Origin of the sequence: Colwellia marinimaniae (assembly GCF_002207865.1) — a bacterium.
GTDB lineage: Bacteria > Pseudomonadota > Gammaproteobacteria > Enterobacterales > Alteromonadaceae > Colwellia > Colwellia marinimaniae.
Map to the genome: position 1 here is coordinate 57,672 of NZ_BDQM01000008.1, position 86,573 is coordinate 144,244.

Genomic DNA, 86,573 nt, shown 5'->3' on the forward strand with positions numbered 1-86,573 from the left:
CGTACGATTCATAAGTTTGTTGCGGTTTCTCAAGAAGACAACCAAATCAAAGTTACTATCGCATGTGAACATAAACAAGCTTGGGCTCAAGCCGGTACTACCCGTGCTTTAATCAATAATATGGTTGAAGGTGTTAGTAAAGGTTATGAAAAGAAATTAGTTTTACAAGGTGTTGGTTACCGTGCCAAAGCTGCTGGTAAGTCTTTAGACTTATCTTTAGGTTTTTCACACCCAATCAAACATACTATTCCTGAAGGAATAACTTGTGAAACTCCTAGCCAAACTGAAATCACACTGAAAGGTTGTGATAAGCATTTAGTTGGCCAAACCGCTGCGAACATTCGTGCATACCGTAAACCTGAGCCTTATAAAGGTAAAGGTATTCGTTATCTTAACGAAAATGTTCGTCGTAAAGAAGCTAAGAAGAAGTAGGGTAACACTATGGATAAGAAAACATCTCGTTTGCGCCGCGCTAGACGCGCTCGTGCAAAAATTAGCGAGTTGGGTGCGAATCGTTTAGTTATATTCCGTACTCCTCGTCACATTTACGCTCAATTGATCGCACCAACTGGTTCTGAAGTAATCGCATCTGCGTCTACTTTAGACAAAGAAGTTGCTGCTCAAATTGAAAAAACTGGTAATGTTGCCGCAGCAACTGCAGTAGGTAAAGCTCTCGCTGAACGTGCTGTAGCAAAAGGTATCTCTAAGATAGCTTTTGATCGCTCTGGTTTCCTTTATCATGGTCGCGTGAAAGCGTTAGCAGAAGCAGCTCGTGAAGCTGGTCTTCAGTTCTAGGGGGTTATAATGGCTAATCATAAGCAAGAAAACTCACAACAAAGTGATATGGCTGAAAAGCTAATCGCAGTTAACCGCGTTTCAAAAGTGGTTAAAGGTGGTCGTATTTTCAGTTTCACCGCACTAACAGTAGTTGGTGATGGCAATGGGCGTGTTGGTTTTGGTTACGGTAAAGCACGTGAAGTGCCTGCTGCAATCCAAAAAGCAATGGAAAAAGCGCACCGTAATATAGTAACGATTGACTTGAAGGGTACTACTCTTCAGCATGTTATTACTGGCAAGCATTCTGGTTCTAAAGTTTTCATGAAACCAGCCTCTGACGGTACAGGTATCATCGCCGGTGGCGCGATGCGTGCAGTACTTGAAGTTGCAGGCGTTCAGAACGTATTGTCAAAAGCATACGGTTCTACTAACCCAATCAACGTAGTTCGCGCTACTGTTTCAGCTTTAGTGAATATGCATTCACCAAAAGATATGGCAGCTAAACGTGGCAAAAGCGTTAAAGAAATTTTGGGGTAATTGAGCATGTCTAAAACAGTTAAAGTAACTCAAATAAAAAGTTCTATCGGTCGTTTACCGAAACATAGAGCTACATTAAAAGGCCTAGGTCTACGTCGCATCAACCATACAGTTGAATTAGAAGATACACCTTCTATCCGTGGCATGATCAACAAGGTTTACTACATGGTTAAGGTGGAGGATTAATTATGCATTTAAATACTTTATCCCCTGCACCGGGATCTCACAAAGCTAAAAAGCGCTGTGGTCGTGGTATTGGTTCAGGCATCGGTAAAACTGGTGGTCGTGGTCATAAAGGTCAGAAGTCTCGTTCTGGCGGTAGTGTCCGTCCAGGTTTTGAAGGTGGTCAAATGCCATTGAAACAACGTTTACCTAAATTTGGTTTTACTTCACGTAAATCTTTAGTTCGCGCTGAAATACGTTTACATGAATTAAACCTAGTTAAAGGTGATGTTGTTGACATTCACGCACTTAAAGACGCTGGTCTAATTACACGTAATATCATAGCTGTAAAAGTTATGTTATCTGGCGAGCTTACTCGTCCAATTACATTACGTGGCATTGCAGTAACTAAAGGCGCACAAGCAGCTATTGAAGCTGCTGGTGGCAAAGTAGAGGAATAGTACATTATGGCTACACCAGGAATGGCTTCTCAAAAAGGAAGTAAAGGCGCAGGCGGTTTGTCTGAGCTAAAACAAAGATTATGGTTCGTATTCGTTGCATTAGTAGTGCTTCGTTTAGGGTCTTTTGTGCCAATCCCTGGTATTGACGCCGCTGTATTAGCTCAGTTATTTGATCAACAAAAGGGCACTATCGTAGAAATGTTTAACATGTTCTCCGGTGGTGCACTTGAGCGAGCCTCAGTATTGGCACTTGGAATTATGCCGTACATTTCAGCTTCTATTATTATGCAATTGCTTACGGTTATGCACCCGGCAATGGCAGAATTGAAAAAAGAAGGTGAAGCTGGACGACGTAAAATTAGTCAATACACACGCTACGGCACTTTAGTGCTAGCAACAGTTCAAGCGATAGCGATTTCCAGAAGTTTACCGGATATGATGCAAGGCCTAGTAATTAATGCTGGTTTTAGTTTCTATTTCACCGCAGTGGTTAGTTTGGTTACTGGTACCATGTTTTTAATGTGGTTAGGTGAGCAAATTACTGAACGTGGTATCGGTAATGGTATTTCGATTATTATTTTCGCGGGTATTGTTGCTGGTATGCCTTCAGCTCTAGGTCAATTAGCTGAATCGGCGCGTCAAGGTGAATTGCACTTATTAGTATTATTGCTAATTGGCGTTGTGGTATTTGCAGTAACTTTCTTAGTAGTATTTGTGGAACGTGGTCAACGACGTATTGTTGTTAACTACGCTAAGCGCCAACAAGGCCGTAAGGTTTTTGCCGCGCAAAGCACGCATTTACCCTTGAAAGTGAATATGGCGGGTGTAATCCCACCAATCTTTGCCTCAAGCATTATCTTGTTCCCTGGCACGCTTGCGAGCTGGTTTGGACAAGGAGATGGCCCGGTAGCTGATTTCTTACAAGGTGTTTCTCAGGCGATGTCGCCAGGGCAACCTTTATATGTTTTCATGTTAGCAGCAGCAATAATATTCTTCTGTTTCTTTTACACGGCATTGGTTTTCAATCCGCGTGAAACAGCAGATAACTTGAAAAAGTCAGGTGCGTTCATTCCAGGGATTCGTCCAGGTGAACAAACATCCAAATATATTGATAAAGTGATGACTCGTTTAACCCTATGTGGTGCGGCGTATATTACCTTTGTCTGTTTGGTTCCACAGTTTATGATCATGGCGTGGGACGTACAGTTCTACTTCGGCGGTACATCGTTATTGATTATCGTGGTTGTGATTATGGATTTTATGGCACAAGTACAAACGCATTTGATGTCTCATCAATATGACAATGTACTTAAAAAAGCAAACTTGAAAGGCTATAGTCGTTAGACTGAGCTTGATAAGTTAACGGAGTATAAAATGAAAGTACGTGCATCCGTAAAAAAGATTTGTCGTAATTGTAAAGTGGTAAAACGTAAAGGCGTGATTCGCGTTCTTTGTATTGAACCAAAGCACAAACAAAGACAAGGTTAATATCGTCTGATATTAACTCAAATCTTTTAGAACTGGCATTATGCGGAGGATTCTGTATAATGCCGTTTCGATTTACAGTAAAAAGAGAATGGTTGGGTATCCTAACGGGCTTTCCAACCAAGTAATTTTAATTATTAATAGGAGATGTGTTAGTGGCCCGTATCGCTGGCATTAACATCCCTGATCGTAAGCATGCAGTAATCGCCATTACTGCGATTTACGGTATCGGAGCTACACGTGCGAAAGCAATCTGTGCAGCAACTGGTATCGCTGAATCAACGAAGATCAGTGAATTAGACGAAGCAAAAATTGATTTGCTTCGCGCTGAAGTGGACAAATTTACCGTAGAAGGTGATTTGCGCCGTGAAGTTTCAATGAACATTAAACGTCTTATGGATTTAGGTTGTTACCGTGGCATCCGTCACCGTCGTAGTCTTCCTCTACGTGGTCAACGCACTAAAACAAATGCGCGCACCCGTAAAGGTCCTCGTAAGCCAATTAGGAAGTAAGAGGAACTAGACAATGGCAAAAACACCAGTTCGTTCGCGTAAACGCGTAAAAAAACAAGTTGTCGATGGCATGGCTCATATCCACGCCTCTTTTAACAACACAATCGTGACTCTTACAGACCGCCAAGGTAATGCTTTATCTTGGGCGACTGCAGGTGGTTCAGGTTTCCGTGGTTCACGTAAATCTACTCCGTTTGCTGCACAAGTTGCTGCAGACCGCGCAGGCGCTGCTGCAAAAGAGTTTGGCTTGAAGAATATTGAAGTTTTCGTTAAAGGTCCAGGTCCAGGTCGTGAATCTGCTATCCGTGCCCTAAATGCTGCTGGTTTTAAAATCACCAACATTACTGACGTTACACCAATTCCTCATAATGGTTGTCGTCCTCCTAAGAAACGTCGCGTTTAATCGCATTTTTTAGGATAGTTGGAGAAAGAAAATGGCTAGATATTTAGGTCCTAAGTTAAAACTTTGTCGCCGCGAAGGAACAGATTTGTTCCTTAAAAGTGGTGTTAGAGCAATTGACACTAAATGTAAAATCGAAACAATACCAGGTCAACATGGCGCCCGTCGCGGTCGTTTGTCTGACTACGGTGTTCAACTTCGTGAAAAACAAAAAGTTCGTCGTATTTATGGCGTACTAGAAAAACAATTCAGTAATTACTACAAAGAAGCAGCACGTCAAAAAGGTAACACAGGTGAAAACTTGTTACAGCTTTTAGAAACGCGTTTAGATAACGTAGTTTACCGTATGGGTTATGCCAGCACTCGTGCTGAAGCTCGTCAATTAGTTAGCCATAAGGCTATCGTGGTAAACGGCGGAGTAGTTAATATTCCATCTTTCACTGTTAAAGCTGAAGATACTGTTTCTGTTCGTGAGAAGTCTAAAACTCAAGCGCGTATTATCGCTGCTTTAGAATTAGCTGATCAACGTGAGAAGCCACTTTGGGTTGAAGTAGATACTAAGAAGCTTGAAGGCATTTTTAAACGTCTTCCAGATCGTTCTGATTTGTCTGCCGAAATTAATGAACAGTTGATTGTTGAACTTTACTCTAAATAGTAAAGTTGCACTTTAAGAGAGGACATATATGCAGGGTTCTGTAACCGAATTCCTTAGACCACGTATGGTTGGTATCGAACATATCAACCCTCGTCGCGCTAAAGTAACTTTAGAGCCACTAGAACGTGGTTTTGGTCACACTTTAGGTAATGCGTTACGCCGCATTCTTTTATCTTCAATGCCGGGTTGTGCCGTAACTGAAGTTGAGATTGATGGTGTATTACATGAGTACAGTAGTAAAGAAGGTGTTCAAGAGGACATCATCGAAATATTGTTAAATCTTAAAGGGCTAGCAATAATATTAGAAGGCAAAAATGAAGCCGTTCTAACGTTAACTAAGTCTGGTGAAGGCCCTGTAACGGCAGCTGATATTCAACATGATGGTGACGTAACTATTACTAACCCAGAACATGTTATCTGCACCTTAACAAGTGAAGGTTCTATCAGCATGCGCATTAAAATTGAAATGGGTCGTGGTTACGTACCTGCTTCAGTTCGTCGTGATGCCGAGGAAGAAGATCGTGCTATTGGTCGTTTGTTGGTAGATGCCTCATTCAGCCCAGTAGTAAGAATTGCTTATGATGTTGAGTCTGCACGTGTTGAACAACGTACAGATTTAGACAAATTAATTATAGACATGGAAACCAATGGTACATTGGATCCGGAAGAAGCTATCCGTCGTGCTTCAACAATTCTTGCTGAACAGCTTGATGCGTTTGTAGAACTTCGTGATATTAAAGAAGTAGAACAAGTGGAAGAAAAACCATTGTTCGACCCAATTTTGCTTCGTCCTGTTGATGATCTAGAATTAACTGTTCGTTCAGCTAACTGTTTAAAAGCAGAAGCAATTCAATACATTGGTGATTTAGTACAACGTGCTGAAGTTGAGCTTCTTAAAACGCCTAATTTAGGTAAGAAGTCTCTAACTGAAATCAAAGACGTGTTAGCGTCTCGTGGTTTGTCTCTAGGCATGCGCCTAGAAAACTGGCCGCCAGAAAGCATTGTTGACAACGACTAGTTCGATCATCGTTTTTTTATTAATAGTTTGAGAGAAGGATTAACTTATGCGTCATCGTCAAAGCGGTCGCCAGTTAAACCGTAATAGCAGTCATCGTAAAGCGATGTTCCGCAATATGGCAAGCTCTTTAGTTAAGCACGGTATTATTAAAACCACCGTTGCTAAAGCTAAAGAACTACGTATGGTTGTAGAGCCACTGATTACATTGGCTAAAACCGACAGTGTTGCAAATCGCCGTTTAGCGTTTGCTCGTACACAAGATAAAGAAGTAGTAGGTATTTTATTCAACGAACTTGGTGCTCGTTACCAAGATCGTCCAGGTGGTTACACTCGCATTTTAAAATGTGGTTTCCGTACTGGTGATAAAGCGCCTATGGCTTATATTGAATTAGTAGACCGCCCAGTAGTAGAAGATGCTCCTGAAGTAGTTGAAGAATCAGCAGAAGCATAATTTAGTTTACTAAATTATACTTATAAAAACGGAGCTTAGGCTCCGTTTTTTATTGCCTAAAAATGACTTGTAGTGATATAACTACAGCTCTGTTAGTGAAGCTTGTTACTTTGCTACTTGACCTAAACGTCATTTCACCGTATAAAATATCTATAGTACATTAGTTTATTTTTGAGCCCTTATGTCGTCACGAAACCCAATAATTGCCGTTACTGGCTCATCAGGAGCAGGCACTTCAACTAGTACCGCTTCTTTTGAACATATTTTTAGAACACTTGGCATTACCTCGGTAAATGTTGAGGGTGATAGCTTTCATCGTTTCTCCCGTCAAGAAATGGATCTGGAAAAGAGAAAAGCTAAAGAATCAGGCACTAATATTAGTTATTTTGGTGATTTGGCTAATGATTTTAGTGCGTTGCAAAAGTTATTTCGTGACTATGGTGAAACCGGTAAGGGTCAAATTAGACGTTACCTGCATAGTTTCGATGAGGCGGTACCCTTTAACCAAATGCCAGGCACTTTTACCCCATGGCAAGAGCTTGGAGACGGTACGGATTTATTATACTACGAGGGTCTTCATGGCGGTGTGGTCACTAAAGATAATGACGTAGCCAAACATGTCGATTTACTCATTGGTATGGTACCTATTGTTAATTTAGAGTGGATTCAAAAGATCATTCGCGATACCAATCAACGTGGTCACAGTAGAGAAGCGGTCACTGCTAGCATAGTGCGCAGTATGGATGATTATATCTCCTTTATCACGCCACAGTTTTCCCGTACACATATTAACTTTCAGCGCGTGCCTACGGTTGATACCTCCAATCCATTTAGTGCCAAGGCAATCCCAAGTTTGGATGAAAGTTTTGTTGTTATCCGCTTTCGAGAAGTAAAGAATGTTGATTTTCAGTATTATCTTCGTATGATTGATGGCTCATTTATGTCGCGTATTAACACTCTGGTCGTTCCTGGGGGAAAAATGGGTCTGGCCATGGAGTTGATTTTAACGCCGCTAATAGAAGGTTTGATAGAAAGAAAAACTCAAGCGAATAAACAACTTGATTGGATGAGCGACTTATAAAGCTCTTTTGGCCAATCCTCTCCTTTATATGGTTATAACCTTGAAAAAAATAGTTTTAGCTTTGTCCTTAATACTTTTATTTAGCCCTTTTCAACTCAATGCTAAATGGTATCAGCATTCGTTTAATACCATGGGCACACGCGCCCATGTTGAATTTTGGCTAGATGAAAACAGTACTAATGCTAGTCAGTCGCAAGAATTGATTGCACAAATCATTGCTGAAATGACCCGCTTAGATCTCGCTATGAGTCCTTACAAAGAAAGTAGTGAGTTAAGTCTGCTCAACCGTGAGGCGGCTAAGAAAAAGGTGACTATATCAAGGGAGCTTTTTACCTTAATAGCGACAGCTCATGATATTTCAGTGCTAAGCGACGGCGCTTTCGATATAACTTATGCTTCTATTGGTTATCAATATGATTACCGTAATAAAATTCGTCCTCAGCAAATAGCCATTGATAAGGCTTTACCTTCGATCAATTATCTAGGCATCGTCTTAGATGAAAAAAATAGTACCGTCAGCTTTGATAATAGCGCCATTAAAATCGACCTAGGAGGCATAGCTAAAGGTTATGCCGTTAAAAGGTGTCTGAACTTGCTAAGTTCGGCTGGAGTTCACCATGCGTTAATGAGTGCCGGTGGTGATACCGCTTTGTTAGGTGACCGACATGGTAGGCCTTGGTTAGTGGCAATAAAACACCCAAGAGCCGAACAAAAGCATGTTGTACATATTCCATTAACGAATGAAGCTATCTCGACCTCTGGGGATTATGAACGATATTTTATCGAAGATGGCAAACGTTACCACCATATTATCAATCCAAAAACGGGCGACTCAGCTCGAAAAGTAGTTAGTGTCTCGGTTATTGGCAAAGATGCTACTTATGTCGATGCCTTATCAACGACACTATTTGTTAAAGGGCTTGCCGACGGTATGCAATTAATTAACAGCATGGCGGGATATGAAGCCATTATTATCGATAATGAGCAGAGATTACACTTCTCCAAGGGTCTACAACAATAAGAATATATGACTTCATTACTTAACCTGAACTCTGGATAATGAGGTTACTTAGCGCGAATAAATTCCCGCCTACAGACGAGAGGGTTATTGCGTGGTATTAATACAATCAAACTGTAATGATTGGTTGGAATGCGGTTAACGAGTCTAACATGGTACTGTTGCCCAACCCTTGACTAGGTACTAAAGTAGAAAATTGATTTTGTTGTCCATGCAGTGCCATATAATTTAATAATACGGTTTGCACCAGTAGATTGACATTATTTGCCGACGGCGCAGACGTAGTTTCCACCGAAGCATCAGGCCTCATAAAACCAATTTGTTGATGCATGGCACTTTGCTCCGCGGTGCCGCCCATTAATTGTGGTTTGCCAGTGGGGCTATACACTAAGAAAAATGATGCACCGGTTGACGAATTATCACCGGTCCATTCGCCTTTACCACGACCGTCGACAGATTCATCTATGCGGCCGTTACTGGCGACAGAGCCGTCACTAAATACATACATCATCAGCGGTTGATTACGTCTTGCTGCATATTCAAGGCACGCGCCCATACAACGGCCAGCACGAAGATCTCTTAACTCACCAGTGCTGCGGTCACCGGTATGATAATCAAAGCCACCCATGGTTACCGTGCCAGCACCAGCAAAGCCATTAACTACCAATTTCATGATAGAGGCAGTTTTTTGGAACTCCTGCTCGCTATCAAATTCAGCCAGACTAAAAATGCCACCCGGGCCGACAATATCAACATCAAGTAAAGGGTTGAGTGTCGATGGATCGCCAAATCGATCGGCGAGATCGGCACTTTTGACATAGCCACAATTAACCAGGTCTTTAATGATATCGTCACGGGTAACCTTACTATTGATCTGTGCCATTTTTTGCGCACTGACTCGTTGAATACTTTCCATAACAGCAACGGCGTCACTTTGAGACAACAAGTTAAATAAATCACCGACATCAACTAAGCCAGTAACATCACTGGGGCGATCAATCTTTGTTGGCCGTAAACTTAAATCAATAAAGCTTGCTGGTGCCATAGAGTTACCACCAGAGTCGCTATTCCTAGAGCCAATAAGTGGCATTAATGAGCCATTAGCACCGGCAGTCGCGATGGCATACATAGGGTTATGCGGATTGTTGGCGGTATCATTGTCAGATCGGCTAGGTATTACTGCACCATTAATATTGGCGGCTGTTTCAGGAGATACTTTTTCTAATATTCCACGTAAAAATGCTGAGTCGGCATGAAACGCTAAACCTAAGTCAGTATTGATAAAGTCAGACTGCATGGCATCTGGGTTAGCAATATTAGGCGCCATATCGCCAGGTATACCAAGCTTGCTATAACCAGCAGTCGAGAGAAAGTCTTGCTGACCACCCAAGCCACCAACTAAGACATTCGAGCCAGAAATATTAGCGCCGCCAGCAAGATCGAAACTAATAAAAGGAATTTTTCCAGCTCCTTGTGTACTGATGCCACAGCTATCCCTTAACGCTTCTATATCACTTGATAAGGCTGCTTGTGCATGATTAGCGGTAAATAGGCTAAACATCGATAATCCAGCAATGGTATAACCACCGGTTCTAAGACCAGCTGAGATAAAATCTCGACGGCTCATCGGTTTTTTATGATCACTAAATAATAAAGGACTATCTGGCTGTAAATGTTTAGTTTTTCTCATGTAACTTTCCTATTTTCCATAACTTGTTTTGTTTAGCTATATCGATACTTGTGTGGTATTACCGCATCATTAAATCCGTACTAGTAAAGAAGTCTTACTGAACCAGCATTACTGCACTAGCAAGCACAGCCGCACAAGTTGCTTTGGCAATGGTTTTACTTCGCTCGGCACTGCAACTGCTAGCGCAAATCCCGAGGCGAGATATCAAATTATCAAGCTCTGTATACACTAAAGCTTTATCAGGCTGAGTAGTCAGTGTTGAAGGCATTAACTGGTCTAACAATGGGTTTAGTAAATTGCCTCGTCCGACTGTGTCGAAGGCAATATCCGGAGTTTTACTGAAATCTACCTCGGTAAACCAGTTATTGCGGATGTTATCGTCTTCAATTGCCGTATCGCAGTAAGCAATGGCTAATTGCGTAATCGCCATTTGCTGAGCTGAAATAAAGGTTTCAATATTGGTTAATGTCGGTAACTGTTGCTTGACTAGCTGATAGGTAGTGGCTACTTTTAGCGCATTTTTATTAACACCAGTTAAGACACTCATGCTGGCATTAATTTGGGCAAAATTTCGCAGACCTATTTTAGCGCTGTTAGTATCACTAAAGCTTGCTTCAGGGGTGATAAATAGCGCAGGTAAAACCACATTGCTATGCTCCCCGAGTTGCTCAAAAGTTAAGAAAAACTCGTCATTATTGGCACCTTTTTCCAGTGCTATAATGGTGCCTAAGGGAGATAATGGCACCGGCTCGGCCAGAGAATCGTCACTGGTGAACGTAAGGCTGATATTAGCGTAAGCTTGCCCTTGGGCACTTTCTTTGCCATTAATACCAATGCGCATTTTAGCCAGTAGGGTGTTTTTGGCTAGGGCCTTACCATCTAGATTGACTAAACTTGGCTGAGTAAATAAATAGCTGTAATTATCATACTGGCTGACTGCAAATAAAACATAGGTATTAGCGAGCTCTACCAGTTCACTTATTGAAAATAATAACAAGAACTTTTCACCGACACCAACATTATAATTTTGTGTTATTTGTTCTTGCGATAACGTACGGTTATATATGGCTAATAAACGAATATTGCCTTGCCATACGTGATTATTTGAAGCTTCTTTACCTAAGATTAAGGCAAAGCTGTCATCCCATGAAGCCAAAGGTGATATGCCTTCATCAATAATAGCCATGAGTTTGCCGTTTACATAAATACGGCGACCCTCTGTCGCTGAGTATGTTAGTACGATATGTTGTAAGGTCGCTTGCAATACTTCATCAGCATCAGGCGTGCTTAATGACGGCTCACCATTGCTGTTACTGTTCGCTGTTTGCAGCATAAAGTCATAGTTATACTGGCTTTGTCCTAGGGTAAAGTTCCTATCATTATCCCCGGCTGAATAGCTGATTATTCTAGCGGGACCTTCTTGGACAACATTATGTGGGGTGAGCCAGGCTTCGATAGCAAACTCATTAGTAGCGGTAATCAAGTCATGAATCTTTTTGCTAGTGGCGGTACTTGCTTGTGCTTTACCGTTAGTAAAAGACAAGCCCCAACTGCCGAGCCACTCAACGTCTCCTGTAAGGGTCAAGTTAGCAGCAGGGGAAATACCTGAAGTATCATAGGCGGTATTACCCTTACCGGTTTTAAATTGATATAAAGCAATAATGTCAGACTCAAATCGGCCGCCGCTAGAAGCGACCAAGCCATCAGTTAATAATAGTGATTTTGATACCAGCATATCAGCTGATATAACATCAACGGTTATCTCATCACTCATCGCTTGAATACCTGCTTGCATTTCATCACTATTGGCTTGGCAGTCACTCCAACAATTATGAAATTCACTGCTTAAACGAATCACTAAGCGAGACTTATTTGGCTCTGCTAAATTGATTACCCGCTTGGCGGCTTCATAGGCTTTATCAATATGTTCACTAGCAAAAAAGGGCGACTGTGCTGTGCTCGACGATTCGTTATGACAACCGGCACAGTATTGGCTGACAATCGGATAGACATGAGTACTAAATAAGGTATTTTCAGCAGGGAAATTTTTACTGCTGCCTGGCTCTCTAATAACCGGTGCTTTCAATTCAATGGCATTGGCAGTGCTTACTCTGTCGTCTGCCCAAAGTTTTATCCACTGTTGCATGGTTTCGCCACAAGCTTGCTTGCTAGCTAGCCAACAGTTATGTCCACCGGCAACTTTTTGTACCAGGCGAGACTCAGCTGGTTTGCTTAAGCTGACTAATGGGTTTGTTGCTGCATAGGCATCATTGACGTTTACTCTACTGGCAAAGTAGGGCGCTTGATTGCCCTCAGTATGGCAAGAGCCACAACGGTCCGTTGCTGAAAGGTTATCCCAAAGGGCGGTTTTATATTTTTGAATATCTTCGGTCGCCGGCGCGGGTCCTGTGTACTCAGCGTTGCTGTTATCTTGCACTAAAGGCGGCAGTTCTTCTACGCTAGTTTCACCACAAGCGTTTACCAGCAAAAGTATGCACAGTACTAGCACTGTTTTAAAGCAGGTAAATCTAAGAGGGAAATACATCATTATTCTCCCATGCAATAGGCAGCAACTTCAGCAAATACCTGCTTAAGTTGATATGAATGTTGTTTAAAGGAAGTCGTTGTTGTTTTAATTTGTGTTAAATCAGCAGTACTTTCTGCATCGCGTAAACAGACGGCTTTAAAAACTTTTTTTACTTGGCACTGAGCAAAGGCTTCACTGTTTGCTAGCTCTTGTCCTAATGACTTCATACCACTGCCTTGCCCCGTAAGATTGCTATCCCAACCCAGTTTTTGATTTATCCCTTCACGCCAGTAATTTTGCCAGTCGTCATTTTTGGTGACAAAACCAAAGGGAAAACTGCTGGCATTATTATGGTATTTTGCTTTGACTCTAGTACCAGTGGCAGCATCAATATCTGCTGATTGGTTATAAGTTATCTCGCCATTTTCCCCTTGAGGATCATTTTCAGTATCAAATTGGTAATCATAATAAGCAAATGCTTGTGCTAAAGGGTCCATGCCGGTGTGACAACCTGAACAGTTATTGATAAATAAGCGACTATCGCCGCCAGGACTGCGGCTGACATCTTGACGAATTCTATCTGTTGGTAAGGTATTGTCTTTTAGTGGCTCCAAATCGGTACATAGGTGATTAATCAAGGTAAAACGTAACATTGCTCTATTAGTACCTAAATAAAAAAAAGCTTTAGCGGCAGCTCTTGAGGTTAATATCCCCGCCGTTGCTTCAGCTGGTAAGCCATTCAAACTTGATTGACTCACTTGCACTAACCCATCGGCCAAGTTAATAAAGTTACTCTCTAATGCCTGATAATGATCGTTATTGTTTTTGCTATAAGCAGGTAAGTTAAGCTCGTTTTTGCCAACATAGGTGATATCGGCTTGTAATATTTGCCTAAAATCTAGGTCATCACGAACTGCCCCTATGATGGTGGCACTGTAATCATTTAGCGGAAAAAATATGTCTTGGTCTTTATTGGTCCAAGGGCTAGCAAATACCTTTAAGGTGGTTGAATAAAATTCAGGAGATTGCATGGCTAGATAAGCAGCTTCGGTAACTTTACCTTGTGCAATTAAATCACTCATATCAATAAGGGTGGTCACTGATGGCGGTACGCCGGTGATACGGTCATGCAGTCGTTTAGCCTGCTCTAAACTCGAGGCGCTGACATTAAAGGAGATGATTAAACACAAAAATAAAAATAATAGGTAAGGGGAAATATTGCGGGTATTTACTTTAATAAAATGTATATTAAAGCCGTTCTTGCTCGTCGTATTGCTCGTCTTATTGCTTGGGAGTGACATCTCCATACAGCCTCCTTGAAGATGCGGTGTTTGCAACTTTTTTGCTTTGATATATAGTAACCATGTTGTAACAGTGTATATAATGATGTTTAAACGAGCAAATAAATTTATTGCTAGTGATATCAAAACACCTAGATTAATTTAATCTTGTTATTTTTTAAAAGTATAGGGATATTGCATGAAACCGAAGCTATGGTGTAGCGGACTTGCACTTGTAGCTGTGTTGTTTACCGGCTGCAATGAGCAGACAGTCAAAACAGCTGCACAAGTTGATGCTGTTTTAGTTGAATACCCAGTTGTCTATATTGAGCGTAGTATCAATAGCATGGCTGACGACGCTTTAACTCCCGTTGCTTTTTCAGCGCGAAATCCTGCCAAATTTAATCCTGGTGCTCGACTTATTGTCAAAAATAATGCCTTTGCTGACTCACCTAGTACCATACTGACGGCCGATCTATTTACCGATGCACAAGGTACAGTTCAAGCAATAGATATTCGAGACTTAAGTGTATCGCCTGATGGCCAATCATTTTTAGTGTCGCTTAGGGCGCCAGCAATCCCCGATGTCGATGACAATGAGCAACCAAAATGGAATATTTGGCGTTATCAATTGGCTGATAAAAGCTTTCAGCCGATAATTAAGAGTGCTGTTATTGCCCAACAAGGTGATGATCTAATGGCATCATTTTTACCCGATGGTCGCATCATTTTTGCCTCAACACGGCAGCGTTTAGCTCGAGCTATATTATTAGACGAAGGTAAGCCGCAATACACGGCTTTGAATGAATCAGGACAAGAATCAGCCTTTAATATTCATGTAATGCAAGCTGACGGCAGTGATATTAGCCAAATCAGTTTTAATATGAGCCATGATTTTTACCCATTAGTTTTACAAGATGGCCGCATCTTATACAGTCGCTGGGATACTATGGGCGGCAATAATAAAATCAACTTATACCGTATGAATCCAGACGGTACTGAAAATCAACTGGTCTATGGCTGGCATTCTCATCAAATAGTTTTAGATGGGGAAAACCAAAAGATAGAATTTGTTAAGCCGCAACAAATGCCCAATGGTGATATCTTGCTGTTATTCACATCAACGGATGATGAGCTTTATCAAAAAAGGCCTATGTTGATAAATATCGAGCAATTTATTGATAACCAACAAGCTTTGGCCAGTGAATCCGTTCCCGGTAGCGCACAGCAAGAGCTATTTACCGATAGTGTATATCGCTTTAGCTTCTCTGAGAAAATTAATACTGCTGGCCGGTTAAGCCACATATTTCCTTTGCCTGATGATAGTGAACGTTATTTACTGAGTTGGGATTTATGCCGGATAATTATTGCCGACCTAATAAAAGCCTGCGGACAATTATCCGCAGAAGAATTAGCACAAGCCGGGCTTGAGTTAGCATCGCCTTGGTATGAGTTGTGGCTTTATAACGGGAAAAGCAATACTCAACAAGTTGTTGCTAAAACGACGGAAGGTAACATGCTTAGTGAAGCTATTGTGATGCAAGCAACTGATTACCCTGCGGCCTTTATTGCTGATAAAACGTTTGGCTCTGGGCTCATAGCAGAACTCGTCAATGAACAAGCTGCAGTAATTCATATTCGCAGTGTCTATGATATGGATGGCGTAGATTCATCAATAAAAGAGACTAAGCCGTTAGGCATTCTTTCCTTGAGGGACCCAACATTAACTACCGCAGCAGAGCTGCCGGCTCGATTTCTCCGAATCGTTCGTGGCGTACCGCTACCACCCCGTGAGGTTAAACAACTTAGTAATACTGATTTTGGTCGCAGCCGAAATCAATTAATGCGAGAAATCATCGGCTATACACCCATTCAACCCGACGGCTCAGTTAAGGTGAAAATACCTGCCAATGTGCCGTTTGCCATTAGTGTGCTTGATGTCAATGGTCAGCGCATCGGTGGCAGACATAGACAATGGCTAAGTGTTAAGGCGGGAGAAACCTTAGAGTGCCATGGTTGCCATAGCCAACAAAGTGAATTACCCCATGGTCGGCCTGAGGCACAAGCTGCAAGTATTAACGCTGGCGCTAATCCAGGTGGGGTTGCTTTTAGCAATACCAACCCGACAATTATCCCCTTGCAAGGACAAACTATGGCCGAAGCTGATGAAATGGTTAATGGTTTAGCTCAGCTTTCGGCTGATATTCATTACTTGGATATGTGGAGCGACGCTGAAATTTCAGCTCCAAATCCTGAGATAGATTATAGCTATCAGCAGTTAGCAACACCGGCGCCAACAGGTAATCTATGTTTTACTCATTGGAACGCTTATTGTCGACTACAAATAAATTATGTCGAGCATATTCAGCCATTATGGCAGTTATCTCGCCAGGTATTTGATGAACAAACGGCAGAATTAATAAGCGATAGCACTTGCTCAAGTTGTCATGGTCCCCTTGATAGTGATAATTTAGCGCAAGTGCCGGCAGGGCAGCTAGATTTGAGTGACAGTGTTTCCATTGATGAGGTTGCTCATTTAACGGCTTATCGCGAATTACTCTTTAATGATGTCGAGCAAGAAATCATTGACGGCATAGTGGTTGATAGGCTAATTGTAGTCCTAGATGATAATGGCAATATTGTATTTGAACTTGATGGCCAAGGAGAGTTAATTCTTGATGCTCAGGGCAGCCCTATTCCGGTACTAACCAAGATTACCGTACCGGCAATTTTATCGACTAATGGTGCTTTGCAAAGTAGGCGCTTTTTTCACTTATTTAAGGAAGAAAGGCATAAAGATATGTTGTCTGTCCATGAGTTACGACTGCTCAGTGAGTGGCTCGATATTGGCGCTCAGTACTACAACACACCCTTTTATAGCCAAAATTAAGCCAATAAATGCAATTATTACCTTTAAATCAGCAGCTAAGTCGCGCTTACACAAAAATGGCGCAAACACTATTGTGCCTACTCGCCTGTTTTTTAAGCGCTACATTATTGGCTGATGAGGTAAAGGTGAACTCCTTGTTAATCGAGGTGGCTTTTGTCGAGTTACATTCAGGTCCTGGTGTTGGTTATCCGGTTTTATATGTGGTTGAAAAAGGTGAATACCTCAGTGTACAAGTGCAGCGAACCAGCTGGCTTAAAGTTACCGATAAACGTGGCAATACTGGCTGGCTTCATCAAGATGAATTGTTAGCTTTAACGACAGCACAAGGTCAAAAGCTTAGCCGTGCTGAAATATCTTCGGGGGATTTTCAAGGCAGAGATTATGAAGTGGGTGTTATGTATGGTGACTTTGCTGGGGCGCACTTTTACAACGCGCAATTTGCCTATCTTTTTACCTCAGTATTTAGTGGTGAAGTTTCGGTAGGCAAAGCCTTAGGGACTATTTCAAACAGTGACTTATATGAAGTTATGTTGATTAGTCAGCCGATGCCAGAGTTATTTATTTCCCCCTATATTGCTATTGGTGGCGGGATTATTAAAACTAAGCCCCACAGTGTCTTGGTTGATAGTGAACAGCGCCAAGATACTTTAATGAGTGCCGCCTTTGGTTTGAAATATCATTTAGCACGCAACTTTTTATTACGAGCGGAATATAAATATTCGTTAGTACTAACGGATAGAGATGACAATGAAGAGATTCAAGTATGGAAATTAGGTTTCAGCGTATTCTTTTAGCAACGTCTTTAAGTTTACTCATAAGTATCGGCATCATAACACCAGCAAAGGCTGATCAGTCAGTAGACTTTGTGCTGTTCAATGAAGATGCAACCAATGATGCTTCAGGCAATAATACTTCTCTAAATGAAAGTAATGCTGATGTCGATGTCGATGTAGACAGACGAACGGTACTGGAAGATATCCTAGATAATGAGAATTTTGAACTAGGTATTCAGTTCGGGCTTATGTCTATTGAGGATTTTGAAACTAATGGCTGGGTAAGTGCTCACTTCGCTTATCATATTACCGAATTCTTTTATGCCAAAGCGCGTTACGGACAATCTGACGCGGGACAAACGAGTTTTGAAAAACTTGTTAACGTACCGCCATTGCTTACTGATGAACAAAGAAAGCTGCGTTATTATGGTTTAAATATAGGTTACAACCTAATGCCAGGTGAAGTGTTCCTTGGGCGAGATTTTGCCCTTAATAGTGTTTTTTCTATTGAGTTGGGCGGTGGTACCACGGAGTTTGCTGGCGATGAAAAGTTCACCGTTAACTTGACTGCTAATTATCGAATCTTTTTAACGGATTGGCTCACTTGGGATATTGCTATGAGTGATTATATTTTTGATACTAGTATTACCGGTGAACATAAAACCAGCCATAATTTAAATTTCACTACCGGCTTTGCTTTTTACTTTTAAGGATGAATTGAATGACATTATTATCTGCAGCTAAAACAGGTCAAAGCAGACCACGGCGTGCCTTTTCATATAGCGCCACTTTATTTAACAGCTTGTTAGTGGGGTTCTTGTTAATTACTACGAATGTCAATGCCTTAGAACTAGGTAAGCTTGCACCAGACTTTACCTTAAAAAGTATGGCAGGCATTAACCTTAATTTAACTGAGCAGCGCGGTAAAATAATAGTCATTAATTTTTGGGCTTCTTGGTGTGGTCCATGCCGCAAAGAAATGCCAGTGTTACAAAAGTTTTACGAAAAATATCAAGATTTAGGTGTTTCTGTTTGGGGAATCAATGTTGAACAAGAAAACCAAGCTGGACGCGATTTCTTAGCCGATTTGAACCTAACTTTCCCGATATTATTTGATGACACTAATACCATTTCGGCGAGCTATCAAGTTGAAGCCATGCCGACTACCATCATTATCGATAGGGATGGCGTAGTTAGGTATGCCTTTAAAGGTTATAAACCTGGTTATGAAAAAAAATATGCCAAGGCCATTAAAAAGCTGATCAGAGAATAAATAGTGAATAAAATGATAAAGCCAATATTGCTACGGACTTTGTTTTGCTGTTGTCTGTTAAGTGTCACTGCTTGCTCAAGTCTCGCTATTGAACCTTGGGTTAAACCGTATGAACGACAAAACTTAGCCGATGCCATTATGAACAATAATCGCCATCCTATTGCCAATATGCATATTGCTCATGTTTATGAGGCAAGGGAGTCTTCAAGGGGCGCCGATGGCACAGGCGGGGGCGGCTGTGGTTGTAACTAATATGCGTTGGCTGATACTGTTTTCTCTGCTGTTATCTTACCTGCCTTATGGCAAAATCACTGCCGCGGTATTATCGCCGGATCGCGTCGATGTGCTTTATCATAGCTATGATGGTGGTGGTATGAGAATTGATGGACCAGCGATATTATTACGCAAAAAAACCAGTGAAACCCTGGCAGTATCGGCTTATTACTATGTAGATAGTATATCGTCAGCCTCTGTCGATGTGATGAGTACCGCCAGTCCTTACCTTGAAAAACGTAAAGAAGTACAGCTCAGCCTCGAGTATTTACACGACAAAACCTTAATGGACATTAGCGTTAGGCAAAGTGATGAAAGTGACTATTTAGCCAAATCGATCAACCTTAATATATCTCAAGATACCTTTGGTGATTTAACCAATTTAAGTGTCGGGCTAGCGTACAGTGATAATGAAATAAAGCGTAATGGTGATGAGTTTTTCGCTGAGCAAAGTCAGCAATATCGTGTCAGAGCTGGCATCAGTCAAATATTAACGCGCAACCTATCAATGAGTTTAAACTTTGAGGCGGTCGCCGATGAAGGTTATTTAAATAACCCTTATCGCAGTGTCCGTTATATCGATAATAGCCAGCCTGCCGGTGTTGGCTATCAAAGCGAAGTTTATCCTAATACACGTAACTCTTTTGCCAGTAAAATTTCAGCCAGTTACTACCTGCCTTATAGAGCGGCTCTTTTTGTTCATTACCGCTACTTTAGTGATAGTTGGCAAATTGATGCCAGCGATATTGAAGTCTCTTATCGGCATCCCATAGCGGATGTTTTTGAAATTGAGCTGAAAATTAGGCACTACCAACAAACACAAGCAAGTTTTTATAGCGACTTATTCTCCTATCGTGATGCACAGAATTACTTAGCAAGAGATAAAGAACTGAGCGAGTTTGAAGATCTTACCTTAGGTTTAGCTTTGACCTATCTAGTGCCGAAAAAGTATTCTTTTGGTGACCTACGCTCTGAGGCTTCATTACAATGGGATTATATTAAATTTGATTATAAAAACTTTAGAGATCCTACTGCTGGCGAAGGTATAGGGACAGAGCCTCTTTATGGTTTTTCAGCGAATGTTATTAGGATTTTTTATAGCCTTTACTTTTAAACGTATTTTAAAACAGTTTTAATTTAGTTTTAAATAAGTTTTTACACAAGGTTTAAAGGCCATTTTAAAAGTGGCCCTTTAGGTAGTTAATAAATATGAAATTATGTAATTTGTTCAAAACACTCACTGTCTTGGTCTTGGCACTTAGCTTTAATAGCGTTAGTTATGCTGAAAGTACTGCCAACGCTAAGAAAGCAACAGAGTCGAGTAGTGAGCTGGCGCAACAACTAGAGCAGTTGAAGTCACAAGTAATACAACTCAATAGGGAGCTATTTATTCTTGAAGAGGATTTATTGTTTCCAGCCAGTACTCAAATCGCTATTTTTGTTTCTGTGGACACAGGCCGATTTTTTGCCCTTGATAGTGTCGAAGTTAAAATTAACGATAAAGATGTTGCCGGCTTTTTATATACCAAACGGCAACGCCAAGCATTGGAGCAGGGCGGTATTCAAAAGCTATATTTAGGCAATTTGAAAATAGGGCAATACCAATTAACCGCAATTTTTACCGGTGTGGACTCGGACGGGCGAATGGTAAAACGAGCCGCAGAGTATCAATTTGACAAAGATGATGAAAGCTTGATGATTGAGCTTAAGCTTGTTGATAATACTAAAAATTATCGCAGCCAAGTTGTTATTGAAGAATGGGTTTTATAATTTACTATGGGCATTAAAGTAAGCTTTACTCTTTTTGCAAAAATGTTGCTGCTGATATTATTCAGTCAAGCAACGGTTAGCTATGGCCAAAGTAATCAGTACGGCGAAAGTGCTCAAAGTGATGACAGTAAACTAGTTCTGCAAACAGATCTGCAAGATAAGTATTACCGCCAAGCACTTTATTTTTACTTTCAAGGTGATCATCAGCAAGCTTTAGTGCAAATAGAGCAGAGTAAGGCGAAATTAAAGCGCTTAGATAGTCGTGCCACTTTATTTGCTGCGGGTTTGCAACTTTCCGCAGGCTTATTACAGCAAGCGAAAGCTACCTTAGTCAATTTTGATGCTTTGCTTAACGTTGAAAAACAGCGAGAAAATAGTAGTAATAAATCAGCTAAGGCGAGTGAATTACGCTTGATTGCTTTACTTTCATTAAGCAATGAATATCTTTCCCAAGGGGAGATAACACAGGCAAAAGATAGCTTAGCTAGCATTGAGTCAGTTTCCTCTACCTATTACCAAGAATATCATGTCCTGACTCAACTGGCTTATTGGCCAGATGATAGTCGTTTATTGTTAGTTAAACCGATCTCAGAGCTTGATGATACATCTGCTTATATTCTGCTCAATGAGGCATTACGTCTTATTGAAACGTCACAATATGATTTAGCCATTAACGCATTAAAGACCATTAAAAATAACCAATGGCACCAAGAAGAACATGGCTTTTGGCAGACATTATTTTTAAATGAGGCAAGTTTTTCTTCTCAACGTGATGAACAGCAAATGGCCATTTTACAAGGTCAAGCAATTCAGGATTATGCGCAACTACTGCTTGCACAAATATATATCAGTCAACAACGCTATGACTTGGGCTTCAGTGAATTAAAAACCTTCCCAGAGCAAAGTCCCTATGCAGAGTCAGCATTATTTTTATTCGCTTTTGCTAGCCAGCAAGTGCAGCAATATGATATCGCTTTTAATTTATTAAATTTGCATTATAAAAATTATCCGTACTCCCAACTGGGTTGGCAGTCGGCTGAGTTAATGGCGCAGCAAGTCAGTGACCAGCAATCACTTGCTCAAGGTGTCAGTGCTTATCAAACCGTGGAAAGCTTCTTTCTATTACGCCAGCAAGACTTAGACACGTTTTCCATGGCTTTTAATCAAAGTATTAATTTACTCGATTTCTCACCATCGAGCCAAGTAAGTCAACATAAGCCTGAAGGCAATGACCACTACTTGCCCGAGTCGGTTTGGCTACAGCAAGCGCTTTATGATGCCCAACTTGCTAACTTATACCAAGGAGTGATCGCCATTGATGAACAAGCGCAGCAAGTACAATCATTACTCGATAAAACAACCTGGCTAGCTGAGATTATTACTCTTAATCAAGCACGTAAGAAAAATATTATTGCCGCTAAAGAAACGCGTGATACTCAAAACGTTTTCAAGCAGTTAAAAACTGAGCGAGACCGTTTAGCTAAATTACTTAACCAACAATTAGCTAACAAGCAAGCTTCAGCGTTTGCCAATGCAGAAGAGCGACAATGGTTAACACGGATAGCGAGGAGCCATAGCGCTTTGACCCAGATTGCTGATAAGAAAAACACAGCAGACTATAAACAGCGTTTAGCGCGAGTAGAGGGCGTATTGTCATGGCAACTAGCACAACAATATCCTCAGCGTGCTTGGCAGCACCGCAAACAATTGTCGCAAGTAGATAATGCCATTGCTGGCGTTACTGCTCAGCAGCAACAATTAGATAAAATAGCCAATTCTCAGCTCTCCCTCGAACTTAGCATCAAAAAGCAACAACAAAGTGTTAAGCAGCTTAACTTGTTATTAACGCAACTGGCTCAGTTACGAGAAAAAATCAGCGTGAAAATAAGGCAGAAAGTTAAACTTTATATCGATGAACAAGGTGTTGTTTTAGCGGAACACCTGCTAAGTACTCGCCAAGGTATGGCGAAAGTTTTAGAGCGTATGGCAAAAGCAGATAAAAGCTTAGCTATTAAGTTAGCGCCGTCTGCTAAGTTAGCTGCTGCTGAAAAAGTATCGACTATAGCGGGTACTTATTAATGTTGTTTTTTTGTCACTTATTCCGCCAGCTTATATCGGTATACTCTTGGTGGCTAAAACTAATCTGTATTGTTGGTTTTTCTGTCGCCCTAGTCGGTTGCCAAAGCACCGAGCAAAATGGCAGTTCGACGCGAAAGACTCTAGCCGACTTGGCTAATGAGCAAGGGCATAGTGACATTGAGAGTATTACTTTAAGTCGCTCACAAAGAGCCAGCAAGCTCGCTGAATTATACCAAAACATACTTACCTTAGAGCCTGATGTGGAAGTGAGGGCACAAATAGAATACCGCTTAGTACAAATGAGCAGCCAAGCTTATGAAAGCATTGATGAGCAAGATTTGACTGATGAGCAAGCCTGGCAAAAATCTGATGATGCACTTAATGCCTTGATATTATCCTATCAAGACTTAATCAGCCGTTTTCCTGAGCGTAGCGATAATGAATGGCTGCAATACCAATTGGCTAAAGCACTTGATTTACAAGGAAAGTCTACAGCAAGCTTGCAGCAAATGGAGATCTTGCTGGCTAAATACCCAAACAGTCAATACAGCGCCGAGTTGCACTTTAGACGTGGTGATATTTATTATACTTTTCAAGAGTATCCCGCAGCCCTGCAAGCCTATTCCTCGGTAAGTAAGGCTGTTAGTACGGCGAATAATCATGACGCCTATTATATCAATAGTCGCTATATGTCAGCTTGGGTACTGTTTAAGCTCAATCGTTTAGCCCAAGCTGATATTGAGTTTATCTCCTTACTTGATTATTTAGTCGCTCAGCAAAACCGGCCAGATTATCAGCATGATTTCAGTTTCGATACGCTTGACTCGCGCTACGCTAGCTTAGTGGTAGATGTACAACGGGTATTAAGTATCTCTTTAAGTCAGCAGCAGCAAGCTAAATCCTTAGTTTCCTTGGTAAAACAGCAACAAGGGCTCACTAACTTAAAGCTATATCAGCATATTCTTTTCAAGAATTTAGCTGAATTTTTAATGAGTAACGAGCTTAAATATGATGCCGAATTAGCCTATCAAGCCTATATCGATATAGCGCCGAATACCATTTGGGCCGCGCGCTATTCGCTGGCATTGATGGCGCTACTTGAACAACAAGGCAAATACCGGGCCAGTAGAGTGTTAAGGCAAAACTACGGCAAACAATTTGGCCTTAATAGCCGGTTCTGGCAGCAGGCATACGCAGCTAAAGGCCATGGGAATTTAACTCAGCGTGAGATAGAGCATGAAATTTTACCTAACTTATTGCGCTTTAGTTACCAGCATAGCCGCCGACTTTATGCGCATGCTCAAGGCTTAACTGCTAAAAGTAAACGCCGTAAAGCTTTTGTAAAGACCAGTCTAGCCTTGGCCACTTATTTAGAGCTGGCGCAGCTGCCACAAGCCAATTACCTGCAGAATAAACCTAAATTAAGTAAAAGTTTATTAGCGGATGAGTTGTTATTTGCCGATGCCAATTTTGAGGCGCAACAGTATCAACAAGCCTTAACCGCGTACCAAGTTATTGCTTATAAAAAAGAACTAAAGGTTAACTTACAAAGTAGTGATGCTAATAGTAGCCTGCTGCTCAATAATGAACTTACCACAAAAACATTTAAGACAACGGATAACGCTGGAGCTAGATTACGTCTTGAGGCTGCTTATGCAACGACCTTAACTATCCGGGCAATGCTGCAAGTTGCCAAAGTAAAAGCAACGGATACTTTGCAAACCTTAGGCTTGCATGATGAACAAAAAGTGCTGATCTTGACACGTAATCAGTTAGACCAACTTTTTGTCGCCAGTTATCCAAAAGATAGCCGTGTAGTCACCTTAGCAATACAAGCCGCTCAAAACGCTTATAGTGCTAAAGATCATCTAGCGGTCAAATATTACAGCGACTTTATTTTGCAAAGTCATTCAGTAACCTCTAGGGAAAATCCTGCTTCAGTAAAACAAAGTTTTGTGGCAATTAAGTTAGCTAAAACAGCCTTGAAACAAGTACAAATTGCCAGTCAATTACAGGCGAATAGTCTTTATCGAAGAAAATATTATGTCAAAGCTGAAACGGCTTACCAATTAGCCCTAGCTTATGTAGACAAGACTAATAACGCCCAAGTAAATAAGCGTAAAGAAATGCGTGAGTTATTAGCTTCATGCATTTATTTTCAGGCACAAGGCTTAGCAAAAGAGCAACCACTTTTAGCGGTGGCCGATTATTTGCGCGTGGCTAAAACTGTGCCTGAATCTTCATATGCTCTAACTGCTGACTTTGATGCCGGTAATATATTATTGGCGCAGAAAAAATGGCGACAGGGCATTGAGGTATTATCCCGCTTTAAAAAACGCTATCCAAAGCATGAATATAGTCGCTCCATTTCAGCAAAATTAGCCAAAGCGTATGAAAGTACCGGCCAGTGGCAGTTAGCCGCGGCGCAATTGTTAGCCATGATTAATGGGCCAGCCGCTACTGGCTTTTCAGACCAGTTAAAAAGAGAGGCACAATATACCGCGGCAGAGTATTATCAAAAAGCGGGCAATACCGATAAAGCGTTAAGCACTTATCGAACTTATGCCCATAAATACCCTGAGCCTTTTGTACTTGCCCAAGAAGTACGTTTAAAACTCAGTGAGTTTTATCAACAAAAAAAGGATACCAACAAACAGTACTTTTGGTATCGAAAAATTGTTAAATACCATGATCGAAAAGTCAGGAATTCGCTAAGTAGTATTACCACAAGAACAGCATACTTGGCTTCCTTTGCCGCCTTAGGATTAGGTAAGGCTCATCAGCAAACTTTTACTTGGGCAAAACTTAAATTGCCACTGAATAAAAGTTTACAGCGCAAGCAATCGGCAATGAAGTCGGCGATTGGCTACTATCAAAAAGTATTGTCGTATCAAATGGCCGAGTTTGTCCCGCAAGCCTCGTTCAATTTAGCCATTATGTATAGCCTTTTGGCGAGTGACATTATGTCTTCAGAGCGGCCAAGGGATCTTGATGAGCTAGCGCTAGAAGAGTATGAATTTTTGCTTGAAGATATTGCCATGCCCTTTGAAGACAAGGCCATTGAAATACATGCCAATAATGCTCAGCGAGCTTGGCAAAATGTCTTTGATGTTTGGGTAGAACAAAGCTTTAGCGCCTTGGCTGAACTAGACCCTGCGCAATATAATAAACAGGAGCGCGCCAGTGCAGCTATTGAAACTATTTATTAGCTCGATTGGCGGTAAGCCAGTTTTTCCTTCGGCTAAAATTGTTGTTACGGCTATAACATTATCATTATGCTTAGGTGCTTGTGCCTCAAAGCCAGTAGTGGATAACAGTCAACAAGAAAGTGTCGCAACTGCGGTTGTTACCGATAAAAACCAAAGTATTACCGAGAGCAAGGCTAAAGAAAAGCATGTTAATAGTAACCATGTTAAAAGCGGTAAGGCGTACAGCAAGTCAGTGCCAGCGATAAACCGTTACTTGCTGCAGCAACAAGCGAAGCAAGCAACAGCTGTGCCTGCCAAGGTACTTAAAGATTACCAACAAGCCCTTAGCTTGATGAAAGCAAAAAAATGGCGGCAAGCACAAGCCTTATTTGACCAAGTAATACTTAAACAGCCACAATTATCAGGCAGCTATGTCAATAAAGCCATCATGGCCAAGCAGCAAGGTCAGCTAGTGCCAGCGCAATTGTTACTGGATAAGGCTCTAGCAGTTAACGACCTTAATCTGTATGCCCACCATTTACAGGGACAAGTTTACCGTTTACAGGGACAGTTTGATAAAGCTGAGCAAAGTTACTTAGCGGCTTTAGCCATTTGGCCGGACTTTGCTGAAGCTCATGCCAGTATGGCTATTTTATTAGAGCTTTATCGTGGTCGTTTACTTGCTGCCCATGGTTATTATCGCTCTTATCTTTTGCTAAAGAGTGATGACGATGAAGTGAAACGTTGGCTGGCCGGATTAGAGATAAAATTAACACGAGCAGGACTAGACGTTCCTAGCGCTGAACAATCTACACTACAGATAGTAAAACCGCAGTCCACTGAGCTGCAATCAGTGGCTGAACAAACGGTTGATAATCAAACTGCATCGCCAAGCAAGGAGCTGAATCATGGCTAAGTTTTTACCACCTACAGTGTTAGTTTTGACTGCTGTTATCTTGCTGACTCAAACGGTAAAGGCTGTTGAAGCCAGTAACGTAACCAGCAGCAAGGTTGAACCACTGATCATTCACAGTCAGGTAAAAGGCTCGCAAGAGCAACCCAATGTTATTTACATTATGCCTTGGCAGGGTGTTGATCAGGTTATTGAAGTAAAAGGCAAAGCGCGAACGATAAGTTTACCTCACTTCAAACCGATAAACCCTAGGGTGTTTAAAGAGCAAGTACGTTTTTTTGCTAGCAAGCAATTAGCAGTAAAAGTTGCAGCAACTAAATAGCACTAGCATCAGCACAATAACAATGCTGACTTAAGAATTAAGAATAAAAAACATTAGAAAAATCAGGTAAAACTACAGCAGTAACTGCATAAAAAAATATAAAAGGAAGCACCATGGGTATTATCGACAGCATAATCAATTTTTTACAAACCGGCGGAGCATTTATTTATCCAATCGCCTTAGTGTTAGTCATAGGTTTAGCCATTACTATAGAGCGTTGGCTTTATTTAAGTTCGGCATTAAGACGTAACCGTAAAGCGTTTTCGCTGTTGCAAGACTCATTAAAAAAAGGTGATCTCGCGGCAATTAGTCAATATGCCAAAGAACATTCGGCGCCAGTACTGGATGTGCTGCAATCTGGTATCGCTCGTTTATCGTCAGTAAAGCGAAGAGAAGATGTCGAATATGCCATGGAAGAAACCATGATGGAATATATGTTACGTCTGGAAAAGCGTACGCCATTTTTGGCGATATTAGCGAATGTCGCCACATTACTGGGCTTACTTGGCACCATTATGGGCTTGATTGCGGCTTTCTCTGCGGTTGCCAATGCCGATCCAGCTGAAAAAGCGAACTTGTTATCTGCTAGTATTTCAGTGGCAATGAATACCACGGCTTTTGGTTTAATTACTGCCATTCCGCTTATCTTATTTCATAGTGTCTTAATGGGAAAAACGGCGGCAATTGCTGACTCACTAGAAATGGCAGGGATCAAATTATTAAACTCGCTTTCTTTTGGTCAGTCGTCTGACGAAAAAAGAAGCTAAGAGCATGAGACGTCGTCGCATTAATCCGCCAGAGGCAGAGCTCGACATCACCTCATTTATGAACTTGATGATAGTGCTAGTACCGGTATTACTGTTAAGTTTGGTGTTTTCTCAGGTGCGTATTTTAAACTTACAGCTACCTGTTGCCGGGCAAACCACAGATAACCCCAATGATGAGCGGCAAGTACTGGAATTAGTGATAACTCAAACAGGCTTTGAGTTGAATTATCCCGCGGGCATTTTATTGAAGAAATTTGCTAAAACCGATAGCGGCTATCAGTTTGCTAAGCTATCGCTTTATTTACAAGATTTGAAATTAACTTTTCAGCAAAATAAGCACCAAAAAAGTGACATTGTGTTGTTACTTGCCCCGGAAATTGATTATCAAACCATAGTTTCTACCATGGATACGGTACGCTCTTTTAAAGCCGTAGTTGCGGCCAACTTAGTTGATGCAGAGCTTTTTCCACAGATATCTTTAGGTGATGCACCCGCAAGCATAGCGAACTCTCAAGTAGGCACTAATGCAGGGCTTCAAGCAGGGACCAACGCAAGGACTCAATCAGGAGGAAAGCCATGAAACAGTCTTTTAAAGCGAAACGTTTAGCTAAGCATCATAAGCGTTTTAGTGCTGGCGCTAAATTGAACCTAGTTTCGTTAATGGATATTTTTACTATTTTGGTGTTCTTTCTTATTGTTAATCAATCAGAAGTTCGTGTACTGCAAAATATCAAGGAGATAAACCTTCCTGTTTCTATTGCCAAAGAATTACCCGCTGAAAATGTATTAATTACTGTATTACCCCAGCGCATAATGATACAAGAACGAGTCGTTTGGCAGCAAAATAGTGCCTTAACTGAGGTTGGCGTAGATATTAATAGTGACCTTATCGATGCGGTGAAAACCGAGTTGAGTTACCTCGCGACTAAGCGGCCGGTGTTAACTGAAACGGAAAAAGAAAATGGCAGAGCGGTAACTATCATAGGTGATGCCAGTGTGCCTTATCAAGTGTTAAAGCAGATCATGTCAGCTTGCGCGGACAGTAATTACCGTAATATATCGTTAGCGGTTAAGCAAATCGCTAAAAGTAAGTTAAGAGAGGGCTAAATATGACGTCAGCCACTTTCGCAACTAATAGCAATGATGATGTTACTAACGTATTTCAAAATACCGCTCAAGATAAAATTTTCACTCGGATTCTGCAGATACTGATAGGGATTTTTTTATTATTTTCCGTGGTGATACCTTTTATTGAACAAGTTGAAATATCACGCGAGGTGAAAGAGAGGGTTCCGCTGCAACTGGCAAAAATTATGCTTAAGGAAAAGCAATTGCCTAAGAAAGTAGAAGAAAAGCCAAAAGAAAAGCCGCTAGAGAGAAAAAATACTGAGCAAATAAAAGATAAAGCCGAGCCGCCTAGGACCAAGCGACAAGCAGCGAAAAAAAAAGCACAAACGTCAGGCTTAGCAGCAATGAAAGATGAACTTTTTGCTATGCGTGATGCCTTTGAAATTAAACCGGCTAGCACAACTCAGTTAAATAAAAGCAGTGCTGCTGAGGTTAAAGTTCAGCGTAAGTTACTGGCCAGTACGGCGAGTATACAAAGCAGCAACTTATCTGTGGCTAAAACAACGCAAACAGTGGCAAGTGCTGAGCTGACTAGTCGTAATACTCAACAAATACGTTTATCTGCAGAAGAAGTGTTAGCCAGCACTGATACCGCTGCTGCCGAATCATTGGCGGCGCAAAAGTCAGGGCATCGCTCTGAAGTAGCATTAAGGCGAACACTAGAAGCGAATAAATCTCGGCTCTATGCACGCTATAATCGTGCCTTGCGTAAAGACCCATTTTTAAAGGGCAAGGTCTTGTTTGAGCTGGTAATTCTACCTTCTGGCAAGGTCAGTAAAGTAACCATTAAATCAAGTGAATTAAATAATGCCAAATTAGAGCGTCAACTTAGTGCTATTTTACGTGCTATTAAGTTTAGCGCAGAAAATGTAGGCACTGTCGTGACTATCTGGGTAATTGACTTTTTACCGAGTTAGTATCGCTCAGCCGAATTTGGCATAAGTTGTTAACGAGTAATGTCTAAAAGCAGCTAGCAGCTAAGTTAGTTATTTCTTATTAAGCTAACTTAGCTGCTTTTCAAGAAAAGAAAAGTTAAATAGCCAGTGTTGCCTTAGTTGCTTTTAAGCTCGCTATTTCCCGACAAATAGTTCATCTAACTCTCTGCTTAGTTGTGCGGTTACTTGCCTTGCATCGATAGCGGTGATTTTATTCATCTTGAAGCCTAGCGCTAAGTGTGCACCTGAGTTGAAAATATGGTGTTTTAAGTCAATAGTCCGCCTGGCTAACTTACAATGAAACAAGTTATTCGTTGCCATAGCGCTGTCCTTAATTCTATATCTGTCAATAGTCGCGGCAGTTAAATGCTCACTGATTTTGACAATGTCATGATCACTGAAGCACTTATCGCCACGCTGATCACGTGTCATGCCTCGGACCCGATAATCTATATCGATAACATCAGCTGAGAAAGCCTCAATGACATAATCTAAGACCTTTAACGGTGAAATGATGCCACAAGTTGATAGCTCAATATCGGCTCTAAAAATGGCAATGCCTTGCTGTGGAGTTTCTTCTGGGTAGGTGTGTATACACAAGTGGCTTTTATCTAAGTGAGCGACTAAAGATTCAGGTTTTGCTTCTTCTGAAATCATTAAGGTGACACTTGCGCCTTGTGGCGTGTAATCTTGGCTCGCTATATTTAAGACATTACCGCCAATGGCATGACAAATCTTAGTAAGTAACACGCCAAGGTGCTCACTATTATAGCTTTGATTGATGTAAGTATTATAGTGAGTAACGGACTGAGCTGACGGTAAATAATGTACTCGGTATAATGAAAAGCTTAAACTTTTGGTTAAATTATTGAAGCCATACAGGGGGATTTTATTGGCGCTATGCATACCGTGATAATTACTTACTGAGTTATAATTTCAAAATCATGAGTAATGTCAACTTTGGCATTAAGCATTAAAGCGACTGAGCAATATTTATCAGCAGATAAACTCACCGCCCGCTCGACATGTTTCGCCGCTATATCACTGCCGGTAATAATAAAGTGTAGATGTATTTTTTCGAACAGCGCCGGTACGCCATCAACCCGTGTGCCATTTATTTCGACTTGACAGCCAGTAATGTTTTGTCGAGATTTTTGTAAAATACTGACAACATCCACTGAAGAGCATCCGCCTAAAGAAATTAACACCGCCTCCAAAGGGCTAGGGGCTAGGTTACCAGCATTAGCGTCTAAAATCATAGTATGACCACTTGCTGAGGTGCCCATGAATAATTCTTCACCTAACCATTTTACTTGTGCTTTCATTGTTGACTCTATTTTGAATGAATATAGGGGATTCTATCTAAGTTACCGCAGCACCACCAGTTGTAATATGTAATACCAAGTCCATTAAGTTAGTTTCCACTCAGAACTTGCCAGCGGTTTGAGAACAAATAGATTTTTTTGCATATAGTCACTCTATATGGAAGAAATTCTGTGCGGTAACCGAATCGCGGGAAAGCTCCCGAAGGGCGAGTTTTAATGGCTTACATGCTGCGTTATTGATTTTGATAAGGGAGTAACCATTATCTACAATCAATGCCTTGCCTCTAAGACTTTTAATTCTCGCTGAGTGGGAAGAAACTTATTGGAATTGGTATATTAGAGGCTTTAGCAGACAATAACGCCGAACTGCCAGGTTAAATAGGGGGGAGAACTTATGCTATTTAGGATTTATCGTTATGAATGACGCTATCAAAGAGGTTTTTGATTAAACCAGCAAACTCACGAATGAAGGCCAATTGCTCATCATTAACCGGATTGTTGATAACACCAGAGAGGATCTCTTCTAGATCATAGACAATGGCATCAACTTCACGAATTATGGCATTACGTTGATTAAAGGTTAAATCCTTATTTTGGCTACAAACGTTAATGATTTGTCCACACAACTCAACTTCAATGGCGGACATTACGGTTTCACTCGCGTGTTCTGGCGCGATTGCATTTTCAAATAAACTGAGATGTTCGGTAAGGTACTCAATGATTTGAATATAACCGTCAGTGTCTGTAACCATAATTGTCTTATTTACCTTTGCCGATGAATTGTACTTTTGTTTGAGTATAGCAGCTAGTGTAGCGTTTTTAGATAAGGCTAAGCAAGCGCCCCCTTTACCTTTATACAAAAAGGGCTCTTAGTATAAAACACTTATAATAGTGTTGTTGGTACCACCATTAACACGGCTCGCTGACCATTACCGACCTTGGCATTAGGGAAGACAATGCTCTCACCTGGTTGCGTAGTACGGTATTCTGCGCCAGTATCGGTTGATAACAAGGTATCAACGGGGTAATCGGTAAAGTTACTGATTTCATCACCGATAAATAGTTTGAAATCATCACTAACTTTAGTGATGTCACCTAGGACTTTAAATAAGTTAAAGTCTTTATTGTTAAAGCTTTTTAAAGTGATTTCATTACCGCAGATGAGTGCGCTTAAGTTGTCAGTCATGGCTTGGAAATTAGCCATATTGTTTTCACCAAAGGGTCTGACTTTGCCCAGCTCGACGGTAAAAGCATGTGCGGAAAACTTTGCACTACTAAAATATGAAAAAGTACCTGAAGGACCATGACCAAATAAAATAGTATTAACACCACAAGCAGCCATAAAGGTTAACTGCTCTTTATCCCAGGGTTTATCACCTTGGTAAGGATAAATGGCAAACTTTTCATATTTAGAGTCACGAATAGCGGTATGTAAATCGTAGTGATAGTTAGTTACTTCGTTATTACTATTATTACTACGATTAGTCGTCGCACTTGTGCCTTTATCAGCGCCAGCATTAAAAAAGTCACTAACATAAGTTTCTAACTTTTCAGCGCGATATTTTTCAAAACAAGGGGCTATCTCTTGGTGTTTACCACAAAATAAGCGGTTTAAATTTTCTGTTTGAAAGCGCTTGGAAATATTCATGGCCACGGGGTTACCCATAATGAAAAGGGTAGCATGTTTGACCGGTATTTTTTTCGCAATAATATCACTGATAAGTTGCTGAACAATTTCAATCGGGGCAGTTTCATTACCATGAATGCCCGATGAAATTACAATACTCTTACTTGGCTTCTCTGACGTTGCTGAGCTTTGTGGCTCAATCAACAAAACACCGCTATCAAGTAGACTAACTTTGGCACCATTAACACTAAAGTTAAGGGTATTATCCTTGCCAGTTTGTTTAAAACCTTGCTCAAACTGACGGGTTAACGAGATAAAGTCGCCTTGTTTGATAAACTGCTGATAGGCTTGCACAAAGTTATCATCAGTAATATCAGTTAATACTGGTGCGGTAAGAGTATTGTTATTTGGCATTTAGAATTTCAAACCTGGTGATAATGTTTCAGGTAAGCTTACTTTTGTCGCTTCAACTGAAGCGATAGGGTAAGCACAATAATCAGCGGCATAAAATGCACTGGCTCTGTGGTTGCCACTTGCGCCAATACCACCAAAAGGTGCTGCGCTGCTTGCGCCGGTAATAGGCTTGTTCCAGTTAACGATACCAGCACGAATGCGAGTAAAGAAATGCTTGTATGAATCTTCACTGTCAGACAATAAACCTGCAGATAAACCAAAGCCGGTGTTATTGGCTTCATCAATGGCTTTATCAAAGTCACTGTAACGGTAAACCTTCACTAATGGGCCAAAGTATTCTTCATCAGGGATATCAGCAATAATATCACTCACATCGATAATACCGGGTGAAACAAAACCTGTACCTGCTTCTAAGTGCTTAAGTTCTACTAGTGATGTGGCACCAAGGGCTAGTAATTTAGCTTGGGCAGCGACTAAGCTTAAAGCGGCTTTTTCTGAGATCATTGAGCCCATAAATGGTTGCTCTTCATCGTCATAATAACCAATGGTTAAGTTTTTAGTTACTTCAATAAGACGGGCTAAAATGGCATCGCCTTGTTCATTAGCTTCAATGAATAAACGACGTGCACAAGTACAGCGTTGACCCGTGGTAACAAAAGCTGATTGCACTATGTCATGCACTGCTGCATCAATATCGCTGACACCTTTAACAATCAGTGGATTATTACCACCCATTTCCAGTGCTAGAATTTTACCGGGTTGACCGGCGAATTGTTCGTGCAATAAATGGCCGGTAGTTGAGCTACCGGTGAAAAACAAACCGTCAATAAGTTTATGACTAGCTAACGCTTTACCTGTTTCAACTTCGCCTTGCACTAAGTTGATAACACCGTTAGGTAAACCGGCTTTTTCCCATAACTTCAGCATTTCTTCTGCTACACGCGGCGTTAATTCACTCGGCTTAAAGACAATAGTATTACCGGCAATTAGTGCCGGTACTATGTGACCATTAGGTAGGTGACCTGGGAAGTTATAAGGACCAAAAATAGCAACCACACCATGAGGCTTATGACGGATAAAGGCTTTAGCACCCGGCATAGGGTTTTCAACGGTACCAGTACGTTCTTCATAGGCCTTAAGAGAAATAGTTACTTTGGCTATCATGGCGCCAACTTCACCTGTGGTTTCCCATTTTGGCTTACCGGTTTCTAGGGCAATCGTTGTTGCTAAAGCGTCTTTGTTGTCATCTAATAGCGCAGCAAATTTTTTGATCACAGCAACACGCTCTTCTAGGCCAATGTTTGCCCAGCTTTCAAATGCTTGACGAGCGCTTAATACCGCAGCGTTTACTTGCTCGGCACTGGCTGTTTTACCTTGCCAAATGACTTCATTACGAGCTGGGTTTAATGAACTAACATCATTGCCTAAGCCTGCTAGCCATTGACCATTAATATATTGAACTGGATTTGTGTGAGACATGGTATTTCCTTCTCATTGGTAGTGGTGACAGAGAGTGTCGCTGTCACCCTTAGTAACTAGATGAATGGCTGGTGTTAGCCACAATATGTCAGTATGTTATTTGCTCAGGTAATTGCATGAGCTAATTTACCGCGCTTAATTTGCGGTAATTAATTAGCGACTAAACGAACCCAATCGCCTTCACTTACCATTAATGCATCGGCGACAGCTTGGCTAATGACCACTTGTTTAGCGGTTTCCCGTAGTGACAATCGCGTTTGCAGGGCTCTAAAATCAGCAACTTTGCTATTACAGATAATATAATTATCCGTAGATTGCACTTCGTCTATGATTACTTGGCAACGCTTACTATGGTTTACGGTTCTGATATTGTTGACATGTGACTCAACCGTTGGACCACCATCAAAAATATCAACATAGCCACGTCGGGCAAAACCTTCCGCTTCTAATAAGCGCAGTGCTGGCACCGTTTGTGGGTGCACTTTGTCGATGACTGCTTGGGCTTCTTTACTGAGCAAACTAACGTAAATTGGGTATTTAGGCATTAATTCAGCAATAAATACTTTTTTACCTATGCCGGTTAAATAATCGGCGGTCGGAAAGTCCATGGAGAAAAAGTGCTCTTCAAGCCACTGCCAAAATGGCGAATTGCCGTTTTCATCTGAAATACCACGCATTTCTGCAATAATGGTGTCAGAAAAACGCTCTTTGTGTTCGGCGATAAAAAGAAAACGGAAACGCGATAAAAAGCGGCCATTATTATTTTTGCGGTGGCTGTCACTTAAAAATAGTGTACAAATTTCGCTGGCGCCAGTGTAGTCATTACACAAAGACAAGATTTCTACGGTATTGTATATATTTAGCTCGCGTGAGCTATGGACTACTTTACCCAGGTGATAATGATAAAAAGCATCATCTAAACCTACCGCGGCTTCAATGCCACTGGTACCAACTACTTCACCAGTTTCGGTATCTTCCATGACAAAAAGATAGCCTTCGTTGCCAGCTTCTTTCACGTCTTTGGCAAACGATTCCTCTGCGTGCTTGATACGCTGTTGCAGTAATTTTTCATTCACCGGCAGTGAAGTAAAACCGTGGCCAGAGTCTTCCGCAATGCGGTACAAGGCTTTCAGGTCACTTTTTTTAATAGGGCGTACAATGATCATAATTGCTCTCGATGAAAGGGGATGGCTATCTGTTTAAAATAAGGTGACTTAAACAGATAGCTATTAGCATTGACTAGGCTAGGCCAGTCTAGGTTAAGTTAGACTAAGCTGGCGACAGCTTTTTCAAAGCGTGCTAAACCAAGGGTAATATCTTCATCAGGAATAACAAGTGAAGGTGCAAAGCGGACAATGTTTGCGCCAGCAATTAATACCATAAGACCTTCATCCATAGCCGCATTTAAAAAATCTTTTGCTTTACCTTGGTGTTTTTCATTTAAAACGGCACCAATTAATAAGCCTTTGCCACGAATTTCAGAGAAAACATCATATTTAGCATTAATGGCATTTAAGCCATCAGCATAAAGTTTAGCTTTAGCTTTGATGCCGGCATAAACTTCAGGGGTATTTACTGTATCTAGCACTGCTTCAGCAACCGCACAAGCTAATGGATTACCGCCGTAGGTACTGCCATGAGAGCCTAATTTAAGGTGCTTAGCAATAGCTGTGGTGGTAAGCATAGCGCCGATAGGGAAGCCGCCACCTAAACCTTTAGCAGTGGTTAAAATATCAGGCGTCACCCCTAAATCCATGTAGGCGTATAACTGACCTAAACGGCCAACACCTGTTTGTACTTCATCAAAAATTAATAGCGCATTGTGTTGATCACATAAGGCACGTACACCTTTGATAAATTCATCTGTTGGTGCAATAATTCCGCCTTCACCTTGTAATGGTTCAATCATTACCGCACACGTTTTATCAGAAATTAATGCTTTTAAACTAGCTAAGTCATTGTACACCGCATGATCTATATTGCCTGGTTTTGGACCAAAGCCATCGGAGTAGACCGATTGACCACCAACAGTAACCGTAAAGAAAGTACGACCATGGAAACCTTGTTCAAAAGCAATGATTTGTGATTTTTCTTCACTGTGTACTTCTAAGGCCCAACGACGCGCTAACTTAAGTGCCGCTTCATTAGCTTCGGCACCAGAGTTACAAAAGTACACTTTTTCAGCAAAGGTACTATCGACTAATTTTTTCGCTAAACGTAATGCGGGTTCATTGGTTTGTACATTGGACAAATGCCAAAGTTTCTCGCCTTGCTCTTTTAAGGCAGCCACTAAGGCTGGATGACAATGACCTAAAGAACTAACGGCAATACCACCGGCAAAATCAATATATTCCTTGTCTTGTTGATCCCACACTCGAGAGCCTTGACCACGTACAGGAATAATCGCTGAAGGTGCATAGTTTGGTACCATTACCTCATCAAATAAGCCGCGTTCAACCGAAAAATGTTCTGACATTTCAAAAATCCTCATTTATAAGTGGGTTATATTTTTAACAGCTTACTGCATTACTTAGATAAAGCTTAACGAATATCTAAATATAGAGAAAAATAGTAACAGCGAGTTAAAAAATAGAGAGATAGTATGACAGAAATTAGTCGGCTTGTCTTGCTGAGCTTGGCTGCAGCCCAGCCAAAACAAAGGCTTAACTACCTTTATTCATAAAATATGAATATTTATAGAGTAGGATTTATTTGTAGAAATAAGGGGGTAAGTGAGGGCTAAGCGCTGGCACGTTGAAAGCCCTTAAGGTGATTTTTTAATAATTAATCAGAAAAAAACATGGAAAAAGCTAAAATATGTGGCAAATAAGCAGTAAATTAACTGAAATTGAGCTTAATATGATCAATATCGCTCTTTTGTAATAGGGTTATTTCAGCCGGTGTTAAATTTGCCGCGTTAAGCAATGCTTGACTCTCGTCACTACTTATTAACGCTTCTTTTGCTAGGGCGCGAAAGGCGACATGGGCTTTGGCTTTGGCGACAATTTGAGCGATAGGGTGCATTTTTTCGATGTTATCGGCGTAGGCTAGATCAAATATTGGTTCGGTTATATCAAGGCGTCTAAAGCTCATTTTTTCAATTAAGTCAGCAGACAATTGTGAACTGCGCATGGTAAGTTGCTCAAGGAGTAGCTCTTCACTGGCTTTAATTTGTGATAAGACATTATGCAAACGTTTGTCTTTACGCTCAAATGCTTGACGTACTTCTTTTTTATACATCTCACTAAACGTGGTTAAATAACTACGGGTAACGGCAAATCTACCTATATTTGACAACATCCCCGTAGTAAACGCGGTAAATTCATCGAGGCCTTGTTCTTTGGCTAACGCACGTGCGGCTAATGCTATAGATAAACTATCATTCCATAGCTTTCGTTTCATCAAGCCGTAAGGTGCGGTACTTGTAGGTAACCAATGTTTCAGGGTAAAGGTGGGCATGAGCAACTTTAAATTGTCTAAACCAATATAACTTAACGCCAGCTTAGCATCGGTAACTTGTACATCAGCACGTTTTCGGTATTGTGGTTTGTTCACTAAGCGTATTAAATCATTGCTTAACCAAGATAAAGAAGCAGCAAGACTTTTGATTTGATTAACTGAAGCGGCACGAGCAGATAAAATATCGAGAATAGCAGGGCAGGCATCTTCAATACCTAGTACGTGATGATAAAGGTGCTCTTTGTTGTCAAAGTCACTATTAATTTTTGTGCGAACCCGGCTAAAGAAGGCCTGTTGGGTTTGTTTTTGAAAATGCTCTTCACCGTGCTTGGCAATAATTTTTTCTTGTTGCGCTTGCACCTCTACAGATAACAGTTCTCGGCGGCGGTTTTCTTGCTCGCTACCTTGTTGGTCAGCTATGGATATTTTTCCACTTTGCTTTTCCGCAAATTTCTTACAGATAGTGAGGCTAGTGGCTCGCTGGTATATAGTGGCGACAGCTTGATTGTTTTCAAAAATTTGCATGGAGGTGTTATTGCTTACCTTTTTATTGCTACTCAGGGATAAAATTGAGCATTGAACGCATTAAGTCTAGTGCTTTAATAGAGTAACGTACTACTCTATCTGGCTTTAATCTAAAAAGCTCTTGTTATTAGCTTATCGGGTGATTTTTAAATTGCTTGATAAAATTTGCTAATAAATTTTGTCCTTGTTCTGTCAGTATGGATTCTGGATGAAACTGTACGCTGCTAATAGCTAGGCTTTTATGTTCTAGCGCCATAATTTCATCAAGCTCACCTTGCTCATTTTGGCTCCACGCCGTTACCGTGAGTTCGTTGGGTAATGATTGCTTGTTAACAATTAAGGAATGATAACGAGTGACTTGTAATGGCTGATTCAAGTCGCGGAATAAACCTTGTTGATTATGAGTAATCTTCGAGGTTTTACCGTGCATCACTTTTTTTGCTTTTTCAACTTTAGCGCCAAAGTGTTGCGCAATACATTGATGCCCTAAGCAGACACCTAATAAGGGTATTTTACCGGCAAACTGTGCAATGACAGCCAGAGAAATACCGGCAGAGTCAGGATCGCAAGGACCCGGAGATATAACAATATATTGCGGCTTTAATTGCTCAATTTCTGTTAGGCTAATTTCATTATTTCTATAAACCACCACCTCTTGACCTAGCGCTTGAAAGTAATGCACTAAATTAAAAGTAAAAGAGTCGTAGTTGTCGATCATTAATAACAAAAAGTTTCGCCTAAGTGCGGGTAAATTTCGCGGCTATTCTAATGCTTTTATCGTTACGGGGCAATAAGGGCTAATGCAGTGGTGGCATAATAAAGTAATAAGCTGGCCTATCGGCTTGCTTATTACTTTATTGAGATAGGTTTTATGCTTTTTAGATTACGTCTTTAAGTGACTATGGTGGTCGTTAGTGCTTAGAACTTAGCCGTCACTTGCAGCCATAATTTATTAGTATCCGTTGGTTTTTGCTCTGCATCGCCTTCAGCATAATTAGCAGCTTTAACTAAAACAGCATAGTTTTTATTGAATTGATAACTGGCTATCAAGTTAAGCTCACTACCAAAATCAATACTACCGACATCAGAGGTAAAATCATGGTAAGTTGCCGCCCATTTAACCCCAGAAATTTCACCCTTAGCAGTTATATAAACATCTTGGAGACCTTGACTCGGAGTACCTAAAAATTTATCCGCCCAACCGTTAAACTTATGTTTGGTGGCTAGTGGTGTGTTAAAACCAACACCATTATCGCTACCTAATAATTCATAACCAGCTAATAGAGTTAGTGGGCCAAAGTTATAACCTGCTTCGGCATTAATATACCTAGCTGAGTAACTCGTTGGGTTATCGGCACTATCGCTTTGGCTGGCTAAACTAGCATTCACTAAAACCTTACCAAATTTACCGTTATATAGTGCCCCTAAGGTAGTGCTAGCCTTGTTATAGTTAGCCATATCGTCATAGTCTAACAGATAGGCAAAAGCGGAGATTTTATGAGTTTTATTGAGGTGGTAATGGACATTTACTAGATGGAAGTCACCTTTAATATTGTTAGCGGTAATGTCATTAATGTTTTGGATATAGCTATAATCTACCGAAAAATTATCGGCTGTATATTGCGCGCGTACACCATCATAGGTTTGCTCATTTTGACGCCAACCAACACCACCAACAAAGCGTTGATTGTTGTGTAAAATACGTTGGCGACCAACAACGGCGCTAAAACCATCATTTTTATATTGAATATAAGCTTGATTGACATCTGTGCCTTGAGGATCGGCAACCACAGGGTAGTCAGTGTTACCGTTAGTTTTACTATGGTAATCATCTACTAGAGCATCAACTTTATCCACTTCTATGGCCATGGAGAAATTACTGTAACTGCCCGTATTAACCGTGATCCGACTTTTTAATGTTAACGCGGAAGCATTTTTGTCTATGCCATCTTGCTCGACGTTTTCATAGCGGGCCCGTAATTCAATTTTAACCCTGCTATCACTCAGTGCTGCAGTAATGCTGCTGCCATGTTCAGTGTTACCGGCAAAGGCAGCAGGAGCCGCGAAAATAGCGGCGCTGATTAGCGATAAGGTAAACGTGTTTACGGTTGTTTTCATAATAATGTCCTAAGGTCATGTTTTTTAAGTGGGTTAGTTAGCTTTGCTATTATTATTATTATTATGGGTATTAGTAACTGATGGCATGATTGTTACACCGCATTGCGCTAGCTAGTTTGATTTGAATCAAAGTTTGTTACAACTCTGCTCTAGCTTGGCCTTGTTGGTATTTTATTGGCGTTATTATTAGATAATGGCAGTAAGGGCACCGATAAAGAGTTACAGATTAAGCGAGCAACTAGGGTAAAATAGTGGCTAGCATTTTATGGTATGCCACTCTGAATAGGGCAAAGAAATGAAACGTATTGTCTTGTATACCACAGATAAGTGTCCGCATTGCCAAACGGCAAGACGTTACCTTGCACAGCAAGGTATTGCTTTTAGGTTATTAAAACGGCCAAGGGGCAAAAAGAGTTTGCCGCTATTGGCCTACGTGGTGTACCGGTATTGAAGGTGGGTGAGCAGCTACTCAATGGTTTGTCAGTGAAAGATTTTACCGCACTTTATAATAGTTAAAGCTTTATAATAGTAAAAAAATCATCATAGTTTAAGGCTTTACCTCGTTACCCCTAGGTAAAGCTCTCCGCAAGTATAGTCATTTTTCCTCAGCTTATTATTTAGCCTAGCCTATTGCACCAGATGAACCCAGCGGCTTATCTTTATGCACACTCGTGGTGCATTTTGCTAGCTAAAAAAAACACCATTATATCTAAGTGATTAATTAATAGTGTTATTTTATGTTGGCATGTGAATTGTATTATCAAGTTGTTAGTCATTAAAAAGAACAATAACTAGGGGTAAACATGAAACTAATTAGCGCAATCATTAAACCATTCAAATTAGACGATGTCAGAGAGGCCATTTCTGAAATCGGCGTTGAGGGGATCACAGTTAGTGAGGTCAAAGGCTTTGGCCGTCAAAAGGGTCATACCGAATTATATCGCGGCGCAGAATACCAGGTGGATTTCTTACCCAAGGTGAAGCTGGAGATTGCTGTTAATGATGATATGGTTGAGCGTTTAGTCGAAACTATTACTAAAGCAGCTTACACCGGTAAAATTGGTGACGGTAAGATTTTTGTTTTCAACCTAGAGCAAGTCATTCGTATTCGTACGGGTGAACAAGACTCTGAAGCACTTTAAGGGATAGTAATTATGGAACAAAATATTTTTCAATTACAATATGCATTAGATACCTTTTACTTTCTTATGTGTGGTGCCTTAGTTATGTGGATGGCTGCGGGCTTCTCTATGTTAGAGGCTGGCTTAGTACGTGCTAAAAACACCACTGAAATTCTAACCAAAAATGTCGCGCTGTATGCCATTGCTTGCATTATGTATCTTATTGTTGGCTACGATATCATGTATGGCGGCGGCGTTTTCTTAAATGGCATTGCCCTTGATGGCGCTAGTGATGCTGATGCACTTGTTGCTGCAGTATTAGCCGAGTCTGCTGAAGCCGGTTTTGAGGGTGGCGCTGTTTATTCCAATGCGGCTGATTTCTTCTTCCAAGTAGTGTTTGTTGCCACTGCTATGTCGATAGTGTCAGGTGCTGTTGCTGAGCGCATGAAACTGTGGGCATTTCTTGCTTTTACTGTGGTATTAACGGGCTTTATTTATCCTATGCAAGGTAGCTGGACTTGGAACGGTGAAGCCGTCTTTGGTTTATATACCTTAGCTGACTTAGGCTTTTCAGACTTTGCCGGCTCAGGCATTGTCCATATGGCGGGTGCTTCTGCCGCCTTAGCCGGTGTTATATTATTAGGTGCTCGTAAGGGAAAATACGGTAAAGACGGTAAAGTGAATGCCATTCCTGGAGCTAACTTGCCGATGGCAACATTAGGTACCTTTATTTTATGGATGGGTTGGTTTGGTTTTAATGGTGGTTCAGTATTAAAACTAGCCGATATTAATAGTGCTAACTCTGTGGCTATGGTGTTTTTAAATACCAATGCTGCCGCGGCCGCTGGCGCAATTTCAGCCTTGGTTTTTGCTAAAATCTTATTCAAAAAAGCCGATTTAACCATGACCTTAAACGGCGCTTTAGCAGGACTTGTGGCCATTACGGCAGAACCCTCTACACCGTCACCATTACAAGCAACTCTATTTGGCGCTATTGCTGGCGTGATTGTGGTGTTATCAATTCTAGCTCTGGATAAAATTAAGATTGATGATCCCGTCGGTGCTATTTCAGTACACGGCGTGGTTGGTTTCTTTGGTTTGTTAATTGTACCTATTACCAACTCATCAGCTAGCTTTAGTGGGCAATTGATTGGTGCTGCTACTATCTTTGTCTGGGTATTTGGCACTAGTTTTGTTGTTTGGTTTGCTCTGAAGAAAATCATGGGTATTCGTGTCAGCGCTGAAGAAGAGTATGAAGGTGTTGATATCTCTGACTGTGGTATGGAAGCTTATCCAGAGTTTACTAGGGGTTAAGCGCACCAGAGGTTAATAGTCTCGTGCTTAAAAAGTCAGAGACTAATAACGCTCTACACTAAACAAAAAAGCAGCGATATCGAGCACGATACGCTGCTTTTTTATTGGGTTTTTTACTAGCTGCTAGGCATTAGGCTCAAGGCGGCGAACTTGATGGTCATCAGAAACTAAACGTGAGAGTGTCATTCGCTGAACAAAAATGGACAATACATGTTTTACTGCTGTAGGCGCGACTTCAGTCGCGCTTAATGCCTTAATCGATTGCGCGAATAAATTCACGCCTACAAAAAAATGACCACTCAAGCGTAATACAGTTCACTTTCTTAACTGACTGACTGACTGACATTAGCCGTTAAGTCTTTTATTAACGAATAAAACGTTTTTTTGTTGAAACAAGGGCTAACATAACCAGCGAAAGCCAGGTTATAGAACCACCACTGTCTGCATTAATAAGGGTATTTTTAACAGGAATTAAATCGCTGTCAGTTACTTCAGAATTATCAATAATAGTTACATGTTCAATAACAACAAAATTTTCCATGCCGGGTGCTACCATGTCAGTACATTTCTGCTCATCAGCCATTACCATAGGGATACCTTCTAAATCGCCATAAGTGCATAGCTTTAGTTGCGCTATTTTTGCCACTACTAACATGCCATCGCCAATAACCTGGCCAAAAACGGTAAAACCACCGTTTTGTCGATCTAAATTATCGCTGTTATCGGCTAAGTTAAAAAACCATTGGTTAGTTGCACTATGAATATTGCCACCTTTTTTCGCCATGGCAATGGTGCCTTTAACATTAGAATAAACAGGCTCGTTTATCACAGCAACATTCGATGAAAGCGGTGTTAATGGCCAGGTACCGGTAAATTGATAACCGCCGCCTTGGACAATAAAGTCGGTAACGACTCGATGAACAACTGAATTGTTGTAATGGCCATCATTTAAATAAGTAAGGAAATTTTTCACCGTTGCTGGGGTAGTGGTATCAAACAAGTTAACTTGGAAAGTACCTTGTGATGTTTGAAATTCAACAATGGTAGCATTAGCCGTATTGGCAAAACCTAAACTTGCCGTGGCTATGCTGAGAAGGGCGAGTACTTTACGGGTGTTTGTTGTTATTGTTTTTTTAGTTATTGGTGTAAACATGGACAGCCTAATAGTGCGGTAAGTGGTTATAAATCGTATCTCATAGTAAAGGCTGTGTTCGATGTTAACAAGTAGCTGTAGCACTTTAGTAACAATAGCAAGATATCACTAATACCATTTTCATTAAGTTTGTGATCTTGTTGTGCTCAGGACAAATATTTCAGCACAAGGCGCTCGATTGACCAATAGCGGGCTATTTTACCCCCACACGTGGGCAAGAACTTAGTGATATTGCTATAATCCAAGGCATAGCTGAAAAGTACTGAGCTTTTTCTTGTTATACACTAAAGGAGGATTACACTAGCAGCTACTTTACTAACAACTTCTTCTAGAATTACGGAGTCCATATGAAAAAAATATTTTTAGTCAGTATTATTCTGCTTTCATTATCACTATCTAGCCTTGCTCAGGCCAATGTTAAGCTGGGTGTGGCGGTAGACATGGACTTAAGTATTGTTGCACAAATTGATCGCTATAATATCATCTTAGGTGATAGTGGCTTTGCCGTTGATTATTTAGTGAAAACCGGTAACTTTGATAATAAAACACCATTATCTTGGTATTTTGCGGGCGGTGGTTGGGCTGGTTGGAATCATGGTTATGGTGTACGTGCTCCGATAGGCGTTGCTTGGTACTTTGCTAAAGGTTGGGATGTATATGGGCAAGTACAACCGGTAGCAAACTTTGATAGTGATTTTAAATTCAGTGTTGATGGCGCCGTAGGTGTGCGCTTTTCCTTTTAAGGAACTAAAAAATTAGTTTGATAAATATAGAGAAAGGGCCTTTAAGGCTCTTTTTTTTATGCCAAATCAATAATTATAAATGCCAAATAAAATACACTCAAGGCATCAAATCAAAGAGAGCAACTCGTTATGCGCTGGCGTTATTTTACTGATTATTATATTACTAGTCGCTTCAGGGCTTGTTTACTTACATAAATATAAAGCTACCTTAGTTAATACTCAGCCAATAGAGCTGGCACTATGGTATAAACCTGAATATAAGCGCAAGTGTGATTGCATAATATGTTTAAACTGCGCAGTGAGATGCAGGCAGTTGAGTTTTATGCGGAAAATGAAGATGCTGAACATTTACATAAATGGACTGGGCAACTTAATGAACATTACCTTAAAATTGGGGATATGCTACACACTTGGCAAAAAAATGGTCGTTGAAAGCCATGTCTGAGATGATCAAAGCGAACGAGCAAGGAGACTTCAACACGGTATTGGCTAAAAATAGCTGTGTTGTAGTTAGGTGTTGGTAATATAGTAAGCTATTGATTTTACAGTGAGTGTTGGTGGTGTGATAAAAGCGAGCGTCACAAGCATGGATGCTTGTGCAGAGCCCCATGGATGGGTTTATGCGTCTCGCTTGTTTACTCGCCCATACTAAACAACAACAGAGCCCTAAAAATACAGCCTTGCAGCAAAGTTGTAATGCCTGTCATGATGACTATCAAGCAATTACCGCTTTGACTTACCGAACTCTAGACTTTAGCGGCATTCAAATATTCAACATAACTAAGCCTGGCTGATTTAGTTAAACATTAATTGTTGTCAATACATGTCGCTATAGTACTATCAAGGTGCAAATTAATGGTCAAACACTTTCTTTGGTGAGTGGGCTTTAGCTAGGAATATTGCAGAACTAAGTTTCGTTGGCAATAACAGTTTGGTTTCTGCCTTGATCTTTAGCTTGAAATAAAGCCATATCGGCATTATTAAATAGTTGCTTAAAGCTATCTTGTTTGTCAGTTAACTGTGCAATGCCAAAGCTTGCGGTAATTTGTAGAGGCTTACTGTTGACCATTATTACTTTATGCTCGATAGCATGCCTTATACGTTCAGCTATTTCATATGCTTGAGCAGAAGAAGCTTCGGGTAAAATAAGTAAAAACTCCTCTCCACCTATACGACCTAAAATATCATGTGCTCTGACATATTTATTGGCTGTTGATGAAATTTCCTTTAAAGCGATATCACCACCGGCATGACCAAAACTTTCATTGACCTGTTTGAAATGATCCACGTCGAATATGATCATAGCAAAGTTCTGCTTGGCCTTTATCGCTTGTAGTAACATTTTCTGAGCATAAATAAAGGTATATCGACGGTTTGCTAGTTCAGTTAAGGTGTCAGTGTTAGCTATTTTCTGAAGAGCTTTACTATTAAGTATTTGTCGATAAATAAAATAAAACAGTACCAGCACAAATAATAAAATAATTATGATGATCATATTTTGTAATTTCTGTTGTTGTACCGCATTCTCTAGAGCCGCTTTATTTAATGCCTTATCTTGCTCTAATAATTTGTTGGTCAAAATTGCTTGGTCGGTATCGAACATGACTTTATATTTTGAACGTACAGTTTCGCGCTCAGTGTTATAATAAATTTTTAAAAGTTCTCTTGCTTGTTCTTGTTTGAAGTATGCTGTTTTATAGTCTTCTTTAATAATTGCAACCTTGCCTTGTAAATCATAAAGCTGAATATACCAACTAAGTGCATTATGCTTACCTAAAGGTGCAAGTATCGCTTCAACTCTAGTTAATGCCTCTATTGCTGCATTTATGTTGTCATCAGCAATTTCAAGTTTAGCTGCTAAGACAATTGCGCCAATTTCTGCTGCAGGGTTTTCATAGTCAGGATTTACTTCTTTGTATTTATGCCAAAAGATACGGGCTTTGTCGTGTTGTTGAGAGCGATGATAAGTATCAGCTAACCCTAGATATGCTAAGTAAACGTACTCTGTTTTATTGTTTTCTTTTGTTAATTCGATAACTCTTAGATAAGTCGCCTCAGCTTTTGAGTAATCCTTTTTACGCAGGTGAATTTTGGCTAAAACATTTTGTACAAACAACTCATCAAAATAATATTGATGTTTTTTAAAATAATCACTGGCTTCTGTTGCTAACTTTATTGCATTAATATCGTCAAATAAAAGAGAGTAGGAGTTAGCCATTTCAGCTTTTAAATAAGCTAAGCCTAACTCATCACCTATCTTTTCAAGTTGTAAGTAAGCTTGATGATAATGCTTCAGGGCTAGAGTATCTTTATGATTCATTGAATATGAGTAAGCCATGTAAGCATAGCTTTCAGCAAGGAGTTTTGAGTTTTCATTTGCTTTAGCATACTTCTCCGCGAGCAAGTATTTCTCCATTGCCTGCTCGGAATTACCCAATTCATCCATGATGCTACCTTGAGTCAGTAACATTGAAATACCGGTATCAGTCTTTAAATCTACTTTTAGAGCATATGCTTGGTCTAGTAATCCTTGACTTACTTTGTAGTGCCCTAATATGAGGTTATGTAGTGCCATCTTGCTAAATATGGTGGCTTTATCAAAATCTGTCATTTGTTGATGATGTTCAGCTAAAAGTTTTTTAGAGAAGGCAAGAGCCAATGCCGGATCTTTCTTATTCAACTCATCAATTTGACTAAAAGGCTTTTGCATTCCCGCAGAGGGCTCCTCAAAAGTATAGCTATTACCGTTTAAACTAAAACACATACAAATAATAGCTGCAAAAATGTTAAAGAACTTTGCTCTTATGCTAGCTACTTTGCTTATTTTAATTCTGTTTATCATAGAGCTAGCTCTCGGGCAGTTTTATTTGTTAGTTATTACTTTACTGGAAATGAGCAGATAAAAATAGCGCATTTGTTCTAATTATAGCTGTTTGCCAAATAATAATTTTTAGTCATTATAAAGTCCAAGGATATCGCTTTGTAAACCTTGAAACCTTACTCGGTATAAGTGATAAACATTAATTTAAGCCTGTTGATTTACAAGTCAGTAAAGGCTATATAAGGGTTAAAATGGCAATTCAAGTTAGATGAATCATACTTATTGAGCTAATAGATATACTTTATTAAGTGTGATTTTTTCTCAATTGGAGACATTGTTATGATGATTGCAAGATGGTGTATTGATGCAAAATTTGGCCACAAGCCAGAAGTAGTTGAAGCTCTTAGCCGATGGTTTGATGAAATAGGCTCTCAAATAGGCTGGACTAAAGAGAACTCTCGAATTTTAGTGGGTTCAGTTGGGGCATTAGAGTCGAGTATTATTTCAGAAGTGACCATTGAAAACTTAACTCAGCTCAATGATGCTTGGCAAAAGTTGGCTGAGATTGATGCTCATAAAGAGTGGAGTAAAACCCTAGAACCCCATGTGGTTTCAGGCACAGCAAAATGGGAGATTTATCGCATTATTGAGTGAATTATTGAATGAGTTATTGAATAAATTTCGAGTGAAAGTAAGCTGCTATTGATAAACCTATCGTTATTAATAGCAGCTTAACAGCAGATTAAGAATGATGGGGCATATTCACCAGAAAATCTATTCTCTCCATCAATGTCCTTGCCGACAAAGCGACTCTATTTTAGCTCGATTCTGCCTGTTGAGCTAATACGGGTATCAATAATGAAAAGCTACTGCCATTACCAAGCTCACTTTTAACTATTAATTCCGAATTAAGTACTTGCGATAGCTTTTGGCAAATAGCTAGCCCCAAGCCAGTATGTTGGATATTATCTTCAATGGCATTACTGGCCCTATATCTAGCATCAAATATGTAGGCGATATCCTCTTTACTTATACCGCTGCCATTATCGGTAATACTTACTTTAACTTGTGTGCTGAGCTGCGTAACTGTCATCACTATTTCACCGCCAAGGCCAGTATGTCTGATGGCGTTTTCTAATAAATTGCTCATGATTCGCTCTAATTTAGCTATGTCAGAGTAAACAATATATTGGCAAGGCTGAGGTGTTAACGTTAACGAAATCTGCTTATCGGCAGCTTTTAAGGTGAATTTAGCCAGTATGTCATGTAAAAGTTCGCCAATGACAAAGGTTTCTAAATTAACGGTTACTTGACCATTTTCTAAATGAGCCAATTCAAAAATTTGATCGATAAGGCGCTTTAACTGCTCGACGTTACGCTGCACTGTCGCTAAATAATCTTGTTGCTCGGCGCTGGATAAGTCATCGCCCTTAAGCGCTAAAGTCTCAATATAGCCTTGTATAGTCGCTAACGGTGTCCGTAGATCATGAGACAAGTGTGCTAATAATTCTCGGCGTATTCTGTCATTTTCAGTCAATAATGCAAATTGCTGGTTAATTTGTCTAACCATATCGTTAAAAGTAGCGCCGAGAAAATGCACTTCATTATGGTTAATACCATGGCTGGCCGCTGAACCCCATTGCTTGAGCTGAACTTTAGTTTGATCAAACTGCACCGCTTTAAGCGCTTGCATTTGTTGTGCTAGCTCTTTTACCGGTTGAGTAAAATAGTGAAATACCGCTAGTAAAACCAGCAGCAGTAATAATAAGCTGGCGAGTACAAATGCGCCGTATTTTTGTAAGTCTTTATCGGCTTGTACTTGGCTAAAAATTGAATCATAAATTTCGCTACCAATAATAATATATAAATAACCCTGTAGTAGTTCACCTTGATAAACAGGGGCGATAGAAAATATTTTTTTATGGTTTATATCTCTAGGGTCATCACCAAAAACCGGGGTTTTTTTCGGGTTAGCAATAAGTTGTTTTAACGGTATTAGCGATACCGACTGGCGTTTTATTTTAGTGGCCTCGGCGGAATAAGTTAAAATCTTACCTTGGGCATCGAGAAAGTAAAATTCAAAGGCTGGACCTAACAGCATTAAGGTATGAAAAAGGTTTGCTAATGCCGCTTTATCATAAACGCCGTCTTGCAATAGTGGATTATCATGGGCTAAATGTTCGGCTAAGTGTAAGTGCAACTTTTGCTCAGCTTGGTACTTAGACTGCTGTACTAGGGAATTACTCCAATAAACCAGTAGTGATGCCATCATCATGAAAGCAGCACAGAGTATTAATGCTAAGCGTTGATAAAGCGATATTTTCATCTAAAGTAAGTCCTTATTATCCTACTAGCTAAGAAGCTGCCGGTGGCATTACCCCGGCTGAATTAAGTTTATAACCAACGCCCCAGACGGTTTGGATTATTTTTGGCTCAGTACTGTTTTCCTCAAGCTTGCTTCTGAGACGATTAATATGAGAATTCACTGTGTGTTCATAGCCATTGTGGTGGTAACCCCAAACACCATCAAGTAATTGCGCGCGCGAAAACACCTGATCAGGGTGTTGGCAGAAAAAATCTATTAACTCAAACTCTGTCGCGGTTAAGTGGATGGTTTTATTTTTATAGGTTACCTGGTGATACCTATGGTCAATATGAAGTTGCCCGATACTTACTCCATTTTTCTCTAGTTCAGTGGAGCCTAGTGGTGTTGCTGTTACTTGCTCTGGCTGATTATGTTTGTCAGCATTTTTGGCCTTAATGGCATGCACTCGGCGTAATTGACTCCTAACTCGGGCCTGTAATTCTCGAATGCTAAACGGTTTAGTCATGTAATCATCAGCCCCTAGCTCAAGCCCCAACACACGGTCTATTTCCGAGGTTTTAGCGGTCAGCATAATAATGGATTGTAACGGTTTAGCTTGTCTAACTTGCCGACAAATATCTAGCCCGCTAATGCCTGGTAACATCACATCAAGTAAAATAAGTTGATAGTCTTGTGTTAAGGCTTGTTGTAGTGCTTGCTCACCTTGGGTACAAATATCACAGTGCAGGTCTAACTCAGACAAGTGCACTTTAATGAGCTTAGCAATATCAATTTCGTCTTCAATGATTAAAATTTTATCTTTCATATGGTGGCCAATAAGTGGCCAAAGCCACCTATAGCAAGCAAACTAATTAACTGTTCAATTAATTAATCCGCTTGCTATCTTGACCTAGCGCACTACTTAGTTCGAGTAATGGTTAATTTAACGGCAGGGTTATCAAAACGATGCGCCTGCGTTAATACTGAGCTAGATAAACCATCATCTTTACTCACCACGCCAGAATGATAGCCGACTAAGTCGATATCGTTGCGAGCTGCATCAAAACCCACGCCGCCGTCTGCAGGTCCTGGAATGGTACCTACGGCTTCGTTATTGAGCTCTGTGCCAGCATCATAAACATTTAACTGCCATGATTTTTCTTGGTTAAGCACTAATGTTGATATATCTACTCCAGTAAGACCCGAGAAAGCATCATTTGTATTCACCAACATAGTGACAACGGTTAAATAATTTGCCATAGGCTCAGTGGTGCTAATATGTAAAGTGACGCTAGCCCCCGGTGGTAAAGGGCCATCACTCATTGTGCTGGCTAGATTACTCTCTAGGGCTAGGAAGTCACTATTATCACCACCTTCGGCTAATTTTTCTAAGGCGACAGAGGCACTTTGGCCCACTTGCCACATTTTACTATCACCGTGCAGTGCCACTGCTATAGGTGATAAAGGTTGGCCATAGGTTAAATTAGTGAGGGTTATTGAATAACTATATTCCATCGGCGGTTGCACCAGCGGAGTATAATTATCATCACCGTTATTGTAGCTATCACCACAAGCGGCTAAGCCTAGCGTCAGTAAACTAGTAATAACAATTTGATAAATAGAGTTTTTAGCTGTATTTTTGTGAATGTTCTTATGAGCGTTAAAGGTTAACATGATGCACCCCTATAGCACGGTAATGGTGAGTTTAGCGACAGGATTTAACCAACGTTGTACGCTATTGTTAATATCGCTTTTGCCAGCTGACATATCATCATCCCCTAGGCTGCCACGGTGAATATGCACTTTGTTATTCGCTTCCATGTCGGTAACGCCAGTGCCATTCATGCCTATGCTGGCATCAAGGGGCGGTGGCACTGGCATGCCTACTTCTCCTGGAACGCCACTGCCACGGATTTCATCGTTCGCTTCTGTGCCGGCATCATAGGCATTTAAAAATACCGTATAAGTGCCAGCTTCGTCAGGTATTTCCCAGCTATCTAAGCCAACAAAACCGTCGTTAGAAGGCAATATCATCGCGGCAAGTGACAGATGGGTATTGCCGCTATCGTTGGTTAAGGTAAAGCTTGCTGACATCGCTGGAGCTAATAAACCACCCGCTGGGTTTTCATTTATATTGGCGTCAGCATTACTTAATAGGCTGACTAAGCCAGATATATCACCGCCTTCGGCCATTGCTTGTAGCTCAGTACTGGCCATATCGCTCAGCATAAAGAGTCGACTTTCATTACTGTGGGCGGCGGTAACCACTGGGGTGAAATGCAATCCCTGGGTTAAATTAGTGACAGTAATGGCTAATTCTTGTGCCATCGTTGTGGTACTGGCTAGCGCGAGTGCTAGCAGAGTTAAGGTGGCTTTTATTGGCGATTGCTTGATTACTTTCATGAGACTTTCCTTGGTAGTTAGACTTATGCGGTTAGCATTTTTATTGTCAGAGTAAGAGCAAGTATGTCGGTGAATTATCGCTAGCAGATCACGATTTTATCACTTATTAATGAAGAATTAATCACAGAAGTATCACAGCCGTGCATGCGGGCAGGGCTGCTAATATAAAATAATAAGAAATAGAGCTGAGAGGTGGATCATAGTAAGTAATTTAGCAGCCACTATTTTTAACGCCAGTAATTTGTAGCCAAGGTTAGACCAGCGAACAAGTGGCAAATCAACGCAATGCGGTCAATTATTGCTGGTCCTTGTTGTGGTGAATAGGAAATTCTATAATAAATTGTGTACCTTGCCCTAGCTTGCTTAGACAGGTGATTTTCCCACCTAAGCCTTGGTTAACAAGGTTATAGACAATGTACATGCCTAAACCACTACCGCCAGAGCCTCGCGTGGTGGTAAAAAAAGGTTCAAAGACCATCTGACTGACGGATTTTTCCATACCCTGACCATAATCCGTATAGGTGAGTAATACCTTGCTGTGCTTTTGTTTTACCGTGATCAGCATTTTTCCTTGCTCATCATCTTGATAGGCGTGCACAATTGAATTCATGATCAGGTTAGTAATAATTTGTGAAATACCCCCAGGAATGGTATTAAGCTTTATGGTTTGATCACCAGTTACTTCTACCGTGTGCTGAGCTTTATTGATGGCGGGTGATAAGCTGTTGACTACTTTTTGAATATAACTGAGCAAATTGATGTTACGTTTTCTTTCACTGGTTTGATCAACAGCTACCAGCTTGAAGTTGGAAATTTGTTCAGCGGCTCTATCTAAATTGGTTAAAATAATATCAACAGATTTTGGTGCACTGTCAACAAAGTCCGCTAGATCTTTGCGGCTAATTTTACCTTGCTTAAAATTATGTTTTAGCTGTTGCAATTTTTCTTGTAAAAAAGAGGCACCGGTAATGCTAATCCCAATAGGTGTATTTAGCTCGTGGGCGACACCAGCTACTAAACGGCCTAAGGAGGCCATTTTTTCTGATTCGAGCAACTTGTTTTGTGTCGCCATTAAATTTTCAATCGAATTTTGTAATTCCTGCGTGCGTTCTTTCACCAGTTCTTCTAAGTGCTCTTTGTGCACTCTTAGTTCGGCTTCGGCTTTTTCGCGTACTTTACAGGCAATATTTAATAGCTGTTTTTCTTTATGTAACTCCAAAAAAACCGCCACCTTACTGCGGACGACATCTTCATTAATTGGTTTTACTAGGTAATCTACCGCGCCGCTGGCATAGCCTTTAAATTCAAAAGTCTCATCCCGGGCAAAAGCGGTGATAAATATAACCGGAATGTGGCTAGTTTTAGGATGATCAAGAATTAAGGCCGCGGTTTCGAAGCCATCCATACAAGGCATTTGTACATCCATTAAGATCAGGGCAAAATCATGTTTGTGGGCCACGGCAAGTGCCTGTTGTCCAGAGAGTGCTTTGATAATTTCAACATTGAGTGAAGCCAAGGTGCGCTCATAAACGCGCAAATTATTAGGCTCATCATCAACAATCAGAATTTTTGGCAGCGTCTCTAAGTCCATGTTATCCCTTGTCTCCTTGCATGAGGTGGCACAAAAATGGCGCAATATCATTCAAGGGTAATATATGATCTACTGTATGTAAGTAAATGGCTGCTTTTGGCATAAAATCAACTTCAGCAGTTCTTGGCGCTTGTACCAGTGTTAAGCCAGCACGGTCACTAATATTCTTTAGCCCTATACTGCCATCACTACTTGCTCCTGTAAGTATAAGACCAATTAATTGATTTTTGTAGCAAGCACTGGCGCTGTCAAAGAGCACGTCAATTGAAGGTAGCGCAAAATTAACTGGCGGCTCAAGACTCAACGCAAAAATCTTACTTTTTTCAATAAGTAGGTGGTACTTTGCCGGGGCAATGTAAATATTTCCCGGTTTTATTTTTGCGCCTAACATAGCTTCCTTAACCGGCATAGCGCAATCATTGTTAAAATAACTGATAAGAAAGTCATTGTGGCTGGCCCCCTCAAAGACGATTTCGCCTCTATGTTGCAGCACTATGATGGCAAGAGGAAAGTTTATGGGTAGTTTAGGTAATATTTTATGCAGCGCATTAAGACCGCCGGCAGAGACACCGATAACTAAAGCTTGATAAAGGGCGTTATTATTGGCCGCCATTATAAGTGAGTTGCTTGGCGACGATTATTCATAGTTGATTTTTTGATAAATACGCTGGTCTTTAGCAATAGTCTCAAAGTTGTTTATTTGATTGCTAAATTCCAGTGATTCTTTATCACCTAATAACAGATAACCACGATGTATTAGGCTTTTATTAAAGAGTGACAAGACCTTGTTCTGTAAATTTTTATCAAAATAGATAAGTACGTTACGGCAAAGGATTAAATGCATTTGAGCAAAACATTGGTCTTTTATCAAGTTATGGTGGGCAAAGGTAATATGCTCTTTAAGATCATTATGCATCTTGGCATAACCATGCTTGGCTTGATAATAATCTGCAAAAGATGCTTTGCCACCTGCCTGTTGGTAATTATGGGTATACTCGGTGATTTTTTCTGCTTTATAAATGCCTTGCTCTGCTATTTTTAACGAGTGATTGTTAAAGTCTGTCGCATATATCTGGCTGCGATTGAGTAAACCTTCTTCTTTTAACATGATGGCTAATGAATAGACTTCTTCACCTGTGGCGCAACCAGCATGCCAAATATTGATCCGGGAGTAGGTTTTTAGTTGGGTAAAAACCTTGTCTCTGAGTGCTTTAAATACCAGAGGGTCACGAAACATTTCTGTGACGGTTACGGACATTTCTTTGAGGAATAGTTCAAAAAATTCAGGCTGGTACAAAATTTTAGGGATCATTTCGGCAACATTGTTTAGTTGCGCCTTTTTTAGGCAGTTGTTTATGCGCCGGGTGAGCGATGCTTGGGCATAATGGCTAAAATCATAGTCATAGCGAAACTCTATGGCTTGTAGTAATAGCTTAATCTCTAGTGCCATTATCTCGTCTTCGTCAGGGCGAGGACTATAAGCTTTAGTCTTTGTTTTAGTGGTAGGTATCAAAAGCTGTTCCTTGTTATCGAATCAAGGTCGCAAAATGAACATTTGCTATGCGTCTTTTTTAAATAACCAAATACGCAAAATGGAAACCAGTTTGTCAAAATCTATAGGTTTAGTTAAATATTCTGATGCGCCAGATTTTAAGGCTAACTCTCTATCTTCTGGCATCGTTTTCGCGGTTAGGGCAATAATAGGAATTTTTTTATAGTGCTTCATATTACGGATAATTTGGGTGGCTTCATTGCCATCCATTACTGGCATCATGGTGTCCATTAAAATAAGTTCAAAATCGTTATGCTCTCTGAGCAGTTCAATCGCCTCTTTACCGTTATTGGCCATTTCTACATCACACCCTATATCAATTAACTTTTTAGATAAGGCATAGCTATTACGCATATCATCATCAGTTAATAATATTTTACGTCCTTGTAAAATGGCATCTTCGTCATGTAAAAGCCGCATAGACTTTTTATCTTTAAGCTTAGTTAACTTACTGGATTTTTCTTCAATGTCGTATAAGAATAACGATATATCATCAAGTAAACGCTCAGGAGAGCCGGTGCCTTTTATGACTACCGTAGAAGAGTATTTGTCGAGCTCTGCTTGCTCTTGGTCGGTAATCTCTTTACCGGTATAGACAATTACCGGTGGTAATACTTCTAGGGTGCCAGCATTAACTTGTTTTAATAGCTCAATACCACTCATATCGGGTAAACCTAAGTCTAAAATAACGCAGTCATATTTTCCGGTTAAAATGGCGACACAGCCTTCTTCGCCAGTAGAGACACACGTGGCTTTTAGGCCGATATTTTCCAGTAATCGTCGGGTGGCTTTACTATGGTGCTTATTATCTTCAATAATCAATACTTGGCGAATCTTTGCTGTTGATAAGTTTTCAATTTCAACTAATACTTGGTGCAGCTGCTCACTACTAACGGGTTTTGTTTGTAAGCCAATCGCTCCTTCTGCTAAGGCCTCACTGCGACTTTCACTGTGGGCTGAAATGATTTCTACTGGAATATGCTGAGTTTTTAAGCTGGACTTTAATTGCTCTAATACTTGGTGGCCATCAATATCGGGTAGCATAAGGTCAAGAATAATACCATTGGGCTGATGATGTTGTGCTAAATATATTCCCGAGCGGCCATCACCGGCCACCAAGCATTTATAGCCACTTTTTCGGGCGTAATCACGTAATATTTTCGCAAATATTTTATCATCATCTATGACTAACAGCGTTTTGTCGCCAGCGTGTATATTGAATCTATCGTCATCAATAAAAATATTTAGCTCTAAATCTATGTCTCTGTCAATACCCGCTAATGCAGAGGTGTGAACCGCAGGGGGCTGAGGTAAGGTACTTGCTGCACTTTGTTTACTCGCTAGGTTGGTCGCTATTATATTGGCTTCATTTTTACTGGCGGAGCTAGTGGCATCGTCAGAAGAGAGTGGTAAATACAGGGTAAAGCTACTGCCTTTATGTATTTGGCTGGTCAGTTGTATTTCTCCGCCCAGTAAATGGCTTAATTCTCTCGCTATGGTTAAACCTAAGCCAGTACCGCCATATTTTCGGCTAGTTGAGCCATCGGCTTGTTGAAAGGCCTCAAAAATAGCTTGTAACTTATCTTCCGCAATACCAACACCCGTATCAGTAACCACAATGGCCAAGCTGTTGGTTACGGTTAAGTGTTGCTGTCTAAAGTGAGTGTTTTCAGCGGGCAGGCGGAAGTTTATTGTTACTTCTCCTATTTCGGTGAATTTTATCGCATTTGAAAGTAAGTTGCGTAATATTTGCTCGAGGCGTTGACTGTCAGTGATAAGGCTATCAGGTATGTTATTGTCTATGCTGGCTGACAATTGAATGTTCCTTTCTTTTGCCAGCGGGGTAAAAAGTTGCAATAACTTATCTTTTACTTGGCTAAGTTGAACATTTTCTCGGTGAATATTTAATTTCCCTGCTTCGACTTTTGATAAGTCGAGAATATCGTTAATCAGGTGCAGCAGGCTTTGACCACCATCATAGATGATATGGGCATCTTCAACTTCAGTTTCATCTAAGTGACCACTGGTATTGTCAGCTAAGCCCTTAGCTAAGAGTAATAAGCTATTCAGTGGCGTTCTTAATTCGTGGCTCATATTCGCTAAAAACTCTGACTTATATTTACTGGCTATCGTCAGCTCTTTGGCCTTGATCGCTAACTCTTGCTCTGAGGCGGCAATCTTGTCTCTTTGCGCTTGTAAATCTTTTTGTCTTTGGCCTAATTCATCATTAGAGGTTTGTAGTTCCTCACTTTGTTGTCTTAATTCCTCTTCTGAGGCTTTTAATTGCTGGGTTTGCTCAACTAAATTTTCATTAGCACTTTTTAACTCTTCTTGCTGCGTTTGTAATTCTTCTGCCTGTTGCTGGGTTTCGTGTAATAGTTGTTTGGTTCTTTGTTGACTGAATAGGTTGTTAATGACTATGCCGAGACTTTGTGCTACTTGCGTTAATGTTAGCTGCTGTTCCTCAGTAAAAACGTGGAAGGAAGCCAGTTCAATAACGGCCATAATTTTGCTTTCAAAAAGTATAGGTAAGAGTATTAAATTAAGGGGTGTTTGCTCACCTAAGGCGGAATTTATTTGAATATAATCACCGGGGACCTTAGTCAGCAGAATAAGTTTCTTCTCTTTAGCGCACTGGCCAATTAAACCCTCGCCTACCTTAATAGTCGCGGCAATATTTTTTCTAGATTGAAAAGCGTAACTGCCGACCAGAGACAAGGTATTACTATCTTGTTGCTCCTTAATATATATCACCCCATGTCCGGCTTGGCAGGCAGTGGCTAAATTACTAATGATGTCATCACTCAGTTTTGTTAGTTCAGTGATACCCTGAGTCAGTTCGTTAATTTCAGCTAATTGATGCTGGCGCTCATTTTGTTTAGATAACTGGTCGTTATTTTGCTGTAAGTCGGCTTCAAATTTTTTCTCTTGCGATATATCTCGAATAAAGCCAGTGTAAACTCTGTTTTGAGCACCTTGTTGCGTTACTTCGCCGACAGACAGCGCGATAGGAAATATAGTGCCATCTTTTTTAAGAGCCTGAACTTCTCGACCGATACCAATAACTTTTTTGATAGCGCTAGTTTTATAGTTGTTAAGATAACTATCGTGCTCGGCCGCATAAGGCATAGGCATCAGTTTTTTAATATTTTGCCCTATTATTTCCTCTCGCCGATAATGAAATAAACGCATAGTCGAGTTGTTACACGAAAGAATAGTACCTAGTGCATCTATGGTTAAAATAGCATCCATACTGGTATTGACTATGCCCTCATTAAGGGCTATTTTTTCTGCCAAGCTAGCATTTTGCTCAATAATTTGCGCTTTCATATTATGTAAAGCATGACCAAGCTTGTCTTGCTCACCTTTCGGGTGAATTTCCTGGCTGAAATCTCCTAAGGCAATAGCTTCAGCTTGCTCTGCGGCTTCTGCCATTGATTGTATGGTGCTATTAATCGCTAAGGATAACTCACCGAGTTCATCATTGCTGATTTGGCTGATTTGTTGACTTAAATCGCCCCTTGCTACCTTCTTGGCGAGTTCTCTTAATCGGGTGATAGGCAAACTAATGAGCCGAGCAATAATAAAGGAACCTAATGTGGCCAGAATAGTGCCGATAATGATCAGCAAAAGAATTTGTTGAATAGCCGCCTGCTCATGTTCTTCGGCAGCGTAGAGTGACTCTTGGGTAAAATCTTCAATTTCTGTTAATAGCTGCTCAAGCTCATGATCTATATTATCTTCTTCTAATTCAATATCATGAATGAGCCGTTCAAGCCGTTCAAGCTGTTCTCGCTCAGCGAGTAAGTTGTCTTGTTGAACCTTAGCTGATAAGGGCGTGGCATTGATGTCACTACTCACTTGAGGCGTAGCGTAGTTGAATGCAAGACCTTTAAGTTTTGCATTGAGTAGGGCAATAATTTTCATGGCATGTTTTTGGTAACTTTGGTGTTCAGCACTTATATTGATTATCTGTTTTAATACGTATTGGAATTCTTGTTTATCGGCCTCATAAGGGGTGAGCTTAATATCATCATTTACCTTTGACTCTAGCTGAAGCAATTCTTGTTTAACTTGCGCACCAAAGTGGAGAAACTGAGCTTTAGCCATGGCATACTCTTGTACCGTTAACGCTGACTGAAATGTCTGGGTTCCTAAGCGTAATACCCGCTCTAAATACAGTGCTTGTTCGAGTTGATGGGTTTCTATTGCGGTAATGCTACGAATTAACGGCATATCAATTTCAGCAATTTCTTCAACCTCTTCACCAATCAGCTTCATTTGATTTAAAGCATAGAGGCCAATGATTAATATTAAGCTAATGTTAATAAAGGCATTAACAATGAGCTTTTTCTTTATGGTGAATTGAAAAGCAGATTTTTGCTTAGAATTATTATGCATAACTGTTGTTAGTCTTTGCTGAGTAAATCGCTATCTACAAAGCATAGTAAAGTATGATAAAAAGCCTAATTTTTATGGGTTTTGTCGTAATTTCAACCTAGAACCGCTGTTTATTTCGGGAATTGTAAGGTAAAGCAGGCACCAGATAGACGTTGGCTATTGCTGGCGTTAATGCTGCCTTGATGCCAGTCCATGATTTTACTGCAAATAGCTAAGCCTAAGCCAAAATGACCTTGCTCTCTTGACCTATCGGCATCGAGTTTGACAAAGGGGGTGAAGATAATGGCGAGTTTATCATTTGCTATGCCTTTGCCATCATCTTCAACGGTAATGGTCAGTTGTTGGTTGTTATTGGTTAGGGTGAGTAGTACTTGGCTGTTGGCGTAGCCAATGGCATTGCTAATAAGATTGACTAGGGCGCGATAGCTCCAGTGGTAATCTAAGGGATAAAGTATGGTGTTATCGCCCGTTAACTGTACGCTAATGTTTTTTTGCTCTGCCAGTACTTGGCAATCATTGATAGCCGAGGTGATTAGGGCACAAATATTGGTCGGCTGCTTTTTTAAATTTAGCCCTTGGCGTTCCATCGAGGCATAATCAAGAAAAGCACTGGTCATTTCCTCCATGCGTGTTAATTCATTGTCCATGCGCGACAAGTAATTATTTTTCTTTTCAATGGAGTTACTGTCTAAAGCGGCTTCTATACCAAAACGTAAACAAGCCATTGGTGTACGAATATCATGGGATAAGCTGCGAGCGAGGATTTTATTATCGGCGACGAGTTTTTCTAGTTTACTGGCCATGGTATTAAAGCTTTGCTCTAACACTTTTATATAAGATAAGCGGCTACTGGCGATACGCACATCAAGCTGTCCTGAGCCTATTTTAGCGGCGGCATTGTTGAGTAGGTATAAACGTCTAGTTAAGGGGATTAACCATAAAATAAGTATGAAACAAATACTTAGGTAGAGTGTTAACGTTAAAATAAAATTAATGTTGTCGTCATCTGCTGTTTCAGTGGGTAGTTCAAGGCGCAAAAGAAACTCAGGGTGGTTGGCTATGCTTTTTAATAAGTATTGGTTGGCACTTGAGGCTAGCAGTAAGCCTCCTGGCAGGGTTAATTGCGCAATTAGTGAGCTAGGCAGGGCGATTTTTTTGCTCGATGCTAAGCTAGTATCCAGTTGGTAATGTTGTTGAAATTGCTTAACTCTTTCGTTTAACTCTAGACTACTGAGCGAGCTCAGCTCGCTAGTTAGCCCATTGACTAACTGTCGGTAGACCGTGGTTGTTTGCGTTTCGGTTATTTTATCTTCTGTGGCATATGCCACTAGTTCATCGAGTCCCCAGCCAATAAAAAATAGCGAGCCTAATACGGTGAGAATAATACTGATATAGAGGCCACGCATGGTTATTCGTCAATGCCAAAGCTTGATTGCTCTTGCCAAGCATCACTAACAAATAAATAGCCTTTACCCCAAATGGTTTTAAATTTTTTCGGTTTTTGTGGGTCATCATTAAATAATTTACGTAAGGTTGATAACATCACGTCAAAACGTCTATCTTGACCATCATATTCGCGTTTTTTCAGCGCTTTAAAAACAGAGTCTCGGTCAACTACACTGCCAGCATGTTGGGCTAAATAGGTGAGGAAGGCAAAGAGGCTGGTTGATAACTCTACTTCTTTACCTTGATAAACGACACGTTTTGCTGCTTGGTTTATGCTCAAATCACCAAAAACCAGTTCGTTATTGAGGTTATTGTCTGCTTTGTTTCTATGGCTGAGTTGACGGTTAATGCGCGCTAATAAAGCCCGTGGTCGAACGGGTTTTATTACATAGTCATCCGCGCCAGCTTCTAAGCCAATCACTTCATCAAATTCATCGGCGCGGGCGGTTAACATAATAATTGGCACTTGTTGGCTCGGCTTATGTTGACGAATAAGCCGGCATACTTCTATGCCATTTAAGCCTGGTAACATAACGTCGAGTAAAACGATATCAGTGCTGTTTTTCTTAATAACATCTAAGACTAAATCGCCACGGGCGACATGGGTGACATTAAAGCCCTGTTCGGTTAAATATTCACAGACCCAATTAGCAAGGCTAATATCATCTTCCACCAATAAAATATTGTGCATTTTATCTATTCCTACCCTTTTATTTAGTTACCGCTTTAGTGTTTATTAAAGGCTCTGTTCCATAATACTATTGTCTACATTGTAACTATAAGATTTGAGTATTACTGAGGTGATAACAGCGAACTTCACCAGCATGACAGTATATGGATATACCTGATAGACCGTGCAGGAGCACACTGTCCTGACGCTGGTGTAGAGCCCCATGGACGGTTTTACGCTTCTCGCTTGTTTACTCAGCAACACTAAACTACCACAGAGCCTGGTTAAAACAGTCGCCAACGACGTTTACGTGCGGTATTTTTATGTTGCCAGCTTACCTCAACTTGAGTCTCGGCTATGACTTTATTATCACTGACTGTACGCAGTTGATACTTAATAGTTTTGTTGGATTGAAACTCAACATTTATTAACACTTGGTTATTGTTTTGCCAACAACCTAACTGCTTATTTTTACCTTCTTGATACAAACAAAAACTTTGCTTGGTCGATGAGTGCCATTGCAATTCTACTGTAGCAAAACAATCGCGCCCTTGTCGTAAGGTGACACACTGCTCGGGTAGGGCGGTAAAAGTTACTTCAGCATTGTTAGCCGTTTTGACCTCATTAGCGTTAACTTGCCCGGCCAATAAAAAGCTATAGAGCAAGAATAGCGGTACTTTTACATGAGCTATGGCAATTCCTTTGCCAACATTAAAATACATAAAGTACCCCAAGCATTACTTGGGTTATATTGTTAGTATCAACCAAGGGACTTGCTTTTACATTTTTTGAAAAAAGGCTGTGGGTTATGCCAGTATGAAAAGACCAACTTGCTGATATAGGGTATTGCGCATAAATCTCCGCTTGCCCTCTGAAGCCACCTTTAGCGGTATATTCAGGCCGAGTTTCGCTTACTTCGTTGCTACCAACGCCAATATAGTAATCAATAATATCTTGACTAAAGTAGGTTAAACCGACACCTAGATAAATATCCCAATTTCTATAGGGTAATAAATGGCTGTAAAAGCTATCAATAATTAGGCCACTGACATGATCGCCATACTCATCATCACCGGTATGAGCTGAGGCAAGGTCCAGGGTAAATATGCTATCTTTAAAGTACTGCGAGTAACGTATCGCGAAGCCGATTGTGACTTCACGTTCAGTTAAACCTAACAGTACTTCTTCATCGCCGCCGCCATAGTCAATGAGTGAGTCTGAGTCATAACCTTGCATATACGCCTTGGCTATCAGATCAAGTTGCCAATTCTGTTCAACAACAAGCTGATAGCCAAATTCAGTACCGCCAAGTAAAGCACTTGAGCGTCTTTGATTGCTCTGTAAATAAAATCCTTTATAAGATAGGTCAAATAACAAACCTGGCATAAAGTAGTGCGATAGCCCATCTTGTTCTATACCGGCAATAATTGTCGGGTCATAAACTAAAGAGAAATCAAGGGCAAATTGCCATTCAAACTCATCTTTGAGTACTGGTTTGTTGGCGTTATATTCTTGCTCTGCGCTAAGTTCTAAACTAGCTAGGTGCTCTACGTTATCACTGGTTTCTTGTCCATAACTTAAGCAACTAAACATCAATAAGCTAATGGTAACTAGCCAGTGTAAGCCGTGATTCTGTCTTCGTCTGATATTGGTTTTTTTAAAGGCCATGGTAAAGCACAAAGTAAATTTACAAAAAGTAACTATATGTTACCACTTTGTAATTATTACTTACGCTTAGCGGTGCAATTTTATTGTTTAAAAAGTGTAAGTAAAACCAATGCCTAAACATCTGGGCTGAAAACATTTACTAAAAACTCATTTTTAAGCCGATATAAGGGAACATACCAATATCTTCCTCGCCGCTAATATTAAACTCGGTTAAGGTATCACCGTCTTCTGGCTCATAGTAGTAACCGGAAACATTCTTTTGTGCCATGGCATTAATAATCGCCATGGTCCACTTAGCGTCATTACCCCAGTAGCTAGTTTGGTAATTCGCTTCTAAGTCTAAGCGATGATAAACCGGTAAGGTTTTTGCGTTTAATTCGCCATACTCAGGTAGGAAGTGCTCGTCATAATCAGGATTTTCACGCAAACCAATAATAGGGGTGTATTTCGCGCCGCTTCGCAGGGTAAAGCGTAAACCAAAATCCCAGTGCTCGTTTAACTGATAATTTGCCACGACATTGGCAACCAGAGGTGTATCTAAGTAATAATCGCTGGTGACATCGGTCAAATCATCAGTACGCTGACTTTGCGACCAACTTAACGATGCCCAACCAAACCAACCGTTTTCGCGCTCACGCCTAACCAACCACTCAATCCCTTGGGCATCGCCGGAAGTATCGGCGGTATAATTAGCCTGCCAGTCAGTTTCAGCTGTATGTTGATCAATTGAGCGAGGTAATTTAGTTAACTCTTTATGGTAGATATCAACTGAGGTAAACCATAAGCCGTTTAAGTTATAATCAAAACCTAAAGAATAATGTCTAGCTTGTGGCGATTTTATTTTAGGGTTACCAAGTTTTGGCAGCACGGTATCTACGTCTGGGAAGCGACTATAGCTTCCTGCTTTTGCTTTTATGGTTAAGCTGTCGGTGGCCAGCCAATCTAAAGCCAGTCTTGGGTGAATGAAATCTTGCCCGGTATAATCATTACGTTCAGCTCTAATGCCATAGGTTAGTTGCCAGTTAGGGCTCATTTGCCAAATGTCATGGACATATATGGCAATGTCTTCGTCGCTCAATGAGGAGGTGTCTTGAATTCTGTCGCCTTTAAGGGCATTGCAATCGGCATCGTTTTCGGTGCAAAAATAGGGAATAATATCGTAACTATAATCGATCTCAGTTTTACTGTAATCAACACCAAAACCGAGTTTGTGATTTTTTAGCCAGCTAATTTGTGAGGAAAATCGTACATGGTATTGCTCCTCTTCGACTTCAATAAATTGCCCTTGACCAAATATTTGATCTGTTGTTTCCACTGTATGGCCAGCAACCAATTGCATGATTTTTTGTTGTTCACCATAGTATTGCCATGAAAGACTTTGGCTATCAAATTGAGTGGTAATTTTAAAGTCACCAATACTATCGGGATCAATTCGGCCAGATTCTGTATTCTCTGAAATGTTTATACCAGCGGTATCACTTGCGCCGGAAGCACTCAAGGTAAGCTTATGAGCATCACCGATCAGCCATTGATACTTTGCTTGGTAGTCATCACTTATAGGCGCTTTAAAAATGGTGTAACCATCTTCTTCTGTGCCTTCAGGTAGAAATAGGTGAATTTGACTACGACGATAAGATAGATAAAAAGCTTGGTCATCAAAGGTTTCACCTTCGACCATAAAACCACTTTTAAGCATGCTTAAATCAACGGTGGTGGCAATTTTTTGCTGACGTGGATCACGTAATTTTACATCAAAAATGCCGCCAGTGGCGTTGCCATACTCACTACCAAAAGCGGCTGGGTGTAAGGTGAAATCTTGGATGAGATTTTCATTAAAAATACTGTCGCCAAATAAATGAAAAATATACGCTACCGGTATGTCATCAATATAAAAAGCGTTATCATCAGGGGAAGAGCCACGTACGGCCGGTGAGCCACTATCACCGCCAGCATAAACAATGCCAGGTAAGCTATATACTGCGCTTAATGGGTCATTACCAATACCGGCTACACTCATTAATTGTTCGGTTTGCTCAGTCATTTCACTATTGGCTTGGTTACGCTTTGAGGTCACTTCAATAACCTCAATATCTTGTCCAGTTGTTACGTTCTTATTCTGTTCAGTACTACTTTCTTGTTGGCTTTGTGCCACTGCTGCTATGGCTATTTCGGGCACTGCAAAAGTGAACAGAAAAAGTGAGCTGGCCATGCGAGTGACTGATGTTCTTTTCATGAGTGAGTTGTTCCTGTCGTTTACTAAGGTGTTACCGAACTTTGTTATGGGCTGATTTTGCCAAGCACTGGTGTATTAATCAGTAACCTAAATGTCGAAAAACTGTCAGTTAACTGTAAGTAAGTGTAAGTTGGGGGTGAAATTGATCTAGCTCATGATACTGCTGGCATTGGATTGACTTGTTAAAGCTTTCTATTATTATCTGCTTATATAGGTGTTCAATAGTCATTCAGGTAACTTTTATGTCAAATAGTAAGGTAAAAAAAGTAAGTAAAAACAGCCAAGCAGCTAAGGTGAAGAAAGTACACTTTAACTGGCAAGACCCATTATTACTTGACTCTCTACTAACAGAAGAAGAGCGTTTAGTGCGTGATAGTGCTCATCAGTATTGCCAAGAAAAGCTTATGCCACGTATTTTATTAGCGAATCGCCATGAAGTTTTTGATCTTGAAATTATGAAGGAGTTTGGCGCACTTGGTTTACTGGGCGCCACCATTGAAGAAAAATACGGTTGTGCGGGTATTAATTATGTTAGTTATGGCTTAATTGCTCGAGAAGTAGAGCGGGTTGATAGTGGTTATCGCAGTGCCATGAGTGTGCAATCATCACTGGTTATGCATCCTATCCATGCTTATGGCAGTGAAGCGCAAAAAATGAAATATTTACCTAAATTGGCCACCGGTGAATATATCGGTTGTTTTGGCTTAACTGAACCCAATTCAGGCTCTGATCCCGCCAGTATGGCCAGTAAAGCAGTCGCTGTTGACGGTGGTTATCAACTAAATGGCAGTAAAATGTGGATCACTAATTCACCTATTGCCGATGTGTTTATTGTTTGGGCCAAGCTTGAAGGTGTTATTAAGGGCTTTATTCTTGAAAAAGGCATGCCCGGCTTATCAGCACCAAAAATTGAAGGTAAGTTCTCGCTGCGTGCGTCTATAACTGGCGAAATTGTTATGGAAAATGTCTTTGTACCGGCTGAAAATATGTTGCCAAAGGCCAGTGGTTTGTCTGGTCCTTTTGGTTGTTTGAATAAAGCACGTTACGGTATTGCTTGGGGCGCACTGGGCGCCGCGGAGTTTTGTTGGCATGGTGCGCGTCAGTACACTTTAGATAGAGAGCAATTTGGTAAGCCCTTAGCGGCAACACAATTGATTCAAAAGAAGCTCGCTGATATGCAAACCGAAATTAGTATTGGCTTGTTGGCTTGCTTGCAAGCAGGGCGGCTGATGGATAGTAATAACTTAGCCCCTGAAGCTATTTCCCTGATCAAGCGTAATTCTTGTGGCAAAGCACTAGATATTGCTCGGCAAGCACGAGATATGTACGGTGGCAATGGTATTAGTGATGAGTATCATATTATTCGTCATGTGATGAACCTTGAAGCGGTTAATACCTATGAAGGCACCCATGATGTTCATGCCTTAATTTTAGGACGCGCGCAAACGGGCATACAAGCGTTTTTTTAACACTCATTGTGGTACTTACTCCCGCTCGGTTGCATTAATGCCACAAGTACTAAAGTCTCTTAAAAAGGCGGTAAATAACAGTTTGTCTATATTTTCCATAAGTGATTTACTTGGGATAGGTAATTAAGTTGGTTAACGATTTAATTAAGATGGTTAACTTCCCAATCAAATAAATAAAAAGGCGAATCAGTAATGGTTCGCCTTTTTTAGGTCTATTTATATAGTAAGGCCTTAGCTTCAATATCTTCTAATATTTCATTTACAGTTTCAGTTAACTCTGAGCCCATACGTAATATTTCATTAGGGTATTGTTCTCTCATTAACGACATTAAAGCGTAATACAAAGGTTTAAAGCGCTCTTTAAAGTTGTATTCTTTAAACCATCTATCGACTAAGTTAGTTTGGCCTTTAGCTAAAAATAGCGTGAACAAGCTGATTAGCTCACTTTCTTGTCCTTGGTCATTAAAGGTAAAGTTAGTCAGTAGTGATTCCATTACTTGAGTAGCAAGTTCAAAGTTGTTATTCCACAATAAAATAGATATATATAAACATTCAGCATCAAAAGAAGGATTTTCTTTTATGGTTTTTTCAGCTAGTTCCAAAGCCTTGGTTTTATTTTTAGTTTGTATATTATAAAAATAAAAATCAGCTAAATTTATCTCTGCTTTATCATTACCTACATCAATCGCTTTTGAATAATATTCCTCTGCGAGAGGTAAGTTTTCTTCTTTATCATATATTTTAGCAAGATTCGAAAATGCACTTGTGAATCCACCATTAATGCTTTTCAAAAAGTATTTTTTTGCTGAGCTATAGTTGTCATTAATATAATGAAAATATCCTGCAACAAACTCTATACCAAAACTATTATGCGCTAGCCCTAATTGTAAATATGTTTCAGCTGAGTCCATTTTATCTAGGCGTAAATCAATCCATGTTAAAAAGGCATAGATGTCATTGTCAAATTTTTCATGTTCTAATTCGTGAATAAAGATTTCTCTTGCTTGTTCAATCTTATCAAGGCTGAAGTAGACTTCTCCTAGGTTAAAATTAGATTTGTATTCTTTATGCTCAACAGCTAATAATGCATGTTTTTCAGCAAGCGTAAACTGTTTAGTTGCTAAATATACGGCAGAGAGCTGACGGTGGCTATCAGTAACATCATGCTTTATTGCGAATAAACAAGCTTCAATTGCCTTAGTTATGTTATCTTGTTTTATATATATTTCAGCCAATAATTTGTAGGCAAGATAGTGCTTTTTATTGATAGCTAACTTTGCATGTTTTATTGCTAAATGTAATTTATTTTGTTCCATATATACAGCAGCTAATATACCTGTTTCCTCGGCATCATCTGAATTAATTAGGATTTTTTCAGCTTTCTGATATTGTTCGGTTCTTACATAAAATAATCCTAATCGGCTTATATTTCCTTTTTCTTTAAGTAATATCTCTAATCTTTCTTCTTCAGCTTTAGATAAATGCTCATCAGGGTTATATAGCTGTTGAAGTAACGTATTATACTCAATGCTATTTTTTTCTAAAATAGGTAGTAGTTCCCTATGTGACTTTTCATTTCCTGATTCTTGTAAAAACAGTGACATGGCAGAAAAAATATTATTTTTATCTTGGTGAGTTAGTTGGTCACTGCACATAAATGCATTAGCTAATGCAATACTTGCCCCTGGGTGGCAAGTATTGTTTAGATGCTTGGTAAAAATCTTAGAGCGTTGTTTAAGCTCGTCGCCAGTGCACCAAATTTCCATAAATTGAGTGAGCCACAGTACTCTTTTCCTATCGCTACGTCGTCCATAGCGCATTAGATACCAAATATTAAAGAAGCGCTCTTTTAGTGCATATAAATGGTTTTTAGTATTGGTGGGCGTTTTTTCAATTATCCACTGTTTTTCTAATTGTCTTAATTGTGCTGAGACTAACTTACTTGGTAATCTGGTCTTTTCAGCTATTTCTTTTACTGATATACCATCCCAGTTTAGAGCGATAGCATTTACTATTGGTTTTTGTTGTGGAGTTAAATCATCCATTCTATGTTTATATAGTGGCGTGGTTTTATCAATGGTTTCTTCTAGCAAGGTAAAAGCATTACCCTTAGGCCCTTCTACTAATATGTTGAAGAGTATTACAATAGTTCTGGGTATTCCGCCAGTTAAGCGCCTAATTAACTCTATTTTTTCTGGGGAACTTTTTAATATATTTGTTAGTATTTCTTGCTCTTTTTCTCCTGCATGTTCACTAAGTTTATTTAGTAATGCAGTTGTTTCCTGTTTATTTAATCCTGTTAGCGTTTTAATAGTAAAGAACTGATAAAAAGGTGCTTTGTTGTCAAAAAAGGCTTCTAAGCGAATTGCTGAACCACCAATAATACGTATATTATTATTGGTGGTTAGTATCTCTCTAAGCATTTCGCTTTCAACTTGATCAAACTGTTCAAATAACTCGGCAATATTATCTATAAATAAGATGATCTTTTTGTGGTTATTAACTAATGCATGATTGATATGTGAAATAAGTTGTTTAACTTCACTTTCTTTTAATTGGTCTATTTTATCGAAGAGTACATCAAAAAGAGCATGATCATATTCTGATAGCTCTTCAGCTATTCGCTCCCAAAAGGTGAATAATGAGCTTATACCATACTCTTCTTCTTTAAAGGTAATAGGAATTAACCAAGAGGACAGCTCATCACTTTCTTCTACCGCAATAGCTAATCGGCGCAGCAAAGTCGTTTTGCCTGCACCTCTAACTCCCTGAACAATATAATGCTGTTCTGGATGCTTCATATCCGAGTTAATAATTGCTTTCCAAAGTTTGTTATATTCTCTTAGTCGAATAACAAAGTTCTCTTTGACCATTTCCGCAGACGTATTTTGTGAGTTATACAGCTTCACGCCTTCTTTATAGTTATATACTTGCATAACGCCCCCACCATTCTTTTAACATAGGAGAGGTGAATTGGTACTCTTTGTCTTCTGTTTCAAAAATATAACCATCATGAATTAGACAGTCAATTACATACTTTGAGTTTACAGCAGTTACTTGCGGTGCTTCCTTAATGTTATGTATCTTTTGTGGGGAGATAGTTTTATTAGCTGCTATATAGTTAAGAACTTGGTGTGCGAAAGTAATTTCTATTTTTTCCAAGCGTTCTAACCGTTCAGCCCAGTGATTAAAGCTGGTTAAGTAATTTTGGCTGAAAAGCTGTTCGTATGCTTTATCTATATCGTGAGGATTGGGTTCTATTATTTCGTTTTCACAACAGTAATCTTCAATGCTTAGTAAAAGTATTTCGATATAATAAGGCATATACCAACTGACTTTATTTAAAATATAGCTTTTAATTTCCTCACTAAATGTAATTTCTTCGTCACTTTTTTTGTTTATAAAATCAATAAATTCAAGAGCTTTATCTTCGTTAAGCGGGTTAATAGTCACATTAATAAGGACATTTATTAAATCAGATAAGTTTAACTTATGGACTAACGAGTCAAGGCCAATTGAACCTGTAAAAATAAACTGAATTTTTTGATCTAATGCTGGATCTTGCCAAAGTTCTCTGCAACCAGATAGAAACAGTTCGGCTGCGCCATGTCCTTGCTCTCTATGTATCTTCTCTAGTACATCAGGGAACTCATCAATAACAATGATTAACTTTTCTTTTATTTGGATTTTATCAAGCAGTGTTTTCAGATCTTTATGAGTAAGTGTTCTTTCTTGACTTTCAAACTCAATGCCAGCCTCACTAAAGTTGATACCTTTTATGCTACCTCTAAAATCAGCTAAAGCTTCCTTTCTCCAGTTAGTAAACTTGTTAAGTCTATTAATAAATTCCGATTTAAATAAGTTTTCAATTATGCGTTCGTAGTATTCATGCACTGTTGAGCAGGATTGAACAATGTTATACAAGAAAACATAGTTGTCGTTCGGAGCAAGCTCTAAGTTACGAAGCAGCGATGTTTTACCGACCCTGCGTGGTGCAAGTAGTAACAAGTGGGATCCATGGTTTAATCTTCTCCATATTCTTTTTTCATCTTTTTCTCTCGGAAAGTAATTTTTCCCAAATGCAACTTGACCAGTCATCGAAAACTCCTTTAGCTATAAATTCATTGTCAAGTATAGTGACAATGAATTTATTGTCAACATGTTTAGCCATGATTTTATTGTCAATGACTTAATCCAAACTTAATCTGCCACCCATAATAACTTGGCTCTGTTGTAGAACAGAATGGCTTCTTTACTCGAAACGGTTGACGTCTATCGCCATCGGTTAATGGATATTAGCTGGTTTATGCGTCTACTCAATCAAAGTATTGCGATACAAGCCAACCTTGAAGATAACTGCACTGGTCACTTTTGGGAAGGTCGGTTCAAATCACAAGCCTTATTAGATGAAGCAGCACTAGCCGCTTGTATGGCGTATGTTGATTTAAATCCAGTAAGAGCCAATAGTGCTAAAACCCCTGAAAGCTCAGCATATACCAGCGTAAAACAACGTGTACTAGCAGCAAAAAAAGGGCAGCAACCCTCAAGGCTACTGCCTTTTGTCGGTAATCCACGAACAACCATGCCAACAGGGTTACCGTTTGAATTAACAGACTATCTTGAATTAATTGAACTAACCGGGTGTTGCCTTCGTGAAGATAAAGCGGGGTATATTGAAGAAAACCAACCCGCACTGCTAAGTCGGCTTAATATAAGCCCTGACAACTGGCTGACGCTAAGCAAAGGTTTTAGAAAACTCTTTCATGGCGCTGTTGGGCACAGCGATGTATTGGCAGAGTACTGTGAACATAAGGGATTAAAGCGGCGAACCAATGTAAGTTGCTGCAATAAACTCTTTGCTTAATTGCTTAATTGCTTAATGACTAAACACTCATTACCTCCCTTTATTGTACCGACACATCAAGTCTGGTGTTTTTCCCTGTCTAAAAAAAATTTTAGACTTTATCTGAAAATTTAATAGAAATTGTTATTCATTCGAAAAGTTTGAGACTATTTAGAGTGAATAAGTAGCATGTGTTATTGTTTTAGCATGTGTTATTGTTTTATTTTGGGTTGCTTTAATAAGCGAGTGTCCTAGATATTAGTAAAAGGCACAAAAGTATTCTTTTCCATAAATAACAGGGACAGTCGCTCAAAGTTGAATAATGTCAGCGCCTCAACTAAGGTTAATAAATAACCTTTATGCGAGAGGCGTTGACATGACAACCGCTAGAAAGCAATTAATTAGCTTAGAAGACACCCCTTATTATCATTGTATTTCTCGTTGTGTTCGCCGAGCCTTTTTATGCGGCGAAGATAAAAATACCGGAAAAAACTTTGACCATAGGCGAGGGTGGGTAGAAGATAAGCTGCTTAGCCTAAGTTGTGTGTTTGCTATTGACGTGTGTGCATACGCTATCAACTAAAATTCTATTCGATCTATCCACGTTATAGACTCTAAATAATCAAGCATACCGTCTGACAGAGGGTTACCTTTAAGATTTAAAAGTTCAAGCAGAACATTATTTTCAAGATTTAGAGATACTATTTTATTTTCAACAAGAACAAGAGATCTTAGATCTATAAACGTAGAGGTATCAAGGCTAACAATGTCACTATAATTTATTCCTAAGTGCTGTATTTTAGTACTCCCTATATCAAGTGATTGTATAGTTGAGTAATTTATTTGAAGACTAGTTAATTCTAAATTATTCGACAAATCAAGGTGTTCTATTCCAACAAAAAACATTTCTAAGCTCTCTAATGCTGTAGCTCCAGTCAAATTGATATTTAACTGTGTGTTTTTGTATAGAGCGTCACCAACTATATAAGCTTCCTTTAATAGCTGCTGATTACCTAGGTTAAGATTCATTATTGTAACTTTTGACAAGTTTAACTTTTCTAGTTTAGGGCTATTGGATAAGTCTAACTCAGTTAAGTACGTATTCCCCCATATTTCAAATGAATTAAGTTCGCTATTCTGGCTTAAATCAATACTCTCCAACGAACAATTGTCACATCGAAATGCTTTAAGGGCGGGAAAATTACTGCCATCAAAATGAATAGGGGATTTCATATAATACAGGCTTAAATTTGATAAGTTTTCAAAAAGATTCATTTCGTCAAGTGCGGTTTGGTCAAATGCTTCTTCTGAAACATCGCTACAAGATAGGGTTTCGACATCTGATATAGATTCGTAGCCAAACCTTTCTGCACTTGTACTTAAGCAAGTCGACAATGCTATTGATGTTAAGTTTAGAGTTTCCAGCTCACTCTTATCGTCATTACTTACACCACAAGCGGTTAACATTAACGATAAAGAGATATAAATATATTTTTTCATAATAAGTCCATTTTAAAATTAAAAGAGATCAACAACTTATTGAAGATTCCAATCCTTATTTTCTTGTTTTGTAATTAGAACATCGCCATTTATCTTGTTAGATATGGGTGGCTAAAATTCCTTCAGACAAAACATTACGATCTTGATAAATTGAAGTCAATAAAATAACAGGGACAGTCGCTCAAAGTTGAATAATGTCAGCGCCTCAACTAAGGTTAATAAATAACCTTTATGCGAGAGGCGTTGACATGACAACCGCTAGAAAGCAATTAATTAGCTTAGAAGACACCCCTTATTATCATTGTATTTCTCGTTGTGTTCGCCGAGCCTTTTTATGCGGCGAAGATAAAAATACCGGAAAAAACTTTGACCATAGGCGAGGGTGGGTAGAAGATAAGCTGCTTAGCCTAAGTTGTGTGTTTGCTATTGACGTGTGTGCTTACGCTATCATGAGCAACCACACACATTTGGTGCTTTTTGTTGACGAAGCTACCGCGAAATCATGGTCAACACGTGAAGTAATTGTGCGCTGGCATCAGCTATTTAAAGGCACATTAATTACACGACAATATGGTCGAGGTGAAGACATCCCCGAGTACCAAATGGCTTCTTTACTCGAAACGGTTGAAGTCTATCGCCATCGCTTGATGGATATTAGTTGGTTTATGCGCCTACTCAATCAAAGTATTGCCATACAAGCCAACCTTGAAGATAACTGCACCGGTCACTTTTGGGAAGGTCGGTTCAAATCACAAGCCTTATTAGATGAAGCTGCACTAGCCGCTTGTATGGCGTATGTTGATTTAAATCCAGTAAGAGCCAATAGTGCTAAAACGCCTGAAAGCTCAGCATACACCAGCGTAAAACAACGGGTACTATCAGCAAAAAAAGGGCAGCAACCTATAAGGCTACTGCCTTTTGTCGGTAATCCACGAAAAACCATGCCAATAGGTTTACCATTTGAATTAACAGACTATCTTGAATTAATTGAACTAACAGGGCGTTGCCTTCGTGAAGATAAAGCAGGGTATATTGAAGAAAATCAACCAGCCCTGCTAAGTCTGCTTAATATAAGCCCTGAAAACTGGCTGACGCTAAGCAAAGGTTTTAGAAAACTCTTTCATGGGGCTGTGGGGCACAGTGAGGTATTGGCAGAGTACTGTGAGCATAAGGGATTAAAGCGGCGAACCAATGTAAGTTGCTGCAATAAACTCTTTGCTTAATGGCTAAACACTCATCACCTCCCTTTATTGTACCGACACATCAAGCCTGGTGTTTTTCCATGTCTAAAAAACTAATTCTGGTGTTTATCTGAAAATTTAGTAGAGATTGTTATTCATTTGAAAAGTTTGAGGCTATTTTGAGTGAATAAGTAGCATGTGTTATTGTTTTATTTTGGGTTACTTTATAAGCGAGTGTCCTAGATATTCTTGTTCCATGTCTAAAAAAACCAATTCTCGACTTTATCTAAAAATTTAATAGAGATTGTTATTCATTTGAAAGGTTTGAGGCTATTTTGAGTGAATAAGTAGTATGTGTTATTATTTTATTTTTGGTTGCTTTATAAGCGAGTGTCCTAGATATTTCCACCAGCACTGCTAAGTCGGCTTAATATAAGCCCTGAAAACTGGCTGACGCTAAGCAAAGGATTTAGAAGACTGTTTCATGGGGCTGTGGGGCACAGTGAGGTATTGACAGAGTACTGTGAGCATAAGGGATTAAAGCGGCGAACCAATGTAAGTTGCTGCAATAAACTCTTTGCTTAATGGCTAAACACTCATCACCTCCCTTTATTGTACCGACACATCAAGCCTGGTGTTTTTCCATGTCTAAAAAACTAATTCTGGTGTTTATCTGAAAATTTAGTAGAGATTGTTATTCATTTGAAAAGTTTGAGGCTATTTTGAGTGAATAAGTAGCATGTGTTATTGTTTTATTTTGGGTTGGTTTATAAGCGAGTGTCCTAGATATTTCTTCTAGATATTTCTTTTTACTATGGTTAAATAACAACCAAGGGAATAGGTTTTATTATGACCCAGTCACGCAGTAAGCAAGTGTCTTTACAAGATATCCGTTATTATCACTGAATTTCACGTTGTGTTCGCCGTGCCGACCTTTGCGGTGAAGATGCTTACAAAGAGTAACATCCAAAACATTATCGAGTTTATTAAAATAAAAAATCCGGCAGCTAGCCGGATTTTTATGTACAGGATGTACGGTATTAAGCAATTGCAGGACGCACATTTGCGATAGTTTTACATTTTTGCTAAGTTTTTACGTATTCAAGTATTACTCAACAATGTCCATTTCTTCAATTAAGTTAGTGGCGCCATCTACGTGCTCCATAACCCAAAGCATGTAACGAACATCAACGTGAATTGAACGATTTAACTTAGTATCGTAATCCCAATCACCAATAATACTTTCATAAACACCGTCAAACACTAAACCAACAAATTCAGCTTTGTCGTTAAGCGTAGGTGAGCCTGAGTTACCACCAGTAATATCTAGGGTACCTAAATAGTTAACAGGAACTGAGCCAAGCGATTTTTTCGCGTACTCGCCGTATTGTTTGTTATTGATCAAATCTAATTGCTTTTGCGGCGCATCAAAAGGTGCCACACCAGTATCTTTAGCCACAATACCTTCAAGGGTGGTAAAAGGCGTAGCCGTTAAACCATCTTGTGGCGAGTAACCTTTAACATTACCGTAAGTGATACGTAAAGTGCTATTAGCATCGGCATATACAGGTAAATCGTTATCGTTGAAGTAAGCAATAAGCGCTGCCATGTACTTAGGACGTAACGCTTGAATATTACCCGCTAACTCTTTTGACTTATCTTCAATGGCTTTACGTTCTTTAAAGCTAGTAACCGCTAATTGAATAAAGGGGTCTTTAGAATTGTTAAAATCGGCTACCGATTTAGTCATCCAGGCTAAACGTTGTTCTTCTGAATTAAGCTGGGTATTTTTGTACATTTTACTTAACTGTTTACGTAGCTTCTGTTCATTAAAGTTTTTAGCTGTAGCATTTGTTAAAGCAAAGAACTTATCAAATGACTGCAAACGATCGGCTTTAGGTAAAGCAACGTAGTGTCTTAACATAGCGACAAGGATTTCTTGATCAATTTTCTCATCATAACGACGATCAACTGACTTCATGCCTTGTTCAAAACGGGCGATATCACGTTCTTGATAACCACGTTCACGCTCAAGGTTTGGCTTGGTGTTTTCAATGGCTAAACGGTGTAAGCTTTTAGCAGTAGATAACATTTTACTGTAACGCATATAGCTTAAGATTAAGTCGCGGGCTTGTTGCTTATCATCCATTTTAACTAACTGGTCTAAACCAGATAATGCTTTACCGTATTGTGCTTGACGCTTAGTACTGAGGTATAACCATTTAGTTAAGTTGCTTTCAAGTTCTTGCTTACGTTGTAAAAACGAGCCTTTGTTGTAACTGTGGATCATTGAACCATAGTTTTTAGCATAGTTAGCAAGGCCTGCTAAGGTGCTTTCATACTTAATACGTGCTGCACTGCCTTCTGCTGAATGAGTATGGATTAAATCAATAATCTCTTCGCGGTAAGCTTTAGCTTGTGGGTAGGTCCAAGTGAACGTGTTTTCAACTTCATAAGCAGTGCGGTAGCGGTTCGTTCTACCTGGGTAGCCAAGAACCATGATGTAATCACCATCATTAACACTGCTTTTATTTACTTTTAAGTGATGTTTAGGCTTATAAGGTACATTGTCCTTGCTGAAATCAGCAGGTTGACCGTCTTTACCTACATAAGCGCGGTAAAAACCGTAATCACCAGTGTGACGTGGCCACATCCAGTTATCAACATCGCCGCCGTATTTACCAATACTGCTCGCTGGTGCGTGTACTAAGCGAACATCACGTATAGTCAGCTGTTTAAATAAGTAATATTCTAAACCGCCGTGGAAGTTAACCACACTACAACGGTATCTATCATCATTTTCACATTCAGCCACTAATTTTTTTGAATTAGTATCAATGGTTTTATAACGATCGCTACCCGACATTTTTTCGGTAACGCCTGATTTTATTAGTTTAGTTACTTCGGTAATTTCTTCTGTGACATATATGCGACTACCGGGTGTTGCCGGTAACTCTTCAGAGAAATTTTTAGCTAAAAAGCCATTTTTTAGTAAGTTGTTTTCTGCGGTTGAGTTGTATTGCACTGAGCCGTAAACACAGTGGTGGTTAGTGGCAACTAAGCCCTGATCAGATACAAATGACGCGGTACAACCACCAAGACTAACAATAGCGCCCATAGGGAAACCGGTTAGGTCGGTTAAATCATTGGGGTTTAATTTTAACCCAGCTTTAGTTAATTCTTTGGCGATTGTTGGTAATTGGTTTGGTTGCCACATACCTTCATCGGCGAATGTGGTCATGCTGCTAAGCGCTAACATAGGCAGCATTACTTTTAAGGTAAGTAGCTGTTTAATTTTTTTCATAAGTTCCCTAACAAAATTTTTTAGTTGTTTTTTAATAACTCGCCTTTGACGAAGTTACTATTTATACCAAACAAAGCAATAAAGTTATTCGATTGGCATTATTAACACTGGCCAATTTTGCGCTAGTACAGTAGCCGAGTCAAAAAAACAGTCCGAAAATTGCAAAAATCTGTGTAAAGAGCTTCTAAATAGTCTACTTAGCTTAAAAAACCGTAATTTTCTGGGTAATTTGTAACAAAGTGTAGACATAATCACAATCATAGTTATAATGCGAACCATTATCATTTGTAATTCAATTTTTAAGGGTTAGGGTAAACATGAAATTTAGTACTTTTTCAAAAATATCAGCAGCACTCATTGTTGCTTTAAGCTTAACTGCTTGTGTCGAAGACGGCGATGACGGTATAGCTGGTGTTATAGGTGCAGACGGTATGGCCGGCAAAAATGGTGTCAGTACTTTTGTTACCCGTACCGATGTTATTAAAACCAATGCCAATATTGCTTATGCGGCTTATGCAGATTCATTAATTAGTGCTACCACATTAAAAACAGTGTTAGAAACATTTGTTGCTGAGCCGACTGAAGTTACTTTCGCCTTAGCAAAAAAAGCTTGGTTAGATTCACGCGAACCCTACGGACAAACCGAAGTTTATCGTTTCCGTCAAGGCCCTATTGATGAACTAAAAGCTGATGGCACGCTAGGTAAAGATGACGCTGGTGAAGGCCCTGAAGGTTTAATTAATGCGTGGCCATTAGGTGAAGCTATTATTGATTATGTTGAAGCTGTTGATGGTTTATCTGGTCCTGAAAGCCCAGCCAATGCCATAGGTATGGGCGGTATTATTGCGGCTAAGAAAGATGATGGCACATTTAAGTATGCAACTATTGATGCAACTACACTATCAAATCTTTTTGAGCATGGTGAAGATGGTCGTAACGTAACTACTGGTTACCACGCTATTGAGTTTTTACTTTGGGGACAAGATTTAAACGAAGAAGCGGCGCAGTCAGACTCAAAGGTGCATGATAATACCCCTGGTCAACGTCCATTCTCAGACTTTAATACCTCTGGCAGTTGTACTTCAGGTAAAGATGTACCAGTTGCAGATGAAATCTGTACTCGTCGTGGTCAATACTTGGTGACTACTGCTGAATTACTTATTAAAGAATTAACACGGGTAACTGAGCAATGGGAGCCAGTTTCTGGCGCACATTACAAAACATTTGTTGCTGGTGGTGATGTTTCTCTAGCTAAAATTCTTGAAGGCATGGGTCGCTTAAGTTTTGGTGAATTAGCCGGTGAACGTATTAATGTTGCTTTGATTGAAAACTCTCAAGAAGATGAACATTCTTGTTTTAGTGATAACACCCACAGAGATATCTTCTTAAATGCTAAAGGTGTACAAAATAGCTTTAATGCTAAGTATGTGCGTATCGATGGTGAGGTAATTGAAGGTGCTTCAATTTATGACTTACTCGTAGTTGAAGGGCATCATGAATTAGCGAATAAGCTTCGTGGTGCATTAGAAGCGACTATGTCAGCTGCCGCGGTTATTGATACCAAAGCGAAAACAGGTACGCCATTTGATGTCTTGATGCAAGAAGGTATTGCTCAACCAAATATTAAAGCAGTAATTGATGCACTAGTTGCACAAACTGATGATATTGAAGCGGTAATTGATGCACTTGGTGTAACTACAAATGACCTTCGAGATGATACCGAGCAAAAGATCTAAAGCTTAATTGATTTAGCAAATATTTTGTTTGTCGGTAATGGGCTCTGGTTGAGCCCATTACAGTATAAAAAGATATCACCATCCACATAAATGAGTATTCGTTTATGTGGATTCATTCGTTTAAAGCCAAGCATGTATATACCCAAACAACCTCAAGAAGCAGGATTAAGCTGGAAGTAGCTTGGGTGTAAATTGAGAGCACAATAATGCATAAAAGCGCAGTCGTTATTTTCCTAAGTCTATTTTTACTCAGTTCCGTTTTATCAGGTTGTGGTGGCTCTGATGCAGTAGAAACAGTCACGCCAACGCCACCTACTCCAACAGAGCCCGTACTTGACCACAGTGGTTTGACACCATTTAATATCGACGTTATTGATAAGTCTGAATACTTATCTGGTGGCGAAGCGACAACTTTTGTCAGTAATAAAAATGCTTTTAGCAGAAAGCCAGCCGCGATTATTGGTGACTTTCAATTAGACGGATTTTTTACTCAAGGTGATCACCTCTTTCGTACCCCTGATGATGACATTGGGCCTATTTTAAGTACAGGTAGTTGTCAAGGTTGTCATTTAAATGATGGTCGTGGCGTAGTCCCCGGAACACCTACTACACCGATGAGCAGTATGTTGGTTAAATTAGCCAATGGTAAAGGTGAAGCTGATCCCATTTATGGCGATCAAATTCAACCGTTTTCCATCCATGGTTTTATCGATGGTAATGCATTAAGCGCAGGTTTTTCTAAACATGATGGTTCTGTCAGCGGTGTCCAGCTTTATGGTGAAGCCTTTCCCTTTATCGTTTTTGAAACAATCACTGGTTCATATCCAGATGGTAGTGCTTATGCATTACGTAACCCAGTTTATAAAGTGCGTGATTTAAGTTACGGCGCTTTTATGGAAGATATACGTTTTTCTGCGCGTGTAGCTCCGCAAGCATTTGGTGTTGGTTTACTTGATGCTATTCCACAAGAAAATTTACTTGCCCTTGTGGATGAAAACGATGCTAATGGTGATGGCATTTCTGGTCGCGCTTCTATGGTGACTAATGTTTTCGCGACTAAAGGTAATGATGAAAAGGTCATTGGCCGTTTTGCCTACAAAGCGCAAAACCCGACAGTGTTACAACAAGTCGCCGGCGCTTATAACGGTGATATGGGGGTTTCTACTAGTATCATTGCTAGTGAGCCGTGTTTAGACACACAACTTGCTTGTTTGCTTGCCGCTGAACAAGAAAATAAAACCGGTGATGAGGTTGATTTGGGTGATCATTCACTTGCCTTAGTTGAATTCTACAACCGTGTTTTAGCCGTTCCTGCCCGCCGTGGTTATGATAAAGATAGCGATATTTGGACTGAGGAAGTGACTGCTGGCCGCAAACTGTTTTTACAAGCAAATTGTAGTGGCTGTCATACGCCGCGTCATGTTACTGGTGATGCTAAAGGCAGCGAATTAGGAGAGTTAAGCTTAGGAGGCTTAACCGCTAATACCGATAGTCAGCATGCTCAAAGTATTGCGGTACTGTCAAATCAGACCATTTACCCTTATACCGATTTATTACTGCATGACATGGGTGGCAGCTGTGTCGTAACTCGCGAAACAACGGATGGTTTATCTTGTTCAACAGGCGCAGAGTGTTTATATGTGCAGCGCTGTGAGGGTTTAGCAGATGGCGTTATTCAAGGCGATGCCAGCGGCACTGAATGGAAAACGCCGGCGTTATGGGGTTTAGGTTTAGTGCAAACGGTAAATAAAGATGCAAGTTTTTTACATGATGGCCGTGCGCGCACTATTGAAGAAGCGGTGTTATGGCATGACGGTGAAGCAAAAGACTCTAAAGAAACCTTTATGAATTACAGCAAAGCTGAGCGTGAACAGCTACTCGCTTTTCTTCAATCGTTATAAAGGCGGCACTGTAGTTTGAATAAGATACAGAATAAAAAATATCTGGCTGTTAGCTTTTTGTTTATTAGTTTGTTGGCCAGCTTATCTGCTTGTGATAGCAGTGGCAGCGAATCAGCAGGGCTTCAGTTGCAAAATAGGCCAGTAGAGGTACCTGCCTTTGATCTCAGCGAGCAGCAACCCGCTGGTGGCATTACCCATAAACGTTTGTATGCCAGTTACCTTTATCCGGGTGAAAAGCTTAGTAGTAAACAAAAACTCGATTTCTGGACTGGCTTTTCTTTTTTCCGTGACCCTTGGGTGGCAGCGCCCAGTGCTACGGCTAATCGTGATGGTTTAGGACCATTATTTAATACTCGCTCTTGTATTGCTTGTCATACTGCTGGCTCACGCGCCAAAATCGATGAAGAAGGTCATATTTTACCTTTGTCATTAGTGGTGCGTTTAGGCAGTAAAGATGCAAGCATAACTACGGTTGATCCTATCTATGGTGGTCAAATTCAACCTCGGGCAATCAGCTACCGTTTGACAGATGCAGCGCTAGTAAAAAAATCACCTTACACCAACAACGTTGGTGAAGCTTGGTTAGATAAACGTTATGACAAAATACCGGGCAGCTTTGTTGATGGTGAGTCTTATGAATTACTTAAACCGAGTTATCAACTAACAAAGTTAGCTTATGGCGAGCTTGCTGCGCATATCGGTTTGTCGGTTAGGCTGGCGCCTAATATTTTTGGCATGGGTTTACTCAATGCCATTAACACTGCCGATCTACTTAGCCAAGAAGATATCAATGATAGTGATGGCAATGGTATTTCGGCAAAATATAACCGTGTGCCAAATGTTATCACTGGCACCATAGAAGTGGGGCGTTTTGGTTTTAAAGCCAAGCAACCTAATTTGCATCAGCAAGTTGCCGCCGCCTTTCGCGATGACATAGGTATTACTAATAGTAGCTTCCCCGATGAAAGCTGTACTAATACGCAAATGGCTTGTAATCATGCTGCTGAGTATGGCGGCCATAGTTTAGCTGATTTAGAAATACCGGATAATCGCCTCGACTATACCGTCACCTTTAATGAATTACTCGGTGTGCCTCCTGCTAGAAATCTAAAAAGTCAAACAGTGCAAGCAGGTAGAAAACTATTCTATCAACTGCAATGCCAGCAATGCCATAGACCAAGTTATGTCACCGATGCTGAATATCCAGTGCCCGCGCTCGCCAAGCAAACCATTTGGCCTTACACAGATTTAGCCCTACATGATATGGGTGAAGGTTTAGCTGACGGGGTTTATGAGTTTAATGCCAATGGTCGAGAGTGGCGCACCGCGCCCTTGTGGGGCATAGGCTTGCAGCAATATACAACCGGACAGCAGCGTTTTTTACATGATGGTAGAGCGCGCACGATTAGCGAAGCTATTTTATGGCATGGCGGTGAAGCAGAGCCTGCCAAACAAGCTTATGTCGCACTAAACAAACAACAACGAGATGCCTTAGTGAAATTTGTAAAGGCAATCTAGGACAATTCAATGGACGTTAACCAGACAATGATAAAAACTAATATGAAATTTTTAACGAAAACACCAACTCGACTACTCACTTGCTTGCTAGTTACGGCCGTATTAACCGCTTGTGGTGGCTCTGAAACAATAATAGATGCTATTGATCCTGAGCCGACAACACCAGGCACCACTATCGAAGATGAGTTTGGCTTGTGGCTAACTGATTTAGCCAATAATCATGTTTTGCCAAGTTATCAAAACTTGCAAGCTAGCTCAGCTTCGCTTAGCAGCCAAACTACTGAATTTTGTGCAAAAGCAAGCAATAACAATGACGATCTAGTAGTACTACAGCAATCATGGCGTGCAGTAGTAGCAAGTTGGCAAACCATTGCCTGGTTAAAAGTAGGCCCGATTATGAATGATAATCGCATTTTTAGACTGCATTACTGGCCAGATAGTAAAGACAATGTCGGTCGCGGTGTGACTAATTTACTTGCTAGTAGTGAAGATGTTAACGAAGCTTTTATTGCCAAGCAACGTGTTGGTAGCCAAGGTTTACCCGCACTAGAGCTGTTATTATTTCCCGAAGCTAATCAAGATAGCTTGCTTAACGCCAATGATAAAGACAAGCGTTGCCAGGTGTTAACGGCGATAAGCGCTAATGTTGCCACTATCAGTGAGGTAGTAAATAGTAAATGGCAAATAGCTGGCGGTAATTATCATGGACAACTTACTCAAGGTACAGGTGATTTTAGCAGTAAAAAGGATGCCGTTGAAGAGTTAGTGACTAACTGGCTTGAGCAAATTGAACGCGTTAAAGACGAAAAAATGTTAGTGCCTTTGTCGGTTGCCAGTCCAGGCATTCCAACCATTGCCGAGCATGTATTTAGTGATGAATCAGTTCGTAGTATTCAAAAAAATATTGCCACCTTCAAAGTTATCTATAGTGCCGGTGGCGGTCATGGTTTTGATAACATCTTAATTGATCATTTAAGCCAACAAAATATCGCTACTGAAATGTTAACAGCAATAGATAACGCCATCGTTTCAGCGGATGCATTAACGGGCAGTTATGAAGACTTATTAAAAACCGATGAAGGTCGTGCGCAAATAACCGCGGCTATTGATGCCTTGCGAGCGATTAGAGATGTGCTGACCGTCGACTTTGTCCAAGCCACTGATATTAATATTGGTTTTAATTCAAATGACGGCGATTAGAGGTAAAGAAATGACAAACTTAGTAGTAGAAAAATCACCTGTAGCGCTAGCACTGACTTTAGCTTTCACCTTAACATTAGCTAGTCAACATAGTGTTGCTGCAGACGAGCCAAGCCTAAATGGCGATGAGCAATCATCAATAGTGGCATCAGTTAAGTTATCAGCAGGCTCATCAATAAGCAGACCAACAAGCAAACAAGTAGAAGTTATCAGTATTTTTGGTAGTCATAACCAACTGCAAACGGCAACCGGCTCTGCCGTGGTCATCGGTGCAGCTCAGTTAGAATTATTTGAATTTGATGATATTCACCGAGTATTGCAAGGTGTGCCCGGTGTTTATATTCGCGAAGAAGACGGCTATGGTTTACGCCCTAATATTGGTCTGCGCGGCGCGACTTCAGAGCGCAGTAGTAAAATTGCTTTGATGGAAGATGGTATTTTAATTGCGCCAGCACCTTATGCGGCACCGGCTGCTTATTATTTTCCTATGATGTCACGCATGATACAGGTCGAAATTTTTAAAGGGCCATCGGCCATTCAATATGGACCTAATACGGTTGGTGGTGCCATTAATATGGTCTCCCGCGGTATTACTGAAAACTCAGTAGAGCAGGGTGGCGAAGGCATGTTTGACTTAGCATACGGTCAAGATAACTATCAAAAAGCCCATGGTTATTTTTCGACAAATATCGCCAGTGACAATGCCTTAACCGGTAAAGGGAAAATTGGCGTACTAGTTGAGGGTATTCATTTGGGCTCTGATGGTTTTAAAACATTGACCGATGGCCAAGGCAATTCACTCGATACTGGTTTTGAAAAAAACGAAGTAATAATGAAGCTTAACTATGTACCACTTTCATCGGGTAATGGCTCGGCTAGTAACCAGTTCTTCCAATTTAAAATGGGCTATGGTGAAGAAACTTCCAATGAAACTTACCTAGGCTTAACCGATGAAGATTTTGCTGCAAATGGCAAAGTACGTTATCTGGCCAGTCAAAAAGATAAAATGGATTGGGAACACTACCAATTTCAGTTGTCACATTATATTGAGTTAAGCGATGAGTTTAGCTTATTCAGTCAGGCCTATCATAGAGAGTTTGATCGTGATTGGGTGATCTTCCCCCGATAAAACGGACACATTTTTTTTCACGCTGCTATTGCTTCATATTCTATCGGTGAGCAATAATT

Annotated in this window: 76 protein-coding genes and 2 pseudogenes (1 of these 78 only partly in view); 45 read left to right on the forward strand and 33 right to left on the reverse strand. The window is 40.1% G+C overall.

The features are described from left to right. The 14 genes from rplF to MTCD1_RS06925 all read left to right on the forward strand — a co-directional run. Positions 1 to 432 carry the 3' portion of a 50S ribosomal protein L6 gene (rplF, locus tag MTCD1_RS06860; RefSeq protein ID WP_057179572.1) on the forward strand. It extends 102 nt beyond the left edge of the window, so only the last 432 of its 534 coding nucleotides appear in the window; its start codon lies beyond the left edge, outside the window; it ends in the stop codon at positions 430 to 432. Between the two features lie 9 nt (positions 433 to 441). Continuing rightward, the gene (gene rplR, locus MTCD1_RS06865; RefSeq protein WP_057179573.1) at positions 442 to 795 is read left to right on the forward strand and encodes a 50S ribosomal protein L18; all 354 of its coding nucleotides are present in this window, start codon (positions 442 to 444) and stop codon (positions 793 to 795) included. A 9-nt stretch (positions 796 to 804) separates the two neighbouring features. Then, positions 805 to 1,314 carry a 30S ribosomal protein S5 gene (rpsE, locus tag MTCD1_RS06870; RefSeq protein ID WP_019026709.1) on the forward strand — a complete coding sequence of 170 codons (510 nt, stop codon included), beginning with the start codon at positions 805 to 807 and terminating at the stop codon, positions 1,312 to 1,314. 6 nt (positions 1,315 to 1,320) lie between these two features. Further along, positions 1,321 to 1,500 (forward strand): 50S ribosomal protein L30, encoded by a 180-nt coding sequence (gene rpmD, locus MTCD1_RS06875; protein WP_057179574.1) that lies wholly within the window; start codon positions 1,321 to 1,323, stop codon positions 1,498 to 1,500. A 2-nt stretch (positions 1,501 to 1,502) separates the two neighbouring features. Next, positions 1,503 to 1,937 (forward strand): 50S ribosomal protein L15, encoded by a 435-nt coding sequence (rplO, locus tag MTCD1_RS06880; RefSeq protein ID WP_057179575.1) that lies wholly within the window; start codon positions 1,503 to 1,505, stop codon positions 1,935 to 1,937. A gap of 6 nt (positions 1,938 to 1,943) precedes the next feature. After that, a complete protein-coding gene (gene secY, locus MTCD1_RS06885) occupies positions 1,944 to 3,281 on the forward strand; it encodes a preprotein translocase subunit SecY (protein ID WP_057179576.1) in 1,338 nt (445 codons plus the stop codon). A 30-nt stretch (positions 3,282 to 3,311) separates the two neighbouring features. After that, positions 3,312 to 3,425: a 50S ribosomal protein L36 gene (gene rpmJ / locus MTCD1_RS06890; RefSeq protein ID WP_081967783.1), complete on the forward strand. Its 114-nt coding sequence runs from the start codon at positions 3,312 to 3,314 to the stop codon at positions 3,423 to 3,425. Between the two features lie 152 nt (positions 3,426 to 3,577). Continuing rightward, positions 3,578 to 3,934 (forward strand): 30S ribosomal protein S13, encoded by a 357-nt coding sequence (rpsM, locus tag MTCD1_RS06895; RefSeq protein WP_057179577.1) that lies wholly within the window; start codon positions 3,578 to 3,580, stop codon positions 3,932 to 3,934. Between the two features lie 13 nt (positions 3,935 to 3,947). Further along, entirely contained in the window at positions 3,948 to 4,337 is a 390-nt protein-coding gene (gene rpsK / locus MTCD1_RS06900) for a 30S ribosomal protein S11 (RefSeq protein ID WP_057179578.1), read from the forward strand. A gap of 31 nt (positions 4,338 to 4,368) precedes the next feature. Next, entirely contained in the window at positions 4,369 to 4,989 is a 621-nt protein-coding gene (gene rpsD, locus MTCD1_RS06905) for a 30S ribosomal protein S4 (protein WP_057179579.1), read from the forward strand. A gap of 28 nt (positions 4,990 to 5,017) precedes the next feature. After that, complete coding sequence (locus MTCD1_RS06910) at positions 5,018 to 6,007, forward strand: DNA-directed RNA polymerase subunit alpha (protein WP_057179580.1); 990 nt, start codon at positions 5,018 to 5,020, stop codon at positions 6,005 to 6,007. 46 nt (positions 6,008 to 6,053) lie between these two features. After that, on the forward strand, positions 6,054 to 6,458 hold the full coding sequence (rplQ, locus tag MTCD1_RS06915; RefSeq protein ID WP_057179581.1) for a 50S ribosomal protein L17: 405 nt from the start codon (positions 6,054 to 6,056) through the stop codon (positions 6,456 to 6,458). Between the two features lie 181 nt (positions 6,459 to 6,639). Further along, complete coding sequence (locus MTCD1_RS06920) at positions 6,640 to 7,539, forward strand: phosphoribulokinase (RefSeq protein WP_057179582.1); 900 nt, start codon at positions 6,640 to 6,642, stop codon at positions 7,537 to 7,539. Between the two features lie 40 nt (positions 7,540 to 7,579). Beyond that, positions 7,580 to 8,560 carry an FAD:protein FMN transferase gene (locus MTCD1_RS06925; protein WP_231732949.1) on the forward strand — a complete coding sequence of 327 codons (981 nt, stop codon included), beginning with the start codon at positions 7,580 to 7,582 and terminating at the stop codon, positions 8,558 to 8,560. A gap of 106 nt (positions 8,561 to 8,666) precedes the next feature. On the opposite strand, the gene MTCD1_RS06930 is transcribed toward MTCD1_RS06925, so the two are convergent. The 3 genes from MTCD1_RS06930 to MTCD1_RS06940 form a co-directional block, all read right to left on the reverse strand. Further along, the gene (locus tag MTCD1_RS06930; protein WP_057179584.1) at positions 8,667 to 10,247 is read right to left on the reverse strand and encodes a hypothetical protein; all 1,581 of its coding nucleotides are present in this window, start codon (positions 10,245 to 10,247) and stop codon (positions 8,667 to 8,669) included. 94 nt (positions 10,248 to 10,341) lie between these two features. After that, positions 10,342 to 12,795: a LamG domain-containing protein gene (locus tag MTCD1_RS06935; RefSeq protein WP_231732950.1), complete on the reverse strand. Its 2,454-nt coding sequence runs from the start codon at positions 12,793 to 12,795 to the stop codon at positions 10,342 to 10,344. Next, positions 12,795 to 14,081 carry a hypothetical protein gene (locus tag MTCD1_RS06940; RefSeq protein ID WP_231732951.1) on the reverse strand — a complete coding sequence of 429 codons (1,287 nt, stop codon included), beginning with the start codon at positions 14,079 to 14,081 and terminating at the stop codon, positions 12,795 to 12,797. The genes MTCD1_RS06935 and MTCD1_RS06940 overlap by 1 nt, the downstream gene beginning before the upstream one ends. 172 nt (positions 14,082 to 14,253) lie before the next feature. Here MTCD1_RS06940 and MTCD1_RS06945 point away from each other — a divergent pair, with 172 nt between their 5' ends. The 15 genes from MTCD1_RS06945 to MTCD1_RS07015 all read left to right on the forward strand — a co-directional run bounded on the left by MTCD1_RS06945 (position 14,254) and on the right by MTCD1_RS07015 (position 30,347). After that, positions 14,254 to 16,944, forward strand: coding sequence for an HzsA-related protein (locus MTCD1_RS06945; protein ID WP_057179586.1), 2,691 nt, complete (start codon positions 14,254 to 14,256; stop codon positions 16,942 to 16,944). A gap of 8 nt (positions 16,945 to 16,952) precedes the next feature. After that, complete coding sequence (locus MTCD1_RS06950; protein ID WP_057179587.1) at positions 16,953 to 17,738, forward strand: SH3 domain-containing protein; 786 nt, start codon at positions 16,953 to 16,955, stop codon at positions 17,736 to 17,738. Beyond that, positions 17,708 to 18,427, forward strand: coding sequence for an outer membrane beta-barrel domain-containing protein (locus MTCD1_RS06955; RefSeq protein ID WP_057179588.1), 720 nt, complete (start codon positions 17,708 to 17,710; stop codon positions 18,425 to 18,427). Before MTCD1_RS06950 ends, MTCD1_RS06955 begins: the two co-directional genes overlap by 31 nt. Before the next feature lie 11 nt (positions 18,428 to 18,438). Beyond that, positions 18,439 to 18,990 carry a TlpA family protein disulfide reductase gene (locus tag MTCD1_RS06960; protein WP_082606397.1) on the forward strand — a complete coding sequence of 184 codons (552 nt, stop codon included), beginning with the start codon at positions 18,439 to 18,441 and terminating at the stop codon, positions 18,988 to 18,990. 12 nt (positions 18,991 to 19,002) lie between these two features. After that, positions 19,003 to 19,242 carry a DUF4266 domain-containing protein gene (locus MTCD1_RS06965; protein WP_082606398.1) on the forward strand — a complete coding sequence of 80 codons (240 nt, stop codon included), beginning with the start codon at positions 19,003 to 19,005 and terminating at the stop codon, positions 19,240 to 19,242. Further along, positions 19,208 to 20,377 carry a DUF3570 domain-containing protein gene (locus tag MTCD1_RS06970; protein ID WP_057179589.1) on the forward strand — a complete coding sequence of 390 codons (1,170 nt, stop codon included), beginning with the start codon at positions 19,208 to 19,210 and terminating at the stop codon, positions 20,375 to 20,377. Before MTCD1_RS06965 ends, MTCD1_RS06970 begins: the two co-directional genes overlap by 35 nt. A 95-nt stretch (positions 20,378 to 20,472) precedes the next feature. Next, positions 20,473 to 21,033, forward strand: a complete 561-nt coding sequence (locus MTCD1_RS06975; RefSeq protein WP_057179590.1) for a hypothetical protein — start codon at positions 20,473 to 20,475, stop codon at positions 21,031 to 21,033. Positions 21,034 to 21,039: 6 nt separating this feature from the next. Continuing rightward, positions 21,040 to 23,112: a hypothetical protein gene (locus tag MTCD1_RS06980; protein ID WP_057179591.1), complete on the forward strand. Its 2,073-nt coding sequence runs from the start codon at positions 21,040 to 21,042 to the stop codon at positions 23,110 to 23,112. After that, the gene (locus MTCD1_RS06985; RefSeq protein ID WP_057179592.1) at positions 23,112 to 26,321 is read left to right on the forward strand and encodes a tetratricopeptide repeat protein; all 3,210 of its coding nucleotides are present in this window, start codon (positions 23,112 to 23,114) and stop codon (positions 26,319 to 26,321) included. Before MTCD1_RS06980 ends, MTCD1_RS06985 begins: the two co-directional genes overlap by 1 nt. Further along, complete coding sequence (locus MTCD1_RS06990) at positions 26,296 to 27,216, forward strand: tetratricopeptide repeat protein (RefSeq protein ID WP_057179593.1); 921 nt, start codon at positions 26,296 to 26,298, stop codon at positions 27,214 to 27,216. The genes MTCD1_RS06985 and MTCD1_RS06990 overlap by 26 nt, the downstream gene beginning before the upstream one ends. Continuing rightward, positions 27,209 to 27,535 carry a hypothetical protein gene (locus MTCD1_RS06995; protein WP_057179594.1) on the forward strand — a complete coding sequence of 109 codons (327 nt, stop codon included), beginning with the start codon at positions 27,209 to 27,211 and terminating at the stop codon, positions 27,533 to 27,535. Before MTCD1_RS06990 ends, MTCD1_RS06995 begins: the two co-directional genes overlap by 8 nt. A gap of 113 nt (positions 27,536 to 27,648) precedes the next feature. Next, positions 27,649 to 28,302 (forward strand): MotA/TolQ/ExbB proton channel family protein, encoded by a 654-nt coding sequence (locus tag MTCD1_RS07000; protein WP_197410241.1) that lies wholly within the window; start codon positions 27,649 to 27,651, stop codon positions 28,300 to 28,302. A gap of 4 nt (positions 28,303 to 28,306) precedes the next feature. Next, complete coding sequence (locus MTCD1_RS07005) at positions 28,307 to 28,882, forward strand: biopolymer transporter ExbD (protein WP_057179595.1); 576 nt, start codon at positions 28,307 to 28,309, stop codon at positions 28,880 to 28,882. Further along, entirely contained in the window at positions 28,879 to 29,409 is a 531-nt protein-coding gene (locus MTCD1_RS07010; protein ID WP_057179596.1) for an ExbD/TolR family protein, read from the forward strand. The genes MTCD1_RS07005 and MTCD1_RS07010 overlap by 4 nt, the downstream gene beginning before the upstream one ends. A gap of 2 nt (positions 29,410 to 29,411) precedes the next feature. After that, entirely contained in the window at positions 29,412 to 30,347 is a 936-nt protein-coding gene (locus MTCD1_RS07015) for an AgmX/PglI C-terminal domain-containing protein (protein ID WP_057179597.1), read from the forward strand. Positions 30,348 to 30,500: 153 nt separating this feature from the next. On the opposite strand, the gene speD is transcribed toward MTCD1_RS07015, so the two are convergent. The 10 genes from speD to MTCD1_RS07065 all read right to left on the reverse strand — a co-directional run bounded on the left by speD (position 30,501) and on the right by MTCD1_RS07065 (position 41,312). Then, positions 30,501 to 31,271 (reverse strand): adenosylmethionine decarboxylase, encoded by a 771-nt coding sequence (gene speD, locus MTCD1_RS07020; RefSeq protein ID WP_057179598.1) that lies wholly within the window; start codon positions 31,269 to 31,271, stop codon positions 30,501 to 30,503. A gap of 14 nt (positions 31,272 to 31,285) precedes the next feature. Beyond that, positions 31,286 to 31,690: an OsmC family protein gene (locus tag MTCD1_RS07025; protein WP_057179599.1), complete on the reverse strand. Its 405-nt coding sequence runs from the start codon at positions 31,688 to 31,690 to the stop codon at positions 31,286 to 31,288. A 401-nt stretch (positions 31,691 to 32,091) separates the two neighbouring features. Continuing rightward, positions 32,092 to 32,442, reverse strand: coding sequence for a DUF3802 family protein (locus MTCD1_RS07030; protein WP_057179639.1), 351 nt, complete (start codon positions 32,440 to 32,442; stop codon positions 32,092 to 32,094). A 131-nt stretch (positions 32,443 to 32,573) separates the two neighbouring features. Then, the gene (gene astE / locus MTCD1_RS07035; protein ID WP_057179600.1) at positions 32,574 to 33,731 is read right to left on the reverse strand and encodes a succinylglutamate desuccinylase; all 1,158 of its coding nucleotides are present in this window, start codon (positions 33,729 to 33,731) and stop codon (positions 32,574 to 32,576) included. Further along, positions 33,732 to 35,210 (reverse strand): succinylglutamate-semialdehyde dehydrogenase, encoded by a 1,479-nt coding sequence (gene astD, locus MTCD1_RS07040; protein WP_057179601.1) that lies wholly within the window; start codon positions 35,208 to 35,210, stop codon positions 33,732 to 33,734. A 149-nt stretch (positions 35,211 to 35,359) separates the two neighbouring features. After that, complete coding sequence (gene astA / locus MTCD1_RS07045; RefSeq protein WP_057179602.1) at positions 35,360 to 36,376, reverse strand: arginine N-succinyltransferase; 1,017 nt, start codon at positions 36,374 to 36,376, stop codon at positions 35,360 to 35,362. A 98-nt stretch (positions 36,377 to 36,474) separates the two neighbouring features. Continuing rightward, complete coding sequence (locus MTCD1_RS07050) at positions 36,475 to 37,686, reverse strand: aspartate aminotransferase family protein (RefSeq protein ID WP_057179603.1); 1,212 nt, start codon at positions 37,684 to 37,686, stop codon at positions 36,475 to 36,477. A 362-nt stretch (positions 37,687 to 38,048) separates the two neighbouring features. Then, positions 38,049 to 39,194, reverse strand: coding sequence for an HDOD domain-containing protein (locus MTCD1_RS07055; protein WP_082606399.1), 1,146 nt, complete (start codon positions 39,192 to 39,194; stop codon positions 38,049 to 38,051). A gap of 127 nt (positions 39,195 to 39,321) precedes the next feature. Beyond that, positions 39,322 to 39,921, reverse strand: coding sequence for an anthranilate synthase component II (locus tag MTCD1_RS07060; RefSeq protein WP_057179604.1), 600 nt, complete (start codon positions 39,919 to 39,921; stop codon positions 39,322 to 39,324). 191 nt (positions 39,922 to 40,112) lie between these two features. Continuing rightward, positions 40,113 to 41,312, reverse strand: coding sequence for an alginate export family protein (locus tag MTCD1_RS07065; protein ID WP_057179605.1), 1,200 nt, complete (start codon positions 41,310 to 41,312; stop codon positions 40,113 to 40,115). Positions 41,313 to 41,607: 295 nt separating this feature from the next. Here MTCD1_RS07065 and MTCD1_RS07070 point away from each other — a divergent pair, with 295 nt between their 5' ends. The 3 genes from MTCD1_RS07070 (at position 41,608) to MTCD1_RS07080 (ending at position 43,747) form a co-directional block, all read left to right on the forward strand. Further along, positions 41,608 to 41,763 carry a glutaredoxin family protein gene (locus tag MTCD1_RS07070; RefSeq protein WP_231732952.1) on the forward strand — a complete coding sequence of 52 codons (156 nt, stop codon included), beginning with the start codon at positions 41,608 to 41,610 and terminating at the stop codon, positions 41,761 to 41,763. 352 nt (positions 41,764 to 42,115) lie between these two features. Further along, the gene (glnK, locus tag MTCD1_RS07075; protein ID WP_057179606.1) at positions 42,116 to 42,454 is read left to right on the forward strand and encodes a P-II family nitrogen regulator; all 339 of its coding nucleotides are present in this window, start codon (positions 42,116 to 42,118) and stop codon (positions 42,452 to 42,454) included. Positions 42,455 to 42,466: 12 nt separating this feature from the next. Then, on the forward strand, positions 42,467 to 43,747 hold the full coding sequence (locus tag MTCD1_RS07080) for an ammonium transporter (RefSeq protein WP_057179607.1): 1,281 nt from the start codon (positions 42,467 to 42,469) through the stop codon (positions 43,745 to 43,747). 123 nt (positions 43,748 to 43,870) lie between these two features. Here the strand turns inward: MTCD1_RS07080 and MTCD1_RS07085 are convergent, their stop codons facing one another. Then, a complete protein-coding gene (locus tag MTCD1_RS07085; protein WP_159459901.1) occupies positions 43,871 to 44,026 on the reverse strand; it encodes a hypothetical protein in 156 nt (51 codons plus the stop codon). Positions 44,027 to 44,111: 85 nt separating this feature from the next. Then, entirely contained in the window at positions 44,112 to 44,900 is a 789-nt protein-coding gene (locus tag MTCD1_RS07090; protein WP_057179609.1) for a peptidylprolyl isomerase, read from the reverse strand. Positions 44,901 to 45,247: 347 nt separating this feature from the next. Between MTCD1_RS07090 and MTCD1_RS07095 the strand changes: the two genes are divergently transcribed. The 3 genes from MTCD1_RS07095 to MTCD1_RS21175 all read left to right on the forward strand — a co-directional run bounded on the left by MTCD1_RS07095 (position 45,248) and on the right by MTCD1_RS21175 (position 46,437). After that, entirely contained in the window at positions 45,248 to 45,643 is a 396-nt protein-coding gene (locus MTCD1_RS07095) for a hypothetical protein (protein WP_057179610.1), read from the forward strand. Positions 45,644 to 45,925: 282 nt separating this feature from the next. Then, positions 45,926 to 46,075, forward strand: a complete 150-nt coding sequence (locus MTCD1_RS21170) for a hypothetical protein (RefSeq protein ID WP_157447785.1) — start codon at positions 45,926 to 45,928, stop codon at positions 46,073 to 46,075. A 188-nt stretch (positions 46,076 to 46,263) separates the two neighbouring features. Beyond that, positions 46,264 to 46,437: a hypothetical protein gene (locus tag MTCD1_RS21175; RefSeq protein WP_157466256.1), complete on the forward strand. Its 174-nt coding sequence runs from the start codon at positions 46,264 to 46,266 to the stop codon at positions 46,435 to 46,437. Between the two features lie 113 nt (positions 46,438 to 46,550). Here MTCD1_RS21175 and MTCD1_RS07100 read toward each other — a convergent pair whose 3' ends face one another. Then, positions 46,551 to 48,353 (reverse strand): tetratricopeptide repeat-containing diguanylate cyclase, encoded by a 1,803-nt coding sequence (locus tag MTCD1_RS07100; RefSeq protein WP_159459902.1) that lies wholly within the window; start codon positions 48,351 to 48,353, stop codon positions 46,551 to 46,553. A gap of 450 nt (positions 48,354 to 48,803) precedes the next feature. On the opposite strand from MTCD1_RS07100, the gene MTCD1_RS07105 reads away from it, so the two are divergent. Then, a complete protein-coding gene (locus tag MTCD1_RS07105) occupies positions 48,804 to 49,118 on the forward strand; it encodes a hypothetical protein (RefSeq protein ID WP_057179612.1) in 315 nt (104 codons plus the stop codon). 163 nt (positions 49,119 to 49,281) lie between these two features. Here MTCD1_RS07105 and MTCD1_RS07110 read toward each other — a convergent pair whose 3' ends face one another. The 13 genes from MTCD1_RS07110 to MTCD1_RS07170 form a co-directional block, all read right to left on the reverse strand. Continuing rightward, entirely contained in the window at positions 49,282 to 50,790 is a 1,509-nt protein-coding gene (locus MTCD1_RS07110) for a sensor histidine kinase (RefSeq protein ID WP_057179613.1), read from the reverse strand. Between the two features lie 28 nt (positions 50,791 to 50,818). Next, complete coding sequence (locus MTCD1_RS07115) at positions 50,819 to 51,595, reverse strand: winged helix-turn-helix domain-containing protein (RefSeq protein WP_057179614.1); 777 nt, start codon at positions 51,593 to 51,595, stop codon at positions 50,819 to 50,821. A 92-nt stretch (positions 51,596 to 51,687) separates the two neighbouring features. Beyond that, positions 51,688 to 52,443, reverse strand: a complete 756-nt coding sequence (locus tag MTCD1_RS07120; protein WP_197410242.1) for a spondin domain-containing protein — start codon at positions 52,441 to 52,443, stop codon at positions 51,688 to 51,690. Between the two features lie 9 nt (positions 52,444 to 52,452). Further along, on the reverse strand, positions 52,453 to 53,172 hold the full coding sequence (locus tag MTCD1_RS07125; RefSeq protein ID WP_057179615.1) for a spondin domain-containing protein: 720 nt from the start codon (positions 53,170 to 53,172) through the stop codon (positions 52,453 to 52,455). A gap of 295 nt (positions 53,173 to 53,467) precedes the next feature. Further along, positions 53,468 to 54,763 (reverse strand): hybrid sensor histidine kinase/response regulator, encoded by a 1,296-nt coding sequence (locus MTCD1_RS07130; RefSeq protein ID WP_057179616.1) that lies wholly within the window; start codon positions 54,761 to 54,763, stop codon positions 53,468 to 53,470. A 1-nt stretch (position 54,764) separates the two neighbouring features. Then, positions 54,765 to 55,376, reverse strand: coding sequence for a chemotaxis protein CheB (locus tag MTCD1_RS07135; RefSeq protein ID WP_057179617.1), 612 nt, complete (start codon positions 55,374 to 55,376; stop codon positions 54,765 to 54,767). 24 nt (positions 55,377 to 55,400) lie between these two features. Next, positions 55,401 to 56,276: a CheR family methyltransferase gene (locus MTCD1_RS07140; protein ID WP_082606400.1), complete on the reverse strand. Its 876-nt coding sequence runs from the start codon at positions 56,274 to 56,276 to the stop codon at positions 55,401 to 55,403. 45 nt (positions 56,277 to 56,321) lie between these two features. Further along, complete coding sequence (locus MTCD1_RS07145; RefSeq protein WP_057179618.1) at positions 56,322 to 60,716, reverse strand: response regulator; 4,395 nt, start codon at positions 60,714 to 60,716, stop codon at positions 56,322 to 56,324. Positions 60,717 to 60,826: 110 nt separating this feature from the next. Beyond that, positions 60,827 to 62,122: a sensor histidine kinase gene (locus MTCD1_RS07150; protein ID WP_057179619.1), complete on the reverse strand. Its 1,296-nt coding sequence runs from the start codon at positions 62,120 to 62,122 to the stop codon at positions 60,827 to 60,829. Between the two features lie 2 nt (positions 62,123 to 62,124). Then, positions 62,125 to 62,862 (reverse strand): response regulator transcription factor, encoded by a 738-nt coding sequence (locus tag MTCD1_RS07155; protein WP_438819278.1) that lies wholly within the window; start codon positions 62,860 to 62,862, stop codon positions 62,125 to 62,127. 254 nt (positions 62,863 to 63,116) lie between these two features. Then, positions 63,117 to 63,554, reverse strand: coding sequence for a DUF3019 domain-containing protein (locus tag MTCD1_RS07160; protein ID WP_057179621.1), 438 nt, complete (start codon positions 63,552 to 63,554; stop codon positions 63,117 to 63,119). After that, positions 63,544 to 64,500, reverse strand: a complete 957-nt coding sequence (locus MTCD1_RS07165; RefSeq protein ID WP_231732953.1) for a MipA/OmpV family protein — start codon at positions 64,498 to 64,500, stop codon at positions 63,544 to 63,546. Before MTCD1_RS07165 ends, MTCD1_RS07160 begins: the two co-directional genes overlap by 11 nt. Positions 64,501 to 64,639: 139 nt before the next feature. Then, a complete protein-coding gene (locus MTCD1_RS07170; protein ID WP_057179623.1) occupies positions 64,640 to 66,733 on the reverse strand; it encodes a TonB-dependent receptor in 2,094 nt (697 codons plus the stop codon). A 242-nt stretch (positions 66,734 to 66,975) separates the two neighbouring features. Here MTCD1_RS07170 and MTCD1_RS07175 point away from each other — a divergent pair, with 242 nt between their 5' ends. Beyond that, positions 66,976 to 68,202, forward strand: a complete 1,227-nt coding sequence (locus MTCD1_RS07175) for an acyl-CoA dehydrogenase (RefSeq protein WP_438819277.1) — start codon at positions 66,976 to 66,978, stop codon at positions 68,200 to 68,202. A 212-nt stretch (positions 68,203 to 68,414) separates the two neighbouring features. Here MTCD1_RS07175 and MTCD1_RS07180 read toward each other — a convergent pair whose 3' ends face one another. Together MTCD1_RS07180 and MTCD1_RS07185 are read right to left on the reverse strand one after the other, a co-directional pair. Next, on the reverse strand, positions 68,415 to 71,138 hold the full coding sequence (locus MTCD1_RS07180) for an AAA family ATPase (RefSeq protein WP_057179624.1): 2,724 nt from the start codon (positions 71,136 to 71,138) through the stop codon (positions 68,415 to 68,417). Beyond that, the gene (locus MTCD1_RS07185) at positions 71,125 to 72,300 is read right to left on the reverse strand and encodes an ATP-binding protein (protein WP_057179625.1); all 1,176 of its coding nucleotides are present in this window, start codon (positions 72,298 to 72,300) and stop codon (positions 71,125 to 71,127) included. The genes MTCD1_RS07180 and MTCD1_RS07185 overlap by 14 nt, the downstream gene beginning before the upstream one ends. Positions 72,301 to 72,460: 160 nt before the next feature. Between MTCD1_RS07185 and MTCD1_RS07190 the strand changes: the two are divergent. Further along, positions 72,461 to 73,066: pseudogene (locus MTCD1_RS07190) on the forward strand (transposase); the annotation flags it as partial. A 355-nt stretch (positions 73,067 to 73,421) separates the two neighbouring features. Then, positions 73,422 to 73,622, forward strand: a pseudogene (locus MTCD1_RS07195) (transposase); the annotation flags it as partial. 2 nt (positions 73,623 to 73,624) lie between these two features. Here the strand turns inward: MTCD1_RS07195 and MTCD1_RS07200 are convergent. Then, entirely contained in the window at positions 73,625 to 74,545 is a 921-nt protein-coding gene (locus MTCD1_RS07200; protein WP_057179627.1) for a hypothetical protein, read from the reverse strand. Between the two features lie 248 nt (positions 74,546 to 74,793). Here MTCD1_RS07200 and MTCD1_RS07205 point away from each other — a divergent pair, with 248 nt between their 5' ends. Beyond that, complete coding sequence (locus MTCD1_RS07205; protein WP_057179628.1) at positions 74,794 to 75,768, forward strand: transposase; 975 nt, start codon at positions 74,794 to 74,796, stop codon at positions 75,766 to 75,768. A gap of 1,066 nt (positions 75,769 to 76,834) precedes the next feature. Here the strand turns inward: MTCD1_RS07205 and MTCD1_RS07210 are convergent. Next, positions 76,835 to 79,030, reverse strand: coding sequence for a S46 family peptidase (locus MTCD1_RS07210; RefSeq protein WP_057179629.1), 2,196 nt, complete (start codon positions 79,028 to 79,030; stop codon positions 76,835 to 76,837). A gap of 317 nt (positions 79,031 to 79,347) precedes the next feature. Between MTCD1_RS07210 and MTCD1_RS07215 the strand changes: the two genes are divergently transcribed. The 5 genes from MTCD1_RS07215 to MTCD1_RS07235 all read left to right on the forward strand — a co-directional run bounded on the left by MTCD1_RS07215 (position 79,348) and on the right by MTCD1_RS07235 (position 86,514). Further along, positions 79,348 to 80,766 carry an imelysin family protein gene (locus MTCD1_RS07215; RefSeq protein ID WP_057179630.1) on the forward strand — a complete coding sequence of 473 codons (1,419 nt, stop codon included), beginning with the start codon at positions 79,348 to 79,350 and terminating at the stop codon, positions 80,764 to 80,766. Between the two features lie 206 nt (positions 80,767 to 80,972). Next, positions 80,973 to 82,667, forward strand: a complete 1,695-nt coding sequence (locus MTCD1_RS07220) for a di-heme oxidoreductase family protein (protein WP_057179631.1) — start codon at positions 80,973 to 80,975, stop codon at positions 82,665 to 82,667. A 15-nt stretch (positions 82,668 to 82,682) separates the two neighbouring features. Further along, positions 82,683 to 84,185, forward strand: a complete 1,503-nt coding sequence (locus MTCD1_RS07225; RefSeq protein ID WP_231732954.1) for a di-heme oxidoreductase family protein — start codon at positions 82,683 to 82,685, stop codon at positions 84,183 to 84,185. A 42-nt stretch (positions 84,186 to 84,227) separates the two neighbouring features. After that, complete coding sequence (locus MTCD1_RS07230) at positions 84,228 to 85,385, forward strand: imelysin family protein (protein ID WP_159459903.1); 1,158 nt, start codon at positions 84,228 to 84,230, stop codon at positions 85,383 to 85,385. A 10-nt stretch (positions 85,386 to 85,395) separates the two neighbouring features. Next, entirely contained in the window at positions 85,396 to 86,514 is a 1,119-nt protein-coding gene (locus tag MTCD1_RS07235) for a TonB-dependent receptor plug domain-containing protein (RefSeq protein ID WP_082606405.1), read from the forward strand. Positions 86,515 to 86,573 lie beyond the last annotated feature (59 nt).

Coding starts and splice junctions, on each gene's coding strand:
- MTCD1_RS06930 (WP_057179584.1), bottom strand. CDS start 10,247: ATGAGAAAAACTAAACATTTACAGCCAGATAGTCCTTTATTATTTAGT.
- rpmD (WP_057179574.1), top strand. CDS start 1,321: ATGTCTAAAACAGTTAAAGTAACTCAAATAAAAAGTTCTATCGGTCGT.
- MTCD1_RS07215 (WP_057179630.1), top strand. CDS start 79,348: ATGAAATTTAGTACTTTTTCAAAAATATCAGCAGCACTCATTGTTGCT.
- MTCD1_RS06970 (WP_057179589.1), top strand. CDS start 19,208: ATGGCACAGGCGGGGGCGGCTGTGGTTGTAACTAATATGCGTTGGCTG.
- MTCD1_RS06955 (WP_057179588.1), top strand. CDS start 17,708: ATGGAAATTAGGTTTCAGCGTATTCTTTTAGCAACGTCTTTAAGTTTA.
- MTCD1_RS06960 (WP_082606397.1), top strand. CDS start 18,439: ATGACATTATTATCTGCAGCTAAAACAGGTCAAAGCAGACCACGGCGT.
- MTCD1_RS07135 (WP_057179617.1), bottom strand. CDS start 55,376: ATGGCGGCCAATAATAACGCCCTTTATCAAGCTTTAGTTATCGGTGTC.
- MTCD1_RS21170 (WP_157447785.1), top strand. CDS start 45,926: ATGTTTAAACTGCGCAGTGAGATGCAGGCAGTTGAGTTTTATGCGGAA.
- rplO (WP_057179575.1), top strand. CDS start 1,503: ATGCATTTAAATACTTTATCCCCTGCACCGGGATCTCACAAAGCTAAA.
- MTCD1_RS07145 (WP_057179618.1), bottom strand. CDS start 60,716: ATGCATAATAATTCTAAGCAAAAATCTGCTTTTCAATTCACCATAAAG.
- MTCD1_RS07000 (WP_197410241.1), top strand. CDS start 27,649: ATGGGTATTATCGACAGCATAATCAATTTTTTACAAACCGGCGGAGCA.
- rpsD (WP_057179579.1), top strand. CDS start 4,369: ATGGCTAGATATTTAGGTCCTAAGTTAAAACTTTGTCGCCGCGAAGGA.
- MTCD1_RS07235 (WP_082606405.1), top strand. CDS start 85,396: ATGACAAACTTAGTAGTAGAAAAATCACCTGTAGCGCTAGCACTGACT.
- MTCD1_RS07205 (WP_057179628.1), top strand. CDS start 74,794: ATGACAACCGCTAGAAAGCAATTAATTAGCTTAGAAGACACCCCTTAT.
- secY (WP_057179576.1), top strand. CDS start 1,944: ATGGCTACACCAGGAATGGCTTCTCAAAAAGGAAGTAAAGGCGCAGGC.
- MTCD1_RS06975 (WP_057179590.1), top strand. CDS start 20,473: ATGAAATTATGTAATTTGTTCAAAACACTCACTGTCTTGGTCTTGGCA.
- MTCD1_RS06995 (WP_057179594.1), top strand. CDS start 27,209: ATGGCTAAGTTTTTACCACCTACAGTGTTAGTTTTGACTGCTGTTATC.
- MTCD1_RS07030 (WP_057179639.1), bottom strand. CDS start 32,442: ATGGTTACAGACACTGACGGTTATATTCAAATCATTGAGTACCTTACC.
- MTCD1_RS07010 (WP_057179596.1), top strand. CDS start 28,879: ATGAAACAGTCTTTTAAAGCGAAACGTTTAGCTAAGCATCATAAGCGT.
- MTCD1_RS07115 (WP_057179614.1), bottom strand. CDS start 51,595: ATGAAAGATAAAATTTTAATCATTGAAGACGAAATTGATATTGCTAAG.
- MTCD1_RS06985 (WP_057179592.1), top strand. CDS start 23,112: ATGTTGTTTTTTTGTCACTTATTCCGCCAGCTTATATCGGTATACTCT.
- rplR (WP_057179573.1), top strand. CDS start 442: ATGGATAAGAAAACATCTCGTTTGCGCCGCGCTAGACGCGCTCGTGCA.
- MTCD1_RS07125 (WP_057179615.1), bottom strand. CDS start 53,172: ATGAAAGTAATCAAGCAATCGCCAATAAAAGCCACCTTAACTCTGCTA.
- MTCD1_RS07005 (WP_057179595.1), top strand. CDS start 28,307: ATGAGACGTCGTCGCATTAATCCGCCAGAGGCAGAGCTCGACATCACC.
- rpsE (WP_019026709.1), top strand. CDS start 805: ATGGCTAATCATAAGCAAGAAAACTCACAACAAAGTGATATGGCTGAA.
- MTCD1_RS06980 (WP_057179591.1), top strand. CDS start 21,040: ATGGGCATTAAAGTAAGCTTTACTCTTTTTGCAAAAATGTTGCTGCTG.
- glnK (WP_057179606.1), top strand. CDS start 42,116: ATGAAACTAATTAGCGCAATCATTAAACCATTCAAATTAGACGATGTC.
- rpsK (WP_057179578.1), top strand. CDS start 3,948: ATGGCAAAAACACCAGTTCGTTCGCGTAAACGCGTAAAAAAACAAGTT.
- astD (WP_057179601.1), bottom strand. CDS start 35,210: ATGTCTCACACAAATCCAGTTCAATATATTAATGGTCAATGGCTAGCA.
- MTCD1_RS07220 (WP_057179631.1), top strand. CDS start 80,973: ATGCATAAAAGCGCAGTCGTTATTTTCCTAAGTCTATTTTTACTCAGT.
- MTCD1_RS06950 (WP_057179587.1), top strand. CDS start 16,953: ATGCAATTATTACCTTTAAATCAGCAGCTAAGTCGCGCTTACACAAAA.
- MTCD1_RS07180 (WP_057179624.1), bottom strand. CDS start 71,138: ATGCAAGTATATAACTATAAAGAAGGCGTGAAGCTGTATAACTCACAA.
- MTCD1_RS07165 (WP_231732953.1), bottom strand. CDS start 64,500: ATGGCCTTTAAAAAAACCAATATCAGACGAAGACAGAATCACGGCTTA.
- MTCD1_RS06965 (WP_082606398.1), top strand. CDS start 19,003: ATGATAAAGCCAATATTGCTACGGACTTTGTTTTGCTGTTGTCTGTTA.
- MTCD1_RS06940 (WP_231732951.1), bottom strand. CDS start 14,081: ATGGAGATGTCACTCCCAAGCAATAAGACGAGCAATACGACGAGCAAG.
- MTCD1_RS07025 (WP_057179599.1), bottom strand. CDS start 31,690: ATGAAAGCACAAGTAAAATGGTTAGGTGAAGAATTATTCATGGGCACC.
- MTCD1_RS06910 (WP_057179580.1), top strand. CDS start 5,018: ATGCAGGGTTCTGTAACCGAATTCCTTAGACCACGTATGGTTGGTATC.
- MTCD1_RS07210 (WP_057179629.1), bottom strand. CDS start 79,030: ATGAAAAAAATTAAACAGCTACTTACCTTAAAAGTAATGCTGCCTATG.
- MTCD1_RS07105 (WP_057179612.1), top strand. CDS start 48,804: ATGATGATTGCAAGATGGTGTATTGATGCAAAATTTGGCCACAAGCCA.
- MTCD1_RS07200 (WP_057179627.1), bottom strand. CDS start 74,545: ATGAAAAAATATATTTATATCTCTTTATCGTTAATGTTAACCGCTTGT.
- MTCD1_RS07065 (WP_057179605.1), bottom strand. CDS start 41,312: ATGAAAACAACCGTAAACACGTTTACCTTATCGCTAATCAGCGCCGCT.
- MTCD1_RS07120 (WP_197410242.1), bottom strand. CDS start 52,443: ATGTTAACCTTTAACGCTCATAAGAACATTCACAAAAATACAGCTAAA.
- MTCD1_RS07090 (WP_057179609.1), bottom strand. CDS start 44,900: ATGTTTACACCAATAACTAAAAAAACAATAACAACAAACACCCGTAAA.
- MTCD1_RS07070 (WP_231732952.1), top strand. CDS start 41,608: ATGAAACGTATTGTCTTGTATACCACAGATAAGTGTCCGCATTGCCAA.
- MTCD1_RS07130 (WP_057179616.1), bottom strand. CDS start 54,763: ATGGACTTAGAGACGCTGCCAAAAATTCTGATTGTTGATGATGAGCCT.
- MTCD1_RS07080 (WP_057179607.1), top strand. CDS start 42,467: ATGGAACAAAATATTTTTCAATTACAATATGCATTAGATACCTTTTAC.
- MTCD1_RS07015 (WP_057179597.1), top strand. CDS start 29,412: ATGACGTCAGCCACTTTCGCAACTAATAGCAATGATGATGTTACTAAC.
- MTCD1_RS07150 (WP_057179619.1), bottom strand. CDS start 62,122: ATGCGTGGCCTCTATATCAGTATTATTCTCACCGTATTAGGCTCGCTA.
- MTCD1_RS07175 (WP_438819277.1), top strand. CDS start 66,976: ATGTCAAATAGTAAGGTAAAAAAAGTAAGTAAAAACAGCCAAGCAGCT.
- MTCD1_RS07160 (WP_057179621.1), bottom strand. CDS start 63,554: ATGTATTTTAATGTTGGCAAAGGAATTGCCATAGCTCATGTAAAAGTA.
- MTCD1_RS07095 (WP_057179610.1), top strand. CDS start 45,248: ATGAAAAAAATATTTTTAGTCAGTATTATTCTGCTTTCATTATCACTA.
- rplQ (WP_057179581.1), top strand. CDS start 6,054: ATGCGTCATCGTCAAAGCGGTCGCCAGTTAAACCGTAATAGCAGTCAT.
- MTCD1_RS07230 (WP_159459903.1), top strand. CDS start 84,228: ATGAAATTTTTAACGAAAACACCAACTCGACTACTCACTTGCTTGCTA.
- rpmJ (WP_081967783.1), top strand. CDS start 3,312: ATGAAAGTACGTGCATCCGTAAAAAAGATTTGTCGTAATTGTAAAGTG.
- MTCD1_RS07110 (WP_057179613.1), bottom strand. CDS start 50,790: ATGAAAATATCGCTTTATCAACGCTTAGCATTAATACTCTGTGCTGCT.
- speD (WP_057179598.1), bottom strand. CDS start 31,271: ATGCATAGCGCCAATAAAATCCCCCTGTATGGCTTCAATAATTTAACC.
- MTCD1_RS06945 (WP_057179586.1), top strand. CDS start 14,254: ATGAAACCGAAGCTATGGTGTAGCGGACTTGCACTTGTAGCTGTGTTG.
- MTCD1_RS21175 (WP_157466256.1), top strand. CDS start 46,264: ATGCGTCTCGCTTGTTTACTCGCCCATACTAAACAACAACAGAGCCCT.
- astE (WP_057179600.1), bottom strand. CDS start 33,731: ATGCCAAATAACAATACTCTTACCGCACCAGTATTAACTGATATTACT.
- MTCD1_RS07055 (WP_082606399.1), bottom strand. CDS start 39,194: ATGCAAATTTTTGAAAACAATCAAGCTGTCGCCACTATATACCAGCGA.
- MTCD1_RS07050 (WP_057179603.1), bottom strand. CDS start 37,686: ATGTCAGAACATTTTTCGGTTGAACGCGGCTTATTTGATGAGGTAATG.
- MTCD1_RS06935 (WP_231732950.1), bottom strand. CDS start 12,795: ATGATGTATTTCCCTCTTAGATTTACCTGCTTTAAAACAGTGCTAGTA.
- MTCD1_RS07100 (WP_159459902.1), bottom strand. CDS start 48,353: ATGCAAAAGCCTTTTAGTCAAATTGATGAGTTGAATAAGAAAGATCCG.
- MTCD1_RS06920 (WP_057179582.1), top strand. CDS start 6,640: ATGTCGTCACGAAACCCAATAATTGCCGTTACTGGCTCATCAGGAGCA.
- astA (WP_057179602.1), bottom strand. CDS start 36,376: ATGATCATTGTACGCCCTATTAAAAAAAGTGACCTGAAAGCCTTGTAC.
- MTCD1_RS07185 (WP_057179625.1), bottom strand. CDS start 72,300: ATGACTGGTCAAGTTGCATTTGGGAAAAATTACTTTCCGAGAGAAAAA.
- MTCD1_RS07170 (WP_057179623.1), bottom strand. CDS start 66,733: ATGAAAAGAACATCAGTCACTCGCATGGCCAGCTCACTTTTTCTGTTC.